General features: G+C 58.9%; 97 protein-coding genes (1 of these 97 cut by a window edge). 45 read left to right on the forward strand and 52 right to left on the reverse strand.

All coding sequences use genetic code 11. From position 1 onward, the window contains the following. The first annotated feature begins 17 nt into the window (after positions 1 to 17). The 6 genes from VN622_02140 to VN622_02165 all read left to right on the forward strand — a co-directional run bounded on the left by VN622_02140 (position 18) and on the right by VN622_02165 (position 4,580). Positions 18 to 221 carry a helix-turn-helix domain-containing protein gene (locus VN622_02140; protein HWR34652.1) on the forward strand — a complete coding sequence of 68 codons (204 nt, stop codon included), beginning with the start codon at positions 18 to 20 and terminating at the stop codon, positions 219 to 221. A 3-nt stretch (positions 222 to 224) separates the two neighbouring features. Beyond that, positions 225 to 710 carry a hypothetical protein gene (locus VN622_02145; protein HWR34653.1) on the forward strand — a complete coding sequence of 162 codons (486 nt, stop codon included), beginning with the start codon at positions 225 to 227 and terminating at the stop codon, positions 708 to 710. Beyond that, on the forward strand, positions 707 to 1,174 hold the full coding sequence (locus VN622_02150; GenBank protein HWR34654.1) for a hypothetical protein: 468 nt from the start codon (positions 707 to 709) through the stop codon (positions 1,172 to 1,174). Before VN622_02145 ends, VN622_02150 begins: the two co-directional genes overlap by 4 nt. A 572-nt stretch (positions 1,175 to 1,746) precedes the next feature. Beyond that, complete coding sequence (locus VN622_02155) at positions 1,747 to 2,001, forward strand: hypothetical protein (protein HWR34655.1); 255 nt, start codon at positions 1,747 to 1,749, stop codon at positions 1,999 to 2,001. A gap of 609 nt (positions 2,002 to 2,610) precedes the next feature. Further along, on the forward strand, positions 2,611 to 2,904 hold the full coding sequence (locus tag VN622_02160) for a DUF3467 domain-containing protein (GenBank protein ID HWR34656.1): 294 nt from the start codon (positions 2,611 to 2,613) through the stop codon (positions 2,902 to 2,904). Positions 2,905 to 2,930: 26 nt separating this feature from the next. Then, a complete protein-coding gene (locus VN622_02165; protein HWR34657.1) occupies positions 2,931 to 4,580 on the forward strand; it encodes a glycosyltransferase family 39 protein in 1,650 nt (549 codons plus the stop codon). Positions 4,581 to 4,642: 62 nt separating this feature from the next. On the opposite strand, the gene VN622_02170 is transcribed toward VN622_02165, so the two are convergent. Both VN622_02170 and VN622_02175 read right to left on the reverse strand, forming a co-directional pair. After that, the gene (locus VN622_02170) at positions 4,643 to 5,359 is read right to left on the reverse strand and encodes a uracil-DNA glycosylase (protein HWR34658.1); all 717 of its coding nucleotides are present in this window, start codon (positions 5,357 to 5,359) and stop codon (positions 4,643 to 4,645) included. A 210-nt stretch (positions 5,360 to 5,569) separates the two neighbouring features. Next, the gene (locus tag VN622_02175) at positions 5,570 to 5,872 is read right to left on the reverse strand and encodes an antibiotic biosynthesis monooxygenase (GenBank protein ID HWR34659.1); all 303 of its coding nucleotides are present in this window, start codon (positions 5,870 to 5,872) and stop codon (positions 5,570 to 5,572) included. A gap of 278 nt (positions 5,873 to 6,150) precedes the next feature. Between VN622_02175 and tig the strand changes: the two genes are divergently transcribed. From tig to yihA, 5 genes are all read left to right on the forward strand, one after another. Further along, a complete protein-coding gene (tig, locus tag VN622_02180) occupies positions 6,151 to 7,458 on the forward strand; it encodes a trigger factor (GenBank protein HWR34660.1) in 1,308 nt (435 codons plus the stop codon). A 98-nt stretch (positions 7,459 to 7,556) separates the two neighbouring features. Then, on the forward strand, positions 7,557 to 8,141 hold the full coding sequence (gene clpP, locus VN622_02185) for an ATP-dependent Clp endopeptidase proteolytic subunit ClpP (protein HWR34661.1): 585 nt from the start codon (positions 7,557 to 7,559) through the stop codon (positions 8,139 to 8,141). Between the two features lie 293 nt (positions 8,142 to 8,434). After that, positions 8,435 to 9,712, forward strand: a complete 1,278-nt coding sequence (gene clpX, locus VN622_02190) for an ATP-dependent Clp protease ATP-binding subunit ClpX (protein ID HWR34662.1) — start codon at positions 8,435 to 8,437, stop codon at positions 9,710 to 9,712. A gap of 312 nt (positions 9,713 to 10,024) precedes the next feature. Continuing rightward, positions 10,025 to 12,430, forward strand: a complete 2,406-nt coding sequence (gene lon / locus VN622_02195) for an endopeptidase La (GenBank protein ID HWR34663.1) — start codon at positions 10,025 to 10,027, stop codon at positions 12,428 to 12,430. A 244-nt stretch (positions 12,431 to 12,674) separates the two neighbouring features. After that, positions 12,675 to 13,289 (forward strand): ribosome biogenesis GTP-binding protein YihA/YsxC, encoded by a 615-nt coding sequence (gene yihA, locus VN622_02200; GenBank protein ID HWR34664.1) that lies wholly within the window; start codon positions 12,675 to 12,677, stop codon positions 13,287 to 13,289. Between the two features lie 188 nt (positions 13,290 to 13,477). On the opposite strand, the gene VN622_02205 is transcribed toward yihA, so the two are convergent. The 4 genes from VN622_02205 to bamA are packed head-to-tail and all read right to left on the reverse strand — an operon-like array spanning position 13,478 to position 22,119. After that, on the reverse strand, positions 13,478 to 14,140 hold the full coding sequence (locus VN622_02205) for a protein-L-isoaspartate(D-aspartate) O-methyltransferase (protein HWR34665.1): 663 nt from the start codon (positions 14,138 to 14,140) through the stop codon (positions 13,478 to 13,480). Positions 14,141 to 14,170: 30 nt separating this feature from the next. Continuing rightward, a complete protein-coding gene (locus VN622_02210; GenBank protein HWR34666.1) occupies positions 14,171 to 18,283 on the reverse strand; it encodes a translocation/assembly module TamB domain-containing protein in 4,113 nt (1,370 codons plus the stop codon). Positions 18,284 to 18,304: 21 nt separating this feature from the next. Then, positions 18,305 to 19,018 (reverse strand): SurA N-terminal domain-containing protein, encoded by a 714-nt coding sequence (locus VN622_02215; GenBank protein HWR34667.1) that lies wholly within the window; start codon positions 19,016 to 19,018, stop codon positions 18,305 to 18,307. Continuing rightward, on the reverse strand, positions 19,018 to 22,119 hold the full coding sequence (gene bamA / locus VN622_02220) for an outer membrane protein assembly factor BamA (GenBank protein HWR34668.1): 3,102 nt from the start codon (positions 22,117 to 22,119) through the stop codon (positions 19,018 to 19,020). Before bamA ends, VN622_02215 begins: the two co-directional genes overlap by 1 nt. Before the next feature lie 207 nt (positions 22,120 to 22,326). On the opposite strand from bamA, the gene VN622_02225 reads away from it, so the two are divergent. Together VN622_02225 and VN622_02230 are read left to right on the forward strand one after the other, a co-directional pair. Continuing rightward, positions 22,327 to 23,355, forward strand: a complete 1,029-nt coding sequence (locus tag VN622_02225) for a ThiF family adenylyltransferase (GenBank protein ID HWR34669.1) — start codon at positions 22,327 to 22,329, stop codon at positions 23,353 to 23,355. A gap of 306 nt (positions 23,356 to 23,661) precedes the next feature. Next, positions 23,662 to 24,111, forward strand: coding sequence for a hypothetical protein (locus VN622_02230; protein ID HWR34670.1), 450 nt, complete (start codon positions 23,662 to 23,664; stop codon positions 24,109 to 24,111). A gap of 52 nt (positions 24,112 to 24,163) precedes the next feature. On the opposite strand, the gene VN622_02235 is transcribed toward VN622_02230, so the two are convergent. Beyond that, on the reverse strand, positions 24,164 to 25,936 hold the full coding sequence (locus VN622_02235; protein HWR34671.1) for a hypothetical protein: 1,773 nt from the start codon (positions 25,934 to 25,936) through the stop codon (positions 24,164 to 24,166). A 238-nt stretch (positions 25,937 to 26,174) separates the two neighbouring features. On the opposite strand from VN622_02235, the gene VN622_02240 reads away from it, so the two are divergent. The 7 genes from VN622_02240 (at position 26,175) to VN622_02270 (ending at position 32,567) form a co-directional block, all read left to right on the forward strand. Then, positions 26,175 to 27,473 carry an MFS transporter gene (locus tag VN622_02240; protein ID HWR34672.1) on the forward strand — a complete coding sequence of 433 codons (1,299 nt, stop codon included), beginning with the start codon at positions 26,175 to 26,177 and terminating at the stop codon, positions 27,471 to 27,473. Positions 27,474 to 27,762: 289 nt separating this feature from the next. Continuing rightward, positions 27,763 to 28,368: a sigma-70 family RNA polymerase sigma factor gene (locus VN622_02245; protein HWR34673.1), complete on the forward strand. Its 606-nt coding sequence runs from the start codon at positions 27,763 to 27,765 to the stop codon at positions 28,366 to 28,368. A 101-nt stretch (positions 28,369 to 28,469) separates the two neighbouring features. Beyond that, complete coding sequence (locus VN622_02250; GenBank protein ID HWR34674.1) at positions 28,470 to 29,093, forward strand: hypothetical protein; 624 nt, start codon at positions 28,470 to 28,472, stop codon at positions 29,091 to 29,093. Positions 29,094 to 29,149: 56 nt separating this feature from the next. Further along, positions 29,150 to 30,004: a DUF4097 family beta strand repeat-containing protein gene (locus VN622_02255; protein ID HWR34675.1), complete on the forward strand. Its 855-nt coding sequence runs from the start codon at positions 29,150 to 29,152 to the stop codon at positions 30,002 to 30,004. Positions 30,005 to 30,110: 106 nt separating this feature from the next. Continuing rightward, the gene (locus VN622_02260; protein HWR34676.1) at positions 30,111 to 30,656 is read left to right on the forward strand and encodes a shikimate kinase; all 546 of its coding nucleotides are present in this window, start codon (positions 30,111 to 30,113) and stop codon (positions 30,654 to 30,656) included. 17 nt (positions 30,657 to 30,673) lie between these two features. Further along, on the forward strand, positions 30,674 to 31,426 hold the full coding sequence (locus tag VN622_02265; GenBank protein ID HWR34677.1) for a hypothetical protein: 753 nt from the start codon (positions 30,674 to 30,676) through the stop codon (positions 31,424 to 31,426). Between the two features lie 118 nt (positions 31,427 to 31,544). After that, the gene (locus VN622_02270; GenBank protein ID HWR34678.1) at positions 31,545 to 32,567 is read left to right on the forward strand and encodes an AI-2E family transporter; all 1,023 of its coding nucleotides are present in this window, start codon (positions 31,545 to 31,547) and stop codon (positions 32,565 to 32,567) included. Between the two features lie 18 nt (positions 32,568 to 32,585). Here VN622_02270 and galT read toward each other — a convergent pair whose 3' ends face one another. Beyond that, complete coding sequence (gene galT / locus VN622_02275) at positions 32,586 to 33,590, reverse strand: galactose-1-phosphate uridylyltransferase (GenBank protein HWR34679.1); 1,005 nt, start codon at positions 33,588 to 33,590, stop codon at positions 32,586 to 32,588. A gap of 239 nt (positions 33,591 to 33,829) precedes the next feature. Between galT and asd the strand changes: the two genes are divergently transcribed. From asd to dapA, 4 genes are all read left to right on the forward strand, one after another. After that, complete coding sequence (gene asd, locus VN622_02280) at positions 33,830 to 34,882, forward strand: aspartate-semialdehyde dehydrogenase (GenBank protein ID HWR34680.1); 1,053 nt, start codon at positions 33,830 to 33,832, stop codon at positions 34,880 to 34,882. A gap of 118 nt (positions 34,883 to 35,000) precedes the next feature. Next, on the forward strand, positions 35,001 to 36,374 hold the full coding sequence (lysC, locus tag VN622_02285) for a lysine-sensitive aspartokinase 3 (GenBank protein ID HWR34681.1): 1,374 nt from the start codon (positions 35,001 to 35,003) through the stop codon (positions 36,372 to 36,374). A gap of 29 nt (positions 36,375 to 36,403) precedes the next feature. Next, the gene (locus VN622_02290; protein HWR34682.1) at positions 36,404 to 37,084 is read left to right on the forward strand and encodes a dihydrodipicolinate reductase C-terminal domain-containing protein; all 681 of its coding nucleotides are present in this window, start codon (positions 36,404 to 36,406) and stop codon (positions 37,082 to 37,084) included. Positions 37,085 to 37,237: 153 nt separating this feature from the next. After that, on the forward strand, positions 37,238 to 38,140 hold the full coding sequence (dapA, locus tag VN622_02295; GenBank protein ID HWR34683.1) for a 4-hydroxy-tetrahydrodipicolinate synthase: 903 nt from the start codon (positions 37,238 to 37,240) through the stop codon (positions 38,138 to 38,140). Between the two features lie 191 nt (positions 38,141 to 38,331). Here dapA and VN622_02300 read toward each other — a convergent pair whose 3' ends face one another. Together VN622_02300 and VN622_02305 are read right to left on the reverse strand one after the other, a co-directional pair. Then, entirely contained in the window at positions 38,332 to 39,399 is a 1,068-nt protein-coding gene (locus VN622_02300; protein HWR34684.1) for a glycosyltransferase, read from the reverse strand. Between the two features lie 77 nt (positions 39,400 to 39,476). After that, complete coding sequence (locus VN622_02305) at positions 39,477 to 40,349, reverse strand: PIG-L family deacetylase (GenBank protein ID HWR34685.1); 873 nt, start codon at positions 40,347 to 40,349, stop codon at positions 39,477 to 39,479. Between the two features lie 19 nt (positions 40,350 to 40,368). Between VN622_02305 and VN622_02310 the strand changes: the two genes are divergently transcribed. Together VN622_02310 and VN622_02315 are read left to right on the forward strand one after the other, a co-directional pair. Beyond that, positions 40,369 to 41,205: a 2,3,4,5-tetrahydropyridine-2,6-dicarboxylate N-succinyltransferase gene (locus VN622_02310; protein ID HWR34686.1), complete on the forward strand. Its 837-nt coding sequence runs from the start codon at positions 40,369 to 40,371 to the stop codon at positions 41,203 to 41,205. A gap of 54 nt (positions 41,206 to 41,259) precedes the next feature. Next, positions 41,260 to 42,654 (forward strand): cation:dicarboxylase symporter family transporter, encoded by a 1,395-nt coding sequence (locus VN622_02315; GenBank protein ID HWR34687.1) that lies wholly within the window; start codon positions 41,260 to 41,262, stop codon positions 42,652 to 42,654. Positions 42,655 to 42,665: 11 nt separating this feature from the next. Here VN622_02315 and VN622_02320 read toward each other — a convergent pair whose 3' ends face one another. After that, a complete protein-coding gene (locus VN622_02320) occupies positions 42,666 to 43,355 on the reverse strand; it encodes an EcsC family protein (GenBank protein ID HWR34688.1) in 690 nt (229 codons plus the stop codon). 98 nt (positions 43,356 to 43,453) lie between these two features. On the opposite strand from VN622_02320, the gene VN622_02325 reads away from it, so the two are divergent. From VN622_02325 to VN622_02350, 6 genes are all read left to right on the forward strand, one after another. Continuing rightward, complete coding sequence (locus VN622_02325) at positions 43,454 to 45,130, forward strand: ribonuclease J (protein HWR34689.1); 1,677 nt, start codon at positions 43,454 to 43,456, stop codon at positions 45,128 to 45,130. Positions 45,131 to 45,259: 129 nt separating this feature from the next. Next, complete coding sequence (locus VN622_02330; GenBank protein ID HWR34690.1) at positions 45,260 to 46,657, forward strand: alpha/beta hydrolase; 1,398 nt, start codon at positions 45,260 to 45,262, stop codon at positions 46,655 to 46,657. Further along, positions 46,611 to 47,504, forward strand: a complete 894-nt coding sequence (locus VN622_02335; GenBank protein HWR34691.1) for a threonine/serine dehydratase — start codon at positions 46,611 to 46,613, stop codon at positions 47,502 to 47,504. The genes VN622_02330 and VN622_02335 overlap by 47 nt, the downstream gene beginning before the upstream one ends. A 104-nt stretch (positions 47,505 to 47,608) precedes the next feature. Further along, complete coding sequence (locus tag VN622_02340; protein HWR34692.1) at positions 47,609 to 48,544, forward strand: hypothetical protein; 936 nt, start codon at positions 47,609 to 47,611, stop codon at positions 48,542 to 48,544. Between the two features lie 86 nt (positions 48,545 to 48,630). After that, complete coding sequence (locus tag VN622_02345; protein ID HWR34693.1) at positions 48,631 to 49,500, forward strand: undecaprenyl-diphosphate phosphatase; 870 nt, start codon at positions 48,631 to 48,633, stop codon at positions 49,498 to 49,500. A 317-nt stretch (positions 49,501 to 49,817) separates the two neighbouring features. Next, positions 49,818 to 52,223, forward strand: coding sequence for a DNA translocase FtsK (locus tag VN622_02350; GenBank protein ID HWR34694.1), 2,406 nt, complete (start codon positions 49,818 to 49,820; stop codon positions 52,221 to 52,223). Between the two features lie 182 nt (positions 52,224 to 52,405). Here the strand turns inward: VN622_02350 and VN622_02355 are convergent, their stop codons facing one another. The 6 genes from VN622_02355 to VN622_02380 form a co-directional block, all read right to left on the reverse strand. Beyond that, entirely contained in the window at positions 52,406 to 53,659 is a 1,254-nt protein-coding gene (locus tag VN622_02355) for a DUF3999 family protein (GenBank protein ID HWR34695.1), read from the reverse strand. Beyond that, positions 53,656 to 55,569, reverse strand: coding sequence for a DUF2339 domain-containing protein (locus tag VN622_02360; GenBank protein ID HWR34696.1), 1,914 nt, complete (start codon positions 55,567 to 55,569; stop codon positions 53,656 to 53,658). Before VN622_02360 ends, VN622_02355 begins: the two co-directional genes overlap by 4 nt. A gap of 141 nt (positions 55,570 to 55,710) precedes the next feature. After that, the gene (locus VN622_02365; GenBank protein ID HWR34697.1) at positions 55,711 to 56,439 is read right to left on the reverse strand and encodes a hypothetical protein; all 729 of its coding nucleotides are present in this window, start codon (positions 56,437 to 56,439) and stop codon (positions 55,711 to 55,713) included. A 105-nt stretch (positions 56,440 to 56,544) separates the two neighbouring features. Next, positions 56,545 to 57,795 (reverse strand): transcription termination factor Rho, encoded by a 1,251-nt coding sequence (gene rho / locus VN622_02370; protein HWR34698.1) that lies wholly within the window; start codon positions 57,793 to 57,795, stop codon positions 56,545 to 56,547. A gap of 181 nt (positions 57,796 to 57,976) precedes the next feature. Next, the gene (locus VN622_02375) at positions 57,977 to 58,192 is read right to left on the reverse strand and encodes a DNA-directed RNA polymerase subunit omega (GenBank protein ID HWR34699.1); all 216 of its coding nucleotides are present in this window, start codon (positions 58,190 to 58,192) and stop codon (positions 57,977 to 57,979) included. A 549-nt stretch (positions 58,193 to 58,741) separates the two neighbouring features. Continuing rightward, positions 58,742 to 60,292 carry a YifB family Mg chelatase-like AAA ATPase gene (locus VN622_02380; protein ID HWR34700.1) on the reverse strand — a complete coding sequence of 517 codons (1,551 nt, stop codon included), beginning with the start codon at positions 60,290 to 60,292 and terminating at the stop codon, positions 58,742 to 58,744. 273 nt (positions 60,293 to 60,565) lie between these two features. On the opposite strand from VN622_02380, the gene VN622_02385 reads away from it, so the two are divergent. Both VN622_02385 and VN622_02390 read left to right on the forward strand, forming a co-directional pair. Beyond that, positions 60,566 to 62,230, forward strand: coding sequence for a multicopper oxidase domain-containing protein (locus VN622_02385; protein ID HWR34701.1), 1,665 nt, complete (start codon positions 60,566 to 60,568; stop codon positions 62,228 to 62,230). 273 nt (positions 62,231 to 62,503) lie between these two features. Continuing rightward, positions 62,504 to 63,352: a haloacid dehalogenase-like hydrolase gene (locus tag VN622_02390; GenBank protein ID HWR34702.1), complete on the forward strand. Its 849-nt coding sequence runs from the start codon at positions 62,504 to 62,506 to the stop codon at positions 63,350 to 63,352. Between the two features lie 151 nt (positions 63,353 to 63,503). Here the strand turns inward: VN622_02390 and VN622_02395 are convergent, their stop codons facing one another. Beyond that, positions 63,504 to 64,703 (reverse strand): acetyl-CoA C-acetyltransferase, encoded by a 1,200-nt coding sequence (locus VN622_02395; GenBank protein HWR34703.1) that lies wholly within the window; start codon positions 64,701 to 64,703, stop codon positions 63,504 to 63,506. 221 nt (positions 64,704 to 64,924) lie between these two features. Here VN622_02395 and VN622_02400 point away from each other — a divergent pair, with 221 nt between their 5' ends. Then, positions 64,925 to 65,671, forward strand: coding sequence for a type II CAAX endopeptidase family protein (locus VN622_02400; protein HWR34704.1), 747 nt, complete (start codon positions 64,925 to 64,927; stop codon positions 65,669 to 65,671). A gap of 505 nt (positions 65,672 to 66,176) precedes the next feature. Here the strand turns inward: VN622_02400 and VN622_02405 are convergent. The 6 genes from VN622_02405 to VN622_02430 form a co-directional block, all read right to left on the reverse strand. Further along, a complete protein-coding gene (locus VN622_02405) occupies positions 66,177 to 66,881 on the reverse strand; it encodes an RsmE family RNA methyltransferase (protein ID HWR34705.1) in 705 nt (234 codons plus the stop codon). 147 nt (positions 66,882 to 67,028) lie between these two features. Further along, complete coding sequence (gene dnaJ, locus VN622_02410) at positions 67,029 to 68,156, reverse strand: molecular chaperone DnaJ (protein HWR34706.1); 1,128 nt, start codon at positions 68,154 to 68,156, stop codon at positions 67,029 to 67,031. A gap of 64 nt (positions 68,157 to 68,220) precedes the next feature. Continuing rightward, on the reverse strand, positions 68,221 to 68,838 hold the full coding sequence (gene grpE / locus VN622_02415; GenBank protein HWR34707.1) for a nucleotide exchange factor GrpE: 618 nt from the start codon (positions 68,836 to 68,838) through the stop codon (positions 68,221 to 68,223). 6 nt (positions 68,839 to 68,844) lie between these two features. Then, positions 68,845 to 69,894 (reverse strand): heat-inducible transcriptional repressor HrcA, encoded by a 1,050-nt coding sequence (gene hrcA, locus VN622_02420; protein ID HWR34708.1) that lies wholly within the window; start codon positions 69,892 to 69,894, stop codon positions 68,845 to 68,847. A gap of 364 nt (positions 69,895 to 70,258) precedes the next feature. Then, entirely contained in the window at positions 70,259 to 71,110 is an 852-nt protein-coding gene (locus VN622_02425) for an Mrp/NBP35 family ATP-binding protein (protein ID HWR34709.1), read from the reverse strand. A 194-nt stretch (positions 71,111 to 71,304) separates the two neighbouring features. After that, positions 71,305 to 73,107: a radical SAM protein gene (locus VN622_02430; GenBank protein ID HWR34710.1), complete on the reverse strand. Its 1,803-nt coding sequence runs from the start codon at positions 73,105 to 73,107 to the stop codon at positions 71,305 to 71,307. A gap of 290 nt (positions 73,108 to 73,397) precedes the next feature. Here VN622_02430 and VN622_02435 point away from each other — a divergent pair, with 290 nt between their 5' ends. Then, on the forward strand, positions 73,398 to 75,578 hold the full coding sequence (locus VN622_02435; protein ID HWR34711.1) for a DUF4139 domain-containing protein: 2,181 nt from the start codon (positions 73,398 to 73,400) through the stop codon (positions 75,576 to 75,578). A 220-nt stretch (positions 75,579 to 75,798) separates the two neighbouring features. Here VN622_02435 and VN622_02440 read toward each other — a convergent pair whose 3' ends face one another. Continuing rightward, a complete protein-coding gene (locus VN622_02440) occupies positions 75,799 to 76,293 on the reverse strand; it encodes a DinB family protein (protein ID HWR34712.1) in 495 nt (164 codons plus the stop codon). A 169-nt stretch (positions 76,294 to 76,462) separates the two neighbouring features. Between VN622_02440 and VN622_02445 the strand changes: the two genes are divergently transcribed. From VN622_02445 to sucB, 6 genes are all read left to right on the forward strand, one after another. Continuing rightward, positions 76,463 to 77,782, forward strand: coding sequence for a thiamine pyrophosphate-dependent dehydrogenase E1 component subunit alpha (locus VN622_02445; protein HWR34713.1), 1,320 nt, complete (start codon positions 76,463 to 76,465; stop codon positions 77,780 to 77,782). Then, on the forward strand, positions 77,779 to 78,528 hold the full coding sequence (locus VN622_02450; protein ID HWR34714.1) for a hypothetical protein: 750 nt from the start codon (positions 77,779 to 77,781) through the stop codon (positions 78,526 to 78,528). Before VN622_02445 ends, VN622_02450 begins: the two co-directional genes overlap by 4 nt. Then, complete coding sequence (locus VN622_02455; GenBank protein ID HWR34715.1) at positions 78,525 to 78,704, forward strand: type II toxin-antitoxin system prevent-host-death family antitoxin; 180 nt, start codon at positions 78,525 to 78,527, stop codon at positions 78,702 to 78,704. The genes VN622_02450 and VN622_02455 overlap by 4 nt, the downstream gene beginning before the upstream one ends. 49 nt (positions 78,705 to 78,753) lie before the next feature. Continuing rightward, on the forward strand, positions 78,754 to 79,722 hold the full coding sequence (locus VN622_02460; protein ID HWR34716.1) for an alpha-ketoacid dehydrogenase subunit beta: 969 nt from the start codon (positions 78,754 to 78,756) through the stop codon (positions 79,720 to 79,722). A 69-nt stretch (positions 79,723 to 79,791) separates the two neighbouring features. Next, positions 79,792 to 80,361: a cytochrome c gene (locus tag VN622_02465; protein ID HWR34717.1), complete on the forward strand. Its 570-nt coding sequence runs from the start codon at positions 79,792 to 79,794 to the stop codon at positions 80,359 to 80,361. A 187-nt stretch (positions 80,362 to 80,548) separates the two neighbouring features. Continuing rightward, on the forward strand, positions 80,549 to 82,255 hold the full coding sequence (sucB, locus tag VN622_02470; protein HWR34718.1) for a 2-oxoglutarate dehydrogenase, E2 component, dihydrolipoamide succinyltransferase: 1,707 nt from the start codon (positions 80,549 to 80,551) through the stop codon (positions 82,253 to 82,255). 87 nt (positions 82,256 to 82,342) lie between these two features. On the opposite strand, the gene VN622_02475 is transcribed toward sucB, so the two are convergent. The 4 genes from VN622_02475 to VN622_02490 all read right to left on the reverse strand — a co-directional run bounded on the left by VN622_02475 (position 82,343) and on the right by VN622_02490 (position 86,148). Continuing rightward, the gene (locus tag VN622_02475) at positions 82,343 to 82,603 is read right to left on the reverse strand and encodes a hypothetical protein (GenBank protein ID HWR34719.1); all 261 of its coding nucleotides are present in this window, start codon (positions 82,601 to 82,603) and stop codon (positions 82,343 to 82,345) included. 544 nt (positions 82,604 to 83,147) lie between these two features. Continuing rightward, positions 83,148 to 83,597 (reverse strand): glucosaminidase domain-containing protein, encoded by a 450-nt coding sequence (locus VN622_02480; GenBank protein HWR34720.1) that lies wholly within the window; start codon positions 83,595 to 83,597, stop codon positions 83,148 to 83,150. Then, on the reverse strand, positions 83,594 to 83,824 hold the full coding sequence (locus tag VN622_02485) for a hypothetical protein (GenBank protein HWR34721.1): 231 nt from the start codon (positions 83,822 to 83,824) through the stop codon (positions 83,594 to 83,596). The genes VN622_02480 and VN622_02485 overlap by 4 nt, the downstream gene beginning before the upstream one ends. Next, positions 83,821 to 86,148 carry a hypothetical protein gene (locus VN622_02490; protein ID HWR34722.1) on the reverse strand — a complete coding sequence of 776 codons (2,328 nt, stop codon included), beginning with the start codon at positions 86,146 to 86,148 and terminating at the stop codon, positions 83,821 to 83,823. The genes VN622_02485 and VN622_02490 overlap by 4 nt, the downstream gene beginning before the upstream one ends. 139 nt (positions 86,149 to 86,287) lie before the next feature. On the opposite strand from VN622_02490, the gene VN622_02495 reads away from it, so the two are divergent. Further along, positions 86,288 to 86,596: a hypothetical protein gene (locus VN622_02495; GenBank protein ID HWR34723.1), complete on the forward strand. Its 309-nt coding sequence runs from the start codon at positions 86,288 to 86,290 to the stop codon at positions 86,594 to 86,596. Positions 86,597 to 86,991: 395 nt separating this feature from the next. On the opposite strand, the gene VN622_02500 is transcribed toward VN622_02495, so the two are convergent. From VN622_02500 to VN622_02575, 16 genes are all read right to left on the reverse strand, one after another. Beyond that, entirely contained in the window at positions 86,992 to 87,957 is a 966-nt protein-coding gene (locus VN622_02500) for a hypothetical protein (protein ID HWR34724.1), read from the reverse strand. Beyond that, a complete protein-coding gene (locus VN622_02505; GenBank protein HWR34725.1) occupies positions 87,954 to 88,439 on the reverse strand; it encodes a hypothetical protein in 486 nt (161 codons plus the stop codon). The genes VN622_02500 and VN622_02505 overlap by 4 nt, the downstream gene beginning before the upstream one ends. Positions 88,440 to 88,443: 4 nt before the next feature. Continuing rightward, entirely contained in the window at positions 88,444 to 88,863 is a 420-nt protein-coding gene (locus VN622_02510; GenBank protein HWR34726.1) for a hypothetical protein, read from the reverse strand. Positions 88,864 to 88,865: 2 nt separating this feature from the next. After that, positions 88,866 to 89,459: a hypothetical protein gene (locus tag VN622_02515; protein HWR34727.1), complete on the reverse strand. Its 594-nt coding sequence runs from the start codon at positions 89,457 to 89,459 to the stop codon at positions 88,866 to 88,868. Positions 89,460 to 89,643: 184 nt separating this feature from the next. Beyond that, positions 89,644 to 90,612: a hypothetical protein gene (locus VN622_02520; GenBank protein HWR34728.1), complete on the reverse strand. Its 969-nt coding sequence runs from the start codon at positions 90,610 to 90,612 to the stop codon at positions 89,644 to 89,646. A 197-nt stretch (positions 90,613 to 90,809) separates the two neighbouring features. Then, complete coding sequence (locus tag VN622_02525; protein HWR34729.1) at positions 90,810 to 91,247, reverse strand: hypothetical protein; 438 nt, start codon at positions 91,245 to 91,247, stop codon at positions 90,810 to 90,812. Between the two features lie 182 nt (positions 91,248 to 91,429). Beyond that, entirely contained in the window at positions 91,430 to 92,035 is a 606-nt protein-coding gene (locus VN622_02530; GenBank protein HWR34730.1) for a hypothetical protein, read from the reverse strand. A gap of 183 nt (positions 92,036 to 92,218) precedes the next feature. Further along, the gene (locus tag VN622_02535) at positions 92,219 to 93,469 is read right to left on the reverse strand and encodes a phage portal protein (protein HWR34731.1); all 1,251 of its coding nucleotides are present in this window, start codon (positions 93,467 to 93,469) and stop codon (positions 92,219 to 92,221) included. 423 nt (positions 93,470 to 93,892) lie between these two features. After that, positions 93,893 to 94,705: a DUF3037 domain-containing protein gene (locus tag VN622_02540; GenBank protein HWR34732.1), complete on the reverse strand. Its 813-nt coding sequence runs from the start codon at positions 94,703 to 94,705 to the stop codon at positions 93,893 to 93,895. A gap of 290 nt (positions 94,706 to 94,995) precedes the next feature. Continuing rightward, positions 94,996 to 95,769, reverse strand: coding sequence for a HipA family kinase (locus tag VN622_02545; protein ID HWR34733.1), 774 nt, complete (start codon positions 95,767 to 95,769; stop codon positions 94,996 to 94,998). 306 nt (positions 95,770 to 96,075) lie between these two features. After that, positions 96,076 to 97,599: a terminase gene (locus VN622_02550; protein ID HWR34734.1), complete on the reverse strand. Its 1,524-nt coding sequence runs from the start codon at positions 97,597 to 97,599 to the stop codon at positions 96,076 to 96,078. An 84-nt stretch (positions 97,600 to 97,683) separates the two neighbouring features. Then, entirely contained in the window at positions 97,684 to 100,329 is a 2,646-nt protein-coding gene (locus VN622_02555) for a hypothetical protein (GenBank protein HWR34735.1), read from the reverse strand. Positions 100,330 to 100,468: 139 nt separating this feature from the next. Continuing rightward, the gene (locus tag VN622_02560; protein HWR34736.1) at positions 100,469 to 100,912 is read right to left on the reverse strand and encodes a dual specificity protein phosphatase; all 444 of its coding nucleotides are present in this window, start codon (positions 100,910 to 100,912) and stop codon (positions 100,469 to 100,471) included. Between the two features lie 56 nt (positions 100,913 to 100,968). After that, entirely contained in the window at positions 100,969 to 101,358 is a 390-nt protein-coding gene (locus VN622_02565; GenBank protein HWR34737.1) for a hypothetical protein, read from the reverse strand. 381 nt (positions 101,359 to 101,739) lie between these two features. Beyond that, positions 101,740 to 102,315 (reverse strand): sigma factor-like helix-turn-helix DNA-binding protein, encoded by a 576-nt coding sequence (locus VN622_02570; protein ID HWR34738.1) that lies wholly within the window; start codon positions 102,313 to 102,315, stop codon positions 101,740 to 101,742. A gap of 635 nt (positions 102,316 to 102,950) precedes the next feature. Beyond that, entirely contained in the window at positions 102,951 to 103,169 is a 219-nt protein-coding gene (locus tag VN622_02575) for a hypothetical protein (GenBank protein ID HWR34739.1), read from the reverse strand. Between the two features lie 148 nt (positions 103,170 to 103,317). On the opposite strand from VN622_02575, the gene VN622_02580 reads away from it, so the two are divergent. Continuing rightward, positions 103,318 to 104,034: a hypothetical protein gene (locus VN622_02580; protein ID HWR34740.1), complete on the forward strand. Its 717-nt coding sequence runs from the start codon at positions 103,318 to 103,320 to the stop codon at positions 104,032 to 104,034. 472 nt (positions 104,035 to 104,506) lie between these two features. Then, complete coding sequence (locus VN622_02585) at positions 104,507 to 104,719, forward strand: hypothetical protein (GenBank protein HWR34741.1); 213 nt, start codon at positions 104,507 to 104,509, stop codon at positions 104,717 to 104,719. Between the two features lie 82 nt (positions 104,720 to 104,801). On the opposite strand, the gene VN622_02590 is transcribed toward VN622_02585, so the two are convergent. From VN622_02590 to VN622_02620, 7 genes are all read right to left on the reverse strand, one after another. Continuing rightward, complete coding sequence (locus tag VN622_02590; protein HWR34742.1) at positions 104,802 to 105,383, reverse strand: hypothetical protein; 582 nt, start codon at positions 105,381 to 105,383, stop codon at positions 104,802 to 104,804. Between the two features lie 335 nt (positions 105,384 to 105,718). Beyond that, positions 105,719 to 107,725, reverse strand: coding sequence for a LysM peptidoglycan-binding domain-containing protein (locus VN622_02595; protein ID HWR34743.1), 2,007 nt, complete (start codon positions 107,723 to 107,725; stop codon positions 105,719 to 105,721). Positions 107,726 to 107,971: 246 nt separating this feature from the next. Continuing rightward, the gene (locus VN622_02600; GenBank protein ID HWR34744.1) at positions 107,972 to 109,153 is read right to left on the reverse strand and encodes an aminotransferase class I/II-fold pyridoxal phosphate-dependent enzyme; all 1,182 of its coding nucleotides are present in this window, start codon (positions 109,151 to 109,153) and stop codon (positions 107,972 to 107,974) included. A gap of 294 nt (positions 109,154 to 109,447) precedes the next feature. Beyond that, positions 109,448 to 109,726, reverse strand: coding sequence for a hypothetical protein (locus VN622_02605; GenBank protein HWR34745.1), 279 nt, complete (start codon positions 109,724 to 109,726; stop codon positions 109,448 to 109,450). A 70-nt stretch (positions 109,727 to 109,796) separates the two neighbouring features. Then, entirely contained in the window at positions 109,797 to 112,439 is a 2,643-nt protein-coding gene (locus VN622_02610) for a protein kinase (GenBank protein ID HWR34746.1), read from the reverse strand. A 175-nt stretch (positions 112,440 to 112,614) separates the two neighbouring features. Then, on the reverse strand, positions 112,615 to 113,853 hold the full coding sequence (locus VN622_02615) for a divalent metal cation transporter (protein HWR34747.1): 1,239 nt from the start codon (positions 113,851 to 113,853) through the stop codon (positions 112,615 to 112,617). 377 nt (positions 113,854 to 114,230) lie between these two features. Further along, a protein-coding gene (locus tag VN622_02620; protein ID HWR34748.1) for a TonB-dependent receptor crosses the window boundary here: on the reverse strand, positions 114,231 to 115,343 show its 3' end. Its footprint extends 2,559 nt past the window's final position; only the last 1,113 of its 3,672 coding nucleotides appear in the window; its start codon lies off the right edge, out of view; it ends in the stop codon at positions 114,231 to 114,233.

A 115,343-nucleotide genomic window follows, 5' to 3' on the forward strand; every position in this document is an offset into this window, starting at 1 on the left:
GAATTGGGAGAACCTAAATGGAAAAACTATTCTCGGTTACTGAAGCTTCGCAAGTGCTCGGCGGCATTAGCAAATGGACGATACATTCTTGGCTTTCAAAAGGCCGTATTCAGCGAACGAAAGTAGGCTCTCGGACGCTAATCAGGGAGAGCGAGCTTCAGAAAATCATTGAGGACGGCGGCAAGAGTCAGGCACCGCGCCGCGGAGAGGCAGAGGTATAGGGCATGGGCGCAAACGTAAAGGCTCCAGGTGTTCGAGCACCGGGAGCCTCACCGCTCACTCTCAGTCGCAACGATCAGGAAGCAACAGAAAGGACGGAAGTGGTGACCAATTCGTTTGCATTGTCCTCCAGCGAGGGCACTACTAGCAAGCAAAAGCAGGGAGTTTTTCCAGCAATACGCGCGCGCGAGGGTGGGCTTTGGCGTGACCATCTCGCAACGCCAAAGCAGAGCAAGCTGGTATTCACTGCCGGCAATCGGAAAGCGACACAAGCCGATGTGCTCATTGAGTTGCTACGCCAAGCACGCTACGAAAAGCGAGCACTCGAGCTGCCCGAAATCATGGCCGTTGGAATCGCGCAGCACGGAACACGGTTCAATGAGATACGCAAACGCGGTTTCGACGTTCAGAACGAACAAGAGCGCGACGAGCACGGCCGTGTGCTCTCTCGATATTTCCTAGTACACGACCCGGAGACAGACGCACTGTGACCGTAATGATCGACACGTTCTTTGGCATTCATCCTCACGTTATTCGCTCTGGACTGTGGGCGAACATGAGGCCGGGTGAAAAAGACCTGTACGTCTATCTCATGGAAGAGAGCGAACGGTACCGCACACGCGAGCTCAGAAGGACGGATGCGGAGATTCAAGCGGCAGTAGGCACAGCGCCGCGAACACTGTGTGACGCACGAAAGAGACTCGCAGAACACGGCCTGATTGTTTACAGACGCGGGAGCGGGAACAAGTACACCTATGTGATTTGTGACCCTCTGACGCGTGCTCCATATCCGGGAGACGCTGATAAGCCAGTACCGTACCGCAAGCGCTCTGAGGAGCCTTCAAACGGCAGCAATGAGCCTTCAGTGGGTGGAGCGGCAAGCATCGGCTACTGTGCCGAAGCTGTGAAGCAACGGCCGGAGGCACACGGCTTACCCGGCGTATTCGATAACTAAACAAGGCAGAGCAGCAAGAATTGCCGAGCTGGTATGAGGGGAGCAGATAAGCAAACCTTGCTACACGTCAAGCAATTCTTGCTACTCAGTTCAGCAAGTTCTGCGCTCGCACTTTGCGCAAGTGTCGCACTTGCACTGTGTTGGCGCGCCAGCGTCCATTCCTAAAACATTCCTACTAAAAGAACATTCCTATTCAATGGTTTTTCTTTCGTAGTTGCTTGCTCGCTATTTGTAGAGCCTCGCACAAGCGTGCTTTCGGCTGGCGTTTGATTTCTCGAAAATCAATGGCGAAATCAAAGCCGAATGCTGCCTGTAGGGGGAGGGGGTGGTCTCGATCTTCTGGGGATCGTGATTCAAGACCATGCGGCTAAGAACACGCACGTTTCCGCGAAATTAAAAAACGGCGTTTCTTATGTATGCGCGCGCATGTGAATATCTCCTTCCAAAGAGCGACAAGCCAGCGCATAATGCGTGCCGTTTTCAGAACGATGCAAATTGTTAAGGATTGTTAAGGTTTCGAAGCACCGCTGCGGGTTTTTGGAGCAGTACGCGCGCGAGAGGATTACGCACAAATGTTCACGCTGAGCACCATGACACTAACGGCCGTCCTTCTTGGGGCAGCCTATTTCGTCTTCAAGGTCAGCCTCGCGCTTGATGCACTCACAAAGCGAGTTGAGCAACTCGAGCACATAGCTGGAGCACCTCGCGGCAGAGAGTGGGGAGATGGCGAAGGGCTAACTCGGCGTGTCCACGATCTTGAAAAGCGTCTCTGGGATATGGACGCGGCCGCAATCGGCTCAAAAGTTCCGTACCCTCACGAATACTGAACGCAATAATCTCAGGAGGGATTCGATGTTACTCAGCATCTTGGGTGTGGCCATCATTGTTCAGCTTTGGTTCGTATGTGCGCTACTGCGGGAAATCAGGTTCGCGATTCACCTAGTCACGCAACAGCTGGAGTATCTCGGAGCACCTCTTGAATTGCACGGCTCGGTACTGTGTGCCGCGAAAAGGGCAAGTGAGTAGCAACTCTGACTGTGCCCAATTTTGTGCCCAGTGGTCGGTTGTATGGGCTTGTCTCTCGCAGAACCGCGGTGCGGGAAATGCGCATAAATACTGGACTATCTCAGTTCATGCAAACCGCGCTAAGTTGTTGATTGTTCGTGCGCCGTGAACTTAGGATCTGGCGGGTAACTCCGTGGGGGTTCGAGTCCCCCCTTTCGCACCAAGAGCTTGGGGCCGATATAAGAATCGGCCCTTCTTCATTGTGCCGAACACCGACCCAGCTCATACCTCGTAAAGCCGGCACAAGGACGTTCGGGACCGGCAAATCCAAATTCATTGAACGAAAGAGCAGAGATCACCGACGGCACAGGTTTCTTGCGCATCCGTTTGTCTGATAGGCTGGGCGAACCACACTTGCAGCGAGGTTAACAATGGCCGCTCCACAGCAGCCCGAAATCAACGTAAGCAATACCGAAGACTACCGCGAGAATTATGCCAACAGCGTGCAGGTGCGCGTTAACGTTTGGGACTTTTTTCTGTGCTTTGGGACTCTGACGCCCGCGTCCGAAGAACGGCTGGAGGTGCGTAACTTCCAGGGCATCTATCTGAGTCCGCAGCAAGCCAAGGCGCTCGCAAACATCCTGGCGCAGAATCTCGTGAACTACGAGCAGACGTTCGGAGAGATCAAACTCGATCCGCGAATGGCATCCGGGCCAATCCACTAATCCAGCAATCTCAAGAACAACGGCCGATGCTCGCGCACGACAATTCGACCAGCAAACGGCACGGGCCTGTCCGTGCGCGTGCCAGTATCGCCGACAGGCCGTTGCTTCTTTTCGCGCTCATCTTTTGCGCCATATTCGCGCTTCATGCACCCGTGTTGCGCCTTCCGTATTTCTGGGATGAGGCGGGATACTTTGTGCCGGCGGCGCGAGACTTGCTGCTTACCGGCGACCTGATTCCGAAAACCACGCTTTCGAATGCGCACCCACCGCTGGTGATGGCGTGGCTTGCACTGTGGTGGAAGTTCAGCAACTACACGCCGGCGGTGTCGCGCACAGCCATGCTTCTGGTGGCGGCCTTCGCGCTCCTGGGTGTGTGGCGGCTGGCACGGAGTGTCGCGAACGAGAAAGTCGCGGCAGCCTCTGTCATTTTGACGGCGCTTTATCCGGTGTTCTTTGCACAGAGTTCGCTGGCGCAACTGGATATCGCGGTGGCGGCGCTGACAATCTGGGGCGTGACGATGTACGTTGAGCAGCGCCGCGTGGCTGCCATCGTCTTCTTCTCGCTGGCGGCCGTGGCGAAGGAGACCGCGCTGGTAGCACCGTTCGCGATTTTCGGATGGGAGCTGGTTTGTCCCCTCATCGCACGCTGGCGCGGTGCCGAATTGTGCGGTCACCGACCCCGGCTGGCGCAAACGTTCTCGCTGCTGCTGACGGCTGTTCCGCTGGCCCTCTGGTACGCGTACCACTACCACCGCACGGGCTTCGCGCTGGGCAATCCCGAATATCTGAAGTACAACCTGGGCGCGACGATAAGCCCCCTGCGGATCGTGCTCGCGGGAATGCAGCGGTTGTGGCAGGCGTTTGGGTACATGAATCTTTTCGTGCTGACGATGCCCGCATGGTTGGCCATGCAATATCCGCCTCTGGTTGATGACGGACGAGAGCGGCAGCGCATCAGCATCCCCGTGCAACTTGTCTTCCTGGCGCTGGTGCTGGCGCACGTGGTTGCGTTTGCGGTGCTCGGCGGCGCAGTGCTGGCGCGGTATATGCTCCCTGTGGTTCCGCTGGTGATCATCGTTTCGGTTTCTACCCTGTATCGCAGGATCCGGAGGTGGACGCAGTGGGTGGCGCTGGTGGCGGTAGCATTCGTGATGGCGCTGTTGATGAATCCGCCATGGCGCATCGCGCCGGAAGACAATCTCGCTTATACGGACTTCGTGCGGCTGCACAAGCAGGCTGCCGTCCTGTTGGAGACGAAGTACGCCGATGATCGCGTATTGACGGCCTGGCCGGCCTCGGACGAACTGAACCGGCCATTCCTGGCGTATGTGAAGAAACCGCTAACGGTCGTGCGCGTTGAGAACTTTACGTTGCCGCAAGTGATGGCCGCGGCGCAGCAGCCGGACGCGTTCGACGTGGCATTCGTTTTCTCGACAAAGTATGAGCCGCCCCGAAACTTGCTGTCACGTTTCGGGTGGTGGGAGCGGATGCAGGAACGCTTCTTCGACTACCATCGCGATCTGCCGCCCGAGGTGATCGCCGAGATGCTGCATGGAAGAATCGCATGGGAGCGTCGGCAGGGTGGGCAGTGGGCTGCGGTCATCGAAATAGACAAAATCAGGAATGCGGAGTTGCAGCCACTCAGCACTCAGGGTTCGGCGGTTAGGAATCCGTAGTCACTGTTCAATAACCAGCTTCGCTAACGAAGCCAGATAGGTTCGCGCCTGTCCGCAGCGTCTTAGCGCTCCGCTAGTTTCTTCGCTGTTCTGAAAACATCCGTAAACATCTTCTCGGTCAGCTTGCCGGTTGCCGTGTTCTGGTTCGACGGGTGATAGCTCGCAATCAGTGTGACTCCGTTCGGCATCTTGTAGCGCTCGCTATGGCCGAACACATACTCCTTCTTGGTCGCGATAATCCCCTTGCGCTTGAGGTAATTCAGATACGCCTCGAAACCGATCTTCCCTAGCGCGACCACAACCTTTACGTTTTCGAGTGCTTGCAGTTCGCGATCGAGAAAGGGCGAGCAGGCGGCGATCTCGTCTGGTGTCGGCTTGTTGCCGGGCGGAGCGCAGCGCACCGCGGCCGTGATGTAGCAGTCGATCAAGCGCATGCCATCTTCGCGATGATCGGCGTTGGATTGCGAAGCGAATCCCGTCTTGTGCAGAACGGGGTACATGAAGCGTCCCGACATGTCTCCGGTGAACGGGCGACCAGTGCGATTGGAACCGTGCGCACCGGGAGCGAGGCCGAGAATGAGCACGCGCGCCTTCGGGTCGCCGAAGCCGGGCACGGGCTTCGCCCAGTACTCCCACTCCATGTAGGCGCGACGCTTCTCACGGCCAACATTTTCACAGTGAGCAACCAGCCGAGGGCAGCGTCGGCAGGCAACAACTTCCTGATGCAGAAGGGTAAGCGCGGAGGACATTGCTCCTATTGTAGAACCGCCGGTCGTCATTTGACCTTCAGCGGTTAAACAGGCTGCTGAAAGAGTCCTACTCTTGAAGACATTGGCCCTCAGCGGCTAATAAGGCCGACGTTCATTCAGTGCGACTTACGGCACGCCTGAAGGCGTGCCCTTTCAAACAGCTAATTTTCAGCAGGCATTCAAGAAATCGCGTCAGCAGACCGTAAGCCGCTGAGTTACGCCGGAAGCGCGCTACACCCTCTATCCCACAGCTTCGAAGATACCGAGGAGTTGTTCGCTTTCGGTCAAGTTCTCACATTGCCGGTCGATGGCTTCGTATTGCGACGAACTACGCTGGCGGAACTTCTGAAATTCGGAGCGTGAAGTCCAGCGATCGATGGTGAGATAGCGTCGCGTTTGGTCGGCATCGCGCAGCAGGGTGGTTCCCCGGTACGCTGGATCATTGGCGAAGAGCCTGGCCCAGATGCCAGACGACGAGTAGAGAACCTCGAATTCTTCTTCCCTGCCCTCGCGCACCTGGAATTCCCAGACAATATCGATCATTGGCGTCGCTCGATGTCGCGACTTGTCTTTTTCATGGCGGGAACATTGTACTGAAGGAACGTACTGAAGGGATCGTTTTGGAAGGCGAAATGGAAAACAGCTTCCGCTCGTTTGACCGCATTCCTTTGCGTCTCTTAAACTAGAGATTCGCGGAGCCTTCACTCGGCGGCCGCTGTCCAGTTCATTCTTTAGACCGGCAAGTTTTTGTCGGCGCATGCACGGCCGCTTTGATCCGGCCCAACTGATCGAAATCCTGTCGTCCCCGGAAGGCACTAACCTTGACTTCTACCGAAACAAAGAACGAAAACGTGAGCGCGTGCACCCGCGAGGTTTCCATCGAGATTCCCGCCGATGTCGTGACGCGCCAAACCGAGTCTGTCATCAGCAAGTATCAGAAGATGGCCCGCATCCCGGGCTTCCGCCGCGGCAAGACGCCGGCGACGATCATCCGCCAGAAGTTTATGGAAGACATCCGCACGGAGGTCGCGGAGACGCTCATTCCGAAATACTTCAAGGAAGAAGCGGAAAAGCAGAGCCTTGTGCCGGTATCACAGCCTCGAGTGACCGATCTGCATATCCATGACGGCGAACCGCTACGGTTCAAGGCAACATTTGAGGTAATGCCGGAAATCGAAGTGAGCGGATATCAGGAACTCCGTCCAGAGCCTGTGGTGGTCACGGTCACCGACGAAGAAGTCGGGCAGACGCTGGAGAACATTCGCCAACAGCACGCGACATATACCAATGTAGAAGAAGATCGCCCGTTGCAGGATGGCGACTTCGCGCAGGCCAGTTTCAAAGGTTCTGCTAAGACGGATGGCGAATCGCCTGCCGAAGGTGAAAACAAACCGGTCGAGATGGACGAAGTGCTAGTGGAGATTGGCGGCAGCAACACCATCGCAGAATTTTCAGAAAACCTGCGAGGCGCCAAGGCGGGAGAGGAACGCAATTTCGAAGTTACTTACCCCCAGGATTTCTCCGATCAGCGCCTCTCCGGCAAGACCTTCCAGTACCAGGTGAAGATCAAAGGCATCAAACAAAAGAGCGTGCCCGAATTGAATGACGAGTTCGTTAAGGAACTGGGTGGCGAATTCACCACGCTCGACGAATTGAAGGCGAAGATCCGCGAGGGCATGCAGCAAGAGAAGGAGCACCAGGCCGAGCATCAGGCAAAAGACAAGATCGTCGAGGATCTGGTGAACAAGTATCAGTTCGACGTTCCTGACTCACTGGTTGAGCAACAGATCGATGTGCGTCTCGACAGGGGTTTGCGCGCTCTGGCCGCGCAGGGAATGAAGACGGAAGATTTGAAGAAGCTGGATTTTGCGCGTTTGCGCGATGGACAGAGGGAAGCTGCGAAGCGTGAAGTTAAGGCGTCTCTGCTGCTGGAAAAGATTGCTGACAGTGAGAAGATCGAAGTGAGCGATGATGAGTTAGCAAGAGAGATTGAGGGGATCGCGCGGCAGATGAACCAGACGCCGGAAGCCATCCGGGCTCGTTTGACACAGGATGGGGCCGTCGATAGAATCCGGGACAGAATCCGCAACGAAAAAGCCCTCGAATTTTTGTACCGCAGATCCGCATAGGGCGGGCTGCTTTCCACCCTTTCCTACAATCAAGCAACTCGGAAGTGTAGGCACGGGCTGAGGCACCCACGCGGGGCCGCACAAAAGGAGCGGAAACTATGCTTGTGCCCATGGTGATCGAACAAACCAGCAGGGGCGAGCGCGCGTACGACATCTACTCCCGGTTGCTGCGGGACAACATCATCTTCATCGGCACTCCTATCGACGACAATGTGGCGAACCTGGTGATCGCCCAGTTGCTGTTCCTGGAAGCCGAGGACCCGGAGAAGGATATCTCGTTGTACATCAACTCGCCGGGCGGCTCGATTACGGCGGGCATGGCAATCTACGACACGATGCAGTTCATCCGTCCAGACGTTACGACAATCTGCATTGGACAGGCAGCTTCAATGGCTGCGCTGCTGCTAACGGCCGGCGCCGCAGGCAAGCGTTATGCTCTCCCCACTTCACGTATTCTGATCCATCAGCCGCTTATGTCCGGACTCTCGGGCCAGGCGACCGATATCGACATCCATGCCCGGGAGATCCTGCGGATGCGCGAGATCACGAACCAGCTGCTCGCCAAACACACAGGCCAACAACTGGAAAAGGTGGAGAAGGATGTCGAGCGTGACTTCATCATGAACGCGCAACAGGCGAAGGAATACGGGATCATCGACGACATCATCTACAAGCACAAATAGTAGATGACGGTGGGCCATTGAACCTTCAGCAGGGTAGTAGGGTAATTGACGGATTTCACGCGGCCCAGACTTGAGAGATGATCGGCGTATTGCATATCCCTCCGATCGGATTATCCGGGCGGCACGGTTAACAAAGCATTAGCAATGGGAAGCAGCTCCGGAGCTTGACCATCCCCGGGGTGAACAATCGGGAACGTCTCTCCGACCGGCGCTACATCAGCCATCCGTTTGAATGGCTCTGTAAATGCGAGGAAGCCGGGAAGGGCGTGCAGGTGAAGTAAAAGGAGTATCCATTGAAATCCAGGTCCGGTTCTGATGAAGTATTACGGTGTTCGTTCTGTCACAAGTCCCAGGACGCCGTAGCAAAACTGATTTCTTCGCCTAGCGACTACCCTCGCGCCTATATTTGCGATGAGTGTGTTGCGGTCTGCAATTCCATTCTGGAAGACGATCGCACAGAAGCGCAGCCGGCCGCCGCTCCGAACCATCTGCCCAAGCCTCACGAAGTGAAAGTGTTTCTCGATGAGTACGTGATTGGGCAGGAGCAGACCAAGAAGAAGCTGGCTGTTGCCGTCTACAACCACTACAAGCGCGTGTACATGAACCGGCAGCGGACCAGCGAAGTCGAACTGGCCAAGTCGAATATTCTGCTGATTGGCCCTACTGGCACAGGCAAGACGCTGCTTGCACAGACGCTGGCCAAGATGCTGGATGTGCCTTTTGCAATCGTGGACGCGACGACACTGACCGAAGCGGGTTACGTCGGCGAAGACGTTGAGAACATCATCCTGAAGCTGCTGCAAGCGGCGGACGGCGATGTGGCTCGCGCGCAGACTGGCATCATCTACATCGACGAGATCGATAAGATCGGGCGGAAGGACGAGAACCCGTCCATCACTCGCGACGTAAGCGGTGAAGGCGTGCAGCAGGCCTTGCTGAAAATTCTTGAGGGGACGGTTGCCAATGTTCCACCCCAGGGTGGACGCAAGCACCCGCACCAGGAGTTCACGCCGGTCGATACGACAAACATTCTGTTCATCTGTGGCGGCGCGTTCGTCGGACTGGAGCGCATCATCGGCAGGCGTGTGGGCAAGCGAGCGATGGGCTTCCGCAGCGGTGAAGAGGGCGGCGACAATGAACTCCTGGGCGGCCAGAAGCGCGACAGTGAGTTGTTGCAGCGCGCGGAGCCGCAGGACCTTGTCAAGTTCGGACTGATTCCAGAATTCGTTGGCCGCATGCCCGTCATGGGCGTACTTAGCGACCTTGACGAGAGTGCTCTCGTCGAAATCCTTACGCGTCCAAAGAATGCAATTGTGAAACAGTACCAGCGGCTGTTTGAATTCGAGAACGTTCGCTTAAGGTTCACCGACGATGCACTGCGCGCGATTTCGCGCGAAGCGATGCAACGCAAGGTTGGAGCGCGTGGCCTCCGCATGATCCTGGAAGAACTGATGCTCGACTTGATGTATCACTTGCCGAGCCAGAAGAAGCTGAAGGAATTTGAGGTGACGAGCGAGATGGTAGAAAAGCGCGAACTCTCGTCGCCCCTCATTGAAAAACAAGCCAGCTAGGTTACGGATTCGCCTGAAACGCCCGGCCAGGAGCCGGGCGTTTCAGTTTTCCGTACAACGCGACTTGGCGGTTCAATTACTAAAGTATAAGAAGCTTGTTGCCGAAGGCGTTTGCAGGTTCGCCCCGTTTCCGGCCCCATTCCCGGAATCATATTGGTACCGTTCTAAGAAGGTTCGGGACTGGGTAGCAGCGGTTGCCGACGCGTGTCTGATGTAGTAGGCTCGAATTACAGATGTACGTGCGGCAATCTGGGGAATAGCTTGCAAGTGATTGATTTTGCAAGCCATAGCCGCACAGGAAAGCGGGGCAGAGTGACTCAAGTGAAGGAAAAATTCGAGACGCGTAAGCTGCCGATGATGCCCATTCGGGACGTCGTCATCTTCCCGCACATGATGACGCCATTCGTCGTCGGTCGCGAGTCCAGCGTGCGCGCCTTGGAAGAGGCGTTAGCGTCGGACAAGAAGATATTCTTGGCAACACAGCACGACGCCAGCGTTGACGAGCCGAAGCCGAACGAGATTTACCAGGTCGGCACGATCGTCAACATCGTCCAGAGTCTCAAGTTACCCGACGGAAACATCAAGGTTCTGGTTGAAGGTATCGAGCGCGGCAAGATTCTGCAGGTGATCGACACTGACGGCTTCTACGAATCGACTGTTCGGACCGTGAAGTATACGCCCGAGGTGACGCCGCAAATCGAGTCGGCGATGCAGCGCGTGATCTCGCTGTTTGAACAGTACGTAAAGCTCTGCCAATCGCTGAACTACGAGACAATGGCCGCCACCGTCCGCATGGAAGATATGTCCAAGCTGACGGATACCATCGCGGCGAACCTGCAGCTCTCGATCGAGGAAAAACAGGAACTGCTGGAGATTTTCGACCCGGTGGAGCGACTGAACCGCGTCGCTGACGTACTCGATATCGAAATCGAGAAGTTGAACATGGACCGCACCATCCAGTCGCGCGTGAAGCGCCAGATGGAGCGAGCCCAGAAAGAGTACTACCTCAACGAGAAAATCAAAGCCATCCAGAAGGAACTGGGGCGCGGCGAAAAGAGCGAATGGGACGAGTTGAAGAAGAAGGTGGATTCGGCCGGAATGCCGAAGGATGTGCATGAGAAGGCTATCCAGGAACTGAAGAAGCTGGAAGCCATGCCGCCAATGTCCGCCGAGTCAACGGTTTCGCGCAACTACCTGGACTGGCTGCTCGCCGTTCCCTGGAAGAAGAAGTCCAAGGAAATCCGCAGCATCGAACATGCGGAGAAGATTCTCAACGAAGATCACTACGGGCTGGAGAAGATCAAGGACCGCATCCTTGAGTTCCTCGCCGTACGCCAACTTGTGAAGAATCCGAAGGGCTCGATCCTGTGCTTCGTGGGACCTCCCGGCGTGGGCAAGACTTCGCTTGGGATGTCGATCGCGAAGGCTACGGGGCGTAAGTTCGTGCGCATGTCGCTGGGCGGCGTGCGAGACGAAGCCGAGATCCGCGGACATCGCCGGACCTATATCGGTGCGCTGCCTGGCCAAATTATCCAGATGATGAAAAAGGCAGGAACCAAGAACCCGATCTTCATGCTGGATGAGGTCGACAAAATGTCGATGGACTTCCGCGGCGACCCGTCCTCGGCGCTGCTCGAAGTTCTCGATCCCGAACAGAACTTCATGTTCGTGGATCACTATCTCGACGTTGAGTACGACCTGTCGCAGGTGTTCTTTATCGCGACGGCAAACGTGATGCACACCATCCCTGCCCCGCTACAGGACCGCATGGAAGTGCTTCGTCTGCACGGCTACACCGAGCAGGAAAAACTGGAGATTGCGAAGCAATACCTGGTGAAAAAGCAACGCGAGCAAGCCGGCCTGACCGAAGCCAACATCAGATTCACGGAAGGTGGGCTGAAGCAGATCATCCGGTACTACACGCGGGAAGCAGGCGTCCGCAACGCCGAGCGCGAAATCGGCAACATCTGCCGCAAGGTGGCGCGCCGCGTTGTGAAGGATGGCGACAAGTACTCCATCGAAGTCACGGAGGCCAACGTCAGCGAGTTCCTGGGTGTTGAGAAGTTCCGCGACACGGCGGCGAACGACAGAAGCGAGATTGGAGTCGTCACGGGCCTTGCATGGACGGAAGTTGGCGGTTCAATTCTGAGCACAGAAGTTTCCGTCGTGGATGGCAAGGGCAAGCTGACGCTAACCGGAAAACTCGGGGACGTGATGCAGGAGTCGGCACAGGCTGCCATGAGCTACGTGCGCTCGCGCGCCCATGGTCTTGGCCTGCCCCGCGACTTCTATCGCAACGTCGATATCCACGTGCATGTGCCAGAAGGGGCTATCCCGAAAGACGGCCCGTCGGCCGGCATCACGATGGCTACCGCGCTGGCAAGCGCACTCAGCAAGATTCCTGTTCGGCGCGACGTCGCAATGACTGGCGAGATAACGCTGCGCGGCAAAGTGCTGGCGATCGGCGGCCTTAAGGAAAAACTACTGGCGGCACACCGCGCGGGCATCATGGAAGCCATCATGCCCAAGGAGAACGAGAAGGACCTGGCGGACCTTCCGGAGAATCTACGGAGCGAGATGAAGCTTCATTTCGTGGAAACCATGGATGACGTGCTGCGGCTTGCGCTGGAGCGTCCGCTGCCCGACGTGACGGCTGAAGAAGCGGCTCCGATCGGCACAATTCCTCCACCGCCGGAGTCGCCCACCGCGCGTCAGTAACATTAACATTGGCTTCAGGTGGAGCAGACCAACGTCGTGCTCCACCTGAGAGCCAAGGCCCCAAGCGACGGGCAGTCGGCGAACCAATGCCCGGGCATATTCCCCAGCCCGGGTTTCCTTCGGCAATTTTTTCAGCGACAAGCGAGGTACTCGAGTCGAGGCACTCGCGATATGATGTATAAGCAAACTGTGACATCGTGAACCGAGACGGCAAGGGCGCGGACACGACGCGAAATCGTAACTCATGAAAGTTCTAACCAAATTCATGATGTCGGCTGCCGACCCGCAGCGCTTCCCTTCGCCGGGAGCGCCCGAAGTCGCGTTCATCGGGCGATCAAACGTCGGCAAATCCAGCCTGATCAATTCGCTCGTGGGAAACAAGATCGCGAAGACAAGCAACACGCCCGGACGAACGCAGACGATCAACTTCTTTGAGATTCGCTGGCCAGGCCGCCCTCGGCCCGACATTGTTTTTGCCGACCTGCCCGGCTATGGATATGCTCGCGTGCCGCGCGAACTCACCCAGGAGTGGCCCAAGTTTATTGAGCCTTATCTCAGCCAGCGGCTTAATCTGGCGCTATGTCTCTGCCTGGTGGATGCCAATGTTCCGCCACAACAAAGCGATGCGCAGATGGTGGAGTGGCTTCGCACGACGAATCGGCCATTCATGGTGGTTGCAACAAAGGCAGACCGCGTCGGCACGCGTCTCGTGGCTTCACTTAACGCTCTCAAGAAGGAACTCGGGATAGAGACGATCGTTGCGTATTCGTCCAAAAGCGGCGCCGGACGCGATGAACTGTGGCGCGCCATTCGCGAAGCTGGCGAGCGACACCACGACGCGCAACCAGAGGCTTCCTAGAAAACCCTGAAGCAAAGCCGGGCGTTTCCGGGTACGTCTCACGACACGCTCATACTGCTGACAAAATCATGCTACGGACGATCTGCTTCGTTTCCAGCGAGGCACAAAGCAGGTCCTTCAAGATGACCCATCTCTCTTTCGAGTTCACTTGCTAGATTTGTCAGCTCCGAGTCAATCTTTGCGGCGTGTCAGCTTTCGAAGAAGCGGGTCTCGTCGATCAGCGGGACGAAGCGGCAGGCGTCGAGTTGGGTGATACGAGGCTCGCCGTGAAGCTTGCGCACGAGTTGAAGTGTTTGCACATCGGGCGGGCCAACGGGGATCACCATGTTGCCACCTTCGGCAAGTTGCGCGACCAGTGCATCGGGGATGCGCACCGCAGCAGCGGCGACGATGATGGCGTCGAACGGCGCTTGCTCGGGAAGACCCTTGCTGCCATCTCCGACCGCGACTACGACGTTCTTGTAACCGAGGCGGCTAAGAATTTCATTGGCCTGGCGTGCAAGCCCGGTATGTCGTTCGATGGTGTATACCTGTCCTGCGATCCGCGCCAGCACTGCCGCCTCGTATCCGGTGCCGGTACCGACTTCCAGCACCTTGTCTTCGGCGCGCAAAGCCAGCGCCTCGACCATGGCAGCGACGATATACGGCTGCGAAACGGTTTGGCCGGACGCGATGGGGAGAGGGTGATCGGCGTAGGCATCGCCCCAGTAGCCTGGATCGATGAACTCGTGTCGCGGCACCGTCTCCATGGCCGAGAGCACGCGTTCATCCCGTATGCCGCGCTGGCGCAGTTGCGTTTCAACCATCACGTTGCGCGCGACCCTGAAGCGGTCTGAAACATCTTCCGGCATATCGAACTGAAGCCACCGAAGAGGTTGATGCTATTTCTTGCGCTGACGCACCCTGATGTCGAAACCCAGGACACCGTTCTGGTCGCGCACCGCAAGGATAGAAACGTTGCGGTTCAGGTTGTACTCCATCTGGATGATCTGCTGCGCGGACTGCGACAGGTTTGTGATGTACGTCAGCGTGATCTTGTTCGAGACCTGCTGCTCGATCGTAAGCCGCGCGTTCGGGTTGTTCTCAGGCCCGCCGACCTGCGGGTCGATTTTAATCCTGCTCACGCCAAACAGTTTCTGCACGCGACTGCTGACGGTGGCGTTCAGAGCTTGTCCGAGCAGCGCGTTCGATGCCGTTTCCGTCATGTTAGGTAGCTGCTGCGGGTTGTACATCTGTGCCGTCGCAGATTCCTCGCGAGTTCGGCCGAGCGCCAGCAAGGCGATGATGTCGCCGGTCGGTAGCGGCGGGTCGGAACGATACGTAGTGCTCAGCTTGTCCACCGAGCCATGAAAGCCCAGCGAAATCTCATAATCCCGGACTCGCGCGGAGGCTTCAACATCCAGCACCGGCTCGATGCGAACCGGATTCGTGAACGTGATATCGCCACGCTCGAGGTGATACTTGGTCGCGTTGAAGAATACGTCGCCTTCCACGATGTTCACGCGTCCGAGGACCGTAGGATGGGTACCTGTGCCGCGCAGCCGCAGATCGACGTCGCCCGACACCTTGGCCAATGAGGTCTGTACCTGCAACTCCGGTGTGGAGATCACGTGTACGTCGAAGCGCAGGTTGTTAAGCGGCGAATCCGGCTTGGGCGTTTGCGGTGCCTGCTTACTGCTGGCGAGATAGAGCGCGAAGTCAAAGCGGGGATTCAGCCCGAACTTTGTGATCGTCACGTCGCCGGAGAGGAGCGAGTTCTTTATCGTTCCTGCGAGCATAAGGTCAGCATCGGCTGTCGCACTGATACCCGGCGGATAACGCAGCCGTATATCTTTTCCGCTTGCCGAAAGGTTGAAGGTGAAGGCGCGATCAAAGGTGATGAAGCCTCCGATGTTCAGCATGCCTCCGCCGCTACGGGCTGTCAGTTGCTGGACATGGAGGCGGTTTTGCGTGAACACCATGGTGCCATTGATGTCGCTGAGGCCATTCGGCAGGTCGATATACGAAATGCCTCCGTTCGAAATCTGTACCTGACCCTGCAATGCCGGGCGGTTGATCGTGCCTCCCACGGTGACGCCAAACTCGGATGTCCCGTAAGCCATCAGGTCGGGACCGAAGCTTTGCAGCAGCTTCATGTTCACTTTGCCGTCGAGCCTCAGGTTGAGTCTGCGAGCGCCGCCAAGTTCTGCGGTACCGCCGGCGTTGATAAAATGCGCCTCCTCACCTTCGAGGCGGAAGCTCTCGACGCGAATGACCTGGTTCGCCATGACGAAACGCAACGGCCTGGCACTCTGCACGCGAACATTCTCAACTTCGGCCGAGAACTGGTCGATGGTCGCAATGGCACTCAGCAGTTTCGGCTGCTTCAGCGGCCCGTCCACGACGATATTCCCGGCCATCGAGGAGCGCCCCGTAACGCTTCCTGTCACAAAGCTCTTTAACAAAGGATTGACGTTGAGGCTCCCAAACCGCACCACGAGATGACCAGGCATGTCTCCGCGCAGGTGGACGTTTCCGTCCATCGTGAGATTTGCGTTCTGGAAATTCGAACGCGCAGAGACCAGCATCTCCATTCCCTGTGTCTTTGCGTCGGCATTCAAGTCACCGAGCTTCTCACCGTTGACTACCAAATTACGCATCCGCAACCGAGCATTCAGGACAGGCTCCTTGAGCGTGCCCGAACCCGATGCATCCACGTTCAGCAATCCGTCCACCTGGAGCTTCTTCTGGAGTTGCTTGACTTGCGCCATGCGCAGGTCGGCTCCGTGCAAGTCGAAACGGAACACTTCCGATTTCGTGTTGTAAGCAGCTCCGCCGCGGACACGCCCGACATCGCTTTCGAGAACGATGTTACGGAGCTGAGCTTCCTGTCCGCCGAAAACGATGTCTGAGTTGAGGGAGCGAATCGGCTGGCCGTATGCCACGGCATCCGTGAGCGCGAAGCGCCCGCTGCCGTGCGTGTTGTTCTTTGTGCCGCTGACCTGGACGTTGGCGTCCAGCATGCCGGTGATGGGATAGTCGTAGCCGGCGATGGATTGCAACTCCGCGACTTCGGCGTTGGTGACGTTCAATCTGGCTGTGAATGGCGAAGCGTCGGTGAAAGATCCTTGCGTCAAGGTTGCGCTCGCGTCGATCTTGACTTGGGCATTTCCACGGCGCAGCGTGCCGTGGCTCACCGAAGCCTGGATCTGTGAATACTGCACATCGGCTGAGAGCCTGTCCCAATGTATGCGGCGCTGCACGGGCTGCGACCCTAACACGGGGATGGTTGCCGCGGCGTTCGCGAGCTGTGAGTTTTCAGCTACGCCCTGGCTGGGCTGCGTAGGTGCAGGCGTGTACACGGTCGTGAAATCCTGGAGTTCCAGGTGGCCTGCAAGCGAAGGCGCGGTTAACCTGCCCGACATGGTTCCGTTGAACGCCAGCACGCCGGCTATGTCGACGGGCAGCGGCTCCGGGCCACGCACGGCATCAATCAATGGCTTGAACTCGCCAACGTTGCTGCTGTCGATCGCAAAGCGCAGATTCGCGCGAGTTCTGCCAAGCGACCCGGTTGCGCTCAGCCGCGTCGCCCGCGTGACGAGGTTCATCTCTGACAAGTCCAGCGCCTGCGAGCGTGCGCTGTACGCCCCGCGTATGTTCGCCGTAACCGGAAGTTGCTCGGGAGGAACGAAGGCAGGCGGAGTCACGTCCAGCGCTATGGAGGCTTGAGTATCGGACGCCGATCCGGTCCACCGTGCAACGACTGTTCCGCCGGTAGCGCCAACGAGATTCAGCCGATCGAGCGGCACCTCGCGACTGGAGAGTGCTTCCGCGATTTGCTGTACCGGAATCGAGTGGATATTGAATGTGGCCGAACCCTGTTGCGGAGGATTTTTCGCCATGCCGCGAGCCTTCGCGATGTCCGGCGGTGGCGTCGTCATCCAGTTGCGAACGTTGGCTTCGCCTGTCACGGTTCCGCCGAAGACTCGCGCGAAAACATGCGATAACGAGAGACGATCCTGATCGAGCGAGAACTCCGAACCCGCGTAGGCATCGCGAAGGTGGACGTTGCCGTCGCTGTATTCGAGCGTCTTGATTTGCAGTTTGCCGTTGGACGAGAAGCCCTGAAGCGAGTAGGAGCCCTGCCCCTGCACGTTGAGCGTGCCGGCGCGCAACTCGCGCACTCGAGCAATGCTGGCAGCTTCGGCCAGGTTGGCGCTGACGTTATAGACGAGTTCAATCCTGGGCGCACGGAAATCGCTTATGCTTCCGTGTGCCTCCAGTTGCGTCTGTCCAGACGACCATTTGAGACCTTTTACCTCGGCGCGGTTCGGAAACACGCTGAACTGCACTTCCGCGAGGGATGAGAACGGCCGGTAATCCTGCAGCTTGGTATCAATCTTGCCGATGTGGATGCTGCCGTCGTAGCGCTTCGCATCCGCCTCGTAGGTCATGCCGGCGCGCAGGTCGCTCGCCGTGAAGTCCATAGGGATGCGCCGATGGTTCCAGATCAGCATCCCTTCCTGAACCTCTGCGCGTTCGATAGCGAGATCGAACAGCAACTGCACGGGATCGCGATTGCTCTGCTGCTTCACCTTCGGTGTCGGCTGGTTTGTGGTGCCATCGGGGTACACGATGATGTGCACGACCGGGCGGTTGATCGTAATCTGCCGAAGCCCGGCTTCCTTCCGAAGAAGCGAGATGATTTTGAGGCGCGCGTAGAGCCGGTCAGCATGCGCGTAGGGCAACTCGTCCGGCGATTCGAGGCCGTGGATGGTGATGTCCGTGGCCTCCACTTCCAGGGCCGAGAGGTTCCAGCGCAGAGTCTTCAACTCGACGCGACCACCGGTCATCTGCTCAAGTTGCGCAACAAGCCTGCCCCGAACGAAGTCGCGGAAACGTCCGCTGGTGAGGTACCAGGCAGCGACAACAACAAGCATGAGCAGAGACAGGCCGAGGACGGCCTGCACTACTGTGCTTCGCGTCGTGCGCGGATTGCTGTTGGCGTCTGCCATCTTCACTTCTACTCGCGACTTCTACTTCGCGCTGGCGGTCCCGTTCGCTGTGCCGCCGCCAGGCACCAACTGCGTGTCGGGTGTCGCGTGCGCCATGTGGACTTGGCTCTGGTTCCTTAGGTTCGACAGCCATGCGCTCAGGAGTTCATCCATGCGCTGTTGCGTGAGCAGTTCTTCAATGTTTCCCGAGACGGCGGGCAACGGCGCGATCTGCGCGCCCGTCTTCGTCAACTCCGGCACGAGTTTCTCGCGGTAATAGGCCTGTATGTTCTCCGTCTCTATGTGGACCGCGGGGCGCAACCGGAGATCGATGAATTGCAGCATCTCCATCTGTGCCTGAATGCGCTGTTCAAAATCAGCTGGTGTCATTCCGTAGGCGGCCAAAGCATTCCGCCAGCCGTCCTCGGTAGTTGTGCCTGGGACCTGCGAGCGTACCTGCACGATGCGTTCCTTCACCTGCTCCGGCGTAATACTCTGGATGCCTTGCATCTGCTGCCGCAACAGTTCCTGATCGATGAGGCGCTCGAGCGCAGCCCTCTGTTCCTGGATTGTGAACGTTTCAAGCTTGCGCCCTTGCAGGAATGCTTCGAAGCGCAGCGCATCCTCCCAGTCGCTCTCCATGAGCGGACGTCCGTTGACAGTCACGACGATGCGGTCGATGACGACGCCTGCTTGGATCGTCGCAAGGCCTGCGACCAGCATAACGAAAATGAGTACGAATGCCTTCCGTGCCATCAAAATGTTTGTCCAATACTGAAGAAGAAATTGAAGCGCCGCAGCGTTTCGGAATGGGGATTGGCGCCCTGGAGCACCTGGAACGCTGGCGGGTTCAGGTTATAGCCGAGGTCAAAGCGAACCGGACCGATCGGGGTGCGATAGCGTAACCCGCCACCGACAGCATGAGACATGTAATTGAAATCGCAAGTTGAGGTAAGGGTGCGACAACCCTCCCGATTCCGCTGCGAAAAGCGAACGAGGTTCTTCACCATCTGCTTCCCCTCGCCGAACACATTTCCCATGTCATGGAAGATAACGAAGCTCAGGTTCTCCTGCACAAAGGGCAGAGCGACCGGGGGCAAGCGAAGCTCAAGGTTGTTGACGAACATGGCGTTGCCGCCGAGTGGCGTGCCAGTCTGAGGGTCGCGCGGGCCCGCCTGGTTTATGGCGAAGCCGCGCAGCGAGTTCCCACCGCCGGCGAAGAAGCGCTCAGGCAACGGCACAAAGTCGGAGTTGGCGTACGGTGTCTCGAAACCGATACGAGTGTTGCGCGCAAAAACATAGTTGCGCTTGAAGGAGTGGTAGGTCGCGTTCTGAATCAGCAGCCGCCCGAAATTCGCCTCAGAGCCGAAGTAGCCGGAAGCCACACCAAAATCGGCGGTGGTGTAGTTGCCCTTGGTGGCGTTAATGGGATCGTCGCGACGATCTCGCAGCAGGATGATGCTGGGCATACCTACGCGTACCGGCTTGGAAAAAAGCGGAACGAGTTCGGGAGTAAACCCCTCAGGAAAACTCGCGGGGTCCACCTTCACGCGGCGGTAGGAAAAGCGGTACAGCAGGGTCGTGGCGCGGCTCAACACTTGCTCCAACTGGGTGGAGGCCTCCAGCCTTTCCGAGGCGAACGTGTTCACGTCGCGAGTGTTGTCGTAGAACGTGCTCACGGTGAAGCGCCAGTTCGGCAAGTCGAACCATCGCGGCGAGTCGAAGCTGAGCAGGGCGCGCCTCTGTAGCCGTCCTAATCTCGATTTGAAGATGATCGACTGATCTCGTCCGCGGAAGTTGATGCGGGTTACGTCAAACGATACGCGTGGGCTGACGCCCGTCTTGCCTTGCGGGGCGGTACCTGCACTCTGGTTTGCGCCTGTTGCGATTTCGATACCGAAGCCGTAGTTGAAGGTGTATCGCTTCGCTTCTCGGGTCTGGAACAGCAGGTTCTTGCGGACCGCGTCGCCATTTGGATTCTGCACGGCCATATTCACTTCATTGAAGATGCCGAGGTCGTACAGCCGTCTCTGAGACTCGAGCATCGCGGCCTGGCTGAGCGGATCACCCGGCTTGATGGCGAACTCCCGGGTTACGACGTGCGGCCTCGTGTTCTCCAGTCCGGAAACAAGGATGCGATCGACGAAGACTCTCTTCCCTTCGATGATCTTGTACACCACATCCATGCGGGTAGCATCGCCCGCATGCGGCTTTGCACTCGTTTCGAACTGTACGTCGGAGAAGCCGTGGTTGAAATAGTAGTTCACCACGGAGTCGCGGTCGCTGGCGACGTTCATATCCGAGAACGGCTGGCCTTCGATGGTGGTGAGCAGGCTGCGTACTTCTTCGGCGGGAATGGACGACGTGCCGACGATTTCCAGCGAGTTCACGCGTGTCTGCGGTCCTTCATCGATGCGAAGCACAACGCGCATGCGCCCGGAATCGCCATTCACGTTACCCTGCACTGCGGACGTAACCTTGACCTTCGCGAAGCCGTTCGCCTGGTACAAATTCTCTATGGACTGGATATCACGCGTGAGAATCGACTGGCTGAAGCGCCCGTGCGAAAGCAAAATCCCAGCCGGTTGCATAATGAGCCGTTCGCGAATGAGATCGCTACCGAAGTACTTGTTCCCCTCCAGAACTACGTCCGAGAGTTTGTGGCGTTCTCCGCGATTGATGTCGTAGACGATATGCAAGTGGTCGTCTCTTGGATCCGCTTCGTGTTTGAATTCGATAGCTACATCGAAATAACCCTGCGTCTGGAAATAGTCGCGCAGGTTACGACGGCCTTCATTCAGCAGGTCATCATCGACGGCGTTCTCCTCGTATACAGGAACATACTTCTTCAGCTGGCCTTTGCTGACCTTAGCGCCCTCAACGTGGATATCGACCGTGGGGCCACGCTGTATCTCAAACGTGTAATCGAGCGTGTTCGATTCGGGGTGATACTTTCGCTCGACAACCGCCACCTGCGACTCTAGGCGCTTCTGCTTCTGATACTTGTTACGAAGCCGCGTCAGAGCGCGAGTGATGGTATCGCCCCGAACCTTGTCGCCGCTGTGCAGCTTCGCAATGTCGCGTATCTGTCCGTCTGAATACCCTGGTTTGCCACGCACCACTACATCGCCGACGCGAGCAGGCTCTCCTCCCTGCACATGGAAGTTGATGTCCATCTGCTGCGTTTCGTCATGCGGAATCTCATCGGCCGTGATCGTCGCTTGGTAGAAGCCGTGGTCTTCCATGATCTTCTTCATACGCGTCAATGCGAGCTCTACCATCTCGTGCGTAAACATCTCGCCGAGGGCAAGCTTGCTGGCCGTCACGAGCTGGTTGGCACTCGGTCCACCCTTGGGAATGCCGTCTACCGTGATCCCGCCGATGAAGTAGTTTTCCCGTGCGACGAAAACCAGCGTTACCTGGTTATTCTGCGTCCGGTCGGCCTCAACCTGAAGTGAGGCGAAACGCCCCGTAGCATAGAGAGTTTGCAGACTGCTGCGTACCTTGACGCGATCGAGCGGCTCGCTCGGCTTCTGGGCAATGATGTCGAGCAGACTTTCATTCCTGGCGCCGCTGACGCCTCTAAAATCGATGTGATGGACAATCAGTCCCTGGAGGGAGGCGATGCCAGAGAGTCCCGGCAATAAGGAGGCCTGTTGTTTACTGGTCTCCGCAGAGCCAGGAAGTTGCGCGACACTGGTGTTCGTCTGCGACGCTGGGGTGTTCGTCTGCGAAGCGGGCACCGTACTTTGCTGGTTCTGAGCTGGGCCACCTGCCCAGACAGGAGTGAGCGCAACGAGCGCCAAGGCGGCGCAAGCGGCAATGCTCCTTACCAGTCCTGTGATACTGGCCAGCAATCGCTCTCCTGTCCAAAAAATAAGACCTGCCAGCCCCAGTTACGCTTATAACTGCTTCGATGAGCAAGCGCGCCGTGCTTGTTGTACCGCTAAGGCCGCGTAAGCCCATGATGCAACGGGGTTTCCCTGAAACCGATCCAGCCCGGCAAGCGCACCTGAATTTTCCTGGATGACAGGCCCTTATAATACCTGTTCAACCCTTCTACTATGGACAGCAAAGTGCGATTCGAAGAGCGGTATTCGCGGCAGATCCTTTTCCGCGGCATTGGAGTAGAAGGACAGCAGCGCCTGGCCCAGTCGCGCGTAGCCGTGGTTGGCTGCGGAGCGACCGGCTCTGCCCTTAGTTCCCTGCTCGCGCGCGCCGGAGTGGGACACCTGCGCGTCATTGATCGCGACTACATAGAGCCTAGCAATCTTCAGCGCCAGGTGCTGTTCGATGAGGCCGATGCGGCTGAGTCCCTGCCCAAGGCCATCGCAGCCGCGCGCAAGATTGGCGCATTCAACTCAGAGATCACCGTCGAACCGCAGGTCGCCGACCTGACGCCTTCCAACATCGATGAGCTTCTGCAAGACGCACAGATCGTGCTCGACGGGACCGATAATTTCGAGACGCGATACCTACTGAACGATTACGCGATTCAACATTCGGTGCCGTGGATCTATGCCGCTGCGGTTGGCAGCTATGCCGTAACCATGAACGTGCTGCCCGGCGAGACGGCGTGCCTGGCTTGCGTCTTTCCTGATTCGCCGAAGGGCATCGTCGAAACGTGCGACACGTCTGGCATCCTCAACTCTGCGGTGAACCTGGTGGCGTCGGTCGCGGCAACGGAGGCAACGAAGTTTCTGGTTGGCGCGACTGACAAGATGCGGCGAAGCTTGCTCTCGTTCGACGTCTGGAGCAACGATCATGCCGAGATCGGTACGGAACGGCCTCGCAAAGACTGCCGTGCGTGCGCCGAACACGACTTCGTTCACCTGGCTGGCGAAGGGCGTCCTCACATAACGATGTGCGGCCGCAACTCCGTGCAGATACACGAACGCAACCGGCCCATCGACTTCGGCGAAATCACACGGCGACTCGAACCGCACGGCACCGTGCGCCACAACGAGTTCGTGCTGAAATTCTGGCGCGATCCCTACGAAGTAACGCTCTTCCCCGACGGCCGCGCCATCGTTAAGGGCACAACCGATGCCTCCATCGCCCGCAGCCTGTACGCCAGATTCATCGGATCGTAAAAAGCAGACATCGGACGTCAGACGGCAGACGATAGACGTCGAACTCGTGCCGGCATCATCTGGGGAATTGCGCCTGGCAAGTCTGACCTTCCGTCCTCGTCATGCGCCTTGCGATCACGCCCGCGGCCTGCCCCCTGAAGTCTGCGTTCGTCGTCCGCCGTCTGCTGCCCGATGTCTGACGTCTGCGGTCCAATGTCTGCCGTCTGAAGTCTGAAGTCTGCCTTTTGGCATCCTCTGTTTACTTCCTGTTAATCCAACGTACGTTGATGGCGCTCGCGCAGAGTTGCGGGTGCGGGAGACTTCCGTATGAGGCAATTGCTGATTCTTCTAGGGCTGCTGTTGTGGTGCGCGTTGATGTCTGCACAGGTGCCGATTGCTGGCACGTTTTCCAGCCTCCCGCCACAGAGTGCAATCGTGGTCAGTGGTCCGGCGTTGTCGCCTCCAATCCTCGACCTGGGCAATGGACTCACGCCGCCCGTAGTGCTCAATAAGACATACGTTGTCGTGCCTACCTACGCCAATACGGAAGTGCAGCCCTCGACGGTCGGCTTGCCGCAAGGCGCAGAAATGCCACCGGTGGGCCGTCTGGGACAATTGCGCTTCGACTTCGTAGTTGCGGGCGGCGAGCCAGCCTACGGTTCCAAGGCTGCGCAAACCCGCAGTCTTGGCGAGATCGCTAGAGAGCGTCGCGGAACGAAATCGCAAGCAGGCCGCCTCTACACCAACGAGGATATCGACCGGGTGAAGCAGCAGTAAGCGTTGCGTAGCTGCACGAGTGACCGAGCTTTGCAAATCTTCAACTCGCGACTCAACGTTCTTCGCGGTCTTCCTGCATCATCATCATGCTGGCGCCGCTCTTGGTCTGCGACATCACAGTGATGTTTCCTTGCGAGACGCCGAGTAGCGAGTTTGCCAACCCTATCTGGACTATGGTGCGAATGTCGTCATCGGGAATTTCCTTCAGCAGGCCTTGCGCCCAAGGTGGCGAGATTCTCACTGCGGACGCGATCATCGAGCGCCAGCCGTTGGTAGAAGGCCAGTAGGCCTTCATCGCCGTGTTTGGATCGTCAGCGTTGACATCGGTCTTGTAAACCTTTTCGGCCAGCGCAATGCCCTTCTCGATGACCTTCTTTGCGTCTTCCGTCTCATTCAATTGCAGGTACATTCCTGCGACATCGCGCAACTGCATAATCTGGTCGTCTGGCTGTAGCGGAGCCATTGCGTCCAGCGCCTTACCCAGTGCGGCGCGAGCTACGCTGGAATTCTTCTTCAGGGTGGCGCGCGCAATGCCGAGGAGCGCGCTGGTTTTTTGACGGGGATCGCTTAACGCACTGGCATTGGCGAGGGCGTCCTGCGGATGCTCGTCAGCGTCGGCCACGATTTTCGATGCTCTCTGCATTTCGACTGGGCTCGGCATGGGTCTACCGGCACCTGGCCCACCAGGTCCGCCGCGTCCTGGGCCACCGGGTCCAGGGCCGCCTGGTCCGGGGCCGCCACTGGAGACCATAAAAGATGTTCCACCGCCAGCTTCGCGCCGGCGTTCACCGCTGTCGGGACGCGATGTTTCCGGCGCAACGCCGCCCAGCCCTTGCGGATACCTATCGAGCAGCGTCTGCAGGTTTTGCTGATCCTTCAGGAGCTTTTCCGCCTGGCGTTCATCGAATTCGCGGATGATCGGCAAGAGTTGGAACAGCCTGTACTCGTATTGCGAGTTCAGTTGAGCCGCTCCCTTTGCGGACGCGATGCTGATCTTCGACTTGTCCTCGCCCTTCTCGTCCTGCTTCTTCGCATTCGAAAGCAGCACATCGATGGCCTGCTGCACCAGCACGGGCGGGAGCTGCTTGTAATAGGACGTGACGAGCGCGCCGAAGTCGCCTGGACCGATTCTGGACATGCCGGTGTGCTCGTGATCGCGGAAGCTGCTGAGTGCATTGGTGAATAGTTGCTGAATCTCAGCTGACTGCTCAGGCTTCATGCGCGCCATGACGCGGTTCACCGCAGCGTACGGAATCTCCTGCTCCTGTCCTATCCGGTAGATCATGTCGATGGCGCGGTCGAGTTCGTTGTTCTTTTCGTAGTACGAGAGCAATGCGATCAACACGCGTTCGCGGACGTCGAGATCGACTTCGGAGAGCAACTCGTCCACGCGTTCCGCTGTGATGGGCACCATCGTATTCAGAATCTGCTCTTGAAGGGTTCTCTTGGCAGTGCTGCGGGGGCGAGAATCGCCTGTCTCCATACTTCGCGCCGAAGTCAGGGCATCTTCGAGCAGGGCAAGTGATTTCTTCCTGTTCGCCGCCTGGTAGGAGCGCGCCAGTTGCAGCAAGGCGTATGCTCGCGAGCCAGGGTCTTCAATGCCGCGAGCCTGGCCCTCGGAGGATTCGAGCATCTGCATGACATTCTCGCGTTCTTCGGCAGAGAGCTTCTTCGCCGGAGGCTCGACGCTGCGGCGGCGCTCAGGCTGCGCGCCAACTCTTTGCTCGGTTTGCTGTATGCGTTGTTCCTGTGCGCTGAGCACACAACTCGCCAGCAGGATGACGGCAAACACGGCGAAAGTTTTTCTGGAAAACACTCTTTTCATAAGAAAGCCTCCAACGAAATTGCCGCCCCGGAACGGATCAACATACTTTACGCGCAGTTACGCTTGCCGCATAGACGCGAGCCTATGCCGAGCGTGAACAACGTGGCAGAGCGAAAGAACCCGTATCCGCGCTCTACCGCTGCCTAGCCGCGCGGCGCGGCATCTGCTATCGTTCAGCCTTCACGGTGAGAGCTGTTGCCACCGTGCGCTTTGCAGACCAAGTGAAAGGGTCTCCCCGATGGCCGAAGCTTACATGCCGAGCCAGCGTCCACAGCCCAGCAGAATGTATCGCTGGCTGGTGCTGATCTTTATCAGCCTTGCGATGTTTGGCAACTACTACGTTTACGACAGCATTGCGCCAATTGCCGACTTGCTGAAGTCGCAGTTGGGCTTCAGCGACGTGATGATTGGCAGGCTGTACTCCGTGTACAGCTACGCAGCGGTCGCAACCTTGCTGCTGGGCGGCGTCATCATCGACCGATTCGGCACGAAAAAGGCCGTCATGCTGTTCGGCGCGGTCTGCACCGTTGCCGGCGTCTTGACGGCGATTTCGCCTAACTTCTACGTGATGCTGGCTGGACGGCTTCTGCTGGGATTAGGCGCCGAATCGTTGATTGTGGCGGTCACGACGGCGCTGGCGAAGTGGTTCAAGGGCAAGGAGCTGAGCTTCGCCTTCGGCATCAACCTGACCGTGGCGCGGCTGGGATCGGTTGCGGCAGACAATTCTCCAACCTGGGCGGGACGCTGGTATAGCAACTGGCATGATCCGCTATGGGTCTCTGCCGTTATCGGCGGCTTCTGCCTCCTGGGGGCAATTGTCTACTGGATGCTGGAGAGTAACGCCGAGCGCAAATACACGCTTGGTGAAGCGGGGTCCACTGACAAGCTGGTTTGGCGCGACTTGCTTCGCTTCAATCGCTCGTTCTGGTACGTGGTGGCCTTGTGCGTCACTTTCTACTCCGCCATCCTGCCATTCCGCGCATTCGCCATCAAGTTCTTCCAGGAAGGACATGGATTGTCGCGCGAAGCTGCCGGCGGGCTGAACAGCCTGCTGCCGCTTTCGGCGATGATCGCCACGCCGCTGTTCGGTTTGCTGGTGGATCGGATCGGACATCGCGCCCTGTTCATGGCCGTGGGCTCCCTGCTGCTGACCCCGGTCTTCGTGATGATGATTCCTGCGCTCCACTTGAGTCTCTATCTCCCGATTGCGTTCGTTGGAATTGCGTACTCGATGATCCCTGCCATCATGTGGCCATCGGTGGCATACATCGTGGACGAGCGCAAACTGGGGACGGCATATGCACTGATGACTCTGGTACAGCAGCTTGGCGTGGCGGGCATGAACGAAGCGATTGGCAGAGCGAACGACGTGTACGGAGCGGGCGCCGCCAATCCCTCCGGCTATAACCCAATGCTTTACACGCTATCGACGCTCGGCTTCTTAGGGCTCCTGTTCTCGTTCCTGCTCTGGAAGACCGAAAAGGGTCCGAGCGCGCACGGACTTGAGACCATTACGGCCGGTGCGGCATCTAAGTAGTAGGGGCGCAAGGCCTACGGGCCGACCGGAGAACCTGCCGGTCAGCGCACCCGAGCTTTTAAATTGAGGCGCTCAGGCAACCAAAGTGGCTGCCGAACGCCTCTTTTATGTTGGCATCCAGTCTTAGGCCCGATCTCACCCCGAACGCCGGTACTGCCGACGTAGGCCGCGGACCCACGGTGAATACAACGTACCTCGTAACGATGCACCTCGTAGCCCGGGGACGCTCAAGTACAACGAACAGCTACACTGGCCGCATCTCACCAGATAGCGACCTGACAAGGGCGATTTGACACAAGCGAAGAAAATTCTGGCTTCCGGTATCTCTGAAGCGGAGGCGATCGAGAGAGCCAAGCAAGGAGACGCCGAATCGTTTGAGGCGCTGTATGGCCTGCACAAACGGCGTGTGTACTCACTCTGTCTCCGAATGACCGGGAACACTGCTGAGGCGGAAGACCTTACGCAGGAAGCATTTCTCCAGCTCTACCGGAAGATCGCGACCTTCCGGGGCGAATCCGCCTTTTCGACGTGGCTGCACAGATTGGCAGTAAACGTAGTACTGATGCACCTGCGCAAAAAAGGCCTTCCTGAGGTTTCGCTGGAAGAAACCATGGAGCCGCAGCAGGAAGATGGTCCGAAAAAGGACATTGGAGCGCGCGATAACGTCCTTGCCGGATCGATCGACCGCGTAAATCTTGAACGCGCGATTGAGAGCCTGCCCCCCGGCTATCGCATCATATTTGTGCTTCATGATATTGAGGGTTACGAGCACAACGAGATTGCCGAGATGATGGGCTGCTCCATCGGAAACAGCAAATCTCAATTACACAAAGCGCGCATGAAGTTGAGGGACCTCCTGAAGACCAGCAGAGCCGAAAAGGCCTTGAGGCGGTAAGGGAGGCGTGCCCCGGCGGCATGGCACGGCAAGCGAGTGAACTGAATGACACGACATTCCGAAGCGCCAGGCGACCGGGCGCGATATCGGGGAGAGAAGAAATGACCTGCGCAGAATTTCAGCGCGATTTGCCATACATTATCGATGGTGGCGGCACAGCCGCGCACGAGGAGCATCTGCGACTCTGCGCCGTTTGCTCCGACCTCGTTTCAGACCTCAGGTACATTGCCGAGCAGGCAAAGCTGCTGGTTCCCATGGAAAGCCCGAGCCCGAGGGTCTGGGACGGAATCTCTAAATCGCTTGAGCGGGAAGGCCTGGTGAAACCCGCCCAGGCAAGGAGGGGTCTTCTAGGACCCCAACGGTCCAGATGGGGATGGCTCCTGCCAATGACGATCCTTTTGCTGCTCGGCGTTGGCTTGTTTGTATATCGCAGTAAGGGGATGCGCTCCGCCGAAATCACAAACGCGCCGCTTGCGGAACCCGTGCCAGCGCCTACCGCCGCCGTGGACGAAGATGATCAGCAGGTGCTGCAAGCTGTCGCCGATCGCGACCCTGCGCTGCGACAGAACTACGAAGACAATTTGAACCAGGTCAACCTTTACATCAGCGACGCCAAGCAATCCTTGCAGGACGATCCCTCGGATGGCGAAGCTCGCCAATACCTCATGCAGGCGTACGAGCAGAAGAACATGCTCTACCAGATGGCGACCCGTCCCGCAGAATGAGCGACGTGAGCCCCCGGTTGCTGCGACGGCGCGCGAGCTGAGGGCAGGAGAGAGGCATGGGAAATAGGCTTACGGCTGCGAAGCTGGCTGTTGTCGCCCTGGCGTGCCTTGCTGCGATCCAGGCACCGGCTCAAACCCGTAAGGATTTCAAGTTCTCTGCCGCGCCCGGCGCGACCCTCACAATCGTGAACGAGTCCGGTGCCGTGACGGTGCGTGCATGGGCGGGACGCCAGGTAGCGATCGCTGCAACGACGTACTCCGATAAAGTCGAGATCGACCAGAACCAGTCCGGAACCCGTATTGAAGTTCGCACCCACCTGTTACAGCCCAAGCTTGACACAGACCAGTCACGTGTCGACTACGAGATTTCCGTGCCGCCGGATGTGGCCCTGAACATCCGTTCCTCAAATGGCCCCATTGCGGCCGAACGCATGCGCGGAGACATCAACCTTGAAGGCGACACCGCCCAGATTGACGTCCGCGAGTCCGGCTATGGTCATGTGCACGTGCGCACGATGGGCGGTCCAGTGCGGCTTGTGAACGTTGCGAACGCGCACGTTGAGATCACCTCCGTTTCCGGAAACGTGGAGCTTACAAACGTCGACGGTCCACGTGTGGAAGTGAACACCACGAACGGGAAAATCGCTTACTCCGGCGACTTCGGCCGGGAAGGTGATTACACGTTCACCAGCCACTCAGGCGACATCGATGTCACGTTACCGGCCAGCGCCTCGGTTGACATTACCGCGCGGTCGGTCAAGGGCAGCGTGCAGAACGACTTTCCTTTCCAGCCTAAGCAGCACACGTCCTTCGCTGCCAATACACGCGCTTTTGCCGGCACGTCCAACTCGGGCTCCTCTTCGGTTCAGCTCCGTTCTTTCAGTGGTACAATCCGCGTCAAGAAGCAGTAAACATCGGTTTACTGAGGCGTGAATGCCGGCTCCCATGGGTGCGCACATGGTGCGCACCAGGGTTTGTACTCTCGCCAAAGCTCGCAGAGAAGGTTGAGCGCTCAAAGTGTGTCCGGCGTCACAAGTCCGTCATCAGCGTCGCGTTGTATTCCTCGTCGGCTTCATGGGATCGGGCAAGACGACGGTGGGCGCTGCGCTCGCCGAACGCCTCGGCTGGCGCTTTATCGACCTGGACACCCAGATTGAAGCGCGCGAACAAAAGTCGGTGGCAGACATCTTCCAAGGCGGCGAACAGGCGTTTCGGCGCGCAGAGGCGGATGCGTTGTCTGCATTGCTAGGCGCGTTGAACGACGGCGACCCGACGGTGGTTGCGCTCGGCGGAGGTGCATTCGCGCAACCGCAGAACCAGGAACTGCTCGGGAAATGTGGCGCACCAATAATCCATCTCGACGCATCCGCGGACGAACTTCTCGAACGTTGTCGCATGGCCGGGCCGGAGCGCCCTCTGTTCAGGGATGAATCACAGTTCCGCCTGCTATACGAAGAACGGCGGCCGCACTATCTGCAGGCGACCTTTCACCTGCAAACGACCCGGAAGAGCGTCGCCGAAGTCGTTCGGGAGCTTGAGTCTCTTGTGGCAGAACTGGCATGATGCAGCGGAGGTTTCACTTGGGTAAGCGCAGAATAGTCCTGGTATTAGCTCAGATGTTCGTGGTCCTCTTCGCTCTGTGTGGCGTTACCGCGCTGTTCGGAGCCGACAAGAAACAGCGTGCGGAGAGCCCGGTAGTGGACTCTGGTTCGTTCGGTATATTCGTTGGCGGACGCCGTGTCGCGACGGAGACATTTACGATCAAGCAACAGCCGGACGTCAGCATCGCCACCTCTGAACTGAAGGTGGATGACGGCAAAGTCAAGGCGACCCAAACCTCGCGGTTGGAACTCACGCCGAGTGGCACGCTCCGGAAATATGAGTGGCGCGAACTCAGTCCCGGGAAGTCGCAAGCCACGGTCGAACCCAGCGATCAGTTCCTGGTTGAGCGCACGGTCGTGAACAACAAGACCGTCGAGCAGCCTTTTCTCGTCCCCGCGAGCAGCATGGTGCTCGACGACTACTTCTTCTCTCACCGGGAAATCCTGGCGTGGCGCTATCTCGGAAGCACATGCAAGGTGCCGCCGGGCGGCACATCCTGCGAATTGCCCAAATCGCAGTTTGGCATCGTTGTCCCGCGCCAACGCACAGCAGCCATGATCAGCATCGAGTTCAAGGGACGGGAGCAGGTCAACATTCGCGGACAGGAAATGCAACTCAGCCGCTTCAATCTCGAGGCCGATGGCGGAAACTGGGCAATGTGGCTCGACAGCAATCACAAACTGATCCGCATCGTGATCGACAGCGACGGTACCGAAGTCGTGCGCGACTGATTGGGGTACAAAGCTCACGGGGGATGCGCAAACAACAATTACATCCAGATCAGCTTGCATCCAACAGGACGCAGATGACTTCGCCCGCAGCCTGGGCTAACATCGTGCCCCTAACCCTATGGCCACTCAACACCGCTCAGATATCCTGTTCACATTTTTCGTAGCTATCCTGCTCGCGGCCGCATGGCACGTTCGCAGCGTGCTGCTACTCATCTACATTGCGGGATTGTTCGCCGTCGTTGTCGGACCTGGCATCAAATTCGTCCAACGCATGCACGTTGGCCGCTGGCGTCCAGGGCGAGGAGTGGCCACACTGTCCCTGCTCGCTGCTGGTTTCGGGGTGCTGACGCTTTTCTTCGTCTTCGCCATTCCACCCATCTTCCGTGACATTCAGGCATTCTCCACTGATCTGCCTGGCAAGGTGTCACGCGTCGTTGAACGCGTGCAGCACTTGCCGTTCGCGCAGGGAGTTGATCCGTCGTCGCTGCAGGGCTATGTTGCGAATGCCCTTGGCGGGGTCCTTGGCGTGTTCAAGGGCGTGGCGGGAGGTGTAGCCGGATTCTTTAGCTGGCTGGTCCTGACCGCCTACTTCATCATCGGCGGTGAGCGCGCGTTTCATTGGACCCTGTCGCTGTTTCCGCAGGAACTACGCCCGAAGCTTGAGTACACTGCCGTTGTCGCAGAGCGCCGCGTAAGCAGGTGGCTGCTGGGACAGCTCACGCTCATGCTCATCCTCGGCACTTCTTCGATGATCGTTTTCTGGGTCCTGGGAGTGAAATACTTCTATGCGCTCGGCGTCTTTGCAGGAATCACAAATATCGTTCCTATTGTTGGGCCGGTAATCTCTGCGGTGCTGGCGGCGACCGTCGCCGCATTCGATTCGTGGACGAAAGCCGCCGTCGTAGTGATCTTTTACTTGATATACCAGCAGGTCGAGAACGCGTACCTGACGCCGCGCATCATGAAATCCACGGTCGATCTACCCGCGCTTGCGGTGGTGATCGCACTGGCGATTGGCGGCACGCTGGCTGGCATTCTAGGCGCACTAGTGGCGGTGCCTACGGCGGCCCTGATCGCGGTGATCCTGGATGAGTACGTGGTCAAAAGCGATACCGCCGCAACCGCGCCACACGGCAGATGAGGTGCGCCGCAGCGCGCCTCATCGATGGACAATCGGCAAGTTGCGCAGGAATTCCGCAGCGGCCTCCGGCAACACGGTGTTGATGAACATGCCGGAGCCCAACTCAAAGCCGGCGACGCGCGTCAGTCGCGGGATGATGCTCAGGTACCAGTGGTAGTACTTCACACCCACGTTTTCAGCGGGTGCGGAACGAATGGTGTAGTTATAGTCGGGATTCTGAAGCCCTACATAAAGCTTGGCCAGAACGGTGCGCAGCACTCGCCCAAGGTCTGTCACTTCGAGATCGTTGATCGCACCGAAGCTGGCCATGTGGCGGCGCGGATAGATGTGTGTAGCAAACGGCGTTGGCGACGCGAACTGCTCTAACGCCACGAAGTGCTCTGTCGCGACCACAACCCGCGTTTCTTCTTCCAACTCCTCGTTGAGCACCTCGCAGAAAATGCATTCGCCGAACTCGTCATAGTGGCGAAGCGCCTCGTAAATCCGGTTGCGCACCTGGTGCGATATGACAGGCGTCGCGATCAACTGCGAATGCGGATGCTCCAGGCTTGTGCCCGCTGCGAGACCGTGATTCTTAAAGATCGTCACGTGCGTGACCCGAAGGTCCTGGCTGACCTGCAGATAGCGCTCGCGGTAACAGCGCAGAATGTTCGCCACATGCTCGTCTGATAAAAACGCAGTGTTGGCGTTGTGGTCACGCGCTTCGACGATAACGTCGTGGATGCCGACACCATTCATCGTTCGGTGCGACCGCGAGATTACGCGCCTCGGTTCTCCCTCGCGCGCCAGAGCCGCAAACTTGTTCGGAATGACGCGCAACTGCCAAGCGCCATCCGGGCCGTCCATGTGACACACCTCGGGAGGCGCAAGGCGCTCGTTACCCGGACAGAATGGGCAAGCCGCGACATAACTCGGCAAGGGCTTGACTTCGTGTAGGATGGCCATCTCTTCCGGACGCTTGGCTCGTTCGGTGGCGATGATTACCCATTCCTTCGTGAACCGGTTCTGGCGTAGTTCCGGCATGTTGCCTCCGTGTACTGGGAACGCATCAACCTGTCGCCGCGGAGCATACCAAACCTGAGGGCAAAGGCGCAGAATCGCCGGACAGGCAGGTGCTGCGCCCCGAACTCTTACGACGAACGTCCTGTCCCGAAAGAACTGCGCCCGTCGCCTCGCGACAGGTGATATAAATTCTGAATACCCCTTTGCCTGCGCGCGCCTAAGTGTATTCGCAAGCCGCGTAGTGTTTGGATCATAAGTTGATGCAAAAAAAGATTTCTGTCGGCATTCTTGGCGCTACCGGTATGGTGGGCCAGCGCTTTATTCAGCTTCTCGAAAATCACCCTTGGTTTGAGGTGGCGTGGCTTGCCGCCTCGGAACGCTCGTCAGAAAAGCCCTACGCCGAAGCCGCCCGCTGGAAGATGCGCACGGCAATCCCTGCGCGCATTGCCGGAATGAAGCTCTCGCCGGCCGCGCCGGACCACGCGCCGAAGGTGATCTTCGCCGCGCTCGACGCAGATATCGCTCGTGATCTTGAGCCGCAATTCGCCGAAGCCGGTTGCGCCGTCATCTCGAACTCCAGCGCTTTCCGCATGCACGAGAACGTTCCGCTGGTCATTCCCGAGGTAAACGCCGATCACCTGAAACTGATCGACAAACAGACCTGGCGCAAACAGTCCGGCGGGTACATCGTGACGAACCCGAACTGCTCCGCCATCGGACTGGTACTCGCGCTCGCACCGCTGCATAAAACGTTCGGCATAGAAAAAATTTTTGTCACAACCATGCAGGCCGTGAGCGGCGCAGGATACCCGGGCGTCGCTTCACTGGACATCCTCGGCAATGTCATTCCGTTCATCAAGAGCGAAGAAGAGAAGATGGAAGCCGAGACGCGCAAGTTGCTCGGCAAACTGCACGGTGCTGCCGTTGAACAGGCGTCGTTTGGAATGACTGCGCACTGCAACCGCGTTGCCGTAGAAGACGGCCACACCGAATCTGTCTCGATTGAATTCAAGAGAAAGGCGACAGCCGATAGCATGATCGCAGCGTGGAATGACTTCCGAGCCGTTCCACAGGAGCTGAAACTGCCACACGCGCCGGCGCAGCCGATCTTCTACGATGTTCGTCCGGATCGTCCGCAGCCGCGCTTCGACGCGGAACGCGGCAATGGCATGAGCGCCAGCGTTGGACGCCTGCGTCCGTGCGGCTTGCTCGACTGGAAGTTCACCGTGCTGTCGCATAACACGATTCGCGGGGCCGCCGGAGCAGCCATCCTGAACGCTGAGTTGCTCAAGGCGCAAGGATACTTCAGCTAAATGCGATCCGTGGTCAGACATATCCGTAATCAGACTTTACGTCTCCGCGTTCAGCGTGGCATGAAGTTGGAGCTGAGGGCGGAAGTCCGCAGCTAAAACGAACCGAGAAGCGCATTCCATGATTGTGATGAAATTCGGCGGCACGTCCGTCGAAAATGCCGAGGCTATCGACCGCGCGTGCGCCATTGTGAAGGGCAGAGCCGCGCGGCGTCCGGTCGTTGTCGTAAGCGCAATGGCCAAAGTGACGGACACGCTACTTGCCATGGGGCGCGCCGCCGGCGCTAGCGACCGGGAGAAGGCGATCGAACTCTCGCGAGGACTGCGCGAGCGTCACTACAACACGGCAAGCGAACTGCTCAGGACGGCCGTGTTCACCCAGTTCCACGAAATCCTGGAATGTGAGTTTGATTCGCTGGATGAGCTCCTGCGGGGCATATCGGCCGTCGGAGAACTGACGCCGCGCACGTCCGACTACGTAGTGGCTTATGGCGAGCGCCTCTCCAGCAAGCTGGTGACTGCCGCATTCTCCGCGCGCGGGCTGAATGCGACACTGGTGGATGCGCGTCAGGTCATGATCACCGACGCGCAGCACACGCGCGCCATCCCGCAGGTTGACACTGTCGACGATCGCGTACAGACAATCATCAAGCCGCTGCTCGACGAGGGCCGGATTCCTGTGATGGGCGGTTTCATTGGCGCAACGCGTGACGGTGTGCAGACAACCATCGGACGCGGCGGGTCAGATTTTTCGGCTGCGCTGATCGGCTCCGCCCTCAACGCCGAGTCCATAGAGATATGGACCGACGTGGATGGCATGAAGACGACCGATCCGAACATCTGCCCGGACGCGCACCGGATCAAGGTCATCAGCTTCGAAGAGGCCGCCGAACTGGCCTACTTCGGGGCGAAGGTGCTGCACCCTGCGACCGTTCTGCCTGCGGTGCAGAAGAATATCCCTGTGTACGTTCTCAACTCGCGGAATCCGAAGAACGAGGGCACGCTGGTTGTCGCAATCGCGCCCAAGTCGAAGAGTATCTTCAAGGCCATTGCCGCCAAGAAGCGCATCACGATTGTCGATGTGGTCGCGGCTCGCATGTTGATGGCGCACGGATTCCTGCGCACAATTTTTGAAGTGTTTGATAGGCATCGCTGCCCGGTCGACGTGGTCTCGACTTCGGAGGTCAGCGTCTCACTCACCGTCGACTCCAACGAAGCGATTCCCGCCATCGCCGCCGACCTGGAGAAAATTGCCGACGTGAAGTATTCCGGACGCAAGGCAATCGTCTGCCTGGTGGGCGAGAATATTCGCGAAAAGCCAGGCATCGCGGGACAGGTTTTTTCGGCCATCGAGGACATCAACGTCCGCATGATTTCGCAGGGAGCGTCGGAAATTAACATTACGTTCGTCATCGACGAGGCCGATGTGCCGGAGACGGTCCGCCGCCTGCACCAGCAGTTCTTCGCCAATCCAGACCCGGAGACGTTCGATTAGCCAGTGCCTCGAGAGAACAGGAAAACGCCATGAACTTCGTCCTTGTGGGTGCGGGAAAGACAGGATCGCTTGTCGCGGAAATTGCGCGGGAACGCGGACACAACGTGCGGATCGTGGAACAGGAAGAGAATGAGAACGGCGCTGCGCTGACTCGCGAGTCGCTCTCCGGCGTAGATGCCGTCATTGACTTCACAACGCCCCAGGCCGTTATCGCCAACATTGAAGCGTGTGCTCGTGCGGGCGCGAACATGGTCGTCGGCACTACCGGTTGGTACGAACACATTCCGCAGGTGAGGCAACTCGTCTCCACGAGCGGCACGGGATTCATCTTCGCCTCGAACTTCTCTATCGGCGTGAACCTGTTCTTCCAGATGGTGCGCACGGCCGCTGCGGCGATGAAACACAACTACGAAGCGACCATTCTCGAACGGCATCACGTTCACAAGAAAGACTCTCCGTCAGGCACGGCGGTGACAATTCAGCAGATCATGGAGCAGCACGGCGGCAGCAAGGTTGAGATTGCGTCGATTCGCGAAGGCGAAACGGTTGGGATGCACGTTCTCATGCTCGATTCCCCTGCCGACAGCATCATGCTCACGCACGATGCCAAAAATCGTCGCGGCTTCGCCGAAGGTGCGTTGCGGGCGGCTGAGTGGATTGCCGGACGCCAGGGCTTCTACGAGTTCAAGGACATCTTCGACCAGTTGTAGGGCTGTTGTGCGTCGCTTCGGACTCTCCGTCCTGCTTCGGTGTCGTTCCTGCGACCCGAAGATGCTCCAAATCGACATTCCCCGTTTTCGGGCCCATGGCCGGATTTCTCGCGACAGCTTAGAATGGTCAAAACTTCCAGCGGGGTAAGGTTAATGAGACTGCGTGGATGCGGCACCGCAATCGTTACGCCGTTCAAGAACGATGGCTCGATTGACGAAACAGCGCTGCGTAATCTGGTTGCGTGGCAGGTTGAGTCCGGCATCGACTTCCTCGTGCCCTGCGGCACTACGGGCGAAACGCCGACGCTCACGCGAGAAGAGTGGCTGCGCGTCATCGAGGTGACAATCGAGGTAGTCGCCGGGCGCGTGCCGATCCTCGCCGGAGCCACGTCCAATGCGACCCGCGAAGCGGTGGAGCGCGCACAAACCGTCGCGCGCATCAGGGGCGTGGATGCCATCCTGACCGCCTCGCCGTATTACAACAAGCCCACGCAGGAAGGCCAGTACCAGCATTTCAAAGCCATCTCGGAAGCAGTCGACAAGCCGCTCGTTCTCTACAACGTCCCAGGACGCACGGCGGCAAACATCGAGCCTGCCACGCTGGCGCGTCTGGCAGAGTTGAAAAACGTTGCCGCAGTGAAGGAAGCCAGCGGCAACATCTCGCAGATCGCCGATGTGTTCAACGCTGTTCCTGAGGGATTCCTCGTCTTCTCGGGAGATGACGCCATCACGCTTCCGGTAATTGCGCTTGGGGGCGTCGGAATCATCTCCGTTGCGTCGAACGAGATTCCGAAGGAAATGGCCGAGATGACTCGCGCCGCGCTTGCGAACGATTGGACGACGGCGCGCCGCCTGCACCGCAGATATCTGGCGCTGATGCAGGCCAACTTCATCGAGTCGAACCCGATGCCGGTGAAAGCCGTGCTCGCCATGATGGGACGCATCGAGGAGAACTACCGCCTGCCCATGTTGCCAATGCGCAAGGAGACTCGCGCGAAGCTCGAAAAGATTGCCGCCGAAGCGGGGCTCATCAGGAGCAGCAGCACGGCGCAATAGCAGGTTGGCGACGGAGCAGCAGCAGCTCGGCGTTGATGAAATGGTCCTTCGACTCCGCGACTTAGCCGCTCCGCTCATTAAGACAACTTGTGAGTATCCTTCGACTCGGGCTAACGCCCTCGCTCAGGAGGACCTTTTTTCAAGGTGTTTCTCACATGCACGACTTTGTCAGCAATCTACGCCCACTAAACTCAACGCTGCTGTAATACACCCTTTTCCGAGTCGGCACACACCTGTTCGTAGATCGCCTCGTACTGGCCGGCCATGCGACTCGAAGTGAAGTGTTCCTCCACTCGCGCGCGGCAAGCCTCTGGCCAGATGCAGTCCAGGTCATCGAGCGCAGCGAGCATATCTTCCTTGCTGCGGACAGCGTACCCGGTCACGCCGTGGTCAACGATTTCAGACAGAGCGCCGTGTCCGAACGCCACAACTGGCGTGCCACACGCCATGGCCTCCATGGCGACGAGCGAACTCGTTTCGTGCGCTTGCGTTGAGATCAGCAGTGCCCTCGCGTGTCGCAGCAGTTCAACTTTCTCTTCGAAGCTGGGCGACTCCACGTAGCGAACAGGGCTGTCCGCGTTCTCGATGCGGGGCTTGATCTTGCGCTCGAAGTACTGCTGGTGGTAAGAGAAGGGATATACCTGCCCGGCGATGACCAACGGCACCCGCGCGCGTTGCGCCACCTCGATTGCGATGTGCGGCGCTTTCTCGGGACAGATACGGCCCAGCCAGAGCAGGTAGTTCTGCTTCCCTGGCGTCAGAGGAAACCGCTCGACAGCAATACCGTTGGACACCACGCCAACCATGCCTGGCAGGTCCCGGAATTCGCAAGCTTGCGAACTGGAAACGCAGTTGAAAAACACGTTTGAAGCCAAGGAGCGGAACAGACTTTCCGGATAGAAGCTGCGCGGCAGGTGGAGGGTCACAAGCACGGGCCGATTTATCTTTGCGGCGTGCTGCCAGAAGTGGCCGCTCTTGTCATGAACAAGGTCGAATCCGTTTTCGCCGGAGAGGAAGTTGATAACCTTGCCGGCGTGGTCGGCCGCGCGCTCCTCAAATGCATCGTGGTGCTTCGGCGCGTATCCGGTCGCGAGGAGTTCGCCGCTGACGCTTGAACCATCGCACGCTGCAACGCTCGTTCGCCAGCCGCGAGCGTTCATCTCGCGCTCCAGCGACCACAGCATCTGCTCGGCACCGCCACAACTGGCGTCGCTCACGGGCAACATGGGATACGAGATATATAGAACGGAGCGTTTCATCTAGGTCGCCTGCTGCGCCAGCTACTGCGCAACTTGGACTCGATCACGGCAGCTCAGGTTGCATCCAGAACTGGCACTCACGCGTGCCGCCGTCTGCGCAATCCGTGGGCCCGCAGAAAATCCGCAAAGCTTGCGCACACGTCGGCTCCGGTCATCGGCCATTGCCACGCCTCGTAATTCAAGCGTCCCTCGTGCGGCGGCTTCGAGTAGTCGTACTCAATTTGCGGACGAAACACCTCGCGTGCAATGTCAAAGACCTGGAGGAAGTCGCCTTGCGTCTTGTACTCGGCGGTCATGGCGCGTTTGCGACGAAGTTCGCCTGGGGTAAGCCGCAGATCAATCTCGCCACCGCTCGTCCCGATAAAAGTCTGCGTGCCGAGATGGCGATGTTCTTTGCCCGCCAGTTCTACCCGGTGGTAAAGCGGCGCTTCCCAGGCAGGCAGGTCATAGTCGCGGGCCAGTAGCGACGTGAGAAAGCTGCATGCGTCGTGATCCGGATGTCCGCCCTCATAGGCCAGCGTGAGCAGCGCGTCGGGCCGCACCCGCTCAATCACGGCCGAGAATCTTCCGAACGCCTCCGGCAGATCGCGAAAGAGTTCCTGGTCCACCAGGACTCCGCGCAACTCGGGCGCGTCGGCCAGAAACTCCATCTGGTGTACGCCAACGTGAGCAAGCGCGCGCCGGGCCTCCTGTTCCCGCAATGCGGCGTAAGTTTCGCGCGAGCCATAGCTCTTCCAGAAGTAGCGGTCGCGCGGCGCGCCGTCCGTGGCAAACACTACGTCCGGCTCGCGAATGCGTTGCAGCAAGGCTCCGCACGCAATACATTCATCATCCGGATGCGCAACCATGACGAGCGTGCGCCCCAGCAGTTGGTCCAGTTCCGCCATCGAGCTACTTGGATGCAACGTGGACCGGTCGCGCCGATCTCTCATGGTTTCGCCTGAGCGCATTCGATATACTCCCACCACAATGCCTGAATTGAGATACGAGATAGAACGCCTCTTCGCGTTAGGGGTAGAGGCCGCCAACGAGCACGGCGCACGCGCCATCTTCAGTGAATTTCGCGATGCCCTGACCCATGGACACGCTCGTGCCGCCGAGAAGATCGGCGGCACCTGGCAGACGAACGTGTGGGTGAAGCAGGGTATTCTGCTCGGCTTCCGTCTTGGAATGCTGGCGCCCGTAAACGAAGGCTGCGGGCTATCGTTCATCGACAAGGACACTTTCCCGGCTCGCCATTTTACGATCGAAGACCGCGTTCGCGTCGTCCCCGGCGGGTCGTCCGTTCGTGAAGGAGCCTACGTCGCGCCGGGCGTGATCTGTATGCCGCCCATGTATATCAACGTCGGCGCTTACGTTGACGAAGGCACACTGGTGGATTCCCACGCTCTTGTCGGTTCGTGCGCCCAGATTGGCAAGCGCGTGCACCTGAGCGCTGCGGCGCAGATCGGCGGCGTGCTTGAACCGGTCAACGCCTCTCCGGTGGTCATCGAAGACGACGTTCTCGTTGGCGGGAACTGCGGCGTTTACGAAGGAACGCAGGTGCGGCGCGGCGCAGTGCTGGGAGCGGGAGTGATACTTACGCGCTCGACTCCGCTGTTCGATGTGGCGAAGGGCGAGACATATCGCTCGTCGGGCGATCAGCCGCTCATCGTGCCGGAGAACGCCGTGGTCGTCGCTGGTTCGCGAGCAGTAACCAAGGGCAAGGCCGCTGAGTGGGGACTCTCTCTGTACACTCCCGTCATCATCAAGTACCGTGACGAGAAGACCAATCGTGGTGTTGAGTTGGAAGACCTGCTGCGCTAGTACGAAAGGGCCGTTGTGTCGCGCGGCCCGAACACCGATGCCTACGACACTTTTATGAAGACGAAAACTCTTTTCATAACAATCGCAAGCCTGACCGTCGCGGCAATCCTGACAGTAGTAAATCACTACCTGATTTCGATTCCGGGCGGCGTTCTGTTCGCTGCGCGCTGGGTTGCGATTGCATCGCTGATCGTCTATGCGATCTACAAGCGCTCGCTGACTACATGGATACTGGTTTCCATGGTTGTCGGCGCGGAAATTGGGCACGACTTCCCCGTCGTCGCACAGGACGGACACCTGAATGCTCGCGTCCTGAGCCTGATATTCCTGCGCATGATCAAGACGATCATCGCGCCGCTTATCTTCGCCACACTGGTAGTCGGGATCGCCGGCCACTCTGACCTGAAACAGGTCGGGCGAATGGGTGTGAAGGCGCTGATTTACTTCGAGATCGTCACAACGGTCGCGCTGTTTATCGGCCTCGCGGCCATCAACCTCAGCAAGGCCGGTGTGGGCATACAACTTCCGGCCAGCGCGCAGCACGAACAACTCACAGCCGTGAAGCAGTCCGCCTCAGACGTCATCCTGCACGTCTTTCCCGAGAATGTGGCGAAATCCGTGGCCGAAGGCCAGGTGCTCCAGGTCGTCGTATTCAGCATTCTGTTCGGGATTGCGCTTGCGATGCTGAGCGAGCAGCGCCGCCGCCCAATGCTCATGTTTTGCGAGAGCCTGTCCGAGACGATGTTCAAGTTTACGAACATTGTCATGCTCTTTGCGCCGGTTGGCGTTGGCGCCGCAATTGCGTACACGGTTGGGCACATGGGCCTGGGAGTGCTCGTAAATCTCTTCAAGTTGCTGGCGACGCTCTACGTGGCACTGATCGTCTTCCTGCTTGGAGTCCTGTTGCCGGTTGCGCTGATTGCGCGTGTTCCCCTCCGCAAGTTCCTGCGGGCAATCGCCGAACCGGTTTCCATTGCGTTTGCGACTACCAGTTCTGAAGCCGCACTGCCCCGCGCCATGGAGTCCATGGAGGCCATCGGCGTTCCGCGACAGATCGTGGCGTTTGTCATGCCGACTGGGTACAGCTTCAACCTGGACGGCAGCACGTTGTATCTGTCGCTCGCTTCAGTGTTTGTGGCGCAGGCGGCGGGAATCCACATGAGCTGGGGACAGCAGTTGATCATGGTCTTCACGCTCATGCTGACCAGTAAAGGCGTTGCCGGTGTGCCACGCGCTACGCTGGTCATCCTGCTGGGCACGGCAGCGTCATTCAATCTGCCAATCGAACCAATTTTCATCATCCTGGGCATCGACGAATTGATGGACATGGCGCGCACTTCGGTGAACGTTATCGGCAACTGCCTGGCAACCGTTGTGATTGCGCGTTGGGAAGGTGAGTTCGGCAAGGAGCAACCTTCACCCGTGGTGGAGGCTGCGCTCACGCAGTAAGCAGCCGGCGTTTAATCAGAGGGGAGTTGCGAGATCGTCGCGCGTTGGTAGGCCATTGTTTCGCGGAGGCGGATATGTTTCTCGCGGAAGTGGCTGGCGGCTCGCTCTCCCCACGAGCGGACGAAATAATAATTCAGTGCCGCGCCAATGGCGGAGCTGGCCAGTGGAATGACCCGGCCGGCCCACTTCTCGACGACCTCCGTGCTGGCCGAAACCGCGACCTTCTGAATCACGCGCGGCACGAACCGGTTCACCACGCCCCGCTCCAGCAATTCGCGACTGATGTCCACTCCAGCCGCGCTGGCCGCCGCCACCCATAGCTCGGCGATCTCATCGTCTGTATTGAACTGGAATCCGTACACCAGGCTGAGCTTCTGCACCGTTCGCATGGTGATGGCGGACAGGACACCCATATCCGGCACCAGCGTCAACAGGCCTCCAAGGCCGAATCCTGCGCCTTCAGCGGCGGCCATCTTCATACCGGCGCGGATGGTATCGGCTGCCACATCATCCAATTGCTCGATGCCAACCGAGAACATTCCCTCGTAGGTCTGTACGGGTAAGTTGTGGGCCATCCGAAGGTGCATGAGATACTCCTCCGGATCGACCTTGATGCTCTCATATGCGTGCGCGAAGCCATCCTTCAGCGCCGCTTCCACGCGACGCCTCAGCCATGACGAATTTTGAGCAGCTTCGGGCATAACTTTCTCATCAACAGTATAGTTCTGCCAGCGCCCCCAGGTGGTCCACTCCCTTCTAAACGTTCCACGACTGTGAGTGTGTGCTAGCATCGAGGTTTATGCCTACAGGTAAATTGCAAGTAGTGCCTCTGGGCGGTCTTGGCGAGTTCGGAATGAACTGCATGGCCGTTCGTTGGGGCGACGACATCATCGTCATCGACGCCGGACTCATGTTCCCTGAAGGCGAACTGCTCGGCGTTGACATTGTTGTTCCCGACATAACCTATCTCATTCAGAACCGCAATCATGTTCGCGGCATCGTTCTAACGCACGGCCATGAAGACCACATCGGCGCTCTGCCCTGGATCCTCAGCGAGCTAAACGTGCCTGTTTACGGCACAGAGTTCACGCTGGCCTACGTCGAAGGCAAACTGGAAGAACACGGTCTGCTCGACGACGCGATCCTGAACGAGATACGTCCCGGCGAGAAGTTCAAGCTTGGCCCGTTCACCATCAATCCCATACAGGTCACGCACAGCCTGGTGGATTGCGTAGCGTTGGCCATTCACACGCCGTTGGGTGTCATAATCCACACCGGCGACTTCAAGGTTGACCCCACGCCGACGGATAACAAGACCTTCGACCTGCACACCTTTGCCGAATACGGCAAGGAAGGCGTGCTGGCCTTGTTCCAGGACTCCACCAACGTGGAGCGCCCCGGATACACGCCGAGCGAACGCGCCGTGCGACCGAGGTTCCAGGAGATATTCGCGCGCTCCAAGCGCCGCCTGTTCATCTCCTGCTTCTCCTCATCGATCCACCGCATTGCGCTCGCGCTGGAACTCGCGAACGAGTACAACCGCAAGGTGGCCCTCGTCGGCCGGTCGTTGACGGAGTCGACCGAGATCGCGCAGGACCTTGGCTATATCGACGCGCCCGACGGACTTTTCATCAATCCCGGCCAGATCAGGGACTACGCACCCGACAAGGTTCTCGTAATGATCAGCGGAACCCAGGGCGAGCCCATGTCAGCCCTGTCGCGCGCTGCCGTTGATAACCACAAGCACGCGAAGATCGAGCCCGGCGATACCGTCGTTCTCTCGTCGCGCATCATCCCCGGCAATGAAAAGGCTATCTACCGAGTCGTCGATCACCTCTTCCGCCGGAACGCGCACGTGATTTACGAGGATGGCTCGAAGCCGCCTGTGCACGTCAGCGGACACGCCAGCCAGGAAGAGCTCAAACTCCTGATCAATCTGGTGCGCCCGCGCTACTTCATCCCCGTCCATGGTGAATATCGCCAACTGAAGCTGCATGCAGAGCTGGCAGCGTCGATGAAGAACGTTGTCGGCAACGTGATGATGATCGAGAGCGGCGACGTGCTCGAGTTCGACGAACTCGGCGCTCGCAAAGCCGGACAGGTTCACGTAGGTCGCGTCTGCATCGATTCGGGCTCTTCCAGTGCGACGGACGTCGTGGAAGACCTCGTCATTAAGGATCGCCGGCACCTGAGCGAGGACGGCTTTGTGCTGCCGATCATCGCCATTAATAAGCTAACCGGAGCGGTGGAAAGCTCGCCAGAGATCGTGATGCGTGGTTTCGCAGGCGCTCCTGCGGAGAACGGCTTCCTGGACGCGGCTCGCCATACGGTCATGCGGACGCTTGAACAGTCGAGCAAGGAAGAGATGGGCGACTACGGCGTCATCAAGGAAAAGATCCGTCAGGACCTGAAGCGCTATATCTCCAAACAGACTCAGCGCAGGCCGCTGATCATGCCGGTGATTTTGGAAGTCTAGGGCTTGAGTAACACATCAGGGAAGAAGGCACCCAAACCCGAGTGCCTTCTCTTCTTTTGTGAGTAGAAGATTTTCCGCTACCCACTAATCTTCTTCACATCCGGCCAGAACTCGGATAAAACGGCGTGCATGACTGGCCGTGCATCTTCGGCTCCCGCCCGGAACAGGGCGGGACGCGTTTATATACCTCTCCTCGCAATCCCCACCGTTCTTGTCGTTCTCATCCTCGGCACTTCACAATACCTGCGCGCCACCTTCTTATTGCTCCACATCCAGAATTCAGGTATGACTTCGGGCGTTACCAGCATCGGCATGTACGAGGTCGATGAAACGACGACGACGCTGGATGTCTCCGGCCGCAGTGTGCGAGCGCGCTTCTACATTCCGCGTGGCCTGCCGAATCCATCAGGACTCGTGCTCCTTCATGGCGTTCACCATCTCGGAATCGATGAACCACGACTCGTGAGTCTGGCTCGAACGCTTGCCGAAGAGGGCACTCTGGTTTACACGCCGGAACTGCCGGCCATTGCCGACTATACGGTTGACGCCACTTCGCAGCCAATCATCAATGCCGCCGTCAGCACACTCTCTGCCCAGCTTGGCGCCGAGCGAGTGGGACTGATGGGCCTGAGCTTCGCCGGTGGTCTAGCTCTTATCGCCGCAGCAGATCCCACCTGCGCGCCACATGTTGCCTATGTGGTTGCCATAGGCGCGCACCATAACTTGGAGCGTGTGCTGCGATTCTTCGCGACCGACCACGTGCAGGGACCGGACGGGGTCGACCACTCTCTGCCCGCACACGAGTACGGGCCGCTCGTGGTCGTCTATTCGCATACGGAAAACTTCTTTTCGCGAAAAGATGCGCCTGTGGCGCGACAGGCACTGCGATTGCTGCTGCATGGACGCACTGACGAATCGCGCGCCGCCGCATCCCGCCTCACGCCAACCGGCCGGGCGAGAATGGCTGACCTGTATGCCAAGCATCGAGACGCCTTTTCAGCAGAAATGCTTCGCGCATTGCCCGAGCACCGCCAAGAAATGCAAGCGGCCTCTCCGGCTGGCCGATTATCCGCGATCACCGTTCCCGTGCTCCTGTTGCACGGAGCGGGCGATACCGTGATTCCGGCAACTGAAACCGAGTGGATTGCCAGGGAAGTTCCTGGTGAGCGCCTTCGCGCTGTGCTGGTGAGCCCCGCAATCAGCCACGTCGATCTGGGCAAGGGTCCTGGATTTCGCGACAAGCTCGCGCTGGTGCGCTGGGTTTCCGCCTTGCTGGAAGTAGCCGAAGACGCGCCTAACGCGACGAGACACATACAAGTGCCAACGCCTTCTGCTATTGTTCACGAACAGACAGCGATACGATCTACTATCGACTATGGTGCCCCTCGAAGAAATCAGGCTGGCGCAACAACGCATACGCGGAGTAGCCGTCCGCACGCCCCTCGTTCGCTACTTCCCCACCACGGCCGGGCAGTCCTCGATGCCGAACGTGCAGGCGACCCCGCAGCAACTCTACCTGAAGCCTGAGAGCTTCCAGCCGATTGGCAGCTTCAAACTCCGCGGTGCCTATAACAAGATCGCTTCCCTGTCCGACGAGGAGCGCCGGCGAGGCGTGATCTCCTACTCCAGCGGAAACCACGCGCAGGGCGTCGCCTATGCTGCGCGAGCGCTCGGCGCCAGGTCGGTCATCGTGATGCCCCGCAACGCTCCCAAAATCAAGATGCAATCCACCGCCGCTCTCGGGGCGGAGATCGTAACCGTGGGTACCGCTTCAAGCGAGCGCCAGCAGAAAGCCGAGGATCTCGCGCGTGAGCATGGATATGTCATCATTCCGCCTTACAACGATCCGCAGATCATTGCCGGACAGGGTACGATTGGCCTTGAGATTCTGGAAGACATGGCCGATGCCGACCTCGTCCTAGCGCCCATTGGCGGCGGCGGCCTTATCAGCGGCATCTCGGCGGCAATCAAGCTGAGCGGCTCCAAAGCGAAGGTCGTCGGAGTGGAGCCCGACCTGGCGAACGATGCGCAGCAGAGTTTGCACGCGGGAGAGATCGTGCAGATTTCCGCCGAACGTGCCTCCAGCACCTTGGCCGATGGACTCCGCACGCAGAGTGTCGGCCCGCTAAACTTTGAGCACATACAGGCTTTTGTCGATGACATTGTTAGCGTGACAGAGCACGAGATCACGGACGCCATGCGCGCCATGGTGACCAGTGCGCGCCTCATACCCGAGCCCAGCGGTGCCGTTACGTTCGCGGCCTGGCTGTTCCACTCAGACCAACTGCCTGCTCACGGCAAGGTCGTAGCAATCGTCAGTGGCGGCAATTTGGAACCCAAGCTGCTCGCGCATGTGCTGTCCGATACTCAATAGGCGCAGCCGATGGCCGACCTTTTCGGCGCAATGGTGCTGCCCCGCAAGATGCCCGCTCGTGTCAGATTGCTCTCTGATTTAGAATTCGAAGCAGGAGAATTGCTTTGAAACTATCTCTCCGCCTCATCGCTTTTGTCGTTCTTGCCGCCATCTCCAGCTTCGCCGCCGAACGCGGTGTGATGATGCGCGAAGCCATCCTGTACCTCGCACCGAACACGACGAGTGAGAAGCTCGCAAACGTTGCCCGCGGGCGCGAAGTAGTGGTGCTGGAGCGTCCCAAGGGCTGGGTACACGTGCTCGCCACCATTAGCCAGACATTCGGAGCCGACCGCGACATCTCCGGCTGGATACAAGACAAGGGCATGATCACGGCCACCACGCCCAATGGTGATTCGTTGCTCTACGGCGAAGCGGTTGACAGCGAGAACGAAGCAAGCCGCCGCGGTGGACGCAAGAACGCCGCGCAGGATGCCATGCGGCTGTACGCGCGCACGGCTGAATACTTCCCCAACTCCGCTATTGCCGGCGAAGCCCTGTATCGCGCCGCCGACATCCGCTGGCAACTCGACAAGGACGAGAGAAGCTCGCGCTCTTCGGCGCGCAAGCGCGATCCCGGTGATCGCATTCCGATCGAAGAAGACGCGATGAAGCAGGTCATGAAGAAGTTCCCGCGGACCAAGTGGGCCGACCTGGCAGCCTTCCACCTCATCGATAACAAGCTCTGCGGAGACTGGCAGGCGCAGTCGAAGTGTCCCGAAAAAGAAGCCAGCGTTTACGAAGACTATGTGAAGGATCACCCGACTTCGCCAGCAGTGCCGGAGGCGCTCTACAACGCGGCTTTTCGTTATGGCGCTCTCGTGCAGTTGTATGGCATGGAGGGTCAGGCGTCCAAGATCAAGTCCGCTGAGGAGCGGGCCATCGCCACCGCTCAACGCGTCGCCCAGGTTCCCAACGTAAGTTCTGATTGGGCCGCACGCGCGCGCAGGCTCGCTTACATGGTCGAAAACAACATCCCGACCTTCGGCAACAATATCGACTGACTTAGGCAAGCGTGACGATGGACGGGCCAAGTCCAGGCTTGCTGCCGTACAATGTTCCTTCTCACCTACATACAGCTGGAGCATCGTTGAACCACTATCTATTGGCTGTCCTGCTTGGAATCATCGAAGGCCTTACCGAATTCCTTCCCGTCAGTTCGACGGCGCATCTACGGATTGCGGAAGCGTTGCTGGGCGTCGATCTTTCAGACGGCTACTGGAAGATGTTCTCAATCGTGATCCAATTGGGCGCCATTCTCTGTCTGCCGATCTACTTCCGTGAGCGCATAAGCCGATTCCTGTCGACATTCCCCCGCGGAGAACGCGGCGACCGGACCGCGCTAACCCACCCGCTGACGCTGACGATCATCGCCTTCGTCTTCACCGCAGTCCCGGCGTTCCTGCTTACGAAGGTCATCGGCAAGCATCTTGAGAGTTTGTTCATCATCGCGTCGTCCCTTATCGTTGGCGGAATCGTGATGTGGGTTGTTGACGCTCTCTATACGAACGGTACGTTCTCCGCGCGCCCGACCGAGCACATGGAAGAGATGTCCCTCGGACAGGCAGTGTGGATTGGGCTCTGCCAGACGCTCTCCGCCGTATTCCCCGGCACCTCGCGCTCCATGGCCACTATCGCCGCCGGACAACTCTCCGGAATGTCGCGCACGTCGGCCCTCGAGTTCTCGTTCTTTCTTTCGATCCCGACCATGGCCGCGGCTACTGGGTACGATCTGCTGAAATCCCTGCGCCACCACGGCTCAGACCCCAGCGCACTCGGCTCTGTACACATGACTCCTGAAGGCTGGGTCACGCTCGCCATCGGCGCAGTCGTCTCCTTCATCGTTGCATACGGCGTAGTCGCGTGGTTCATGCAGTGGGTGCGTTCGAGAGGATTCGTACCATTCGCCGTTTATCGCATCATCCTGGGCGTAGGCGTGCTGTTCTGGGCGCTGAGGTAATTTTGCTGTTTCGACTTCGATGCCGTTAGCAAGGCGCTTACCTCAGCGGCTAAAAGCCGCTTGTCTTCATCTCGTAATGGCACGGCTGAAGCCGTGCCCCTTCAAAGACAAACCCTCACCCGACCATTCCTAACTGCCCCAATCTAACTCCCGATTCCCCGGCATCTTCCAAGCCAATGTTTTCGCCTTCTTTTCTCCTTTATTGCCGACGTTTCTGGCATAATCTAACTCGCTCTGGTGCGACTTCGGGCAGTACAGGAACACGGCTTTCGCCGCGGCGCAGACGTGTCTTGCCCGTCGGCGTTCCACGGTTCCGTATGCCATCTGTATCTATGAAGTTCTTTTCGCGCCTGTTCACCCCGACGAGCAACAAGCGACTGAATGAGCTGATCGGCTTTTTGATGCTGGTCGCCGCGGTCCTCCTTCTCCTTGCCTTAGCGTCCTATTCGCCGCTCGATCCCTCGCTCAACACCGCCGCCAACCATGGAGATTCCCGCCCAGCGCACAATTGGATTGGCATGATCGGAGCGAACCTCAGCGATCTGCTGCTGCAGTTTGGCGGCGTAGCCGTTTTCCTGATGCCTGTTTTCGTCTGCCTGATTGGCTTGCGCTGGTTCCGTTCACGGAAGGTGGACTCACCCGGCGCGAAGACGCTCGGCGCAATTTCGCTGCTCATCTTCTTCTCCGCCCTGCTCGCGCTGTTGCCATGGCATTGGCGCTGGATGCATGCCGCACCCGCCGAAGGATTGCTCGGGCGCATCGTTGGCGACGCCCTCATTCACTACCTCAACGTCACTGGCGCGTACATCGTCTGCGTTACAGCCATCGCCGTGGCGCTGTATCTGTCCACGGCTTTCAGTTTCGGCGCGCTCCAACTCTGGTTCCAGACTCGCTTCGCTTTCGCCTTTACGGCGTGGGACCGTTTTGAAGATTGGCGCGCTGCACGCGCCAAGGTTCGCGCCCAGAAGGAACTTGAAAAACGTCGTCAGCAGAAGCCCGTCGTTACCGCTCAACTTGTCCCGGGCGGAAAGCGCGGCGCTGCCCAGAACGTGCCCGCGACCGTCCAGCCAATCCAGGCGAAGTCCGGCATAGAACGCATGTTGGAAGAGGAACTGCCGGTTGTACCCGAACCGCCCGCGCCGAAAGCTGCGCCGCCGGTTGAAGCCGGTGTGGACGCGATCGAAGTCACTTCGCGGGCCGATGAGGATGCTCGCCGCAAGACCACGACGGCAAAGATGCAGGGCGGATGGAAGCTACCCTCCAGCTCTCTATTGCGCCGTCCGGACGCGCGCAGCGAATATGACGAAGAGGAACTGAAGCGCGTCGCACAGGTCCTCGTCGAAAAGTGCGCTGAATTCGAGGTTCACGGGCAGGTCACGCAAATCAATCCCGGCCCCGTTGTCACAACCTTCGAGTTCAAGCCGGAAGCTGGTATTAAGTACTCGCGTGTCACTGGGCTGCAAGACGATCTCTGCCTGGCGCTGAAAGCCGAGAGCATCCTGATCGAGCGCATGGCCGGCAAGTCCACGGTCGGTATCCAGGTTCCGAATGTGAATCGCGAAACCATTTGGCTGCGAGAAGTGGTTGAGGCCGACGAGTTCTCGCATTCGAAGTCAAAGGTAACTTTTTCACTTGGCAAGGACATCAACGGCCGCATCGTCACCGCCGAACTAAACACGATGCCGCACCTGCTCATCGCCGGATCGACTGGCAGCGGCAAGTCGGTGGCGATCAATGCGTTCATCATGTCTGTGCTGTACAAGGCCACGCCGGACCAGGTTCGCCTCATCCTGGTCGATCCCAAGCGCCTTGAATTGGGGAACTATGAAGGCGTGCCGCACCTTTACACGCCTATCATCACGGAGCCGAAGCTGGCCTCGAACGCGCTTCGCAACGCCGTGCGAGAGATGGAGCGCCGCCTCAAGCTGCTCGCGGAAAAGGGCGTCCGCAACATCGACCAGTACAACAAGCTTTTCGAAGGGAACTCAACGCCTAGCCTTTTTGAGGATGGCACTGAAGAGAAACCGATTCCGTACATCGTCATCATCATCGACGAGCTTGCCGACCTCATGATGCTGGACGGCAGCAATGTTGAAGAATCGATTACGCGCCTGGCACAGATGGCGCGCGCCATCGGCATACACCTCGTGCTCGCAACGCAGCGCCCGTCGGTGGATGTGATCACCGGCCTAATCAAGGCGAACTTCCCTGCTCGCATGTCGTTCCGTGTCGCCACCAAAATCGATTCGCGGACGATCCTCGACGCGAATGGCGCAGAAGCGTTGCTGGGACGCGGAGACATGCTGTATCTGCCATCCGGTTCCGCACGTGTTCACCGCGTACACGCTCCGTTCGTGACCGAAAAGGAAATCGCTGCCACCGTCGAGTTCTGGAAGGAACAGTCCACCGCCGAGTATGACGATAAGTTCCTGCAGGCGCCCAGGGAAGAAGGCAACAGCATTGGGACGGGCGGTGAGGGCGGCTCCGAGGGTAACGGCGACAACGACGAACTCTACCAGGATGCCGTGCGGCTGGTGCTTGAGTTCGGCAAGGCCTCAACGTCGCTCATACAGAGACGACTGCGTGTGGGCTACGGACGCGCCGCCCATCTTATCGACCTAATGGAGCAGGACGGAATCGTCGGCCCGGCCGACGGCCCGAAGCCTCGCGAAATCCTGAAGCGTCCCGACTGGCTTAGCGAAGTGGAAGACAGCCTGCGGTAGAGCGGTTGCCAGTAGTCAGTAGTCAGTAGTCAGTTGCCGGTGCCTGTGCCTGTATTGAAAGAGCCCCTCGCGAGAGGGAGTCAGATTGCTGACAAACTAGAGCGTCATGTCGACCGGAGCGCCGAAGGCGCGGAGCGGAGACACCTTGTGTTTCCTATGCGGCCGAACGCACAAACTGGTCACTATCCACTGCTCTTCCTCATTCCGCTGAGAGCCACTGCGCCCAATCCCACCACGGCGGCGATCAGCGCCGCCCACAATACCCAGGCGTGGCGATCCGTCCACGGACGAGAGTCAGGTCGTCCCTTGAAGTCAGGATTGTTCTGCGGCGCAGCAAGCTCGGCCTTCTGCATCTCCGGATCGCGACGGAACCAGTTCGCCAGGTCGTAGGTTGGCCGCTCGAGTTCCTTATCACCGTAGCAGAGAGCGAACTCGGTCTTCCCCGTCGGATAGAAATACAACCGGCGTTCATAAGCCATTGGTACGACGCGTTGGATTGCGAGCGGGCGGTCATCGCCGTTATGAACGAGGAGCTTGAATTTCGACGAGTACTGCGGACCGTGCAAGTCGAGCACAAGCTGCTCGCGGTCTGCCGGTTTTCCCTCGCGCGTCAGGTGCACGCGTGCGATTTCTCCCGTCGCGAGAACGTGTCCATCAGCATCCTGCAATTCGACCGAGCGCCGGAAATTGTCCTGCCCTGCGATCGCGAATTGCACGCTCTCCACGGGCATGCTCCCTGCGGCCCAGGTTATGACCGAGTCTTTGCCCTCTGTGGCCGTCTGCACGTTTGCCCGGAGCGGCGTCCAGGCGGCTTTCGTCTCCTCTGTCGTGGCGACGGTTGCGCCGTTCACATCGTCGGGCGCTACTCGTCCCGGAATCCTAACGCGCAGATAACGGAAGCGCGCCGGTGCCGGTAAGTTGATGCTGAAGTTCGAGCCAAGGTCCTCGCGCTTGAAGTCGAAGATTGTTCCTGAACCCAGGCGAGTCCACGCCAGCGCGTTCGGATCGTCCTCGCCCTCAACCAGCGCGCGCGTGATGAAGTTGCGCGTGCCAAGGTCAAGCGTCACGGTGTCGTACTCGACCGGTGCGGTCTTCGACTCCGGTCCCCATATCTCCAGCTTGAACTCCGTCGTCGCCCCTACCGCGCCGAGATCGAGCACACGGACGGGCGCGTGCTGCTGGGAGCGGCGACCATTCTCGACTTCAAGCGCGTACGGCACCTCGCTGCCGTCTTGAGCGTAGAGGCGAAGATCGCCGAGATCGCGGCGCGTGCGTTCCCAGATATCGGCGTCGATGGCTAAATAGTTCTGCCGGTCCGCGTGAGCCACGCGGACATCGCGACGCCATTCGAAGTACTCCCGCCGGGCTTCGCTCGCTGCCATGGCAACAACGACGCACGCGATGACCATCGCAGCCCATCCTGCAGTTCGTCTCATCGCGCGCCACCGCCAGCCGATTCCCGCCTCATGCTCTGTAGACGCAGGATGTGGCGCTGGTACAGGAACGAGATAGCCAGCAGGATGACGCCGAGCGCGATGAAACTCGCGATCCGATAGCCGCGCTCCAGCGCCGAGACGTCATAAATAAACACCTTCAGCACCGTCACTCCGATCAGCACAATCGCCTGCCAACGCAGGAACGACGAACGCTTCCAGAAGCCTACAAACATCAACGTGGCTCCATACGACATCCAGACAGCCGAATACGCGAATTCGCGAACGATGTTGAGCCGGCGCAGTTCGGTCGAATTCCAGTTCACATTCGGCCGCAAGCCTGCCTGGGCGGTAAACAGGCGCAGGAAATAATCGCTAACCTCAAGGTGCAGAGCGATCAGCGCGAATACGTTGATGAGCACAACTCCAGCCGCCATCACCGTCCGCACCCGCTCGTCTTCTGCATGTTCCCGCTGCAGCCACACGATGAATCCGAGCGCCGCGATTGCGACCATGTACGTCAGGAAGCGATGGTTCAGGAAGAGCATCTGGACGCGTTGATCGGAATCGACCGCAACCAGCTTTGCCGCACCGAGCGCGAACGCCGCAACAGCGAACAGCTTGATGAAACCGGTTCGCGTGCGATGGCCAATCCAGAAGAGCACTGCGGACTCCACCAACCATCCAAGCGTGATCCAGTGCGCCTCAAGCTTCAGCGGAATCGCAACGGTCAGAAAGCCTACGGCGATCCCGATGTGAAGGAGCGGCATCAATCGCGCTCCCGGTAATTTCGAATCCAACGATACACGCGGCACAGCACGAGCGAGGGCCAGATACACGGCGGCCAATGCAACGGCGACCCAGGCGGTCCAGTCTCGCCACTCCTGGCGCGCATCGAGCATCACGTAGACCTGGAAAAAGTAAACCGCTGCGTTCAGCAACGCCACAATCACAAGCGTTCGCGAACCGTACGGCGCGTCCGGTCGCGGCTCTACATGCGACACCACGGCCGACACCGCAAAGATGACGAAGAACACAGTCGCGAAGAGCAGCGTCATCGCCATCTGCGCGCTGGTATAGAACGCGGCATACCAGCCAACGTAGAGCAACAGTGTCCCGGCGAACGCGCCCGAGAGCAGCCGATGCCATGGCCTCAGACGCACCAGGACCAACGTCGCAAGATCCAGCAGCGCGACATAGGCAAAGAGCGCAGCTTCGCGGTTCTGTCCCGTGGAGACCAGTACCGGCGTAAGAAAACCGCCGATGAGCGCGAAGGCAGCCAGCACCTCGGCATTCTGCGTAAACGCCATTGCCGCTGTTGCGGCAGTCACCAGCGCCATCGCCGCGAATGCAAGCGGGGCGGGCATGAGCGAATACAAATGGAACGCCGCCCACAGCGACAGATACATCGCTCCCACGCCGACGGCCTTCAGCGAGTAGGAGAAGACTTGGAAGCCGCGCAGCCGGAAGCGTTCGCTCCACAGCACCACGCCTATACCGGAGAGAAGTCCGATGGCGACCCGGCCTGCCGGCCCTATCCACTCATTGTCGAAAGCGAACTTGAGGAAGTAGGAGACGCCCACGAGCACGGCAACGATGCCGATGCGATTCAGCCACTGCGAGCCTATGCGGCTCTCAAGCGACGTCTCCTCGCGAGCTTCCATGGTGGCGCGCAAGCCCGCACGGCCCGGCACGTCTGCTGGCGTAGAAAGTGGCAGAGTGGGTGGCGGAGTAAGTGGCGGAGGCGGTGCAGCCTGCATCGGCGGCGTAATGATCTCAGGAATAGGCTCCGCACCGGCGCGCTGTTCCGGAGCTTCGTGGGGAACGCCTGACATCTGCTCCAGCCGATAGACGCGTCGCGTCAGTTCGGCCAGCAAGCTACGAATCTGCTGTAACTCGTCTTGAGTAGCCATCGGGGGCTAAGGGTAACCGTTTAGAGCCGCGCCTGCAAAGACAAAGAGGACGATCATCGTCAGCGTGACAAGCGCGTCAAAGTGATGGGCTAGTAGCCTTGTCGTGATCTGGGATGTCCTCGATTTCTCTCTAAACAGAAATTACGGATGCGACGGGCTGGTTGGGTTCGGCTGGCCAGTAGTGAGCCATGCCGCCGCTGCTGCTGCTCCGGCGGTCACGAGAGCGATGCCAGCCGCCATCCCCGTGCTCATCCCAGAAACGGTTGCAATCTTGTCATTCTTCTGCTGATTGTTCTTCGCGTCGGTATCAACGCTGGTTGCCGCACCGGCATCAAGGTAGGTAGTGCCGGTAGCGCTCGTGATGGCCAGCGCTCCGGCCCTGGAGACGATCACGACTTTGCCCTGAGTTTCGGAGATCTCAAACTGAGCGGAACGCTGCTTCGGAGTGATGGTGAGGCCATCCACGCGAGCTTGCATGGCCTTTGTAGTGGTGATGACCGCGCCGCCATTATCGATTTGAATGGCGTTTCCGCTGAACTGTACCGACGACTTTGCAGCGACCAGAACAGTCGAGCCGTTCGCATGGATGGTTGCGGCCGAGTTCTCGGCAGTTTGAATCTTGTCGCCCACGAATACGGCACTCGAACGCGCCACGCCTGCACCGTTCAATGTGGCGTGTCCGGTCGCATAGAGCATTGCGGCATTCGTATCTGCCAGCACGATGGAGGCGGGAAGCACTGCAATCATCATCACACTTAGCCATCTGGTGCAACGGTTGCGCATCTGCACTCCCTGACAGAAATCGCTCTCGGCAGAATACGAAGCCACGTCGAGCGCGTCAATCGATTTAAAGCTGGATCGACGCGACATAGCGGCGTTCGCAATCCTGCACTCGCCCCAGCGTTGGGCAAACGAAAACGGCCGAAGCGTTAGCTCCGGCCGTTGCAATCAAACAGAAGAGTTGTGACAGAACCGCTATATCGAACTCATGTTCTGAAGGAAGTCGGCATTCGCGCGCGTTTTGCTCAGCTTGTCGATGAGCAATTCCATCGCTTCAACCGGCGAAAGAGGATTCAGCACCTTGCGCAATACCCAGATGCGCGCCAGGTCTTCCTTCGGAATCAGCAGTTCTTCCTTACGGGTGCCGGAGCGCTGGATGTCGATCGCCGGGAACGTGCGCTTATCCACCAGTTTGCGGTCGAGGATGATTTCCATGTTGCCCGTGCCCTTGAATTCTTCAAAGATCACGTCATCCATGCGCGAACCGGTTTCGATCAGCGCCGTGGCAATAATCGTCAGCGAGCCGCCTTCCTCGATATTGCGCGCCGCGCCGAAGAAGCGCTTCGGACGCTGCAACGCATTCGAGTCCACTCCGCCTGACAGCACCTTGCCCGAAGGCGGAACGATTGTGTTGTAGGCGCGAGCCAGGCGCGTGATGGAATCCAGCAGGATTACCACGTCGCGCTTGTGCTCCACCAGGCGCTTCGCCTTTTCGATCACCATCTCGGCCACCTGTACGTGGCGCGCAGCCGGTTCGTCGAAGGTCGAGCTGATGACTTCGCCCTTCACCGACCGCTGCATGTCCGTCACTTCTTCCGGGCGTTCATCGATCAGCAGCACGATGAGCACGACTTCCGGGTGGTTCGTAGTGATGGAGTTTGCCAGCGATTGCAACAGCATGGTCTTACCGGTACGGGGCGGAGCTACGATCAATCCGCGCTGCCCTTTACCGATCGGCGTCAGCAGATCCATGACGCGCGAGCTGATGTTCTCGCGAACCGTCTCAAGCTTGATCCGCTCTTGCGGATACAGCGGCGTCAGGTTGTCGAACAGAATCTTGTTGCGAGCCTCTTCTGGAGACTCAAAGTTGACCGCCTCGATCTTCACCAGCGCGAAATACTTTTCGCCCTCGTGTGGGGGGCGTACCTGCCCACTGATCGTGTCTCCCGTTTTCAGGTCGAACTTGCGGATTTGTGAGGGCGAGACGTAGATGTCATCGGGCCCAGGCAGGTAGTTGTAATCAGGCGAGCGAAGGAACCCATAGCCGTCCGGCAGGATCTCCAGCACACCTTCGGCAAATATGTGCCCTTCCTTCTCGCTCTGCGCTTGCAGAATTTTGAAGATAAGGTCCTGCTTGCGCAGGCCACTGGCGCCAGGCAGATCCAGGGAACGAGCTATACGGGTTAGCTCGGTGATGTTCTTTTCTTTCAGTTCAGCGATCGTCATGTTCACCTACGGGAGTATTAAGAAAGGGAAGGTCGGAAGAGCTCAGTGCCGCTGCGGCTCGGATGGCGCGCGGCGAGGGCGTCCCGCTTGATCGGTCCGCCGGTACGCTGCTGGTGGCTCATGCCACCGGCTAGCGCTCCGTCGAATTCGATCCGGCACAGTCGTGTGCCGCTTACAAGGGCTAGGCTGCCCGGCGCTGCGCCTCGTTGGCGTGCTCCGGTTCAGACATCACTCTCTGCCGCTCCGTGCCGGCGATCCGGGAGAACACATCATTCGTCGTGTCCTGAATCCGGGTGTTCGGCTTGTGGAACTTCCGAGTTGCTTTGGATGCAAGCTGGCAGAGCATATAACGGTTCTGCAGAGTATGTAAAGCTTCAAAAACCTTATCTGACCGCATCTCGTTCTCCTAATTTCCGAGAATTTCTACTGAGTCCGCGGCGCGAAACGCGCCAGCCGGGAGTCGGCTCGGACTTTACTCAGACCTGCAAGGGTCCGGAAAACCTTATTGCAGTTGAAAAGAGGGTCGCTGTCCTGCGAGGCTTGTAGCATCTCCAGTCCCTCATTGGATGCCACGAACCGCCCCTAAGTTGCTCTTTCCCCTGCCGCCGACAACTTCGCCCAAATACCTACCGGACAACAACCGCCTCCGCAGTACGTGCGAAGACCATATCGCCTCGCTCAACCTTATTTTTGGGATTTCCCCTAAGTGTAAGCGTTAGAGCCTGCCCAGCAGGAGGGTGCGAGATCTGTCGTTGGAGACTACCCGGAGCTTGCCGCTCCGGCAACTACCCGTTTAAGGTAAGGCCAATGTACCCACAGGTCAAGAATTTTCGCATCGCAAGTTAACTTCCATCAGTACAAGCACTTATGTGCCACGTCTCAAAGCTTCGGCCACCACGGCTCAACGTTACGGCCGACGTGCGAAAATCTTCTCGGTTCCAGTCCGCTAGGCCCAGTATGTTCTGTCCAACGTCCTGTACTGAATAGCTTCGGCTATGTGCTTGCTCTCGATCTGCGGAGCGCTTTCCAGATCGGCAACCGTGCGCGCAACTTTGAGAATGCGATCATGAGCACGTGCGCTGAGTCCCTGCTGGGTCATGGCGCGTTCCAGCAGACGCTCGCAATCGGCGCTTAACTCGCAGAACTGCCGTATCTGCCGGGAACCCATCTGCGCATTTGCAAACGTGCGCTCCCCGGCGGCCTTGAAACGCGCTAGCTGAGTTTCGCGCGCCCGGATCACTCTCTCGCGAACAGAGGCCGACGACTCCGGCTGCGGTCCGCCTCCGCGCAGTTCCTTGTAGTTCACGGCAGCCACGTCGATGTGGATGTCTATGCGGTCGAGCAGCGGCCCGGATATTTTCGAAACGTAACGCTGGATCATCGGCGGAGTGCAGTGGCACTCCCTGGTGCGGTCGTTGAAATATCCGCACGGACACGGATTCATTGCCGCCGCCAGCATGAAGCGCGCCGGGAAGGTCATCGACATTGCCGCCCTTGCAATTGTTACCAGGCCGTCTTCCAGAGGCTGCCGCATCACTTCCAGGACATTGCGCGGAAACTCCGGTAGTTCGTCGAGGAACAGCACTCCGTGATGCGCGAGCGATACTTCACCGGGCCGTGGAATCACGCCTCCGCCGATCAGTCCCGCGTCGCTGATGGTGTGGTGCGGCGAACGGAATGGACGCACGCTCACCAATCCGGCACGCGCATCCAGCACGCCGGCGACGGAATGGATCTTCGTCGTCTCCAGCGCCTCTTCAAAACTAAGGGGCGGCATGATGGTTGGCATCCGCTTGGCCAACATCGTTTTGCCTCCGCCAGGAGGCCCGATCATCAGGATGTTGTGTCCGCCTGCGCACGCCACTTCCATAGCTCGCTTCGCCGTGTGCTGACCGCGAACATCTTTGAAATCCACGGAGAGCTGCTCGCATGAATTCAGCAGCGCAGTTGTGTCCACCTCGATTGGCTTAGTCCCATTGCCGGTATTCAACAGGTGAACCACTTCAATCAGCGAACGCACGGGATAGACATTGACGCCGCTCACCATCGCCGCCTCACGCGCATTCACTTCCGGCACCAGCAGGTTCTTGATCTGCTTCGCACGCGCGGCGATCGCCACCGGCAGAGTGCCGCGCACAGGACGCAGGCTGCCGTCCAGCGAGAGTTCGCCGACCATGACGTAGTCTTCCAGTTCGCGCTTGTTCAGCGCGCCGTAAGCGCCAAGGATGCCGAGCGCCATCGGCAGATCGAAACCTGACCCCTCTTTTTTCAGGTCTGCGGGAGCCAGGTTGATGGTGATGTGCGTTGGAGGAATGTCATAGCCGCAGTTCTTCAGCGCCGCTCGAATGCGTTCCCGGCTTTCGCGCACCGCCGCATCCGGTAGGCCCACCGTAGTGAAATGGTCTTCATTGAGCTTTACGCCGGAGACATCAACCTCGACGTCGATGATGTTCGCGTCAATCCCGTACACGGCCGCACTAAGAGTTTTGAAGAGCATGGGTCCCCGGACACAAAGGGTTATCCCTATCAAAGGCTTGATCAACTCTGAAGTGCCGGTGGTCACAGCAGTGCGTGACGCGCGACTACATCGGTGACTCTGAATCTCAATATCCTGAATGCAACCTTGGTCCGGAGGCGCTTGTGCTCCCACGACCCATACCCGCTATCCATCGTTGGCACGTAGTCGCGCAGTGCGCATCTGCTTCTATGCTCGACCGCGTCTCTGTCCCCTGCTGCCCGCTGTCACGCATTCCTCCAGGAGTGTCTGCCCATGTCCACCCGTCGTCACTTTCTCAAGGTGTCCGCATTAACCGGTGCGGGAGCCCTACTCGCCCCACGTATCCCTGTGCCACAACTCTTTGCCGCGCGTCGCACCTCGCCCACACTCGCGCGCTTCGTTGATGTCCTGCCGCGTCCCGCTGTCATGACTCCAGTGACTGGAACGGCCGGTGGCGCTGCCACCTACCGCGTCTCCATGTCCGAGTTCGCGCAGCAGTTACATCGCGACCTGCCGCCGACTCGCGTGTGGGGCTATGCAGGTCAATATCCCGGCCCCACTATCGAGGTGCACCGCGGCCTGCCCATCGCCGTGCAGTGGCAGAAGAATCTGCCGAGCGCGCACCTGCTTCCGATCGACCACACAATCCACGGAGCTGGTTACGACCAGCCTGACGTACGCGCCGTCGTTCACTTGCATGGCGGAAAGGTAATGCCCGAGGACGATGGCTATCCACTCGCGTGGTCTACTTCTGCCGGAGAACACGGCCCGAACTATTACAGCGACACGTTCCTCTACCCCAACGATCAACCTGCAACGACACTCTGGTATCACGACCACGCGCTCGGAATCACTCGACTCAACGTCCACGCCGGGCTTGCTGGCTTCTTCCTCGTGCGAGACTCGGTGGAAGACGCGCTCAACCTTCCTCGCGGTCAGTACGAGATTCCTCTGGTCATACAAGACCGCAACTTCAACGCCGACGGCTCGCTTTTCTATTCCGGCGAAGGACTCACTAGTGCGCACCCGGTCTGGATTCCTGAATTCTTTGGCGACACTGCGCTGGTGAATGGCAAAGTGTGGCCGTACCTCGAAGTGGAACCGCGCCGCTATCGCTTCCGCATGCTCAACGGTTCCAACGCGCGTTTTTATCACCTCGCGCTCGACAAGGGCCTGCCGTTCTGGCAGATCGGCACCGATGGTGGCCTTCTGCCCAGGGCGGTCGCGATGCCGCGGCTTCTCATGGGGCCGGCCGAGCGTTGCGATGTGATCGTGGACTTCAGCGGCCTCGCGCCCGGAACCTCCATCAATCTGGCAAACAACGCGCGCTCGCCTTTCCCCGATGGAACAGACACTCGCCTGCCGCAAATCATGCAGTTCCGTGTCACTTCGCTGTCTTCGCCGGACGCGACCACGCCGCCGCAGAACCTCTTGCTACCCAACGTGCCACTGCTCGACCCAACGGGAGCCAACGTTCGCGATGTCGTCATATCCGAGATCATCGACGAAGAGGCCGACGCTCCGCTCGAAGGTCTTCTGGACGTCAAGTATTTCGACATGGAACCGGACAAGCTGCCAGCGCTCGGATCTACCGAGGTCTGGCGGATCATCAACACCACCGGAGATGCGCATCCCATCCACCTGCACCTGGTTCAGTTCCAGATTCTCGACCGCCGCACCTTCGACGAGGAGACCTACGACGAAACGGGCAAAATTGTTTATACCGGCCCCGCAAAGGCGCCTGCACCGAACGAGCGCTCGGCGTGGAAGGATACCGTTCTCAGCTATCCCGGCACGGTCACACGTATCATCGCGAAGTTCGAACTGCCGGCGGGAGCTGTAACCCAGCCAGGCCAAAGACTCCGGTACCTGATCCACTGCCACATCCTCGAACATGAAGACAACGAGATGATGCGGCCCTACGAAGTTGTTTGCTGAAGACGTGTCTGCTTTTTGAATTGCTACCTGAAGAAGAGCGAAGCTGATGTATCAGCTCCGCTCAGATTGGCGGCAACTAGAACAAATGGGTGGAGCAGGCCTTCAGGCCTGCATTGAGCTGAATGTTGCAAGGCGGTTTCAGCCGCTGAGGGACTGCCTGACTCAAGACGGCGCCCTCTACCATCACGTTCGCGGCTCTTGCGTATCGCCGCATCCTTCAGTCTGTTGAGGAATTTTTGTCAGTCTTTTGCGCTGCTTGGTAATCTGATTTACATGGAGAAGCATGTAAAGACATACCTGTTCGCAAGCGACTTCGACCAGACGCTCAGCTTCAACGACTCTGGTTATGTTCTGAGCGAATTGCTCGACATTCCCGCCGAGGAGTTCAAGCGCAAAGCTACCGGGATGGCAAAGCTGCGTCTCGTTCAACAGGGCGCCGAGCTGGCCTATCTACTCCTGCACGATCCGCAATTCCGCAGCCGCGTACGGCGCGAACATCTCATTGAGGTCGGAAAGCGCGTACCTCTGAAGCAGAACATCGAACTGCTTTACAAGCTCCTGGAGACCGGGATCGACGGATACCGGTTCAAGTTCTTCGTGCTCTCGGCTGCGCCGGTCGAGATCGTGCAATCAGCGCTTGAAGGCATGGTGCCGAGAGATCACATCTTCGGAACCGAATTCCAATACAGCTCCAGTGGCGAGATTGAGACGATCTCCAATGCGACCGCCGGTTATGGCAAAGTCGCGCGCCTTGACTGGTTGCAGGAACAGCTGCAGATCGGTCCAGATCACGTTATCTATGCCGGCGATGGAAGCTCCGATCTTCATGCCATGCTGCACGTGAACGGATGCGACGGGCTGACGATCGCAGTTTCCGAGTCACGAAAAGTGACGCGAGTTGCGCAACGTACAATTCTGAGTTCAAACGCCCTCGCAATGCTCGTCCCAATCCTTGAGCAGATCGTCCGCTGGTCGCCTTCCCAGATTCGTGAATTCTTCGAGTCGAACGGCCTTCTAGTCCAGGATTGGGCTAAGGTTCGGATTGACTGGTTCAATCTGCGGCCCGCAGGTGAAGAACAATTAGCAGGGGAAGAACAACTAGCAGATGGCGCGAGTGTCTGAAAAAGAATGACATAGCTTCATCCCATCGGCTGGGTAGCGATGGAGTTTCTTCGACATCATAGTTTCAAATATCGGAGCGCCGGACGAAGGAATCCGGGGCTCCGAGTAACTGAAATCAGCAACAACAAGCGACGGTATCGCGCCGACCCTTTTACAAGCTTTCTAACGCCATTGCGACCGCGTTACCGCCGCCCAGGCAAAGCGCCGCGATGCCACGCTTCGCTCCACGCTTCTTCATCTCGTAGAGCAACGTAACTATGATTCGGCAGCCGCTTGCACCAATCGGATGTCCAAGGGCGACTGCGCCGCCGTTCACATTTACACGGCTGAGGTCGAGCCCGAGTTCGCGTGTGACACCAACAGCAGCCACGGAGAACGCCTCGTTAATCTCGTAAAGATCAACGTCGCCGTTCTTCCATCCGGTTTTCTGCCATATCTGCCGGACCGCATCCACCGGGGCCATCATGACCCACTCCGGGGCCACGCCGCTCGTCGCCTGCGCGACGATGCGGGCCATCGGCTTCGCGCCAAGTTCCTCGGCCTTGCGCGCACTGGTCACGACCACCGCAGCGGCGCCGTCGTTCGTGCTCGGAGCGTTGCCGGCCGTTACTGTGCCATCTTTTTTGAATGCCGGTTTCAGAGCTCGCAGCGCTTCGATGGTCGTGTCTTCGCGCGGACTCTCGTCCGTGGTGAACATCGTCGGAGCGCCGCCCCTCTTCTTTGCCGGAATTTCCACAGGTACGATCTCGTCTCTGAACTTGCCGGCCTTGATCGCCTCGACAGCTTTGCGATGCGAGTTGAGCGCGTACTCATCCTGCTCTTCGCGCGTGATGCCGTACTTCACCGCCACGTTCTCGCCCGTGTTGCCCATGTGGTAGTCGTTGTACTTGTCCCAAAGTCCGTCGTGAACCATCGAGTCAACGACTACACCATTGCCCAGGCGATACCCTTTGCGCGCGCTTGGGAGTAGGTAGGGCGCGTTGCTCATCGATTCCATACCCCCAGCTACCACAACTTCCGCGTTGCCCGTCTGAATGGCTTGTGCGCCTAGCGCGACGGCTTTCAATCCCGAGCCGCACACTTTGTTGATCGTCATCGCGCCGACCTGTGGTGGCAGTCCGGCGAACAGCGCAGCCTGACGCGCAGGGTTCTGTCCGATCCCGGCGCTCACCACGTTGCCCATGATGCATTCGTTGACGATGTTCATGTCCGTGATGCCGGCGCGACGCACCGCTTCGCAAACGGCGAACGAACCAAGCTGCGGCGCGGAGAAGTCCTGAAGCGCGCCCATGAATTTCGCTACCGGCGTGCGGACGCCGGAGATGATCACTACGTCTTCAAACGAAGCCATCCATGCTCTCCTGGAAACTTGATTACGGAACTTGATAGCGAAACTTGATTACGCGAACTTGATTAAACGAATGAAGCCTGCTGGCCACTCGGTCGCGTCGGGACCCCACGTCCCAGACTCTCTGGCGCTGCCGACGCCAGCTACTCATTATAAGATGGCCATCAAGCAGCCTGCGACTCAAGCCGCGCCGGACCAGCTGCGCCGGAGGTGAATCGCCAATCATGGACAGCGTCCCCATCGTTTCGCCGCATGACGTCTCTGTACCGACGCCCAGGTACCCTGCCATAGCGCCTTGGTGGCATACCATCTCGTTCGTCATCATCCTGCTCGTCTTTTCTGCCGCAGGTGCTGCGGCTGACCACACGATGAGCGCGCGCCACGGACGCTGGGTCCAATACGCCGTCACCATGGCTTGGGAATGGATCCTGTTTGGATACGTCTGGTTCGGGATCAGGCGGAGCGGGATTGGAATGCGCGAGCTCATCGGAGGCCGATGGAAGCAGGTAGAAGATTTCCTGCTCGATGTGGCGCTCGCGTTTGGATTCTGGATCGTTGCTCTTGGAGTGCTGGCCGCGCTCGGCTACGCCATGCACCTTACGGGCGCGAACAAGCTCGAAGAAGCGCGACGCCAACTCGGATTCCTTGTCCCGCGAACGGGTCTCGAGGTGTCGTTATGGATCGCGCTCAGTTGCACGGCAGGAATCTGCGAAGAAGTCATCTTCCGGGGATACCTGCAACGTCAGCTTTCCGCCTTCACTCGCAACGCGTGGGTCGGAATCTTTCTCTCCGGAATCGTCTTCGGTGCGGGTCACGGATACGAAGGTGCAAGGCGCATGGTCCTCATCGCAATCTACGGAATGATGTTCGGAATCCTGACGCACGCAAGAAAAAGTTTACGACCCGGAATGATGGCTCACGCGGCGCACGATGTCTTCACCGGACTCGCGCTTCGTTTCCTGATGAAGTAACGGGGCAAATTCGCAATGCTCGCAAACATGCATGAACACTGCACGAAAACGATGTCTCCCCGGGACAGAAGTTTTGCGTCAATCGATTGCGAGAAATTTTCGAGCGCGAATTTCGTCTCTCCACCGCTCTCTCTGCTGCCGATAACCGTGGTCACAGCAGGACTCTCTTCTCTTTTTTTCTTGACATCGTTTTTCAATCAACTTATACAACTAGAAAATTGCAACAGTTGATCGTTGCAATTCTCGATGACAAATCGAAAGGGAGAATAGACACTATGGCAACGAAAAAGGCTGCAAAGAAGCCCGCGAAGAAGGCCGCAAAGAAAAAGAAGTAACTTGGCCTTCAGGCTAAGACAACCGGGGGACGCGAAAGCGTCCCCTAACTTTTTGGTTATGACTGAAATTGGTTATGACCGAAATCGGCTATGACTGGAATTGCGCCGGGCACTCAGACTTGCGCATTGTGGATACAGCCGTAGCCCTGAATCGATACTACGGCCAGCGGCTACCAGCTTCGTACTAAGGCCGTCGCGGCAATCGCAGCCGTCTCTGCTCTCAGGATGGTGTCTCCCAGGGAGGCCGATTTCCAGCTTGCGTCGGCGAACATCTTCAACTCCTCTTCCGTCCACCCGCCCTCGGGCCCTATGGCCAGCGCAAAGGTTCGCGCCCCGCCGCCATCGACCAGATCGCGCAGTGTCGTTCCATCCTCGACCTCCGAGAGCACGATCCGCAGTTCGGCTTCGGGGGCAAGCGCCTGCTTCAACCTCAGCGGCTCCGCAATCTCTGGAGGCGACACGCGCCTCGACTGCTCCGCCGCTTCGCGGGAGATCTTCCGCCAACGCTCCACGCGCTTCTCCGCAGCCTTCGCCAGGTGCGAATCCGTACGGCGCGCGATGACCGGCACGATCGCCGAGACTCCCAGCTCGGTACACTTCTCCACCGCCCACTCGAAACGATCGAACTTGAATATCGCCAGCAACAGGATGAGCGATGCCTGCTCTGCCGTCTCGACCCGCTCGCCAAGCTCGAAGTCCACGCGCTCGTCACTGACGGAGAGCACGAGTCCGCGCCGCACCTCCCCGCCGGCAGCGATATCGAATTCCTGTCCAACACGCGCCCTGAGTACGCGTGCAAGGTGCGAGGCATGAGCACCCACCAGCGCAGCGCGCTCGCCCTCTACCTCATCCGCAATCCATCTTCGTCTCGTCATAAGCGTGTCTTGTCACAGAAACGTCTGTCACAGAAACGTGTCACAGAAGCCGCTCGCAATAAAATAGCGCAGCTCGCGCTGCGCTACGAAAACTTTCGATCGCCGAAGCTGCCCCGGCGCTGTCGCCGGCTGCCCGGTGCCAGCTTTCTAACCGAACATATCTTTCACTTTGCTCATAAGCGACCGACGCTCTGGCTTGTTCTCGACTTTGCCAATCGATTCCAACTCCTGCAACAGTTCGCGTTCCCGCTTGGAGACTTTTGTTGGCGTCAGCACCTTCACCTGTACGAACAGATCGCCACGTCCATGCCCGTTGAGCACAGGCACACCCTTGTGACGAAGCCTGAAACTCGTACCCGTCTGCGTGCCTTCAGGAATCTTGACGGTTGTTTCGCCCTCCAGAGTCGGGATCTTGATCTCGGCTCCAAGGCCCGCCTGCGCGAATGAGATTGGAACAACGCAAAACAGGTCCTTGCCTTCGCGTTCGAAAAACGGATGCTCCTTCACGTGCAGCACGACGTAAACGTCGCCGGAAGGGCCTCCATGAACGCCAGCTTCACCTTCGCCGCCGAAGAGAATACGGGTTCCCTCTTCTACGCCAGCCGGTATCTTAACCTCAAGCGTGTGCTCTTCCAGCGTGAGTCCCGAGCCCTTGCATTTCTTGCACGGGTCCTGGATGACAGTGCCCGTTCCCTGGCACGCTGGACACGTGCGCGAGATGCTGAAGAAGCCCTGCTGATAACGTACCTGCCCGCGACCGCTGCAACTGCGGCAGGTCACCGGAGCCTTGCCGGGTGCCGCGCCGGTTCCGTGGCAAGTCCCGCAGGCCTCGCGCCGGCGGATTGTCACCTGCTTCGTGACCCCGAAAACCGCGTCCTCAAACGTCAGCGTGAGGTCTTCGCGAATGTCGCCGCCGCGTTGCGCGCGCGAACGCCGTCCGCCTCGGCCGCTGAACATGTCGCCAAAGCCGAACAGGTCGCCGAGTATCTCGCCGAAATCGACCGACGGGTCGAAGCCGCCGAATCCACCCGCGCCACCGCCGACGCCTGCGTGTCCGAACTGGTCGTACTGCGCTCGCTTGTTGGAGTCGCTGAGGATGGCATACGCCTCGCTGCATTCCTTAAAGCGGTCTTCGGCGTCCGGATTGTCGGGATTGCGGTCTGGATGAAATTGCAGTGCCATCTTGCGGTAGGCACTCTTAATTTCCTGGTCGTTCGCATTTCGCTCAACGCCCAGGACTTCGTAATAATCGCGTTTGGTATTTGTCGCCAGAATTCGTCCCTGCTGCTTCCGTTAGAATTTCGCTCCGCACACCCACGCAGTGCGGGAAGTTGCTCGTCTACTTGTTATCTGGATTGCTCGCCACGCGAACCATCGCAGGGCGAAGCAGCCGATTGCGCAGCTTGTAGCCGCGTTGCAGTTCGTCGATCACCTGGTTGTTCTTCGCTTCGGCAGTGTCAACCATCTGGACCGCCTGGTGAAGGGTGGGATCAAAATCCGAACCTGTCGCCGCAATCGGCTCCACGCCGAGCTTGGAAAGCACGTCGTGGAATTGCCGGTCGATCAGCTCGATACCCGCCCGGAAATCAGCGGCATCGGCGTTTTCGGTTTTGAGCGCGCGGTCCAAACTATCCAGGATCGGCAGAAACTGCTTCAGCGCCTCCGTCAAAGCGTAGTCCCGAAACTCCTGCTGCTCACGCGCCGTGCGCTTGCGGTAGTTATCGAATTCCGCTTGCAGCCGCGCCAGCCGGTCCAGGTACATGACCCGTTCGGAGCGCAAGCGTTCCAGTTCGGTCTCCAGATCGGCGATGCCCGCAGTGGGGAGTTGCGCCGGGTTTTCGGTCGCCCCTGGTTCGCCCGCTGCCTTTTCGTTTGTCTGGTCGTCTGTCGTTCCCGGCACGTTATCCGCGTCGAGACGGTTCGTCTCTCCGTTGCTCTTTCCGTTCCTGTCTGCCATGGGGATCTACGATTCCGAATCGTTAAGGACTTTATCGAATAGCCGCGCAATGTACGACACGGCCGTGATCGTGTGCTGATAATCCATGCGTGCCGGCCCGATCACTGCGAGCGAGCCAAAGACCTCGCCACCCACCCGCGCAGGAGCGCCGATCAGGACGAAGTTGCCCAGGTTTGGCATAGCTTCTTCCAAACCGATTACGACGCGCACCGCTTCCTGCCGGGAGTCCAGGTAAGCCGAGAGCAGATGCACAATCCTCTGCTTCTCTTCCAGTGTCTCAAGCATTTCGCGCAAGCGTTGCTGGTCCTGATCGCTCGTCAAAAGATTAGCGGCGCCTTCCACGTACACATCGTGCAGAGACTGGCCAGTCCCCAGCGCGCCCTTGCGACACAGGTCTTGAATCGATCTCATCAGGCGGTCGTATTCGCTGCGCTCTTCTTCAATACACCGAGCCAACTCAACCTGCACCGCTTCCATGGTCCAGCCTCGGAAGTTGTCATTGATGTATCGGCTGGCCAAATCCAGGTCGCCTTGCGACAGGTCTGCCTCCGGACGCAATACCCGGTCGCGCACCACGCCGCCTTTGGTAACTACGACCGCCAGCACCTTCTGTTCGGCCAACCGCTGAAAGTGCACATGATCGAGCGCGTTGCGCGGACCACTGCCTGCCATGGCTACCCCAACGCCGCGAGAAACCAGCGACAGGACGTGCGATGTCCGCTCCATGAAGTCCTGCACGTCGGTCGTACCCTGGAAAAACTTCTGAATAGATTGTTCGTCTTCGTCCGTCAGTTGCGCGTTTCCGGAAAGCTTCTCAACGTAATAGCGGTATCCGGACATACTGGGCACACGCCCCGCCGAGGTGTGCGGCTGTTCGAGCAAACCAGAATCCGCTAGGTCGGCCATAACATTCCGAATCGTGGCGGCGCTCAACCCCTCAGGATTGATGCGCGCCAGCGTACGCGAACCCACGGGTTCGCCCGTCGAGATATATGTCTCAACGATGGCCGTAAGAATTTCTTCCTCACGACGACCGATATGTTGCGTAACTGACATAACAGTTTCGCCCAGCACTGCTGGCATCCCCTTTAGATGCAGGGGCTTAGCTTTTGGATTCGCGGACTATACATCGATTCTAGGTAGCTGCCGAACCGCTGTCAAGGCGGATTGGCACTCCCCGCCCAAGAGTGCTAAACAAAGGCAAACGACGCTACGGGACAATATATAAGGAGGGCCGAGACGACTCGCCCCGTCGGCTACTGCTTCTGAGCTACAGTCCTTGCGCAGGAATCCGGGGCCTAAGCACACGAAGCCAAACGCCTTACAACTGTTCAGCGAAGCCCGGATTTCATATAAGCAGATAAGAACACCCAGCATTGAACTATGCTGGGTGTCTCGGTTGCAGGTCGTAAAACACGCGTTACGTGATCTCAATAACGTTTTCGCCCGGCGTGGACTGAATTTCTTTTACTCGCTCTGCGACTTTCCGCGAAAACGCGAACAGCGATTTGGCGTGCTCCGACTGCTCGCCTTCCAGCGTCACCGGATGTCCGGCATCGCCGCCCTGGCGGATGCTCGCATCGAGCGCGATCGCGCCCAGGAACGGAACTTTGAACTGCTCGGCCGTTCGCTCCCCGCCACCTTTCGAGAAGATATCGACTTCATGGCTGCAATGCGGACACACGAAGTAACTCATGTTCTCGACTATGCCTATGACATCGACCTTCACTTGGCGGAACATCTCGATTGCCTTGCGCGCGTCTTGCAGCGAAACGTCGGAAGGCGTCGTGACCACGATGGCGCCCGTCAGCGGAACCGTCTGGATCAGCGAGATGGCAACATCGCCAGTGCCCGGCGGCAGATCGATAACCAGGTAGTCCAGTTCGCCCCATTCAACCTGTCCGAGGAACTGCTTGATGATGGAGTGCAACATCGGCCCGCGCCATACCAGCGGCTTGTCGCCCGGGTTCAGCAGGCCGACCGAGATCATGCGTATCCCGTAGCGCTCCGCGGGAATGATGCGGTTTTCCCCCGCAATCTGTGGCGGCTCCGTCGCGCCCAGCATCAGCGGCACGTTCGGGCCATAGATATCTGCGTCGAGCAGGCCCACTTTGTGGCCTAGCCGAGCCAGCGAGAGCGCTAGGTTCACGGCAAGCGTCGTTTTGCCAACGCCGCCCTTACCCGAACCTACGGCGATGATGGAATCTACGCCCGGCAATGCTTGCGGGCCCTGCGGCTCATGACCATGAGGAGGATGTGGATGCGAACTCACGAGAAGGTTCCTTGTTTGTGCGGGACTGTGGACCGTAACTTCTGATTATACCCACGACCACGCGTCATCTGTCGCGCCGGAACGCCGAGCACCGGGCCGTGATCGCCGAACCAGCTTAGTCGCAACGAAAAACCGCCGCCCGGATTCGGACGGCGGCTGCAACTAATCTAATCAGCTAGGAAACTCACACAGACTTACGCGTCCTTCTTGCCTCCGCAGCAAGTGCCGCTCGAGCATTCGCAGGAGTGCGCGCCATGCGCGTGCGATTTGCTTGCCGCTGGAGCGAATCCGAAACGTTTCAGCTGCTGCTCGAATGGCATCGAGAATTCCTTCTCGATCTTCTCGCGATAGGTCGGGCCGGAGTTGTAGGTGCAGAAGGGATACAGCTTACCGTTCGGCGCGGCGTATTGGATGACGCAGCGCTTTACGCGCTCCACGTCGTAGTTGTGGTGATCCATAAAGTGCATGCCCGCCACCAGCAAAGTGCGATACGTGAACGTGCCGTCCATGCCGTCCCGGCCAAGTTTCTTGTCCGTCATCCCCTGCAGAGTGTCCAGGAACTTCTGGAAGGTCAGGCCCGGGGGCGCGAATTCCTGCTTGAAATGCTTGTTCAACTGCAGGAACGCCTTAGCGCCGTGATAGTACTTCGACTTGAAGAATGACTTTTCGGCGCTCTGTGCCAGCTTCTCGATGTCCTGCAACATGCCCGGCATATCGACGAACTGCGTCACCGGCACGGCCTTGCCAGACTTCTCGTCCACGAACATATAGGTTCCAAGCGAGCAATGTGGATGGCAGGAGATAGTCGGCACACCGGCGCCGCGGATCGCAGCCATCAACTTGGAGAACGGCGTAACTGCCGAAAGCGGGAACCAGTCGTTGTACTTGTCGAACATGCCGGTCTGCTCGCTCAGCGCGAAAGCCATGTCAGGCAGCGTAAAACGTTTCTCTTCCAGTTCTTTGCGTGCGATGCGCCCCGTGAAGGCCACCGGTTGGAAGCTGATGCCACTCACCGTGTCAACATTGTCGATCGCGACTTTCAGGATCGCGCCGAGCTCGTGATCGTTGACACCCTTCACGATCGTCGGGACAAATACGATTTTGATTCCCGCCTTGCGGCAATTCTCGATGCACGCCATCTTCTTCTCGAAGAGCGGCTCGCCGCGCGTCTTGCGATAAACATCGTCTGTTACGCCGTCGAACTGAAGATAGAGCGTCGCCAGGCCAGCAGCCTTGCAGCGCTGCGTAAACTCAAGGCTTGCGCCGATCATGAGTCCGTTCGTCGCAGCCTGTATGTGGCTGAAGCCCATCTCGCGGGCCATGGCGCAGATCTCGACAAAGTTGGGATGAATCGTCGGCTCGCCGCCCGAGAACTGCACGACTCGTCCTGCAACCGGACGCTCATCGCGCAGCGCCTGCAGCATGACGCGCACGCCGTCCATATCGGGTTCGTAGAGATATCCGGCGGCGTTGGCGTTGGCAAAGCAGACCGGGCAGGTAAGGTTGCAGCGGTTCGTCAGGTCAACATTCGCCAGTGCCGAGTGCGAAGTGTGCAGCGAGCAGAGGCCGCAATCGTCCGGGCAAACCGAGTCCGCTCCTTTGTTGATTGCCGGATTTTCCAGGCCGCGAGAATCGCCGAATTCCCACTCTTCCATCTTGAGGTAGAGAGCGACATCGCTGTACACGCAATCCTTGAAGTAGCCGTGTTCCGGGCACGTCTTGTCCATCATCACCTTGCCGTTTTCTTCGAACTCACGGGCGGCGATAACTTTGCTGCACTCGGGACATAGCGACTGCGTTTCTTTCGGAAGGCCCTTCTTGATTTTCAAGATCGGGCCGCCGGTAAACGTCGTCTCCGGTTGGATGATCTTCAAGTCCGAGCGTTTTGCAGACGGGGAAAGCGTAGTGACACTCAAGTCGGTCTCCAGAACAAGATTGGCTTCGGATGTCCGTGGTGCATCCAGCGTCATCGCAACCACAGAAACACGCGAAAACACACGGCAATCCAGCCAATGATTGTCCCCTTTTGAACACACGTCGGGCTGTGCCTGCGGTCACGATAATCAGTGACTCAAGCTTTCAGCGAACGGTAAAAACAAGTGCCAGACGGGGTAATTGCAGTACCCAACGACGCATGGTTCTGCACGTTTTGCAGACGCCCACATTCGCTCACACCTTTGCTCCCCTGCTGGCGGTCGCTCCATAGTTCTGCTGGCGCGTCTCGTGCGCTTCAGCTACCATGCGCGAACGTAAGCTTTACAGTTCAATCGCTGCTGCGGGAGGCCTCATGCCGAAAGCGCTTATCTCCGCCCTTCTATTCGCCGCAATTGTTCCGAACGCACTCGCCCAGGCTGCTCCGAAGCAGGCCGCGAAACCGGCACCCGAAACAGCTTCCAGCTTGTCAACTTCCGCCGGACGTGTCGCTCACGACAACCAGTTGCCGGTGCGGCGCGTAGTTCTCTACAAGAACGGTGTCGGATATTTCGAACATGCCGGACGTGTGCGCGGCAGCCAGGAGGTGAACATCGACTTCACCACCTCTCAGCTCAATGACGTCCTCAAGTCGCTCACCGTCGTGGACATGGGCGGTGGGCAGATCACCGGCGTGCGCTACAACTCGATAGCCCCGCTTAGCGAGCGCCTGCGCACGTTGCGCGTCCAACTCGGCGAAGACACCACGCGCGCGAGCTTCCTCGGCGCACTGCGCGGAGCCCGCGTGGAAGTCCGCAGCGGCGGCACAAGCACCCTTGGCAAGCTGCTCAGCGTTGAGCAGGTGCAACGCTCGACCGGACGCGAGCAGCAGGAAGAAATCACGCAATTCGCCGTCGTCACTGACACGGGCGAGATGCGTACCTTCGACCTGACGCCCGCCGTCAGCGTCCGCATCGCCGAGCCTGAATTGAACCAGGAGATCGGCCAATACATGACGGCCATCTCGTCCTCCCGCGCCAGGGACGTTCGCCGCATGAGCATCGGCACGGCTGGTACGGGCGAGCGCGATCTCTTCGTCAGCTACATCAGCGAAGTGCCGGTCTGGAAATCGACGTATCGCATTCTGCTGCCCTCGAAATCCGGCGAAAAGGCTTTGCTGCAAGGCTGGGCCATCGTGGACAACACCGTCGGCGAAGACTGGAAAGACGTGCAACTCTCGCTCGTAGCCGGCTCGCCGCAGTCCTTCATCCAGCAAATCTCGCAGCCATACTACGTGCGGCGGTCGAGCATCGAGCTGCCGAAATCGGCAATGCTGACGCCACAAACGCATGAGGGCACCATGGAGGCTGAAAATGCGCCACCACCGCCGCAGGTAGCTGGCGGGCAGATGGGCGGCGTGATCGGTGGAATCCTCGGAAGTCCCCCAGTTGCCTCCGGGAGCGGCGGGGCTGGATACAGAGTCAGGGTCGCGACACCATCTCGCTCGATCAAGCCAAATGCGGACGAGGCTGCGGCCCGCGTGATGAACTGGCTGGCGCCGCAGATCGACGCAGCGGAAGGGTCGTCCGTTGGCGACCTCTTCCAGTACGCAATCAAGCAGAAGATTACGGTTTCCAAGAACCAGTCTGCGCTCGTACCAATCGTGAATGCGCGGGTCGAAGCCGAAAAGGTCACGCTCTGGAATGAACAACAGAAGCAGCCGCTCCGAGCACTCTGGATAAAGAACTCCAGCGGCCTGACGTTGGACGGCGGCACGTTCAACATCGTTGACGGCGATGCGTTCGCCGGAGAAGGCATCCTTACGCAACTGCATCCAGACGAGCGGCGACTGGTCTCATACGCCGCTGATACCGCTCTGCGCGTTCACGTTGAAACTCGATCAATGAATCGTCCGGTGACCCATGTTCGCATTGCGAAGGGCATCATGCGTATGACGCGCGAGCAGCGCGAAACGAGAAAGTACACCGTGCGCAACAGCGACAAAGATGCGCGCTCGTTGGTCGTAGAGCATCCTGCCCGGAATGGCTGGAAATTTGCCGATGGTGTCAAACCTGAGGAGTCGTCTGAGAACCTTCACCGCTTCCGCGTTGCACTTGAACCAAATACGACAGCCACGCTGAACGTGGAAGAGTTCCGTCCAGAAGATGTGACGTACTACGTTTCGAACATTGACGACAACCTGGTCGCCATGTTCGTACGCGATAGAACGATCAATCCGCAGGTCGAGCAGGCTCTGCGTCGTGTGCTGGCCAAGAAGAATGAAATCGGAGCCGTGGATGCACAACTCGCATCGCGCCGTCGCGAGATCGGACAGATCGGCAACGAGCAGGTCCGGTTGCGCGAGAACATGAAAGCCCTGAAGGGCAGCGCCGAAGAGAAGGCCCTGCTGCAGCGCTACGTGCAAACACTGAACCAGCATGAGGACCGCCTCATTGCCCTCAATCGCGAGATCGGCGACTTGGACGCGAAACGTGTGAAGCTCGGCGCCGACCTCGACCAGATGGCACAGGAGATTGTCCTCGACGAGAAGATGTAGACAACGGATATGACTGACCGACCTTGCCTGAGAGTTGACTGATGGTTCAAACGGCATGCCTTTAGGCGTGCCGTTGTCGCATCGAACGAAGACCGACTGTACTGGCTGCCGAAAAACCAGATTCATTGAAGGGGCACGCCTTCAGGCGTGCCGCAAACCGCACTGAACGAAAGGCGGCTTTAGCCGCTGAGGGCATGCCTTGGCGAGCTCGCGCCTCCGGTCACTCGAAGCTATAAACCACCTTCCCATCTGTATCTGCAGTCGGACCATATACTGAGGGCACACGCAACTCCAGCAGTCGTAGATACACAATCAGCTGCCCGCGATGATGCGCCGAGTGATTAAGTCGGCGCAGCATCACCCACGCGCGCGAACGCTCGACGTCGAAGAACGTCGCAGGTTCGCGCCACCACGCGTCCGGCATGTCACGCAATAGTCGCAGCCGCTCGCGGGCATCCTTGCGGTACTTCTCGATGAATGCCAGCTTGGTGGGCTGTGGCGCATTCCAGTCACCCGAGTCAATACCAAGAATGTCCCGCATCCAGCGCCCTTCTGACTGAAGCTGGTGATCGAATTGTTCCAGGACCGTGCGGGCCTTCGCCGCCGGACGAAACTTTATTGCATCTTCAGGAAACGCTGACCAGATACCGATCGTCTTCAGAATCTCCGTTTCGTATGTATCCAGCAGGAATCCGTAAACGCTTCCATTCGCCATCCGCTCACCCCATTGCCTTACGAGTGCACTTCATGGCCGCAAGATGTCCGCAGCGTAGACGGCCTGGACCTGAACCGGATTCGCTGGCAACTGGGAACTGGCAACCGGCAACTGACTGGCACCGGCAACTGGCTTCTGATATCGTGTCCGGCACGTTCGGATGGCCAACATGGCGAAGCCACGCAAACCCTCTTCGACTCCGGAAACCAGGAACGCCAAACCCCTCGCGCCCGCCAGCAAGAACTACGACGGCGAGGCGGCATCGTCTTCTCTGCGCGCCTATAACATTCAGGACTTCCGCCTCGAGCACCCCGACTTCTCCATCGCGCTCGAGCAGGATCCCGACTCCGACGAAACCCATTACCACGTCTCCGGCGATCTCTCCGCCTCCCCGCCGCCCATCCGCGACTCACGGTATCTGACGCGCGAGCAATCCATCGACATATATCGATGGATGCTGCTAAACCGCCGCATGGAGTCCGTCCTCGAATCACTCTATAAGCAGAGCAAAGTTGTGGGCGGCGTGTATTTCGGACTCGGCCAGGAAGGTTGTTCCTGCGCCTCCGCTTACGCGCTGCAGAAGGATGACTGGCTCGGCCCCATGATCCGCAACCAGGGTGCGCTGCTCGTCCGCGGATTCTCCCCGGCGGACATCATGCGCCAGTACATGGCCAAGGCCGACTCGCCCACCTTCGGACGCGACGCCTCTTCGCACTTCGGCGACATCGTCGAGCGCAATGTCTGCTCGCCCATCTCCATGCTCGGTGAACTCATCGGCGTGATGGCCGGCGTCTGCCTCGGCGCGCGCCTCCAGGGACGCAACATCGTGGGACTCACCTACATCGGCGACGGAGGCCAGTCCACGGGCGTTACCTACGAAGGCCTCAACTTCGCTGCCGTGCAGAAGCTAGGCCTCGTGCTCATGGTCGAGAATAATCTCTGGGGATACTCCACTCCCGCCGACATGCAGTTCCGCGTCAAAGACCTCGCAGAGCGCGCCGTTGCCTACGGCATCCCCGGCGTCATCATCGACGGCACCGACCCCTGCCAGGTTTACGACGCCACGCACGAAGCCTGCGAACGCGCATATCGCGGCGAAGGCCCCACGCTCATCGAAGCCAAGATGATGCGCATGAAAGGCCACGCCATCCACGATGCCGCCCAGTACGTCCCGCGTCCGCTCATGGATTACTGGCTCAAGCGCGACCCCATCGCCCGCTTCGAAAACTATCTGGTCGAAGACAAGCAGTGGCTAACGCGCGAAGCGCATGACAAGCTCGTCGCCGAAGTCGATGAGTATCTCGCACGTCAGCGCGCCGAGGCCGAAGCGTCGCCGTTGCCAACACCGGAAGAAGACGCTAAACACCAGGGCGTCTACTGCGATCCGAGTTGCCACGATATCAAGCCGAAGTACGGAGAGGTGAGGTTCGGAGTAGAGAAGAAAGTGTCGAAGCAGAGGTCCAGCGAAGGAGCGGTGCACTTGAAATGAGCGTATTCAGACCGGCATTGATGCTCACGCTTTTTGCCATAGTTAGCTACAGCGCAGCCCGGGAGGTCCGTTACATCGACCTGACTGGCGTGACGCAGCGAACGAATCTGCGCACCATCGAACCTCCACCCGCCAAATGCCCAGACGGTGGTTCTTGCGTCGGAGGTGCTAGGGGGGCTACAAGGTGGGGAGATTGCGCCGCCCGCTTCAACGATCCCCAAGCCTTGCGAACAACGATAACGTGGACAGACGGGACTACCTATAACGAGGGATCATCGGCCACTTGGGAAGTGAACCTCGAGAACATCGGGTCAGTAGAGTTCGATGTCCCCAGCAGCCCACATTTGGCCGACTTGCAACCCAACGACCCAGCCGAAGCGTTCAAGTACTTTAGCATCGGCCTCACACCTTATATCCCACTCACTACAGGCATGGCCGACCTCGGTCACGTTCTTCTGTACGGATCAACACAGCGCTCCGACAGCTTCGTACGTCTGAAGCCTGGCGATTGGATTCGCGTCAAAGCGCACACGGTAGTCAAACTCACGTCCTACAGCAATGCTTCGGTTTCGCCCATCGAAGGGCCTATTCGCTCACGCTTCTGGATTCACGAGGTGACGTTCTCGTCGCGTGCCGAGAAGGACTCTTCAATCACCATGATGTCCGACGTTGGTGGCCTCTGTCCCAGGGCTGAGTACATCGATGGCCCTACGATCCGCGTCGAGCCGGTGCAGAAAGTGAAATGAAAACACTAAAGATAAGTACCATACGCAACGATTGGTCATCGGTCATACGCAACGCCGAACGTGGCGCACGCACGATTATCGTCAGACGCGGCAAACCAGCTGCCGCGATCATCTTTTCTCAAGACTACGAATTCATTCAGCGTCTCCGGGCTCGTCAACCAAGAACGAAGAACTAAGAACCAAAAACGTCTTCAACCGGCAACCGGGAACGGAGAACTGACAACCGTGGTCACCTACCTCGAAGCCATTCGCCAGGGTATCTGGGAAGAGATGGAGCGCGACTCGTCCGTCTTCTGCATCGGCGAAGACATCGGCATCTACGGCGGTGCCTTCAAGGTCACTGAAGGGTTCATTGACCGCTTCGGGCCCGAGCGCGTCATCGACACGCCGATCGCCGAGACCGCCATCGTCAACGCCTCGTTTGGGGCGGGTCTCACAGGTCTGCGTCCCGTGGCCGAGTTCCAGTTTATCGACTTCATCAGTTGCGCCTTCAACCAAATCACGAACCTGCTCGCCAAGGCGCACTATCGCTGGGGAGCGCCCGCGCCCATCGTGCTGCGAGGCCCTTGCGGCGGAGGCGTACACGGAGGCCCCTTCCACTCGCAGAATCCCGAAATGTACTTTGTCCACACGCCGGGCCTCAAAGTTGTCTGTCCTGCGACGGCCTATGATGCCAAGGGCCTCATCAAGTCCGCCATTCGTGACAACAACCCCGTCTGCTTCTTCGAACACAAGTTCCTCTACCGCCGCATAAAAGAGGAGCTACCCGCCGACGACTACACCGTCGAGATCGGCAAAGCACGTATCGCACGCGAAGGCCGCCACGTCTCCATCATCACCTACGCGGCGATGCTTTACGTCGCCCTTGAAGCCGCTGACATCCTCGCCAAAGAAGGTATCGAACTCGAGATTGTTGATCTACGGACGCTGCTCCCGCTCGACCGCGACGCAATCGCACAGACGGTGAAGAAGACGAACAAGGTCATCATTCTGCATGAAGACACAAAGACTGCCGGCATCGCCGGCGAGATCGCCGCGTGCATCAACGAAGACGCCTTCGACTACCTCGACGCGCCGATTACGCGCATCGCGTCCGCTGACACGCCCGTGCCGTTTTCGCCGCCGCTAGAAGCTGTCTTTCTGCCGAAAGTTGAGGACGTCGTGCGCGAGGCGCGACGTTTGAAAGCGTACTGAAATGCATCCAACACTCAGGCCCCGGTAAGCTGTAATAAACACAATGAAACAGCGATAAGAAAGGCACCTATGCGCGGATTCATCTTCGGCACCATCGTCATGCTCCTTGTGATTTTCGGCGGCGGGCTCCTGCTCCTCCGCCTGGGATACATACCCGTCGGCGCCGACAATCCCCCGGGCCGTTACGAGAAGGCGCTCGCCACTTGGGCCATGGACACCTATGTTGATCGACACGCGCCCAGGCAGGAGAACCCGACGCCGATCACCAACGAAAATCTGATCGATGGTGCGAAGGAATTCGAAGAGCACTGTGCCTTCTGCCACGGAGGCGCCAAGTCTAAGGTCAGTCCCCTGGCTGGCAAGTTCAATCCGCCCGTTCCGCAGATCATTAACCGCGTCCCGCACGATCCCGACGCAAACCTGTTCTGGATCACCAAGCACGGCATCCGGCTCACCGGAATGCCTTCTTGGGATGGACATCTTACCGACGAAGAGATATGGAAGATCATCGCCTTCGTGAAGCACTCCGACAAACTTCCGCCCGAAGTTCAAACAGCATGGCAACAAGCTGCCCAGGAATCAGCCAGCGGCGAGGCACATGTCGGCGAGCACGACGATCACGGTCCGGAACGGCACTGAACCGTTAGGAGCCGCACAGGTTTTTCATCCAACCGCCCCGCTTGGCATCTAAGTAGCGGGGCTTTGTCTTTCCTGCCCCGTGCCCTGCCAGTCTGCATCGTTCAAGTTGCTATAATTTGAGGTTTGCTGTGGGGGCAAATTCTTACATGCACGCTCGTGCGTTAAGCACATTCGCGGAAGGAAAAAAATGCCAACTGACGTAATCATGCCGCAGATGGGGGAATCCATCTTCGAAGGCACGCTGACCAAGTGGCTCAAGCAACCCGGCGACAAGGTGCAGCGCGACGAACCCTTGTTCGAAATCTCCACCGACAAAGTCGACGCCGAAATCCCCGCGCCCGCCAGCGGAGTTCTCCAGGAAGTCCGCGTTCAGCCCGGCACAACCGTTCAGGTCAACACCGTTGTTGGCGTCATCGGCAATGGCGACCAGGCCGGCGTGACGCAACCCTCGGCTGCGGCCTCTCGACCGTCGCCTCCCGCCGCACCGGAGCAATCTGCACCCCCAGCCGCTCAGCCAGCCGCGCCTCAACCACCCGCCGCACCATCCGGTCCGGCGACCGAGATCGTTATGCCGCAGATGGGCGAGTCCATCTTCGAAGGCACTCTCACCCGTTGGCTCAAGAATCAGGGCGAACACGTCAATCGAGACGAGCCTCTGTTTGAAATCTCCACAGACAAGGTTGACGCCGAGATTCCCGCGCCTGCTTCCGGCGTGCTCAACGAGATCCGCGTACAACCCGGGACGACCGTTCAGGTCAACACCGTCGTCGGCGTCATCGGCGGCACGAATGGCGCGGCACAGCCGTCCGCTGCCGCTGCCGTGCCAGCCGCCGCAGCTCCTTCCACGCCTGCCGTAACTGCCGCCGCAACCACCGGCGGCGCTGTGTCAACAGAAGGTCCCGCAACCACCACGCCCGCCGCCGAAGGCGAACGCATCCGCTCGTCGCCGCTCGTGCGCAAGATTGCCGAAGAGCACAAAGTCGATCTTCGCCAGGTTTCCGGCACCGGCATGGGTGGTCGCGTTACGAAAGAAGACATTCTCGCTTTTGTCGAGAAGTACCCTGCTGGAGCACCGGCTCCTGCTCCCGCCGCACCGCCCTCGGTTGCCGCTCCAGCGCCTGCTGCGCCGGCTGCGCCGGCTGCAGCAGCGCCGCTCCCGGCGACTCCGGCCAACAAGTTCGTCGGTGTTCCCGGGACCATCGAGCCGATGTCCGTCATGCGCAAGAAGATTGCCGAGCACATGGTCATGTCGAAGCGCACCAGCGCTCACGTGCACGGCGTCTTTGAAGTGGATATGTCACGCATCGTTCGCCTCCGTGAGAAGATGAAAAATATCTTCCAGGAAAAGACCGGACTCAAGCTCACGTACACGCCGTTCTTCGCGCGGGCGGTTACACACGCTCTGCGGATCTGGCCCATCGTCAACTCATCGGTTGAAGGCGACAGCATCCACTACAAAGCAGACATCAACATCGGCATCGCGGTCGCCCTGGATTGGGGATTGATCGTGCCCGTCATCAAGCATGCCGACGGATTCAATTTCGTAGGACTCCAGCGCGCAGTCACCGACCTCGGCGAACGCGCGCGCGCCAAAAAGCTGAAGCCCGAAGACGTCCAGGGCGGCACCTTCACCATCACGAACCCCGGCATCTTCGGAGCTAAGTTCGGAATGCCCATCATCAGCCAGCCGCAGTTGGCAATCATGGGTGTCGGTGCCATCACCAAGAAGCCGGTGGTACTCACCGACAAAGATGGCAACGATACAATCGCCATCCGCTCGATGATGCACCTCTCCATCGGCTACGACCATCGCGTCATAGATGGCGCAGTCGCCGACCAGTTCATGAGCGTCGTCAAGAACTACCTCGAAAACTGGACCGAACCTCTGATCTAATCTGGCGTAGTTCTTCAGGCTGAAATAAAAAACGGCAGGCCACCAGGCCTGCCGTTCTATTCGAAGTTCTCCTACAATTCGCCTGCTTTACTTCGCCTTCGCCCAGGCGGAAGCATTCAGACACTCAACAACGCCGTCGATGATCTTGCCGAGTCCGCTTCTAAACCGGTCTTCATCTACGATCTCACGGCTCGCAACGGCTTCTGTCATCGACAAAGCCGACCCCACAAACGAAAGCGCCGCTTCCTTCTTCTCGTTTCCGCTCTTGCTCCCGAACAGTGCCTCTATGCCGTGCACAACGGCAGGCACGAATGAAATCCCGCGCAGTAACTTCAATGCAAAATTCATCCCCACTCCTCTTATGAAATCGACCCCAACTTCTTTCAGGAGAATCCAGCCACAACGATTCTCACTGCCCACACCACCCACCACCCACTCACCACAACCCGTCATCCTAGGCGCCACCCGGCAACAACAAAACAGATCGTCATCCTGAGCGCAGCCCGGCAACGTCTCCTACAACTCCGTCATCCTGAGCGCAGCCCGGCAACGCCGGGCGCAGTCGAAGGACCCTGCGGTTACGATCTCAACCGCACCACCCACCAACCGCTCACCACAAATGCGTCTTGCAGATCGTCATCCTGAGCGCCACCCCGCAGCAGCGAGACAACCCGTCATCCTGGGCGCCACCCGGCAACGTCTCCTACAAACCCGTCATCCTGAGCGCAGCCCGGCAACGCCGGGCGTAGCCGAAGGACCCTGCGGTTACGATCTCGACCGCACTACCGTACCGCCCACTCACCACAACTCCGTCATCCTGAGCGCAGCCCGGCGACGCCGGGCGTAGCCGAAGGATCCCTATTGCCCCGCCCACGAGCGAGCAGCACGAAGCTCAGCGATCCAGCTCCACCAACCCACTTTCCGCGTACACCTTCATCAACTTCTCCGCATACTTCGGATCAGTCGCCCACCGCTTTGCCAGCGCGCGAATAAACTTCTCCGGATCCTTCGCCGCCGTCCGTGCTTCCAGATACAACGCGCCGTTCGCGATCAATGCATCCCGGCACGCAAAGCATTGCGCCATGCTCTCGTACCTCGCGAACTTCGCTTTCACCTTCGAAGCCGAGCCTCCGAAGAACTCCGTCGTCGGCATTTCCACCCACGCATGTTTCCCGTGCGCCTTGATGCCGAAGAAGTTATTCGCCCGGCGCGATAACTGTGATTCACCCCAACGACTTTCCAGTGCCGCCTGCGCCACGGTTACTCCTGCCGGCAGGCCGCTCCGGGCCGACGCCGTACGCGCTGCCTCCGTTGCTACTCGAATAAATTCATCTCTGGTCATGGTTGCCGTTGAAACACCCGTAAATAGTCGAATGCAAAATGGATCAGCGTCATCAGTGCGCCCACCGCCACGCCGATACCTCCTGCGCGTTGCAGGTATGAATCGTGCTTCTGAACGCGAATCTCAAGTTCCTGTATTTTTCCTTCGTTGCCGTTCCCGAGCACCCAGCGCATGTGCGCCTTCAACTCAGCCAGGTCGCTCAATACGCGCTCTTCAAAGCTGTTCATAATGGGTAGTCCACATGCAGTACCGTCGAGTACCTTGAGTAACGCCGTGGCGTAGAGCCGTCGAACAGACGCAAGTAGTATTCCTGCACTCGGGAAAGTCGCGGCAGCGTAAAGCTCCGCGTCGTGAATCGTCCCGCCAGGTTGCGGTCGTTCTCCGCCTCCCAGCTCGTGTCGCTTCGTCGCACTTCGATTCCGCCCGCCGCTGTTGGCGTCAGCCCCGCATCAATCGTCAATGTTGTCGAAGTTATCTCCGTCACTTCCGCGTTCGGCAAGCACTCTAAGAAACCCGCCTGTGTGCTTTCCGTTGTCGCCGCCACATCCAGCGGCTCACGCAATGCGTCTCTGTCGATTTTGAAAGACAGCTCTTCAGCAGCATCATTGGCGAACACCAGCTTGTACCGGCTACGATCGTCTGCCGGATCGGCCATCTGGATTTCCACTTCGCGCACAATAGCCTCGAACTCCGCTTTCCGCGACGGCGCGCGTACCTGCAACGCTTCTCCCGGAAAAATGTCGCTCGCCGTACCCGGCAGCCAGTCGCTCCATGTCTCGTATTCTCCTGCCCACGCAGGTTGCGTGCGATCATCGAGCACGGCGAAACCGGCTTTCTCGCAATCTGCTGCCGTCCTCGGTGGCGGCAACATTAGGTCGAGCACTGCACCTCGCACTCCGTCATCATGCTGACGTGCGTGCTCGCTCACGCTTGTCGGATCTGTCACGCGCGCCATCGCCCTGCCGGCGCCGCGATAGCTGACCATGATCGTCTCGTTCGGCAGCGGCGGATTTGCCGCGTAGAAGTACAGCGCCGGCTCACTGCTCACGCTGCACTCACCGCCTTCAGACAACGCACTAACCAGGCGCGTGTGTGCAGGTTTTCCTGGCTCGCAACTCCTAACCTGTGCGTCCACAGCCCTTCGCATGCGCGTGTATGTCAGCTCGCAATGCAGGTCCGTGCTGTTCACCACCGCGTAAGTCGCAGATGGCAGCACGTCGGCCAGCACACCGTCGTACACCACCGTCGCCGCGGCCGCGAGTGTCGCCGGGTTCTGCGGATCGACATCACGCACTTCAAGCACAACGCGCAAGTCGGCCTTCACCGATGCGCCTCCGCGCCCATTCCCGGCGGCGTGTACGGACGAGTGGAACCTCTGCTCCCGCCGATACACTTCGCTCGAATAGAAACGCGTCGTCAGCGAATACCTGTGGCCAGCCACGGCCGTAACCACCGGCCCTATCGCCACACCGTTCACTACCGCCTGCAACTGCGTCTGCGCACCTGACTTCATCGCCTCGAATCCAGCCACGCAGTTGGCTTTCGTCACCGACGCTCCGTACAGACCTCCGAGCAGTCCGGCACTCGGCGCAGCAAACGTCACATCCCCGTGTTGCAGAATCGCGGCGCCACCCAGCTCGACCTGCTCGACAAAACGCACCGTTGTTGCGCCGTCGCCTGCACCGCCGCTAACGTGCAATTTCCCGCCAGCCACGGACACCGCCTCGCTCGGATCAACCATCGACCAGTACTCTGGTCGCAGCGCGCCGCCCGCATACTCTTCTTCCACCACCGTCATGTTCCTGCGCGAAAACGGTGACTGCGACATCCCGAAGCGCAACGTGTACCCATCGCCAAGGAAGTAGTCCTTCACGTACGCGCGCGGCTCCACTCGTCCAACGATCGTTACGTCGTTCAACAATCGCGGCAACCGCCGCACCTTCAACCGTTCGGGCGTGAACCCGGCCTCCTGCTCATCGAGCAAATGGCCCACGCCGCCCAAAGGAGCAAACTCCGCGCGACCATCGTGTACGCGGTAATACGATCGCGTGTACCGCGCCAGCTCCGCCGCTTGCGCCGACCACTTTCTTCGTGGATCGCTCGCATACGACGCAACCTGTTCCACCGCCTGTATCCCGCTCGTGTCCAGCAGCGGAGACAACTCGTTCGCCATCTCGGCCAGAACTTCGCCTGCCGCACGGTTCACGAACGGAGCCCGATTGCGCACCGGCTTGCGATCCAGCAAGTACTCGTCTCCGGTCGCCTTCAGCGCATACCGAAAGACGGGCCCGCGTTCGCCTTCTCCCAGACATTCGTGCTCGGGCATAGCCTCCACATGCCCCGTGAAGATCCGCACTCCATCGCGTCTCTCGATCACCACGCGCGCGCCGTTCACCGGCGTTCTGAAGTTCACGCCTTGCGCTACCAGCCACGCTTCCAGGCGTGCAGGCTCATTCAGCTTGCGCACGATGTTCGCTGGCCGCTGCGCATCCAGCATCTCCGTATAGTCTCGCGGCCCAACCATATCGAAGTTGTCGATCGTTAAAATCATCTCTCTGCTTTCCTTAACTGCTCGCGAATAGGCCCGTGTGCATCAATGCCTAACCCGCCGTGTTCCCGCATCGTCCAGCCGTGCTTCCTGCATCCAATGGAGCTAGGCGCCTGCCGAATATGGCAAGCACCGCCACGACATGAGCCGATCAGAGACCGAGTCCATTGTTGAGTTGCAGCACCGAGTCCGCATACGTCTCGCGGAACTCGGCTTCCCTCCGGGACGCGCCGCCAGTAACATCGAGCGCCATCTTGCTGAAATCGCCGTGCTCGCCCGTGCCTTCACCGAAGACACGCTGCCCCTCTTCCTTTCACTCTCCACCGATCATGACGAGTCCCTGTCGCGCCTCGCTGTGTCCATCAAGTGCGATCTAGAAGAGCTCCGCGACGCCCTCACCGACGTCGAACCCGACCTCATCGAACTTATGCAATTCTTGAATCGCGAATAGTTCCGCCAGGAGTAGCTGCAACAACTCGCCTGCGGAATAGCAAGGCGTCATCCCGAGCGAGGCGAAGAACCTGCTTCGTCCGTGCCAGAAATGAAGCAGATAGTTCGGCCGTGTCAAAGCACCAGGGCCGCTATGCACACGCCCTTCAAGGCGCCTGCCCACGCTTTCAATAAGAGTTCCCAGCAATCTTGGTGGCCTCCCTGCTGAGACGAGCTGCCTCAATGCGGCTTTTGGCTGCTGCAAAGCATGATTCTTTGAAGGGGCACGCCTTCAGGCGTGCCGTTCACGCACTGAATGAACGCCGGCGTTAGCGGCCGATGGCAATGTCTTCAAGAGTAGGACTTTTTCAGCAGCTTGTTTAGCCGCTGGGGTAATGCTCATTGACCCGCCGAGCTCTAGTACACAGGTGCGTTCACCGCCGGAAAATAACTCCGGAAGCAGACAACTTGCTCACCGTCATTGCGGTCCTCGTAAGGCATGGCCATGAACGAAGCGCGCAACGCCATCGCCTCCAGCGGACGCGCAATCTCCACAGCCGCTTCCGACGCCGGCGCACCGCTTTGCAGCCGCGGATAATAGAAGCAAACACGCCCGCCAGATTCTTCCGGCAACACAAGTAACGCCGACCACTCCTGGAAGAACGAGCCTCCCTCGCGATCCACGAACGCCATCACTTTTTGCACCGCCGCGCCGCTCGGCGGCACGCCTCCCAGCAGAGGCTGGTCGAGCACGAGCACATCGCCGGTCTTTCCCGCCACCCGTCCCACGTTGAACGTCACGCGGCGAATGTAATCCGGATGCTGCAACACATCCATCGGATCGCGCACATAAGCTGCCGCGATTCCGGCACCCACGTATCCCGTCTGCTGCTGGTAATCGAGATCGACCGCCACCAGATCGCCCGCTTCGAATTGCCCCGCGTTCGCTCCCAGCTTCAGCTCCGTCGACGTCGATCCCGCCAGCAGCGGCACCGCTGCAACTGGTGCGCCGCCCGATGCACCTTCTTCGCCGCCGGTCTCCGCCGCCAGTACGTTCATGTGCTGCGAACCCGCCGCGAGCGCCATCTGCAATTTTCCCCACTCCCGAAATTCAACTTCCACGCGGGCTTCCAGCCCTGTCCTGTACTGCACCCCGCTCGCGCCCTTACTCCCCGCGCACGCCGATTCTGTTTTGGTCGTGGAAGTACGCTTCAGGTTCTGCGCCCATCCCAAGTCCAGCCACGGTGCCGGTGGCGCATCCAGATCGAACGCCCCGTGCTTCGCCGGATCGAACAGCGCCGGAATTCCACCCGGACGCTGCACCGGCGCAAAGTACGCGCGAACCTCGCGTGTCACAGGTACCATTAACTTCCTCGTGCTCATCGCCCCTCCACCTCGGCAAAGTAGAAGACCGTCAGCGCGGCCTGTCTCCACAGTGTCTGGCCGCGAACTTCAAGCGCGCCAAGCCTCGGCGCACTCCAGAAAATGTGCGTACCCAGCTCAGTACTCGCCAATTGCGTAAAGTCGCACTTCGCCCCCGATGCCGGTTGGCAAATCCTCAGTAGTTCGCAATCTAAAGCTGCCAGCGCGCGACCGCGTCCCAGACTGCCAGCCTCTGCCGTGCCCGCTGTGCTGTACTCAACCGTGCACTCCAGCGCCCCTGGTCCCTTCTCTCCTGCGCCACTCAGTGCGCCCCACCGCACATAGAAGACGTCCGACATCCCCGTGGAGAGTGCAGGCGCTTCGTTCTCCACCACCACGATCGCCGGTCGCACTTCGCCATCGACCTCACACGTACGCGCCGGGTTCAATGCCGACAACCGATTTCGCAACGCCATGTAGAAGCTGTCTTTCGCAAATTGCATCGCGTCACTCCGTCACTTTCACGTGGTAGAGATACTCCATTCCAGCAAAGAACTCGGCCGACACCTGCTCAACCCGCAGCACTCTGTCGCCAATCACCACGCCATCCGCCATCGCGAACAGTTCCTGCGCGGTCGCCGCCCCGCGCGCTTTCATCTCACCTTCGAGTGCGCCCGCGGCGAACAGCACTTCCACCTTGGACCTGCCGTCTTCCGCATCCTGGCCACGTACCACTGCCGGTCCCAGTTGCACGTCCTCCACCTGCCTCAGAGAAAGCCCCAGTTGTCGCGCATCGCCGCCAGCAACCGCCAGCAACGCGAACCGCACCGTAACCTCGCGTCCACCAAGCGCGCGCAACATCGCCTCCGCCGCTCGCGACGCCATCCTTCCTTGCCACGCTGCATGTGTCACCACCAGGTCAACCATCGCTAACCGACCCTCTGCGCAACGTATGGCGCCAGCATCGCGCGCACGCCCGAATCCAGCAACGTGTCGGAGAAATACTCAAGGTGCATGCGGTCCAACGAGCTCGCTCTCACGTTCAGCGCCGGCGTAGCCTGCGCATTGCGGACCACCTGCGCGCACGCGCACTTCACCGCTTCGGGCAGCACCTCGAACCCGGCCATGTACATCACCTCAACTTCGTTGAACGCGAGCCCAAGCGGATTCATCCCGAACGTCACCTCGCCCGTTTCCGGCGCGACGTCGAGTGAGTTCACGTCCACGTCTATCCAGCTTCCCGGCAGTGAAAATGCCCGAGCAACTTCTCCGGTCAGCACGTCGCCGCCGCGCACCGCGCCATACCGCGCCCGCGCCGAAACGATCTGTGCCACTGGCAAAAAACTCAGCCGCACCACATTCCTGCCCGCAATCAATCGCACCCGCTCCACGTTGGACGCAATACCCAACGTGCTGCGCCGGCAGTGCGCATCCATCAGCGCGGACGCCGCCGCCACCCACGAAGCGGGCGTCACAGCCTCCAACCCATACTTCTCGTACTCAGAGGCATTCAAATAATCCATCGCTCCCCCACCACCCGATCTCCGTATAACCCGCAGTCGCCATGGATCCGTCATCTCAGCACGCAAACCCCGTCATCCTGAGCGAAGCCCGGCACCGCCGGGCGCAGTCGAAGGACTCTGCGGTTACGATCTGTACCGCACCACAAAAAACAGTGCGGGCCGGCATGCGTCGGCCCGCCACTGCTTACCGATTTACGTCCACTTTGTAATGCGCGTAGCTGGCGCCCTTCACAACCAGTCCGCCGAACTTCGCCACGACCATCTGTGCGGCGAGCGACCCGCTCATGCCCAACTGGAACACGCGCGGATTCGCATCCGTGAGCCAGTGGTATTCGATCAGGTCTTCGCTGACGATGTACGCAGGCAAAACAGCCGTTCCGCTGCCCGGAGTACCCGTGTAACTCAGCGACCATTCCGGGATCAGCGGCAGATCGCCAGCCTGCGTGGAAAGCGTCTTGACTCGCAGTCCTCCGGCAACTTCCGTTGTCGAAAGCACCACGTTGAATTGCGCCTTCATTTCGCGATCGATCAGGTCCAGCAGAACCGGATTCGCATAGATTGCAGTCGGACGAACCTCGTAGCTCGAGCTCGCAACCATCTCCGCGATCGTCTGCTTCAGTCCGTCGACAATCCCCTCAGTCGTGCCGATGGTCGCGACGTTGCCACCCGCGGCGATCTGTCCGGCAGCACCGTAGTACTGCTGTGTCGTCGGAGCCGCCAGTGAAGTGTCGTTGCCGTTCCAAAGTGCGACGTCGTGCGTGCGCATCAGGCCGTCCACGGCATCGGCCAGGTCCTTCGCTTGCAGGAACGCAAACTGGCTCTGCTGGGCGCCCACTTCCATGTCAAACAGGTTGTAGTTGATCTGCGACACCAGCGCCTTCAGCGGGACTGAGCGTTCCACGCGTGCCGGAGCGCTCACCGTCGCCACAATGTTTCGCGGATCGACAAACGCATCTGCAGCCGCGGGCGATGCGATCGCCGTCTGCTCGAAAAACCGCGACGGATGGCCCGTAGCAGGAATCTGCTTGATGCGCTGTCCAAAGACGCCACGGCGCCGAACGATGTCCGTAATCTCCGTCTGGTACCGCGTAACTTCAATCGACCCCGGCCCCATGAAATCAGCCGCGGCATGCAAATCTACAAATCGAGTCATTATTTTCCTTTCAAAGCTTTTATGAATCTTGTTCCAGAGCGCAGTCGGCCACCGCGCATCACAAACTCGTGAGCGCCACCCACCGATCGCCCCCACAAACCCGTCAATCCTGAGCGCAGCCCGGCAAGCCGGGCGTAGTGGAAGCCCTGCATTTATGCTCTGTACCGCACCACGGGCGCAGTCGAAGGCTACAAGCCCTAGCCGATCATCCCGGCGCGCGCCATCTCCGCCTTTACGGCAATCCGCTGCTCCACGCTGAGCGCCGCCAGGGCCTTGTCCAGCACAGCTTCTTCCAGTTGCAGACCTTCCACGCCGCTCTTGGCCAGCAGCACGGAAACCGTTGGCGCCAGTGTTTTTCGCATCGCACGCTGGGCCTGCGCTTGCAACTCCGTATTCTCCTTCTCAAGACGCGCGACTTTCTCTCGCATGTCGGACGACGCCTCCACGCCCTGGCGTGGCGCGATCGCCTCATCAATCGTGGCGATAATGCGATCCACCTTGGCGTTCAGCGACTCATACTGAGCGTCGATTTTCGTCAGCACCTTCTCCAGTGCCTCGCTCGCGCTCGCCAGTCGGTCAGCGCTCGCTGCAAGATCCGTTCTCGCGTCTTTCCCGTCCACCTTCACCTCGTCCATGCTTGCTCCCAATAGAAAAGGCCGGCTCCTCGCCGGCCTAAATTATTTTCCTGTTGCCATGCCCTGCATATCGCCAACAAAGACCATCGCGGGCCAATTCGTTCCGCTTCGTCCGATGTCCAACATCCGCCGTCTTGCGTCCAATGTCTGCCGTCTGAGGTCTGCGGTCTGAGGTCTGCCGTCTACGATGTCTGGCGTCCGCCGTCTGCCGTCAACGCGATCCACGTCCGCCCGTAAGCGGCCTTGTCCCGGCGCAACACCGCCGCCCCCGTAAACGTGCACTCCGTGATCAGCCACACCGGCGCATTCGTATCCGCCACTCGCGCGTCCGCAATCTCGTATGACATCCCTAACCGCGACTGACCGCTCGCCCGTATCTCCCCGACAATCTCCGGGAAGTCCCGCGCAAACAGGTAGCCGCTCACTAGCAGCTTTTGACCAGGCGTGCGCTCCGCCGCGGCACGCAGCGCCGGAGACTCGCCTCTCCTCGCCGGTGCGGCCCTCGTCTTACTCTCCCGCTCGATCACGGCCGAGGTGATGATGCCCACCTTGCGGCGCGCATCGTGACGGTCCAGTTCTGGCGCGTAATCCAGCGCCATTCCCAGCAGCGAAGGCAGCGCCCGCTCCGCAGCCTTGCCCGTCAGCACCACGCGATGCCCTCTCGCCCCGCTTGGCGCCTTGTCCGACGCCGCATCCACCAGCGTCAGCACTCCACGAAACGCCCGCCGGTTCGGATGCCCGTCCACCTCCGGCATCTCGATCGCCATCGACTCCAATTCAATGTTCATCTATCCCTCTGTCCCGGCCCTTTCGCACATCAGCGCACGACTCCCCGTGTAAAGCGCCACCGAGCGACTTCATTGGTGAGCGCAGCATGAGTGACTTTATTGTCTTGGTGAGCAAAGCGTGCGCAGCACGCGAAGTCGAACCATCCCTACCGAACCACAACACTCCGCCCCGCGAATTCGAGTTCACGACGCCTGCGACTTCTCCGAGAACGGCGCCAGTCCTCGCATCCGTCGCACCTCATCCACTGTCAGCACTCCGCTGCGCAGCAGGATCTCGTGGATCTCCGCCTGCTCGCGCTCGTTTTGCGCGTCCACATCGGTGAATACGAATTCGAGGTCGTGCCACCCTAGCGTCTTCGCGATGGCATCCCTCGTCAGGTGCTCCGCCAGCAATTTCGCTGTCGGCACGATTGCCGTCCGAAATGCCTGGTCTCCCAGTTCGCCTGCCGTCGAGCGATTCACGTCCGACTGCAATCCCAGGAACAGCGGCGGCAGATCGAATGCGTCGGCAATCACCCTCAGCAGAAACTCCTGCCATTGCAGCCGCAGGTCGGCGTCGGTGCCACCGCCGAAGCGCAACACCTCCGGCCTGGATTCCGCCGACAGGATCGGCACCTTGCCCGTGCCCTCTATCTCGTCCTGCCACCACCGAATCAGCCGTTCGTGCTGCGTTGGATTCAGGTTCTGCAACCACAGTGCATACTGCACCACCGAATTGCTCGCCAGGCGCGACGCGTAACGATGCGCGCCCAGGAACGCCGCAATCGTTTCGAACGCCACCTCCAACCGCCCCAGTCCAAACGGCGTATGCGTCCGCGGGTTCAGACGTATGTAAGACAACTCGTCATCGTTCAATACGATCTGTCCATCCGCTCCGAACCTGCCGGTTGCCTGCACATACCGTGGCGTGTCCGGACGTCCGTCCCAATCCGAGCGCATCTTGATCGTCGCTCCATCCACAGGCCACAGCAGCAGCGGACGCCCCGCATCTCCCGTCGCCTGCAACTCGATGGCGCCGAAGCCGCCAACGATTACGTCTTCGAGCACCTGCTCCGCCATGGACCGGAATGAGTCGTCGGGATTCGGTTGCTCGAAGAGATCCGTCAATACCTGCACTCTCTCTTCGCCCGACCGAAGCCCTTCCAGCGACCTCCCCCTCCGCGGCTGTACCCGCCACTGCATTCCGGCAATGCGATCTTTGATCGTGTTGATCGCCTTCCGCGCGACCGGAGTCTCGGCGAAGCGGCGCAGATTGGCCGGAGTCGCCTTCGGCATCGCATCGGCACGCCGCCCATATGAATTCAGAATGGAAGGCAGCGCCGCCGTGTGCCGCTTCTCCCCCGTTGATGTTTTCGTCTCTGCGCCCGCAGCTTCCGCCGGCACACGTCCACCCAGGCGCTTCAAAGCGCCGCGCAACTGTTTCCTAATCTTCATGTTTTCTTTCTTCACCGGACTCTGTGCAGAACACAAACGTGCAAAACCCAATGCCGAAACAGGGATATGCAAAACAAAGAAAGCTCCCATTTGGGAGCTCAGATTATTGACAAACTAGAGCGTCATGGTCGGAACGCCGAAAGCGCAAACTGGATCACTTTGTTTTTCGTGTGTGGAGAAAACACAAGGCGGTTCGACCACCCGCTTCAAAAAACGGCGCTACGTTAACATTTCGACAGATTACGGCAGACTAAATTAGCTGCTGCAAACTCGATTCTTCGAAGGGGCACGCCTTCAGGCGTGCAGTATGCGCACTGAATGAACGCCGGCTTTAGCCGCTGAGGGTCAATGTCTTCAAGAGTAGGATTTTTTCAGCAGCCTGTTTAGCCGCCTGCGCCTCTGAGACAGTTTGCTTGCTGCACGCTAAATCTTCAACTCGCGCCTGGCCCGCTCTGCGATGCGCGGCAGGTCAGCGACGGTCGCAACGCCAATGTCATGCCCGCGCAACGTGGCCAGCGCAAACGCGATCGCATCATCATCGCGATCCAACTCCGGCTCAACGATGGCCGTCAATTCAGCCTTTGCATCCTCCGACTTCGCAATCCCCTCGCGCACTTGCGGAAAGCTGAATGCCAGCACCTTCGCCAGGTTCACATCCGTTTCCAGCGAGACGGCGTGGAACATCCGCACAACGCCGTTCGGCCTGTACGCCGCATCGATCTTTAGCGGGTCGCCTTTGTGCGTGAACTCCGCAACCGGGATCGCCTTCCGCATGAACTGCCACACGCCCTGCCGCTCGAACTCATGGCGCATCCTGCCGAAGATCACCGAGCGACTGCTCTCAGGTCTGGCTCCTCGCCGCGCCCTTTCCAGGTATATCTGCGCCAGCCGCGCAATCTCTTCCTGCGGACTATGCGCCAGCACTGCTTTCGTCGGAGACAGTTGGATCGCATTCGAGAACGAGTCTTCCATTCTTTTCACCAGCCACTCGCGCCCCGCCGCACCTTCCGCCAGCCTCTCGCGGATTTCCGCTTCGAGCGCCTCAAGCATCTCAAGATCGACATCGGGGTCCAGGCACCGAACGCGCTTCCAGTCCTTCGTAAAGCGCACGTCCGCAAACGCTGGCCCGTCGCCACTCGCCTCTACGAGCACCACGCCCACATTTACGAACTCGTTCTTCACCGCGTCCGGCACGTACCGCAGAAGGAAGAACTCGCATTGTCTTAGTTCTGGCATCCGAAATCAGTCGTTAGTTTAGTCTTACTTTTTTCGTGGAACCTTGTTTCGTGGAACGTTGATTCGTGGAACGCTTCCCATCCTCATTCTCAGCTCGAGACTGCCATCCTGCGACTCTCAGCCTCAAGGCTGTCACCTGCGGTTCGACCTCAAGCGCGTCATCCTGCGGGGGTTCGTCTCAAGTCTGTCATCCTGAGCGGAGCGACAAAGTCGCGCAGTCGAAGGATCCCTACGGGTCTCCACCCTCACATCCGCCGTACCACCCTGCCAAGCGCCGCCTGACGACGGCCTCAGTTCACCCGATCCACCCAATTCGGAAACGGCTGTCGCGACGAATCCCTGAATGCCAATATCAGCTCTGCCACTCGACTCCGGCGCTTCAGCAACAGTTCGATCAGGCGCATCATGTCATCCGTCTCGCCGTACCATTCCGGCGGAACTGCCTCCGCACATTCCCAGACTACGCGGTCATCGATCCCTTCAATTCGCCCCAGCCAGGGCTGGAAACTTTCCCACCCCGTCACCTGCCGATAAACATCATTCCGCGCGTAGACGCCCCGCAGCGGAGAATCCGGAAACGTCCACTCACCCGCGTTAAAACAATATCCCTGGTCGATAAATGAAACCGTCCATTTACGCTCGCGCGACTTCTTCCAGAACGCCGCTTGCCTGCCATTGGAGTTGCACGTCCACTTATCGAGCGCCAGCATCCCGGCGAATGTCTCCAGGTTTCGAACCTTGTCCAGCATGTGCTCCGGAAGATAGTCGTAAACCAGCCCTTCCATCGGCGGCACCACAAAACGCGACCCGAATTGCAGCCCTGCTTTGCAGCACGTTGCTCCATGCACCAACTCAACCCGCAGCTCCGGCGTGTGCTCAATCAGCCATTCGCTAACGCTTACCACCTCGGTCGCAGGCACCGGCAACCCGACCTTCTCCGCCAAACGTGTAGCCAGCAACTCATTCGCAAGAACTCGCAGATGCTGCGGATTGTTCTGGAACTTCACCACATAGAAGTTCCCGTCCGAGCAGCGCATCAAGTGACTCTGCGCACCGCCCCTCATCCTTCGCACGTGTTGGACCGCTGTTATTGTCAATCTTTTCTGCTTCGCGACGCCGCGTCATATCCGTTTTCCGCGCACTGCGTCTTCCAGATTGGTCCGCGGCCCAATGCGGGAAGCGCGCCACCATCATCTTACAATGACGGTTTCCATACTGCGCCTCCCGCCACCCACGAGGTCCGCTTGCAACGCCGCCCCAGGCGTAAGCGAGCACCTCGGCACCAAACTCATGTGCCACTCCCTAATCGTCATCCTGAGCGAAGCCCGGCAAGCCGGGCGCAGTCAAAGGCCGCTGCGTTTACGCTCTGCCTACAACACTCCCACTCCCACAGTCTCCGCTTTCGCCACTCTGCCCGCGCACTCCGCCCTTACTGCCAGCGCCACGGCCATTGCCATGACCGTGTCGTCATGCGCACCCGAAGCCGCTGCCGTCGAACCATCTGCGTGCCGCACAAACGTCCTGCACTCTTTCAGCAAGCGAATGCTGCTGAACAACTGCGGAGCCGCCCTCAACACGGCCGCGAAGTTCTCGATCATCCTCGGACGCGTTGCCGCCGACGTCAGCCATCCCGCTTGCCCGCCCGTGCGATAAACGTTTTCGTACGCCTCGCTCGTCGCCAACTGGGCCAGCACTGCGTGCCCGTGATTGTTCCGCTCCACCGCCAACAGCGCGCCGTTGTACTCGCGCGCCAGCTCCGCCGATCTGCGTGCCAGCTCCGTCGGAGTGCAGTGCCCGTGCCACTCCGCGCATTGCAGCCCGGTTGATCGCTCAATCACCTGGGCACACGCGAAGTCGCCATCCGCTCCGCCGCCCGCCGGGTCCACGCCAATCACATACTCGCGTCCCGTCTGCGGAGGCCACCACACCTGCAGGCGGCCGTTTTCCCGATGTTCCACTGCCTCCGGGCGAGACGCCAGCCGCGCCTCGATCATCGCCATGTCGAACACGCACTCGCCGCTCGCACGGAAACACGAGTGTGCATCTTCCGCAAACTCTTCCGCCGCCCGCGTACCGAAGTTCGCCCGCATCTCTCGACGAAAAGCGATCTGCCCGGAATCCAGGCCGTACCGCTTGACCAGGTCGCGTTCTTCTTCCGTAAGCTCTCCCGCGACCACGCCCTCGCGCCGATAGACCGGTTCCCACCACCACGGGAAGAAGTGCCGCACATGCCCCGTCACCTCCGCCCGCTGCCACTCGTCGTAGAAGCATCCGCCCGCGCCGTTCGGCGTTGACTCCAGCACCACTTCGCCATCCGTCGGAACGGCAGCACGCAGTGAAGCCAGCGTTCCCGCCGCATCCCGTGGCCAGCGTGCCACCTCCGAGCAATGCAAGTTGCGAATCGTCAGCCCGCGCCCGGCATTCGGATCCGCCGCCGTCTCCACCCTGTATCCGCTATCCAGCCGCGGAAACACAATCTGCCTCGCATTCTCACGCGAAGTGACCAGCGCTCCTTTTCTCAATCGCTCCGGCAGGTTCTCCAGGAAGCGATGAACAATGCGGAATATCTCTTCCGCCGAGCGCTGGTCGTGTGCCACCTGCACACTCAGCGTGCCGGGACGCGTAATCGTCTGCAGAAAGAACCTTCCCGCCACATACGTCGTCAGCCCAAGCTGCCGCGCCTTCAGCACGATGTTCTTGTGCCCGCAGCGAGATTGGAACTCGCGCTGTGCCCGGTTCAACACGAAGGGCGCCAGTCGCCCCTGCTTGTCCCGGATCTTTAAAAGACCCGGCATCAGCACTTCGCGAATTGTGGCGCCCTTGCATCCTTCCGGCCTGTCATCCAAACGTCGGCCCAGTGCCGTCAACACCTTCAGGTCAACCTCTGCCGACATCCGCTCTCCCCAGCTCTAGCCCCCTAACTCCCCTGAATCCCATGCCACACTCCGAGTTCTCGCTACAGACCGTTCCGCGGCCATCTAGTTTCCGGTAAGAACGCGCATCGGAAGCCAAGTGCCGGGAGTTCCTCCCGCAACGCAGTACCAGCCGATCACGAGATACTTGCCGCCAGCCGTCCCCTGCTCCGTTGCAGCCGTGTTGTAAACCACGTCCCCAACCGCCCAGGTAAACGTCGTCGGGGCAGCCGTACCCTCACGCACTTTCTTCTTACGGAACGTTCCCATCTCCGCCCATTGCGACGTGGAGACCGGATTCGAGCATCCACCGCTCTGCAGACATATCCATCCGGTCGCACCGTACGCTAACGAGCTCGTATTTACGTCGGGGGCGCGGCTCAGAACCCGCGAGTATTGCGGCCATGTACTGCTCGCTGGCAGCGTCGGAACCGAATAGAGGTTGGCGGAATCGGCGTTGAGCGCCGACAGGCTGGTTCCGTTGAACTGCAGCACGTCTGTCTTGTAGGCATTCTCCACGCTCGTTCCGCCCATCGCTTTCATCCCGCCGGAAACAAAAGGCGCACCCGCGTTCGAGAACTGCTCTATGCCATAGCAGTTCGCCGAAACTCCAGCCGCACGCGTGAACCCTGAATCGGCAATCATCAGCGTGCCGCTTCCACTGTTGCTGCTTACGCAGTCGATCATGCCCAGCCGTCCGTACTGGTACCACATATTGCCGATGAAACGATTGCCGTTGCTGCCCGATCCCGAAAGCGTGACGTTGTAATCGCCGCAGTTCGCGCCGCTACACAGGCCAAAGCCGTTGTTCTCCACGACTCCCTGCGAGTTGTCCAGGAAGAGCTGACGGTATGCGTTACCAGATTCCGTGCTCTTGTCCTCGAACCGGTTCCACGCAAAAGTGAAGCGCGACTCGTAGCCGAGTTTCACCGCCCCAACCGTCGTAGCCCCGTGATAGTTGCTCACGAAGTGCTCAAAATCATTCTGCGAATAGACATTCCAGTTCGCGCCGCCCGAGCCCGACGACGCAGACTCGATGGCCCAGTTCCCGCAGATCCCGAATTCGTTGCGCTGAACGTGCGTGTTGATCACCGGTCCCAGCGTGGCGTCCCACTTGATGCACGAGTCAACCGGACCATAGAAAAAGTTATGGTCAACAACATTGAGCCAAGTGCCCGAGGCGCCAATCCCGTTCTGCAAAATACCGAAGTAGTTGTCTTTCGCTTCGTGCAGCTTTCCGCTCGCCCAGTAAATGCCGACCGCAAGATGCGCGTCGTCCACCGAATGGAAGCCGCAGCCCTCCACCGTCATTTGTCCGCCGTAGTTACCCGCCGTGCCGTCGCCGGCCTGCAACATCCTGCCATTCGACGCACCCGTCCACACCAGCCGCGTTGAGTTCATCCCGCCCATGCACCGGATCGAAGTACGCAACGTCGCGGGACTGTAGCTGGTTACCTTTACCGTGCTTCCCAGGATGTAAGTGCCTTGCGGCACGTTGACCGTGCAACCGGCCGTAGAGCAATAGTCTGCCGCTGCCTGGAACGCCGGCGAGTCATCCAGTTGCCATCCCCATACCGCGCCCTTGTTCGAAATCGTCGTGCTCGCCGCATCCGCAACGTCCACCTTGTCGATTCCGACATAGTTCGTAATCGTCGTCACCAGCGCAACGCCGCCGGGCCCCGCGCCTTGAATCTTCACTTGCTTGCCCAAGTCGGACGCCGAGAAGTACCAGCACGTCAGCCTCTTGTTTCCAGCCGCCATGGAGCACGTCTGGTAGAACTGCGCGTCTCCGCGTGCCCCGAAATCTTTAACCGAAAGATATCCGCCCCGGAACGCACCCAGCTCGCGCAGGTCAAGTACGGGCCGCTTATCCGGATTCGTGAACGCATCCCTCCCTGCGTAGCCAGCCGGAATCACCACGCTCCCGGCGGCCCCCGCATCAGTGATCGCCGCGGCAATGTTCGCGAACCGGTCGGCAAAGCGCATGCCGTTCACATCCCCACTTGCCAGGCGGTTTACCTCCAACGCCGTGCCCGCAGGCTGGTTTACCCGCTGAGAAGCTGTCGGATTCAGTTCCACCTTGCCCGCTCCACCACTCGCCGACGCGACGGACGTGTCAACATACTGCTTGTTCGTAACCTGTTGATCCGCAACAGGCACAGGCACCAGCGGCGATACCGAAAAAGTCTTCACGCCGGCAATCGTCTCGTCGCCGTCCTTGTGCATCACCGCCGCATCCGTCGCCTTCCACGCAACCAATGAATCCACGTAATCGCGCCCCACAAACTGTGCTGCCACCGTCGCCGGCACCACCTTGGAACGTATCGCGGAAACCGTGGTCGTCGGCGCATCCGGAACCGTCCAGTACTCCGTGCTCGTCGTGCCGTCGTCCAGTTTCAAAACCACTCTGTAATGCGTTCCCGCCGGATCGGCGCCCGTGTTCGCCGCCAGTGCAAGGCTGATTGCGCCACCCGCGCCGATTTTCACGCTCTTCACGCCGGCCGCCACCGGCTGGCCACCCTTCGTCGTAAACGCCGGCCACGAAATCAACAATGTGCCCTGTGCTGCTGTGCCGTCTGCACGGTAAATCACGTCCACCACGGTCGTCGTACTCGGCCCTTCGGCAACCGCCCGAGGCACGCTCACCGTCACCATCACCATCACCAGGAACCAAAAGAAAAGCCGCCCCTGTGGGCGGCACACGTTCAACATGACCTCACTCTTCCTGTCTCAATTCCGCGGTCTCACTCCATCCCGCTCACCACAACTCCGTCATTCTGAGCGCGGCAACGCCGGACGCAGTCGAAGGACCCTGCCTTTACGATCTCGACCGCACCACCCACCCCGACAACTAATCCGCTGCAGCATACTGCTTCATGAAGTCTTCCACACTTCGAACGTAAACGTCTGCGAAGTCCACCACATACCGCTTCGACTGAATCAAGTGCTTGGCTTCCCGGAGTTCGTGCCCCAGGGCTCGCATCACCGCCAGCGCCATCATTGGCGCGCGATGCACCCCAGCCGCACAATGAATGAATAGCTTCGACTCCGGTTCCTTAAAAGCCTCTAGCGCAAAATCGACTCCGCGCTGGAAAATGTAAGCAGACTTCGGCTGAAAATCATCGTCCACCGGGTTCCACAGCACCTCGACCCCGGTTCCGTTCGCCAGCGGAGTGTCGTCGAACTCGATCTGCATATCGATGATGTGCGTCACCCCGGCGTCGACCACCTCGGCCATCTTGCTCTTCACCCAGATGCCCCCGCCGACCGCAATCCGATCTGTGATCCAAGTCATGTCCATCTGCGCTCAGTATCCATTCCAGCCGCTCTGTTCGGCGGCAGATTCATCGATTAGATGCAATCGGCCCGGCTCTTCTGGCCCGCCACGTCGGCAGTCTCACCCGCCGACACGTCATTATGAACCCCTAGCGATTTCAGCAGGATCGTCAACGAATCTTGCGCCTGCACCTGCTCGCCGTCATCAAACGGAACCTTGTCCACGCCTGCAAACTCGAACAAAAACTTCGCCGTCGTATGACTCCCCTTCTTGGCCTCTTCGATCAGGTCGTGAACAACGCCATCGATCTCCCGGTAAACCCGGTTGCGCGCTTTCCGTATCAACTCCTGCCGATCCACCTTCCTGCCAGTGGATCTGCCCGTCGGCTTGCTCTTCGCGCCAGACTTCCTTCCGTCTATCCCCCGACCCTTCGTGCTTCCTTTGCCCGCTGCCTTTGCCGCCATCCCTCTGCCCGGGAGTTCTACTCCCTACTTTCAGAATATCAATTCGCATACCCAAACTGTGACATCGGAACGAAAACTATATTCCGTTCCGAATCAACCCAGTACGTCGCTTCAAATCCTTATACCCCCTTGACACACCCTCGTTGCCTTTAAAAAATCCGTCATCCTGAGCGAAGCCCGGCAACTGCATCACAATGAGATCAAGCGCAGCACGGCAACGCTCGGGCGCAGTTGAAGGACCCCTTTTGTTCCATTCGCTGAATTCCCGCACATCTTCCAAAACAAAGTCGGGTGCAAGGCCAGCGCCTCGCACCCGCAATCTTTTACCTATATCCAGAATAGCAGTTTGAACGGCCTACCTGTGACATCGATAGACGAACTCTATTTCCTTGCGAATGCGGTACATGAGTGTGCTGCTTGGCTTTTCCCCTCTTGACAGCTGATCCGTCCACTCGGTTTTCTCCTCGTCGCTTGCTCCTCTCGTTCCCTGCCATTCGATGTATGTACCCCAAGCACCGATCGCACCGTTCGTCCGTGGCGGACCGTGTCAAGCGGCAGCAGGAGTTCCGCCTCCAGCAGGATGCGACTCGTCTCGTCCAGCGCAACTGCGTACTGCCGCACGATCTGCCGGCGCGACACGCCCAACATCCTGCTCACTTCCTCATGCGAGTATTCCTGCAACACGACTCTTGCAATAATCGTGCGCGACTGCTCATTCAGTTTTTCCAGGCACCGCTCCACATCGTGCACAAAAATCACGACATCTTCGAACGTGTGCAGCTTGTAAGAACTCACCTTCGCGCGGAAGAACTCGCCGCCCAGAACCGATGGCAACCTGCCTATGTCGATCGACATGCGGAAGTAGCGCCGCAACAACGCAACCGTGTACTCCCGGTACAGGCCAATACTGTCCCAGTCGTCATCTTCATCGGCAACTGCATGGATTTCCAGTCGCAAGCTGGTTCTGCACTCTCCGAAAACCCGTTCTCGTTTTTCTGCGCGCATCATGCCCGCCCCACTTCCTCGGGCATTGCCCCGAAAGCCAGAGTTTCCAGCCACGCACAATCGTTGGCCCCTGGGGCCGCCGATGCTAGCGTCAAAGCCAGCATCCCGCTATTATCCCTGCGTTCCCGTTGCTTTCGCCGTTCAGGCATCTGAGCTTCCACCCGGGCACAAGGCCCGCAGAAACTCTCGTCCAATCCAGAACGGCGCACCCACAGCCCGCCACACCGTTCGCAGTACTTCAATTCAAGCCGAATTAGAACCTGGTCACCGATAAAGTTCATTCCCTCTTGTCCCATTGGCCCACGCAACAAAGAGCCCTGCATCCATGCGAATCCCACACGCGGTGACATCTCGGAACGTTTTCTGGCCCATCAGAGCCAGAATGGAAGACCGTTCTGAAATCGGACTCAGTCGAGAACTAAGCCGGATTCACATCTGGACGCAGGGCTCGTTTTTGTTACGATGACCTGCTTTACTTATTTATTTAATTGGTTTTACCCGACGTACAACCCAGTCCAGGATGTTACTAACTGTAGGAACATCCGTCGCCTCTCGTTACTGAAGCGGCGAGTCCAAGAGCTGGGAACTTAAACCAGCCGATCGTCCCAACGACGGCTAAAATACCCTTCCTCGTAACCGGATTTCAAAACGCGGCCGTTCTGAACGATAACGCTGACACGGCCCGTAAACTTGAGCGCCACGAGGAGACGTTCAATGGACGACGAGATGATTTCTCCGTCCCGGACCTTTCTGCGGAATTCCAGAAACACCGCTTCGTCTGGAGTATTAGTGCTCGATAATTTCATGAAGAGTCCCCTTGGCCCTTTGGTGGTGGGAAGGCGCAACAATACTTCGTTTCAATATTCCGGGTCAAGAATTCTATTTCTATAAGAATTAATTGTTTATGAATATTATTGCTGAAAGCTATTTATTACACGAAAAACATAAACCTCTATGACCTTCAAAACTTTGCAAGACGCTTTGCGCCAACTACTCGCTGACCGCATCGAGCAGGGCGAGTTCACCGGAATCGTCCTCGCTTCCCGCGCTGGCTTCAAACAGGCGCATATCTCCAACTTCCTCAATCACAAACGCGGCCTCAGCCTGGAAGGAATGGACCGCATCCTCCACGTCCTCAAGCTGTCTGTCCTGGACCTCGTCAATCCGGCGGAGATCAACAAGCGAGCCAGCATCCCGCCTCCACCCGAGCGCGAGTACGAGAATGTGGTGCTCGTCCCTGGCATGCTCGCCGCCTCCGCCCCCTTGATCCAGCAGGAGAGTGTCGCAGACACCCTGAAGTTCAAGCGCAGCTTCCTGCGACGACTACGCCCGGATATGGCCAGCCGTCGCGATGACTGGTTGCGTTTCGTGCTCATCAAGGTCGATGCCGAACAGGCCATGGCTATGTATCCGCGCATGATGCCGAACGCCACGCTCCTGCTCGACCGACACTACAATTCGCTCAAGCCATACCGGCGCAATGACCGGACCATGTATGCCGTCCGTAAGGACCGCGAGTGCGTCATCCGCTACGTCGAACTTCAGGGACGCCAGCTTTCCCTGCGTCCGCAGAATGACGAGTATCCGCTCGACTTCATCCCGATCGCCGCAGGCAAGACCTTCGCCGACTACATCATCGGCCGCGTCTGCCACGTCGGCATCGAGACGTAGTCACGGCCCAGCATTTCAAGTGCTCTGGCAATAACAGAAGTATTCGCTTCTTGAAAGGGCTTCTGGTAATCCAGTCCCTGCACGGGAAGGGCTGCCCTGGATGAGTTGATGTCCTGGCAGGCCTTCACAAGCTGCCGAAACACTGGCTTCGCAGCCTGCTGAGACTCGATTTTCGAAGGGTGCATTCAGGCGCGAGCCATCGCTCTAAAAGAACGCGGCTCAGAAAGCTGTTGAGAAACCAGATTCTTTGAAGGGGGCGCGCCTTCAGGCGTGCCGTAAGTCGCACTGAATGAGAAGCGGCTTTTAGCCGCTGAGGGCCGGGATCGCTGCTATCAAATCTGCCGCCGGCACGACTCGCGCACGGCACTCTTTTTGGATATCATCTCGAAAGCTCGGATCGAGTGAAGCTCGGTCACTCACATCGGCGGCCGCATCGGTTTCTCATACCATCACTTCAGGAGGCAAGGCTTCAATGGATCCGCTCTCTGGCATCAATCTCGCGCCCCGTCGCGACGAGGACATTGCGCTCGACATGATGAAGTTCATCGCAAGCACCACGGGATATGGCAAGGCTGCTTCTTCCGGCGCAGGATTCCAGAGTGGGACTGCGAAGGGAGCGGAGGAGTATGCCACGCACCTTTTGGAGTTATTCGGCCGTTGCCTGTCTGCCGTGCGGAAGAAGTAACTCGATTCAATCCTGCGATAGCAAAGACGAAAGCCGCGGAATATCTTCCGCGGCTTTCGTCTTTTCTGTGCTACTCCGTCCCTTAGCGCCGGCTGCCCGAACGAGTATTGCCCCGCATTTTTTTCTTGGCGGCCTTTTTTGCGCCGCCCTTGCGGGCTGCTGTCTTGCTTGCGGCGCTCTTGCCCGCAGCTTTCCGGGCTGACGTCTTCTTTGCAGGACTCTTCCTCGCAGGCGTCTTCTTCCCAGAAGTTTTCTTCGCTGCGTTCTTGGCGCCACCACGCGCTGCTCCGACCTTCTTTGCGGCTTTTTTCGCGCCACCGCGAGGCGCAGCTTTCTTCGCCGCCTTCTTTGCGCCACCGCGCACTGCGGCTTTCTTCGCCGCTTTCTTTGCTGCCTTCTTCGCCGGCTTGCGACCTGCGCGCTTCCGCGGAGCTTTCTCCTGTTCCTCTTCCGGGATCACCTCAGCTTCGGCAGCCTCCGGCTCTTCACCTGCGGATTCGTTGTTTCGAATGGCGGAAGTAGGTGGCATCTCGCCGGCTTCTTCCTCTTCTTCTTCTTCTTCCTCGTACTCGTCTTCCATGTTGTCGTCGTAGGAGCTCGTCGGGTCTCCGTAATCGTCCATCTCGTCGTCACGTCCGTACAGGGTCTTGTCGTAAAACGTCATGCTTCCTCCTGATGTCTCTTACAAGGACTCCGCTTTGCGGAGTACAACAGCGATGGATAACAACACGACTGCTCAGCCTGATGCTGATCCCAATAGGCGCGGGATTATAGCACGCGCCAGCCAACATACTACCCCACCCGCTCGGATGCAAATCTCGTATTGCTGCGTCGCCTGAATCACTCCTCACAACCATGCCGCATCGACTCTCGGACTCTCGCCACCAAAAGCATAGGCCCGCCGGAACGGGCCATCTAACATGATTCTGCAAACTCGAGTTTCAGCGATGGCCTTCAGGCTCGCCGTAAGCCGCGGGGAGTGAACTTCGATTTTGGCTTCTATTTCCGGTTGATCACAAGCACATCGCCGGCACGGAGATTCGTGGCGACTTTCTTGTTGTCGCGCTTCAGGCTCGCGATGCTCACGTTGTATTCATTCGCGATGCTCGTAAGCGTCTCTCCCGCCTTAACCTTGTGCTGCACCTTGCGTGCCTGGGCTTTGGAAGTCTTGGCCGAGGTCACAGAGGCCTTTACTTTCTTAGACTTAGCAGGCAACGGGTCATTCTCCCCGTCATCGAGATCCACTACGGGCTTACTCTTCTTCGAAACAAGCGCCTTGCTCCCCTGCTTCGTCTTGGAACGACTTGCGACCTGTGTCCCGGCTCCTTCTGGCGCGGCGACTGGCTTATAGATCGACAGTGTCCGTCCTGCACGCAGTTGATTCCCCTTGAGGCGGTTCCACTTCCGCAAACGCTCCACTGGCACGCCAAAGTCGTCGGCCACAGACATCACCGTATCGCCCTTGCGCACTTTGTAACGGGTCGCCTTGCGTGAGAAAGCCTGGCTCTCCGTCTCTTCGCCGCTCGCCGCCCGCCGCCCTGGCGCAACCGGAATAATTAGCTTGGCGTCTCTCTTCAGCTCGTCATCTTCTTCGAGGCTGTTGACCTCGGCGATTGCCTTACTGGTGGTTTTATACTTTTGCGCGATTTGGCTCAGCGTCTCACTCGGACGAACCTTGTGGTAGCGCCACCACACCCGCATCTCCGCCGGAATGGCGCCAATCGCCCCCTGGAACTTATCCACCGTGCCGGCTGGTAATCGCAGGTCGAAGCTCTGGTCCTTGGGAGTGGTCAACCGCAGCAGGCTCGGATTTAATTCCTGCAACAAACTTACCGAGGTATCCACGCACTCGGCGACCAGGCGCAGGTCGACCGGGTAACTGATGGTGACCTTGTCAAACGTCGGCGCAGAATCGGGCGTGATGTGGTCAAGCCCGTACTGCTCGGGGTTTTTCGCCATAATGGTTACGGCGACAATGATCGGCACGTAGTTCCTGGTTTCACCCGGCAACACATCGCGCCGGTACAGTTCCCAGAAATCGGCATAGCCAGTGCGTTGTACCGCACGCTGCACCGTACCCGGACCGGAGTTATACGCCGCCATCGCCAGGTACCAATCGCCGAACTGGTTGTAGAGATCCCTCAGGTGACGCGCAGCCGCCCGTGTCGCTTTCTCGGGGTCCTGGCGTTCATCCACCCACCAGTTGCGCGCCAGTCCGTAGCCGGTAGCGCGGCTCGCCATGAACTGCCACATTCCGCGAGCGCCAGCGTGCGAAAGCGCCAACGGATGGAAGCCGGATTCCGCCTGCGCCAGGTAAATCAAGTCCTGCGGAACGCCCTCTTCGCTCAGCACCCGCGAAATCATCTCCCGGTATCGGCCCGAGCGTGCCAATGCGCGTTCCAGGGTTCCGCGGCCTCGATTGGAGAAGTAGCTGATGAAGCTGGCAACATGATCGTTCATCACCAGCGGAAGGTCAGACTTCGTCGTGCGCACTTCTTCTTCAGCTTTTGCACGGATATTCGGATCGACCGGAAACGTGGCTTCGTTCGCTTCGTCGATCGGAGCGGGTTCCGGCTTCTGTTCCGTGAAGCCGTCACCTTCTTTCAGCGCCAGCATTTCCAGACTGTTCACGGCCTCAACGATTTTGTCGAACTCGCGCTCAAGGCGTTCGTCCGAATGAACGTCCACGGGACCTTGCAGCAGCATGTCGAAAGCGCGGTCGAAGTCATCTTTCGCGGTCTCGAGGTGCCCGGCCCGATAGTTCGCCTGCCCCTTCAGGTACTCCTTCTCAACGCGGGCGATCAGCGCATCGACCGGGTCCTGGCGGACACTGAGGTTTTCCTGAATTCTCGGTGGTTGCGCGGCGGCGGGTACTGTGATGGTCGGCGCGTTGGCAGCCTTAGGAGGTGCCGCCGCAGAACGCTTCGGTTGGCTCGTTTCGCAACCGCTGGTAACAATCACAGCGCCCAACAAGGGTAGCGAAAGGTAAAAGCTTGAAATCTTCATGTCCCTCGTTAGCCAACAGCATGTTTCGCGCTCGCAAAGCTTGCGCGACGCAAACCCGGATCGTGCCCACCACGCTTGTGCGTGCCGGAACCCAGATAGATAGCGGGAGCGGTCCACCTACTCCCGGCTCCGAAAATCGTACTACGCTGTTGCAAAAAGGGTCAATCGAGCAAAGGACTGATAACTAACTAATTACCACACGCGGCTTGCGGTGTTAGAGATCTCCTAATGACGATCCTGAGCCTCTTATCCCAAAGCCCGCGCGAGGTCGGCAATCAAGTCCGCCACATCCTCAATTCCCACCGACAAGCGCACCGTCGCTGCCGACACGTCCAACAGCTCAAGCTGTCGCTTGTCCAGCCCGCTGTGCGATGACAGCACCGGATACGAGACGGTGGATTCGACACCTCCGAGGCTCGTTGCCAAGTACCAGAGTTCGAGAGAATCGATGAACTTTTCGGCCGCTCGTCCGCCACCTCGTATATCAAACGACAGCATCATCCCGTAGTCGCGCATCTGCCGCGAAGCGATCTCGTGTCCTTCGCATCCTGGCAATCCCGGATACATCACGCGCTCCACCTTACGATGCTTCTGTAGATACTCGGCAATCCGCGCAGCGTTCCGGCAGGCCCGCTCTACCCGAATCTCCAATGTCTTCAGCCCTCGTATGAGCAGGTATCCCGCACCGGGATCGAGACAACCGCCGGACTGGATCATCATGGTGCGGATCGGGTCGATCCACTTACGCGCCCCAACCACGGCACCGGCAGTCAAATCGCTGTGGCCGCCCAAGTACTTGGTCGCCGAATGCACGACGAGATCGGCGCCTAGATCGAGCGGCTTCTGCAAAATCGGTGTCGCGAACGTGTTGTCCACGGCGACGCAGATATTGTGCTGGTGCGCCATTTTGGCCAGCGCAGCGATATCTACGCAGCGCAAAGTTGGGTTCGTAGGCGCTTCCAGAAACAACATCCGGGTGCGCTTGGTGACGAATCGGTCGAGGTGCTTCAATTCCTGGTAAGGCACAAACACGGTTTTCATGCCGCAGCGTGTCAACACATTGTCAAACAGCTTGATCGTGCCGCCGTAGATGTCGAGCATACTGACGATCTCGTCACCAGCCTGGCACACGCCGAGCGCCATCACCATCTCCGCCGCCATGCCGCTCGCGGTCACGACGCAGGCTTCGCCACCCTCCAGGGCCGCGATCTTCTCCTCAGCCGCCGTGATGGTCGGATTGCCATAGCGCGAGTAAAGATATGCGTCGGACTTTCCTTCCGCGTAACGACGCAGTTCGGCGACGTTCGGCAGGGTGAACACCGACGTCTGCACGATCTCCGTGGTCAACGGCGCCTTGCGCCCATGGCGCTCTTCGCCGGCATGGATGCAGGCAGTGGAATCAGCGTGGCGGGTCGTTTTGTTTTTCATAGACTTGTCCGGACTAAGGCTTTGTGCAGCCAACGATTGAAAATGAAAACCGCTCGGGAAGCAAGCGACGAACTCCGGCGTGAATGAGTTCCGTGCTCTTCGAGATGGACCGTGCGCCGCTGGGCCAGGCCGATTTCTCGAATCGCGATTCACCTGATGTGAGCCATAAAAAAAGCCCTCGCTTTCGCAAGGGCATTTACGCACGGCTTCTTTGCCCAGAGTTTCCTACCAGTCTGTGGGAAGCAGACTCGGTTTTTGGGGTTGACAGTCCCGTACCCTCAGCCTCCAGATGCGTCACTGAATGACGATCACTGGATTTCCAGCTTGAGGGCAGCAACTCGAACTGTACGGATATGACCCCGCGTCTGGAGTGAAACTGATGGTCAGGGAACCGGCGGTTGGGCCGGTCTTTGCTGGTACCGTGTAATCGGGTCCTGACGGGTTGGCATTTGGCAGATTCAAGCCCGAGATGTTGCAAGCTTCGCGATGGTGATTCGTGAGCGTCAGACTGGTGGTATTGTTGCCGGCGGGGACTGTTCCCCCCGCGCAGACATCGAATTGGTTAGCTGGCATCAACTTGCTCCTTGCGTGAATGTCGCATTGCCTGGGCCCTGATTGCAGATTCCCAGATGATGCCTGCCTTCTATCTCGTCTTTATGAGTTCTTCGAATTGCGGATTGTTTCGTAAATTACCCAGCGACGGTGAGTCCTTCACCGTATCTACCGAGTATCCCGCTTGCATTGATTTTCGCAACCATTCCAGTGCCGGCCCCGTCTCGCCCAGCTGGTTGTAGATCAACGCCGCCGCAAACAGCGTCTCCTTGTCGTATTTGCTGTATTGCAGCGCTTGTTCGAGATATTTGAGCGCTTTGGCCCGCTCTCCGGTCATCGCGCTATAGTCCGCCATGTCTTTCAGCATCTGGGGATCGTGTGGATTGACCTTCAGACCCTGCATCGCGATATCGATAGCTTTCAGATACGCCGCTCGTGCTTCGTCGCGCCTTCCCGCAAGATAGAGAGCTTCGGCAAGGTTTCCCCAAGCCACATAATTCTTGTCATTCAGCAGCACGCTCTGCTTATAAATCCTCGCGGCTTCGCCGAATTGGCGGGAGTGGTAATACGCAGTGCCAAGGTTTAAGTAAGTCGCCGCCGTGGGACGTATGGCCAGCGACTGCTCGAACGACTTGATCGCGTCCTGGTACTTTGCTTGATACAGGTAGGTCGCACCCAGATTCGCATACCCCCTGAAGCTTTCAGGAGTAAGCTCCAATACCTTCTGAAACATCTGCGTGGCCTGATCGAACTGTCCTTGCCTGAGGTAGAAGCCGCCAAGAAGGTTGTAGCCTTTCCAGTACGTCGGGCGCAGCTTCACTAATCTCTGGTAGGTGCTCTCAGCTTCACGTGGACTTTGCAAGCGCTCGTAGGCCGATCCGAGTCCGACATACGCGCCGTCATTCGTCGCTTCCAACTCCAGGGCACGCTTGAATTGTCCGGCAGCTTTCTCGTAATTGCCGGTCCCGTTTTCGAGCACGCCGAGACACTCATGGCCTGAAGCGCCCGAGTTCCCTGCCGCTACCGCTTTCAGACATGCGCCGCGCGCCTGTGCGATGAACTTCTTGTCTTTTGTCGTTTCAAACTTGGACCAGTACGCCATCCCTAGTTCTGCCTCGGCCTTGCCGTACTTAGGGTCTGCTTTCAGAGCCTCGGTGAGCAGGATGACTGCGCTGTCGGCATTGGACGGATTGCTCGCATCCTCCAGGTATCCCTCAGCTTGCGTGAAGTAGTTGTAAGCATCGGCATTGCTTGTGCCGTGAAACGCGAATACCCGCCTCTCTTCAGCAGTCAATTGGATCCGCAACGCCGAAGCCACTCCATCTGTAATCTTGTTTTCTATCGAGAAGGGGTCGGTCACCGGGGCATCCAGGTTCTCGGCTTTGATTACCTTGGCCGTCTTCGTGTCGGACACGGTGTAGGTCACATGGACCAGATCGCCTGAACGTTGCAGAGCTACCTTCAACCCGAGGTGCGCTCCAAATTCCTGTCTTGCCTCTTCCAATCGTAGTACGCCCTTCTTTCGAATTTCGTCCGCCGAAACCACCTGGATTGGATGGTTTTCAGCAAGCTGTGTCAGCTTCGCCGTCAACGAATCCACGAGTCCGTTGCCAAACGCCGTCATCTTAGGATCGTTGCTGACTGCATCGAAAGGCAACACCGCCAGGGTCTTCGGAGCAGCACTCGTCTGCTCTTCGATCGCCACCCCCGTCTTCTCGGAGTGCGACACATTGAGAGCGCGCCACCACAGCAGACCACCCGTCACAACTATAAGCGCTGCAATTGCAGTGATGATCCATGCTGTGCGCGGTGCCCACCCTGCGGATCGACTGCGATCTCGCGCAAAAATGACCTTCGGCTTTCCACCCGCCTTAATGCGGCGAAGGTCCTCCACTAATGACTTTGCCGACGGATAGCGCCGATCCGGGTCCTTGGCCAGCATTTGACCCACCAGACTCGAAAGCTGCGCGCCGACGTTTGCATTCAGTTCCGTAACAAGCGGCGGATTCTCGTGCAACACGCGTCCGAGCGTACCGGCAATGCTGTCGGCCTGAAACGGCTGTTGCCCCCCAAGCGTCTCGTAAAAAACCACCCCGAGAGAAAAGATGTCGGCTCGTCCGTCATACGGGCGCTGCGTCAGAATTTCGGGAGACATGTATGCAGGAGTGCCGCTGGAAGAAAATGCCAGGGTGTCGAGGCTCGACGTTGCTTGTTGTTCATCTACAAGTGTGAATTTTCGAGCGACGCCGAAGTCCAGGATTTTCACTCGTCCTGTTGGCGTCAACATGATGTTTTCGGGTTTGACGTCCGCGTGAAGGATGCTTCTTTCGTGGGCTGCGGCAAGAGCCTCGGCACATTGCTCGCCAACGTCGAAGAACTCATCCAGCGTGATGGCGCCGCTCTCGGTCTTCTGCCTCAGTGACATTCCATCTACACACTCCATCACCAGGAGCAGTTCGCCGCCGTCTTCAACCACATCATAGATGGAAGCTATGTTTGGATGGTTCAAGGCCGATGCGCGTTGCGCTTCGCGCAAGAGTGCCTCGCGATCATGGTCGCTGAGTTGGCCGTTGAAAGCCATGCGCTTGATCGCGACGAGACGCTTTAGCGTCAGGTCTTCCGCCTGGTAGACCTGCCCCATTCCGCCCGAGCCCAGAATCTTAATCACCCGAAAGCGGCCGGCGATTGTTCCACTCAGTTCGCGAAAGATGGGATGTTTCTGCGGTTCGTGCATAAGGCGAGTAAAGCAATTGCAGGATTCTACTCTGGAAAGCCCTATCTTTAACAATCCTGTTGCAGATTCCTGAAGAGTGAGTCCATCCGCCTACCGCGATGCCCCAGGTTTACGCGCCCTTACGTCATGCGGACGGCTCATGCAAGCCGGTGTCGCTTTAAGACGGAAAGCGCGGTTAACTCCAAAGCTCAATCCAGAAGAAAATTGCGTTGGCGATAACCATTCCCCCGACCGCACCGCCCAGCCAGAAATTCTGCCACCGCGTGTTGGTTGTACGCATGATGCGGCGGTCGTTAGATATCCATAGAATGAAAAATAAGATGGGGACGATGACGATACCCGCCATGACCTGCGACCAGTAGAGCGTTCGGACGGTATTGATACCGATGTAGTTCACGACGACTGCGATCAGCAGAACGATGCAGATCAGCACGTAAAAACGTTTTGCCTCCCAGGGATGCTCGCTCAAGCCGTAGGACCAGTCGGCCGCTTCGGAAATACTGAAACACAACGAAGCTACGAGGATGGGCAGCGCAACCATTCCCGACCCGATAATGCCGAGTGCAAAGAGAACCGGACCGAGTTGACCGAGTGCGGAAAGCGCCTGGGCTGCCTGGCTCGTGGTCATGGTAGAAGGGTCAGCAATCTTCATGGTCGAGGAGGCGATGACCACAGAGAGTGACACCACGGCTGCTACGACACACCCGAACCTTGATTCCACGTCGTGGAAACTCGCTCCGCTTTCACGCTTCGTGCCCGTCTGCCAAACTACAACATCTGGAGTGAGCAGTGACCCGAATACGGCAATGATGCCCATGACGTATCCCGTACTGGCCGGCAGCTTAGGCACCACAATACCGGTCACAACATGGCCGATTGTGGAGCCGATTGAGAGATAGGCAGCTCCGACGTACGCGAACAGGAACAACGCAAGTAGTGACAAAGTACGGTTTACGCGTTCGTATCCAGCGAGTGTCAGGATGTACCACACCGTGAACGCCACTATCGTCGGGAAAAATGTGGCACGCTGTTGCAGCACAATTGAGAGCGCTTCGCTGACAGCCCTGATGTCCGCAACGATCATAAGGACATTTACAGAAACCACCAACCCGGCTAGCGCGATGGCAAGTCGCACTCCGAAGTTCTCTCGGACCAGTTTGATGAGCCCGAGCCTGGTCTCATGTCCGATACGGGCAGACACCCCGAAGACGGCTATCAGGATGGGAATACATAACAGCACTACCCATCCCACAGATAATCCGAATGTCGCGCCAACGACTGTGCCAGTCAGAACTGCGGCGGGGTCAAGATCGGCAGCGCCGGCTATGACTCCGGGGATAGCCTTGCGAACGAACGTCAAGGGCATCGCGGTTGTCGATTTTGCCTTGTCCTCGGAGTGCGGGAAAGCAATCACCTTTCCCTTTCCCCTGTCCTCCGGAGAGCCGAGCCGTCGCTGCTGTTTGAATGCCGTAATTCTTGAGGCAAAATCTCTGATTCTTCTGAACACAGCCCGTCCCATTCACGGCCCCGGAAGTGAGAAGCTGTTTGTTTGATGGGCATTCAGAATGGCAGGTTGGGTACCGGACTGCACCGCACTAGCGACGAAGGGTGGGCCATGCACGCCGGTGTTGCCTGCATGGGACAACGACTAGCGGTAGCTGTCGCTTGAGTCTTTCCTTATATGATATGCGCCGCTGGGCATGGCGAACTGTTGCAGGCTGGTTTCCATGTTTGCACGCGCATACGCAAAAGGCTCCGGCCTGAGCCGGAGCCTTCCAACGATTTACCCAATTACCACGACAGTCGCAGCGCAAACTGGAACTGACGCGGGTCGAAAGCCGCTGTCGCCTGACCGGCGTGATCCCACAACGGATTCACGTCGGCGACGTTGCGGCGGTTAATGAGGTTGAACACGTCCATGACGCCGTCGAGGCCGATGCGCTCGGTCAGCCGTATGCGGCGGGACACGCGCAAATCTGTGAACAGAGTCATGGGGCGGATTCCCGTATTGCGGCCAAGGTCACCGATATATTGGCCATCCTTGTAGCACGCCGGAATGACGAACCCGGTGGGCGAGAACTCGGTGGCGCTGGCGGTCTGGCCGCAACTGTTGGTCTGTCCAGCCTGCGCCATCATAGGACGGTCTGTCGTGGTACCGAAGTCGAAGTTCTGGTCGATACCCGTGATGATGTTGAACGGGCGTCCGCTGCCGACTTCGATGATGGGGGCGAGCGTCCAGTCACTCAGCAGCTTGTTGAAGAACCCCTGACCGAGTCGTCCGCTCTGGTATACGGCGCTGAAGACGAAGCGATGGCGCTGGTCGAACAGCGAGTTCGAGCGCTCCAGGTCGGGCCGGTAGTTGTTCTGCGGCGACAGCGGCGACTGCAAGTCGGTCGAGTCGTCGATGGAGTGCGACCACGTGTACGAAGCGAGGAACTCGTAGTTTTTCGAGAAGCGCTTCTTCACATTAGCCGTGAAGCCATGGTAGACCGAGCTGCCGTTCGAGTAGTTCGACGGCATATCGCTGAAGGGAACGCTGACTCCGTAGCCAAGTTTGTCGAGCGCAAGCAGACCCTGAACCGCTGGATTGCAGCCATTCAGCGGACCACCCGTTCCTAGCAACGGCGCGAACGACGGGTTCAGACCCGACGGACGGAAGAAGTTGACGATGAACGGAGCCACCCAAGGCACCCCGCCTGAGCCGACACCGCACGGCGCGCCAACTGTGCCCACGGAAAGCGGACCACTCGCGGCGCCGATATCGCCCGCTGCGAGCGCATTCTTGTAATTCGCGATCAGCAGGTCGGTGCGGACGGCGTTTGCGTTAATCGGGCGGTTCAGGTGGTGTCCGCCGTTGAAGTTGTACTGCAAACTCACGGAGAGGTTGTGACCGTAGTCATGCTC

Source organism: Clostridia bacterium (assembly GCA_035561135.1).
Lineage (GTDB): Bacteria > Acidobacteriota > Terriglobia > Terriglobales > Acidobacteriaceae > DATMYA01.

Coding starts and splice junctions, on each gene's coding strand:
- VN622_02140 (HWR34652.1), top strand. CDS start 18: ATGGAAAAACTATTCTCGGTTACTGAAGCTTCGCAAGTGCTCGGCGGC.
- VN622_02145 (HWR34653.1), top strand. CDS start 225: ATGGGCGCAAACGTAAAGGCTCCAGGTGTTCGAGCACCGGGAGCCTCA.
- VN622_02155 (HWR34655.1), top strand. CDS start 1,747: ATGTTCACGCTGAGCACCATGACACTAACGGCCGTCCTTCTTGGGGCA.
- VN622_02160 (HWR34656.1), top strand. CDS start 2,611: ATGGCCGCTCCACAGCAGCCCGAAATCAACGTAAGCAATACCGAAGAC.
- VN622_02165 (HWR34657.1), top strand. CDS start 2,931: ATGCTCGCGCACGACAATTCGACCAGCAAACGGCACGGGCCTGTCCGT.
- VN622_02170 (HWR34658.1), bottom strand. CDS start 5,359: ATGACGACCGGCGGTTCTACAATAGGAGCAATGTCCTCCGCGCTTACC.
- VN622_02175 (HWR34659.1), bottom strand. CDS start 5,872: ATGATCGATATTGTCTGGGAATTCCAGGTGCGCGAGGGCAGGGAAGAA.
- clpP (HWR34661.1), top strand. CDS start 7,557: ATGCTTGTGCCCATGGTGATCGAACAAACCAGCAGGGGCGAGCGCGCG.
- yihA (HWR34664.1), top strand. CDS start 12,675: ATGAAAGTTCTAACCAAATTCATGATGTCGGCTGCCGACCCGCAGCGC.
- VN622_02205 (HWR34665.1), bottom strand. CDS start 14,140: ATGCCGGAAGATGTTTCAGACCGCTTCAGGGTCGCGCGCAACGTGATG.
- VN622_02210 (HWR34666.1), bottom strand. CDS start 18,283: ATGGCAGACGCCAACAGCAATCCGCGCACGACGCGAAGCACAGTAGTG.
- VN622_02215 (HWR34667.1), bottom strand. CDS start 19,018: ATGGCACGGAAGGCATTCGTACTCATTTTCGTTATGCTGGTCGCAGGC.
- VN622_02225 (HWR34669.1), top strand. CDS start 22,327: ATGGACAGCAAAGTGCGATTCGAAGAGCGGTATTCGCGGCAGATCCTT.
- VN622_02230 (HWR34670.1), top strand. CDS start 23,662: ATGAGGCAATTGCTGATTCTTCTAGGGCTGCTGTTGTGGTGCGCGTTG.
- VN622_02235 (HWR34671.1), bottom strand. CDS start 25,936: ATGAAAAGAGTGTTTTCCAGAAAAACTTTCGCCGTGTTTGCCGTCATC.
- VN622_02240 (HWR34672.1), top strand. CDS start 26,175: ATGGCCGAAGCTTACATGCCGAGCCAGCGTCCACAGCCCAGCAGAATG.
- VN622_02250 (HWR34674.1), top strand. CDS start 28,470: ATGACCTGCGCAGAATTTCAGCGCGATTTGCCATACATTATCGATGGT.
- VN622_02255 (HWR34675.1), top strand. CDS start 29,150: ATGGGAAATAGGCTTACGGCTGCGAAGCTGGCTGTTGTCGCCCTGGCG.
- VN622_02270 (HWR34678.1), top strand. CDS start 31,545: ATGGCCACTCAACACCGCTCAGATATCCTGTTCACATTTTTCGTAGCT.
- galT (HWR34679.1), bottom strand. CDS start 33,590: ATGCCGGAACTACGCCAGAACCGGTTCACGAAGGAATGGGTAATCATC.
- asd (HWR34680.1), top strand. CDS start 33,830: ATGCAAAAAAAGATTTCTGTCGGCATTCTTGGCGCTACCGGTATGGTG.
- lysC (HWR34681.1), top strand. CDS start 35,001: ATGATTGTGATGAAATTCGGCGGCACGTCCGTCGAAAATGCCGAGGCT.
- VN622_02290 (HWR34682.1), top strand. CDS start 36,404: ATGAACTTCGTCCTTGTGGGTGCGGGAAAGACAGGATCGCTTGTCGCG.
- dapA (HWR34683.1), top strand. CDS start 37,238: ATGAGACTGCGTGGATGCGGCACCGCAATCGTTACGCCGTTCAAGAAC.
- VN622_02300 (HWR34684.1), bottom strand. CDS start 39,399: ATGAAACGCTCCGTTCTATATATCTCGTATCCCATGTTGCCCGTGAGC.
- VN622_02305 (HWR34685.1), bottom strand. CDS start 40,349: ATGCGCTCAGGCGAAACCATGAGAGATCGGCGCGACCGGTCCACGTTG.
- VN622_02310 (HWR34686.1), top strand. CDS start 40,369: ATGCCTGAATTGAGATACGAGATAGAACGCCTCTTCGCGTTAGGGGTA.
- VN622_02315 (HWR34687.1), top strand. CDS start 41,260: ATGAAGACGAAAACTCTTTTCATAACAATCGCAAGCCTGACCGTCGCG.
- VN622_02320 (HWR34688.1), bottom strand. CDS start 43,355: ATGCCCGAAGCTGCTCAAAATTCGTCATGGCTGAGGCGTCGCGTGGAA.
- VN622_02325 (HWR34689.1), top strand. CDS start 43,454: ATGCCTACAGGTAAATTGCAAGTAGTGCCTCTGGGCGGTCTTGGCGAG.
- VN622_02330 (HWR34690.1), top strand. CDS start 45,260: ATGACTGGCCGTGCATCTTCGGCTCCCGCCCGGAACAGGGCGGGACGC.
- VN622_02335 (HWR34691.1), top strand. CDS start 46,611: ATGCCGAACGTGCAGGCGACCCCGCAGCAACTCTACCTGAAGCCTGAG.
- VN622_02350 (HWR34694.1), top strand. CDS start 49,818: ATGCCATCTGTATCTATGAAGTTCTTTTCGCGCCTGTTCACCCCGACG.
- VN622_02355 (HWR34695.1), bottom strand. CDS start 53,659: ATGAGACGAACTGCAGGATGGGCTGCGATGGTCATCGCGTGCGTCGTT.
- VN622_02360 (HWR34696.1), bottom strand. CDS start 55,569: ATGGCTACTCAAGACGAGTTACAGCAGATTCGTAGCTTGCTGGCCGAA.
- VN622_02365 (HWR34697.1), bottom strand. CDS start 56,439: ATGTCGCGTCGATCCAGCTTTAAATCGATTGACGCGCTCGACGTGGCT.
- rho (HWR34698.1), bottom strand. CDS start 57,795: ATGACGATCGCTGAACTGAAAGAAAAGAACATCACCGAGCTAACCCGT.
- VN622_02375 (HWR34699.1), bottom strand. CDS start 58,192: ATGCGGTCAGATAAGGTTTTTGAAGCTTTACATACTCTGCAGAACCGT.
- VN622_02380 (HWR34700.1), bottom strand. CDS start 60,292: ATGCTCTTCAAAACTCTTAGTGCGGCCGTGTACGGGATTGACGCGAAC.
- VN622_02385 (HWR34701.1), top strand. CDS start 60,566: ATGTCCACCCGTCGTCACTTTCTCAAGGTGTCCGCATTAACCGGTGCG.
- VN622_02390 (HWR34702.1), top strand. CDS start 62,504: ATGGAGAAGCATGTAAAGACATACCTGTTCGCAAGCGACTTCGACCAG.
- VN622_02395 (HWR34703.1), bottom strand. CDS start 64,703: ATGGCTTCGTTTGAAGACGTAGTGATCATCTCCGGCGTCCGCACGCCG.
- VN622_02400 (HWR34704.1), top strand. CDS start 64,925: ATGGACAGCGTCCCCATCGTTTCGCCGCATGACGTCTCTGTACCGACG.
- VN622_02405 (HWR34705.1), bottom strand. CDS start 66,881: ATGACGAGACGAAGATGGATTGCGGATGAGGTAGAGGGCGAGCGCGCT.
- grpE (HWR34707.1), bottom strand. CDS start 68,838: ATGGCAGACAGGAACGGAAAGAGCAACGGAGAGACGAACCGTCTCGAC.
- hrcA (HWR34708.1), bottom strand. CDS start 69,894: ATGTCAGTTACGCAACATATCGGTCGTCGTGAGGAAGAAATTCTTACG.
- VN622_02435 (HWR34711.1), top strand. CDS start 73,398: ATGCCGAAAGCGCTTATCTCCGCCCTTCTATTCGCCGCAATTGTTCCG.
- VN622_02440 (HWR34712.1), bottom strand. CDS start 76,293: ATGGCGAATGGAAGCGTTTACGGATTCCTGCTGGATACATACGAAACG.
- VN622_02445 (HWR34713.1), top strand. CDS start 76,463: ATGGCGAAGCCACGCAAACCCTCTTCGACTCCGGAAACCAGGAACGCC.
- VN622_02450 (HWR34714.1), top strand. CDS start 77,779: ATGAGCGTATTCAGACCGGCATTGATGCTCACGCTTTTTGCCATAGTT.
- VN622_02455 (HWR34715.1), top strand. CDS start 78,525: ATGAAAACACTAAAGATAAGTACCATACGCAACGATTGGTCATCGGTC.
- VN622_02465 (HWR34717.1), top strand. CDS start 79,792: ATGCGCGGATTCATCTTCGGCACCATCGTCATGCTCCTTGTGATTTTC.
- sucB (HWR34718.1), top strand. CDS start 80,549: ATGCCAACTGACGTAATCATGCCGCAGATGGGGGAATCCATCTTCGAA.
- VN622_02475 (HWR34719.1), bottom strand. CDS start 82,603: ATGAATTTTGCATTGAAGTTACTGCGCGGGATTTCATTCGTGCCTGCC.
- VN622_02480 (HWR34720.1), bottom strand. CDS start 83,597: ATGACCAGAGATGAATTTATTCGAGTAGCAACGGAGGCAGCGCGTACG.
- VN622_02485 (HWR34721.1), bottom strand. CDS start 83,824: ATGAACAGCTTTGAAGAGCGCGTATTGAGCGACCTGGCTGAGTTGAAG.
- VN622_02490 (HWR34722.1), bottom strand. CDS start 86,148: ATGATTTTAACGATCGACAACTTCGATATGGTTGGGCCGCGAGACTAT.
- VN622_02495 (HWR34723.1), top strand. CDS start 86,288: ATGAGCCGATCAGAGACCGAGTCCATTGTTGAGTTGCAGCACCGAGTC.
- VN622_02500 (HWR34724.1), bottom strand. CDS start 87,957: ATGAGCACGAGGAAGTTAATGGTACCTGTGACACGCGAGGTTCGCGCG.
- VN622_02505 (HWR34725.1), bottom strand. CDS start 88,439: ATGCAATTTGCGAAAGACAGCTTCTACATGGCGTTGCGAAATCGGTTG.
- VN622_02510 (HWR34726.1), bottom strand. CDS start 88,863: ATGGTTGACCTGGTGGTGACACATGCAGCGTGGCAAGGAAGGATGGCG.
- VN622_02515 (HWR34727.1), bottom strand. CDS start 89,459: ATGGATTATTTGAATGCCTCTGAGTACGAGAAGTATGGGTTGGAGGCT.
- VN622_02520 (HWR34728.1), bottom strand. CDS start 90,612: ATGACTCGATTTGTAGATTTGCATGCCGCGGCTGATTTCATGGGGCCG.
- VN622_02525 (HWR34729.1), bottom strand. CDS start 91,247: ATGGACGAGGTGAAGGTGGACGGGAAAGACGCGAGAACGGATCTTGCA.
- VN622_02530 (HWR34730.1), bottom strand. CDS start 92,035: ATGAACATTGAATTGGAGTCGATGGCGATCGAGATGCCGGAGGTGGAC.
- VN622_02535 (HWR34731.1), bottom strand. CDS start 93,469: ATGAAGATTAGGAAACAGTTGCGCGGCGCTTTGAAGCGCCTGGGTGGA.
- VN622_02540 (HWR34732.1), bottom strand. CDS start 94,705: ATGCCAGAACTAAGACAATGCGAGTTCTTCCTTCTGCGGTACGTGCCG.
- VN622_02545 (HWR34733.1), bottom strand. CDS start 95,769: ATGAGGGGCGGTGCGCAGAGTCACTTGATGCGCTGCTCGGACGGGAAC.
- VN622_02550 (HWR34734.1), bottom strand. CDS start 97,599: ATGTCGGCAGAGGTTGACCTGAAGGTGTTGACGGCACTGGGCCGACGT.
- VN622_02555 (HWR34735.1), bottom strand. CDS start 100,329: ATGTTGAACGTGTGCCGCCCACAGGGGCGGCTTTTCTTTTGGTTCCTG.
- VN622_02560 (HWR34736.1), bottom strand. CDS start 100,912: ATGACTTGGATCACAGATCGGATTGCGGTCGGCGGGGGCATCTGGGTG.
- VN622_02565 (HWR34737.1), bottom strand. CDS start 101,358: ATGGCGGCAAAGGCAGCGGGCAAAGGAAGCACGAAGGGTCGGGGGATA.
- VN622_02575 (HWR34739.1), bottom strand. CDS start 103,169: ATGAAATTATCGAGCACTAATACTCCAGACGAAGCGGTGTTTCTGGAA.
- VN622_02580 (HWR34740.1), top strand. CDS start 103,318: ATGACCTTCAAAACTTTGCAAGACGCTTTGCGCCAACTACTCGCTGAC.
- VN622_02585 (HWR34741.1), top strand. CDS start 104,507: ATGGATCCGCTCTCTGGCATCAATCTCGCGCCCCGTCGCGACGAGGAC.
- VN622_02590 (HWR34742.1), bottom strand. CDS start 105,383: ATGACGTTTTACGACAAGACCCTGTACGGACGTGACGACGAGATGGAC.
- VN622_02595 (HWR34743.1), bottom strand. CDS start 107,725: ATGAAGATTTCAAGCTTTTACCTTTCGCTACCCTTGTTGGGCGCTGTG.
- VN622_02600 (HWR34744.1), bottom strand. CDS start 109,153: ATGAAAAACAAAACGACCCGCCACGCTGATTCCACTGCCTGCATCCAT.
- VN622_02605 (HWR34745.1), bottom strand. CDS start 109,726: ATGCCAGCTAACCAATTCGATGTCTGCGCGGGGGGAACAGTCCCCGCC.
- VN622_02610 (HWR34746.1), bottom strand. CDS start 112,439: ATGCACGAACCGCAGAAACATCCCATCTTTCGCGAACTGAGTGGAACA.